Below are 115,343 nucleotides of genomic sequence, written 5' to 3' on the forward strand. Positions count from 1 at the left end.
GTGCGGGCGTGATGCCAATTCGCGGTCATAGCAATGTGCAAGGTATGGGGTCCGTCGGCGTGACTCCCACCCTGAAAAAAGCCATGCTGGAACGATTCGAAGATCGACTCGGCATCACGCCGCCCTCATCACCCGGCTACGATACAATGGCCTGTATGGAGGCCGCCGGTCGTGGGGAAATCGATGCGGCATTTTGTCTGGGGGGCAATCTCTTCGGAAGCAATCCCGACTCGCAGTTCGCCGCCAATGCCATGGAGAAAATCGACCAGGTTGTCTATCTCTCGACAACCTTGAACACTGGGCATGCTTGGGGGACCGGTCGCGAAACGATTGTTCTGCCCGTCCTCCCGCGTGACGAAGAACCCCAGCCGACAACGCAGGAATCGATGTTTAGTTTCGTGCGGTATAGTGAGGGCGGACCAAGTCGATATGACGGTCCACGCAGCGAAGTTTCGATTCTTTGCGAGATTGGCCAGCGATTGTTTGGAACCGACGGTAGTCCGGTCGCCTGGTCGGATATGGAAAGCCATGCCGCCGTGCGGAAATTGATGGGGGAACTCATTCCCGAATACGACGCAGTCGGCAACATCGACGAGACCAAATCCGAGTTCCACGTTCCCGGACGAGCCGTGGACGAGTACAAATTCCCAACCGAAAGTGGCAAGGCCAAGTTTCACGCCGTACCACTTCCGCAAACCGCATTTGGCGATGGACAACTTCGGTTGATGTCGATCCGTTCGGAAGGCCAGTTCAATACCGTCGTTTACGACGAAGAGGACCTGTACCGCGGACAGGAACGTCGTGATGTCATCTTGCTCAATCCGAAAGACATCGAACAACTCGGTCTGAAACCCGATCAACGTGTCTGCGTGAAAAGCGATACCGGCGAAATGCGGAACATTCTGGCAAGAGCGTTCGACGTTCGCAGTGGCACGGCGGTGATGTATTATCCCGAATCGAACGTGCTCATTTCACGAGCGGTTGATCCGCTCTCGAAAACTCCGGCTTTCAAAAGCGTGAACGTGACGATCACTGCCGAGGATGGATAATCACTCGTTTCCCGGACGGAGATGCTGGTCGAGGAAACGCACCAGAACTTCCCGACTCGCTCCACTATAAAATGCCTGACCCCCGTGCCCGGCATTTTCGAGAACGTGCAACGTGACCGGACGTTTCACCTTTTGATATTCCTCGACAATCCGTTCGGATTGGCCAATGTAGACGGTCTTGTCTTTCTTGCCATGAAAGATGAGCAGCGGTGGATCATCTGCAGTCACATGAGATACCGGTGACGCCAAGCGTGCCACCTCGACTTTTTCGTCCGCTGGTCCACCGAGCAATAACGAAACAGGGGCGTTCTTGGGTACGGTCTTTTGCGGTTGTGTCTTCGTGCGTAGGACGAAATCGGTCGGCCCGAAGTAATCGACGATGGCATTAACATTCGAAGGCTGTTCGAGATTCCCACCGACGTTGCCTTCAAGTTCTTTGACGTTGGACGTTGTTCCGAGTAACGCCGCGAGATGTCCACCGGCACTCGAACCAGCCACGGCAATTCGTTCGGTGTTATAGCCGTACTTGTCGGCATTCGCTCGCAACCATCGCACGGCCGCTTTGCAGTCGTGAATTTGAGCGGGGAAACTGGCTTTGTCTGTGAGTCGATAAGAGATGCTCGCAACGGCATAGTCGTGTTCTGGGAGCCAACCGACGTGACACCGCTCTTTGCTGCCATTTCGCCAACCGCCCCCGTGAATCCACACGACGAGCGGTGCGTCGTCTGCATCCGGCAGATGCAAGTCGAGTTTCAAGCTGTGTCCATCGAGGACAGCAAACTCAAGATTCCGGACCGTTCGAGACTTCTCTTCCGCCAGTGTCAGACGCGGCATCACCGCGACCGAAAAGAAACACCACAGGACTGCCAAGCACGATCGGGAAGTGAGTCGCTGCATGAGTTTCTCTCTGAGAACGGTTTAGAGGTGTTCGAGAAGGTCGTTTGTGATCTCGTCGAGCGTTCGCAGTTCACCTGCTTGAACGCATTCGACGGTCCTCCACGTGTTGCTATGGCTTGCGAGTTCTTGGTAGACCTCTTGGACTTTACCAAGGTAAATCCCGTCAGCCTCTTGCAAGTCGGCCGCCTTTTCGGTGTAGCTTCGCTTGGCTTTCTTCGCGATCAATTGTTGGGCGACATTGACCGGCAAGTTCAGCAATATCGTGCGATCAGCATGCGGTAGGCCATAGATTTCGTGCTCGAGGTGTTGGATGGCTTTGATGAGTTGCTGACGCTCGTCACCGGTTACTTTCGCTCCTTGATGGGCAATGTTCGAAGCGACGTATCGATCCAACACGACCACGTCGTTGGCATCGAGCGCGGCTTGCAATACGTCTCGGGATTCGAAACGGTCGCCTGCGTATAACAGCGACGCCAGGAACGGGTGAACCTCGTCCAAATTGCCGAATTTCCCGTTCAGAAAATCTCCCACCGCCCCGCCGAAGAAAGTGGCTTCGTACCGCGGGAAGCTGAGGAGTTCGACGGACCGACCTTGCTCGCGAAGACGCTGTGTCACCCGTGCGGCTTGGGTCCCTTTGCCGGACCCGTCGATACCTTCGATCGCAATCAGCACGTTGGCTCGTCCTTATTCGTTGGCTGCAGCGTCGTCGGATTCGGTGTCCGTTTCATCGAAATACTTCAAAGCCGCTTCGTCATTCTCCGCGACGTTGAAGTAGTCGATCAATCGACTGGTGTCGAGGGTTTCCAGAACAGTGGGCGTCAGCCTCACCAGCACCATAACCCCATCGACACGATGCATCTGCCGATGCGCACGAATCAGTTTTCCCAGCATCGAGCTGGTCACGTAGAGGACTTCACCCAAGTCGACGATAAGCTGACGACAGCCGTATTTTTCAATCAACGTCATCAATTCGTGCCCGACCGACTCGATGTTCTCTTCCTCGGACAATTTGGACTGCGTACACACCGCCACGACCACGTCACCATCACGATGAAAGCGGAAGCGAAAGTAGTGAGAAACAAAACTGCCGAAGTCGTCCACGGTTTGTCCTGTTAGCTTACGACAATTCCAAGTTCGAAGTTGGCGATGTCAATCGATCTGCTATCAAAGAATCTTGACATGTTTCTTCGCCGACTGCCATCACAAAGTTGCCGATATCGCTCTCGTTGCCAGGTAACTCGACGGGGGCGTATGTTCGATCCGTTCCCCGAACCCAACCCGGTCGGTCTGCAACAGGGCGTTCGACCAATACTTGTAGTGGCTGCCCGATCAGAGATGTATAATACCTCATTGCGAGATTTCGTTCGAGCGCGGATAGTCGTTGCATTCGGTCTTTTCGAACTTCCGGCGAGACCTGATCGGTATAATCTGCCGCCTTGGTTCCTTTACGGGCACTGAACGGGAAGAGGTGCATCTTCATAAACTTGGCCCGTTCACAGGCTTGCATTGTTTCCTGGAATTCCTCTTCGGTTTCGCCCGGGAAACCGACGATGACGTCCGTCGTAAATGCCACGTTCCCAAGCACTTCCCGCATTCTCTCAAGTTTTTCGAGAAACCGCTCGACGGAGTAACGTCGCCGCATCCGCCGGAGAACAGTGTCCGACCCACTTTGCAATGCGGGATGAAACTGCGGGCAGAGATGTTCGCAATCGGCGGCGGCATGGATGAAGTCGTCGTTGACTTCTGCCGTCTCGACACTGGAAAGTCGCATTCGCCAGTCGCCGGGGATCCGGTCAAGCTTGCGGAACAGATGCCAAAGTCGAAACGGGGGCAACCCGGATTTCCCTCGCGTTGTATCCACGCCGTAATGACCGACGTGAATCCCGCTGATCACGATTTCCTTGTACCCATTGTCCACCAGTCGGCGGACTTCCGCTTCGATGTCCTCTGGCGATCGGCTTTGTAAACCCGGGCGAACACTGGGGATAATGCAATACGTGCACTTCAGGATGCAGCCGTCTTGCACTTTGACATACGCGCGTTTTCGACCGTCGAAATGACTGATTCCAGCGGGCATATCGACAATGCCCATGCGATCGAGCACATCCGGTAGCTCTCGCTTGTTAGTTACGACTTCGAAGACGTTTGGCAGATCGGAGACGGTTTTCGGGTCGCGTGTCGCGTAGCAACCCATCACAAGAGTGCGTGTGCCAGGGTTCTGCCGGGCGAGTTGCCGAATCACCTGGCGGCTTTTCGAATCGCCGGTATTCGTTACGGTGCATGTATTGACCACGCACAGGTCGGCGGGTTCGTCGTCGCTCGCTTCGCGGTAACCGTTCTGAATGAGAGCCTCTTTGACGAGTTGCGTCTCATACTGATTCACCTTACAGCCCAACGTGACCATTCGGCATGTGGGTTGATCAGTCCCGGTTTGTGCGATTGTTTCCGTGGTTTCCGTCAGCATTCTCGATTCACCCGTACTTTGCATCATGACGCAGTCCGAACCGGTTTTCCCCAGGAGACAGTATGCGGAGGATTCGGTTCACGTCTTTGGTAGAGTATAATGAGCGAATGACCGTGCGGACAGGTTTGTCCTCGGGAAAGATGTGTTCGAGAAAGGATCCAAGTTTGAATCCAACCATGCAACGGAGCAATTGGATGCGTCCAAATGTTTGCAAAAGCCGCCTGATCGCGGTCATCGTCGTTAGCTTATTGCTTGTCCCGAGCGTTCAGGGGGCCGAAACTGAACCGGTCTATCAGAACGGCGTTGTGGCGGCTGATCATCCGTTGGCGAGTGCCGCCGGAGTGGAAATGCTCAAGCAAGGCGGAAACGTGATCGATGCGGCCGTGGCCACATCATTTGCGTTATCTGTTGTCAGACCTTCAAGTTGCGGCATCGGTGGCGGCGGGTTTCTGGTGTTTTACGATGCCAAACAACAGAAAAGTTTCGCCTACGATTATCGCGAAATGGCTCCATCGAAGAGTCATCCCGATATGTTCGTCGACGCCTTGGCAAACGACAATACCGTCCCCTTCCCCAGTCAAAACGGCGGGCTTGCCGTTGGTGTGCCGGGAACTGTGGCGGGATTGCTGACCGTGCACGAACTCTATGGCAAACTTGACCGAAAAACCGTGCTCGCCCCGGCGATTCGTTATGCCCGCGATGGCGTCGAAGTCGATGAGCACATGCGGTCGATCCAGAAAACGATGTTGGGGCGATTCGAAGAGAACCCAACATGGAAAATTCGATTCCGCTCTTTGTACGACCTTTATCTCAACAAGGGAAAACTCTGGGGCAATGATTCGCGGTTCTATTCGCCACAACTGACGATCCTACAACGCATTGCGGATGATGGTCTGGAAGGGTTTTACAGTGGCGAAAGTGCGGATCAACTTGCACAGACCGTTCAACTCGCTGGCGGGATCGTCACGGCTGACGACCTCGGAAAGTACACACCAAAATTGCGTGAGCCGGTACGAGGAGAGTTCGGCGAGTCCCAAATTCATACCATGCCACCTCCGTCGAGCGGGGGGATCGCTTTGCTCGAGACATTGAACATTCTGACCGCCGCTGCGAAGCTGACCGACACCGAATTGGGCAGCGTCGAACATAACAGCCCTGAGTATTTGCAGTTGTTGACGGAGTCGATGAAGCACGCCTACGCCGATCGCGCTGCTTACCTCGGCGATCCGGATTTCACCCATGTTCCCACCGCAACGCTGACAAGTTCGGCCTATGCCGCGGAATTGGCCCGACGAATTTCACCGAAACAAACATACCCGCCATCGCATTATGGGCGATTTTGGCTCCGCGACGATGCAGGGACGAGTCACTTTTCGGTGATGGATGCCGAGGGCAACGCAGTGGCCTGTACGGAAACGGTCAACACCTACTTTGGTAGTATGGTGGTTGACCCGGCACTCGGGGTAGTTTTCAACAATGAGATGGACGACTTCACCGCGATTCCCGGAAAGCCGAACGCATTTGGTTTGATTCAATCGGAATTCAACTCTCCCGAACCGGGCAAACGTCCGCTGTCGAGCATGTCACCGACGATCCTCGTTCGAGATGGCAAAGCCACATTGGCTTTAGGTGCGTCTGGTGGTCCGCGGATTATCAGCACGACCCTGCAGGTCATGTTGAATGTGGAGAACTTTGGTCTCGCCCCGATGGCGGCAGTTCGTCAACCACGCATTCACCACCAATGGCTCCCAGACGTGTTATACGCCGAAGGCCCGTTGATGGAGAAGATTCAGGTGTCAATGAAAGAGCGGGGGCACGTCGTTGAGCGTCGAAGTGCGTTAGCCATTTGCCAAGTCGCCCAACGAACGAAAGATGGGCTGCGTGCGGCGAGCGATCCACGCAAACACGGCCAAGCCGCTGGGTATTAGAATGGATTGTCAGGGGCGAGAGTGTGATTCGGGAAACCGATCAAAAACCATGACTTTCAGAGCCATGTCGCCCCACATTTTCAATCCTAGCCCCACTGCCATGCGTTGCGGATTTGTTGTCGCACGGGTGGCGGAATGGCGTGTGAAAAGCGGAGTTTGATATCGCGATTCGCCCCGTGAATATCGCCACGAATCGTTGCTGAGGAAACACCCGCTCGTTGCAAGATATTTTCGACTTCGCTGACGAAACTCGAAGCAACCTTGCCGCGGGTGACACGGGCCGTACCCTCACGGAACCGTATCACAAAGAGGGACCGCGGACTAAGTAGCAGCCAAACAGCGATAACAAGCACAGCGAGGACCGCCATCCCGCCGACGGAACTGAGTTGGCTGTTTATCGATGCCAGCATGTGTTCAACATCAGATTGTTGGCGTACTGGTCAAGCGTTTTGCGGGAACTTCGTCGTTCTCCTTGTAATCGGCGATGGCCACATATTGTCCGGCTTTGGCATCGTAAGCGAAGACCTCGCCGGTCTCGAATTTGTAAACCCAACCGTGGAGATGCAAGTCGCCTTTCACCAATCGTGAGGCAACTGCGGGAAGAGTTCGCAGGTTCTCTAGCTGCACCAAGACATTCTCTTGAACCGTGGTCGCAATCAGTTCGTAGCCGGACAGATCGGAATAGTTATCTTGCATGATGCGAGCGGTGGTCTCGGCATGTCCTAACCACGCTTTCACTGTCGGCATAGACGCCAAACTATCCGGGTTCAACAGACCGGTCATCGCTCCACAGTGAGAGTGACCACAAATGATGATGTCTTTCACACCTAGAGCGGCGACTGCGTATTCGATGGTCGCAGCCTCCCCGCCGTTCCCGGCACCGTGTGGCGGCACGATGTTGCCCGCATTACGCAGAATGAACAGCTCACCAGGCTGAGTTTGCGTGAGCAGATTCGGGTTAATTCGAGAGTCCGAACACGTGATGAACAGCGTTTCGGGGTTTTGTCCGTGCGCCAACTCCTCAAAGACATCCTGCATTTGGACGAACGTGTCTTCGCGGAAGTTGTGAATCCCTTGTTTCAATTTCTGCATGATTCGTTCTCTTCAGAGGAGTATTCCGTGGTTGTTCTGAGGAATAACAGCAACTTACCATCACTCCGGGCTGAATTGTTCCTCAACGACTGGACCCCGTCAAGCACGGAGTCGTGCAGCAACACGGTCGGTCGCAGTGGAACTCATAACATTATACAGCGAAACGGTTCGGCTTCACCATGAGAGTTACCATCCTGTCTAAAGCACGTAACATTCTGCTGAAAATTGCTCGATTGTGCGTTGCGGAAACTGTCGCGTGGCCTCGACAATTCAGGAAACCGCCCGGACGGTTGACCAGTTGGTTTGCTATGGTACGATACGCGTGCGTTTCTGCCTGCGCAGTGACGGAGAAAGCGGGCCTTCCCTTCCGATTGATGTATCTCGGCCGAATTCATTGGATTTCCTGGTGAATTCTCCAATTCAGATCAGAGGGACGTTCTGTCTTTCCTGTCACCGTTTGGGCGTCAACAACAAAATGACAGGAATCCTCAAAGTCGTCACGACCAAGAGGGCACTGATGCGGGGACGGTGGGTTTGCATACCGAGACGGAAACGTCTTGGGTTCAAAACGCTCGGCCTTGTGTCGCACGAGTCGAGATATGTTCGGTTCCGTTGAACAACCAAGACGGTTAACGGATAAAGCGCAAGGGGACGCGACTGAAATCGCAACGCCTCTCGCTGGCGGGAAGTTCCGCGCTCCGGGGCGTGTGATCTACACGACTTCGGCATGCGTGTTGATTGGAATGGCTTGGGCAATTGCTCGTAACGGTTGGTTCGGTCAACCACGCGTGCAGTCCCCAGCGGCAGTCATGGAAGATGGGCAAAAGCTTCTTTTGTCAAGCAATTGCAACCGGGCTCGCGTTGCGTATTCCGTCCCAGTGACGACCACGCATTTCGAACCGGCGAATGAAACAAACTTCCGCCAATTGGTTTGGGCCGATTCGGCTCAAACAACGTTAACTCGGCCTGCGATCTGCACCTGGTTTCGGAGTAGATTGCCGATCTCCCCGTCTGCCCGACGTGGATCTTGCAGCGTCACGGAAATGCTTTCAATTCTCGAAAACCGCTCGCGAATGCGGTTTCCTCTCGTTCGACGCAGCGCCGGTCGCGTTTTACAGCTGCCTCCCATCCAATCTGCCTGATGCGTCTTCACCGTTGATGCGACTTTCATTCCCGTTGAGGGGAGCGAAGAATTCCGCTCGCATGGCGATAAGCTTGCGAACGACATTCGAGTTCTCAACGATGCCGAATGGTCGAACACGAGCAACAAGCACCTACGATTTTGACGAGTTCGTCGAACCCATTGGCTGAGGATTCGTGAATAACGCCAAAGGAATACTGGGATGGAAATTGCCATCGGAATTGTCATCGGTTTGGTCTTGGGAGGAGCTGCTGGCTACTTCTTTGACCGAGCCCGTCGCGGCGAGGCCTACCGCAGCCGCGAACAAATCATCAAAGATGCCGAGACAGAGGCCGCTAACACACGAACCAGCAAAGAGTTGGCCTTCGAGAAAGAACTGCTTGAACGACGGAAGGAAGTCGAGAAGGAGTTCAACCAAACACGCGACGAACTTCGCAAATTAGAAGGGCGGCTTGAGAAGCGTGAGTCCACACTCGACGAGCAAGCCCAAGACTATCTCAAACGCGAGCGAATGTTGGAAACCCGACAATCGCGACTCGACGAGAAGACAAAGGTTGTCGAAAACCGCGAGCGTGATCTCGAAGCGTTGGTGAAGGAACAGCAAGAACAACTCTATAAAATCACCGGGCTCAGTCAGGAAGCCGCCACTTCGTTGCTGTTAGAGCAACTCGGCCGGGAACTTGCCAATGAAACCGGTGCGTTGATTTTAGAGCACCAAGCCAAACTCAAAGAAACCTGCGATCGGCAAGCCCGCGAAGCCGTGGTGATGTCTGTCCAACGCTACGCAGCTGCTCATACGTCGGAAACGACGGTCTCCAGCGTGGACATTCCCAATGACGAAATGAAAGGCCGGATCATCGGTCGCGAAGGTCGCAACATCCGTGCGTTCGAGAAGGCGACAGGTGTTGATGTAATCGTCGACGATACGCCGGGCGTCGTCATTGTCTCCGCTTTTGATACGGTGCGTCGTGAGATCGGGAAACTCTCGCTGCAAACGTTGATTCAGGACGGGCGAATTCACCCGAGTCGGATCGACGAAGTCGTGGCGGAAACTCAGAAGGAGATGGACGAGCACATCCGGCAACTCGGTCTGGAAGCTGCTCAGGAAGCCAATGTTCCCGGTCTCCACGAGAAGATTATCGACTTGATGGGGCGTCTGAATTTCCGGGTGAGTTACTCGCAAAACGTCCGGCGACACTCGATCGAAGTCGCTCATCTCACCGGCATGTTGGCACAGCAATTGGGACTCGACGAAGTTCTTGCCCGGCGATGTGGTTTTCTCCACGATATTGGGAAAGCCGCCGACCATGAGATGGAAGGTGGTCACCCTGCAGTCGGGGCGGAGTTGCTCAAGCGATATGGCGAAGGACCGGAAGTCGTGCATGCGGCTTTGGGGCATCATGACGACATTCGTGTCGAGCACATCTATACGGTGCTTGTCGCGGCTGCCGATGCCATTTCCGCTGCCCGTCCCGGTGCTCGCCGGGAAACGCTGGAAAAATACATTCGTCGCTTGGAAGAACTCGAAGCGCTCGCGAATGGTTTTCCGGGCGTTAGTCAATCGTACGCCGTTCAAGCCGGACGCGAGATTCGCGTGGTTGTCGATGCCCGCCAAGTCAACGACCGTGAAGCAGCGAAAATGGCACGAGACATCGCCAAAGCGGTTGAGCAAACGCTGACATACCCCGGCGAAATCAAAGTCAGTGTGTTGCGTGAAACCCGCAATGTGGCTGTCGCCAGATAGAAACGAGTCAGAACCGTTGGTCAGGCTAGGGTGACCAACGATTTCGCGGTGAGTGTGAATTCGTGGTGTGTGTGAGGATGCGAAACACACGATATGCATTCCACGTCGATTATGTGGTGCGTTTCAGTTTGATGAACGCACCCTTCTCTTTGTCATTAGGATTTGTGGGGAATGGCGACCGACGCTGAACCTGTTGACGGTGAACGAGTTTCAAAAACCGGTCCGATCGTTTCGGCACTTGCGCTGGTCGTGCTGGGAATTTGCTTCGCAGCCGGTTGGGAAATCGGTTTTCTGGTTGCCAGTGTTGTTGTCATCTCGATTGTCATTTGGCAGGCCTGCGATCCGTTTGCCGATGCTGCACAGTGGATCGGTCAGCGGTTTGATCTTCCCGGTTCGGTCCGGGGTGCCACATTGGACGCCGTCGCCAGTTCCATGCCGGAACTGTTCAGCGGGCTGTTCTTCGTGATCGTCGCATTGACCAGTGCGGACCCCGGTGATCCGAAAGCTATGGAAGCCGCCGGTGCGGAGGGGTATAGCTCGACGATCGCCACCTGTGCCGGGAGTGCCGTCTATAACATGATTCTCATTCCCGCCTTTTGCGCACTTGTGATCTCGTTCTATCGCCAGAACCGTCCGACAATTGATATCGACGACGAAGTCATCACGCGTGACGGAGTTTGGTTCGTCGGCTGTAACTTGTTGCTCGTCGTGTTCCTGTTTCAGGATGAGATGAGTTGGTGGATGGGCGTCGCCCTACTAGTTCTTTACGCGGTCTATGTGTATCACTTGTTTCGCGACGCTCAGGCATACCGTGTTAAAGTCCGTGCCATTCAAGCTCACCTAGACGATCGCAGCGTGGAATCGACCGAAGTCACCGTGATCGAAGCCGTCGAGGCCGAAGGCTACCGCATTTCTCGCACCATGGCGACACGATCGATCGATGCCCATGCAGCCGGTGAGTTGAAAATCGAGGAAGAAGAAGACGCCCGTTACGCCGGAGTGTTCTTCGGGTATTTCCAAGTCCCTCTGCACGCGAGAACGGCCTGGGCAATTATCGTTTGCTCGACGCTTGTATCCGCGTTGGCCTGTTACTTTCTGGTGGAAGCCACCTATCAAGCCGCTGACGTGCTTGCGGTACCGGCGTTCTTCGTGGCGGTGATTATCGCCGCAGCTGCCTCTTCTGTGCCCGATACTTTATTGGCGATCGGAGCCGCCATGCGTGGGGACGATTCCGGCGCTGTTTCCAACGCGTTCGGTTCTAACATTTTCGATATCTGCGTGTGTTTGTCGATTCCCCTGCTCGTCAACTCGTATTTGCTCGGTTGGCAGCCCGTCAGCTTACTTCATGACGGACATCCCGCGAGTGGATTGGTTGGTCTGCGAGTGTTGCTCGTGGTGTTGACGATTTCCACGCTTGGAATCATGTGGCATAAACGCCAACTCACTCGCACGAAAGCCCTCGTCCTGTGCGGCTCCTACTTGCTGTTCATCGGGTATGCCGTCTTGGGCTCGCTCGGAATTCTGTTCGAGTAAGCTTCAAGTCAGTGGTGTCATCGAGGAGTGACTCCATCGACGATCATTGGACCGGCGACAACAGTCGAGCGACCCGCACGAAAAAGCGAAAGGGCAAGCCGCTTTCAGTGTAGTCACTCGCAGGGAACGGTCGGCAGTGTTCCAGATCCGTTGTGAGCATCGACTCGACCTTCTGAGCGAAGTCGACATCATAGAGGAGTATCGTCACTTCAAAGTTGAGCCTCATCGATCGATTGTCGAAGTTCGCAGTTCCAATCGTCGAAGTGGCATTGTCAATGAGCATCACTTTCTGATGCATAAACCCGGGTTGGTAACGAAATAGTTTGACACCGACCTTCTCCAGTTCCACGAGATAGGAATACGAGGTGAGGTCGACTAGCGAATCGTCGTTGTTCTCGGGAATGATGACACAAACATCGACCCCACGTAACGCCGCCAATTGCAATGCGGAGATAAATTGTTCGTCCGGCACAAAATACGGGCTAGCTATCCAAATTCGTTCTCGGGCGGCGTTGATGAGACTTAGCAGCATTAGCGTGCCAGTTTCGAATCCATCTGCCGGTCCCGTCGGTAAACATAGGCCAAATATGTCGCCCTCTGGCGCTGCCTCCGGCGTCCAATTCAATTCCGGGACTCGGCCGCTGGCCCATCGCCAATCCTCGAGAAATGAAACTTGGCACTCCAATACGACCGGTCCACGCAATCCCACGTGCGTGTCCCGCCAAGGAGTGAGTGTTGGATGCTTGCCGACATACTCGTCTCCGACATTGTGTCCTCCGACAAATGCTTCTTTGCCGTCCACAACCACGATTTTCCGATGGTTGCGGAAGTTGACACGAAAGCGATTCCCCGAGCCCGCCGTCAAAAACGCCGCCGTCTCGACTCCCGCCTCTCGTAACTGATTTAGATAAGCATCCGAGAGTTTGCGACTTCCCAATCCATCGGTGAGAAAATAGACCCGGACTCCCTCGCGAGCTTTTTCGATCAGTGCATCCTTCAACCGATTGCCTAGCTCATCATCTCGCATGATGTAAAACTGCACGAGGATGTACTCTTCGGCTTTGGCAATGGATTGAAAGATCGCCTCGAACGTTTGCTTTCCGTCGATGAGTAGGTCAGCGTCGTTGGCTCGTGTGATCGGCATTTGCGCCAGGTTCTCAAGTAGAATCTGATGACTCCGCAGTTCAGGCGATTCAATTTCCAACAACAGCCCCTTCTCTCGGAGTGATTGCACCACTTCATTGTCGGTCTGGTCTTCGCTCAGCATTTGCTGATGTCGAAGTAATTCATAACCATCAAACTTCGATTGACCGAATACAAGGTAAGCCGGGACTGCCAAGTACGGGAATGTGTTCAAGGAAACACCCCAAGCGATCGCCCCTTGAGGTGTTCGAGTCGACATTACAGCATTGACGGAACACAGTGCCCCTAGCACATGCATAACGAACATCAAGCCAACGACGAAACGCTTCTTCCTCATTGCAATCCACTTGCGGACGGCAGCAAACCGAGGGAAACGGTTTGAAAGCTTATCCAGAACTCTCTGAATCATCGTGTTGTCCTCTAGCAGTCACGATCTTCTAGTCCCGCCCTCGTTTTGATCAAGCGGTTGGTGCTGCGTGATACCGGTGCCTAAACGCGACATATCGTCTGAATGCATCTAGTCTCTACGAAACCCGGACTAAAAGCGACCGCCGTCGATATTCAATTTGCGTTAGTTGAATTCGGTCATCAGAAAATCGCGGCTTTGAACGGTAAAGGAAATCATCAAAACAAATTCTTCATCGATTCTTGACCTTCGCAAACTGCGTTGCCAAAACGCCTCGTTGAGTGATTGGGGAAACGTTGGTGTAACCTATTTGCTGACAATGGTTTATGTGCATTTGTGGGGCGGGCTGTTTCCTTTGAACCACAGGCCCGTTTATTGCTCTTCATGAAGTGTTAAGTGTAAGTGCTTGTCGAAACAGGAGTTAACAAAACATTTCTCATTTGGAAATTCCTGGCACGTCGCTTGCGAAAGTGGAGTGTTGAAAGGCTTCCACTCGAGAAGTCAAAAAAATCCACCACGATATGCATTGAGGTTCATGATGGCGGCAGAACAAGAAGGCGCAAAGAAGTTCAAAATCGAACGACTTGAAGAACGCATTACACCGAGTGCATTCGGCTGGTGCGACTGTGACGACGATGACCATGGCGGCGCATCGTCTGGCAAAGGTTCCTCGGGCAAAGGCTCTAGCAACAAATCGAGTAAGAAGTCGAGCAAGAAATCCAGCAAAAAGTCCAGCAAGAAATCGAGTAAGAAGTCGAGCAAAAAGTCCAGCAAGAAGTCGAGTAAGAAATCAAGCAAGAAGTCGAGCAAAAAGTCGAGCAAAAAGTCGAGCAAGAAATCCAGCAAAAAGTCGAGTAAGAAATCCAGCAAGAAGCGTAGCTCAGTTTGCTACTAGACAATGGTTGCTGGCGATAGCTAGTTGATGCTGTGTAGTTAGGCTTTAGGGGGCGAGTGAAGTTTTCGACAAAGTGATTTTGTTTTGAACCTCACCCCCCTCTTTTGCTCTCAAAACCGATGCTTCCAAGTTCAAACCATGAGGCCATGATGGGTAGTTCTAAAAGTCAGAAGAAGCGAACTGACCGAGACAAATCCTGTCGGCATTGTCGATCCGGAGCAGAAACCTTTCGTTTTAAGCATTTGGGTCAGCGGTTCCGCTTCGATGTGAGCCTGGCTCGGAATATGGTGCTCGATAATCGCACGCCGGTTGAAGTCGATGAGGAAAGCATTCGGTTAGAACTCGAAGATACAAGAATTCACAAAGAACATCTTCTCCACGTCGACACGAAATACCCAGGTATTATTAGCCATGTTTGGTTTCCCGTGAACTCTCATGAAGAAGTTCATGGACACTTGCTGATCGATGGCAATCACCGTGCGGCCCGTTGTCTACAACTCGGCATTCCGTACTTTGCATATGTTCTGACTGAAGAAGAGAGCCGCGAAATTCTGCTGGAAGGCCCGACACTTCCTAAGTGGAAGTCACCTGAAGAGAACAAATCCGTCGAACTGGTCTCTCACGATCTAGTGAACTGCTAATTTCTATGTCGACTAAGACTCGAAGGCTGCCACAGGTTCGGTCCGACCTAGTCATTCGTAGGACTGGTGATAACGAGTATGTCGTCAAGTGCCCGTCCGAGGGCACTTTCTTCCGCTTCGGAGCCGAGGAACATTTTCTTCTCACAAGTCTAGACGGGCATCGCAACGCCGCCGAGATCTGTGATGCCTACCAAGAACAGTTCAATGACAGTCTCTCGGAAGAGGACTTACGCGACTTTGTCAAAGTCGTTCGCTCGCAGCGGTTAGTGCAGCGGAAAGTAAAGGATTCGCAAGAGACCTCAGCGACGAATATCCCTTCCGATTCGAAGGATCAGTCATTGAAAGGATGGACACTTCCGGGCAAAGGCAGTTTGCTGTTCTACCGGCTTCCGCTTTGTCGGCCCGATCGATTCTTTAGCTGGCTTGAACCGCGGATTCGATGGGTTTGGTCCGCGGGGTTTCTCATTACCACATCGCTGCTAATCATTGCAGCCGTTGTCGTGCTGATTGATCAGCGTCAAATGATGGTCTCATCTGTACCATCAACCGTGGGCTGGGACACTTTGTTTGTGGTTTGGGGCACAATTTGCTTAGCCACTTGTATTCATGAATGTGGGCACGGGCTAACTTGCAAACATTTCGGCGGCGAAGTTCCAGATGCGGGCTTGTTGTTGATGTTCTTCATGCCTTGCTTCTATTGCAATGTTTCCGATGCTTGGCTGATCCGCGAAAAGTCGCGACGGCTTTGGATTACATTAGCCGGGGCGTATGCCGATCTCTGTGTCTGGGCGTGTGCCGTCTTCATATGGCGAGTGACAGTCCCGGAAAGTCTGATTCATCATGTTGCTTTCGTATTGTTTTCCGTCTGCGGTACACGATCGCTACTCAACTTGAATCCGTTCTTAAAACTCGATGGCTACTACCTGCTGAGTGATTTCTTAGAGATTCCCAATCTTCGAGCGTCTGCTAATACCTATTGGATGGCTCATGTTCGATGGCTTCTTTGGGGAGCCGAAAGGCCCCAACCCGAGCCTCGCGGTCGCATTCTGATTATCTATGGAATCTTTGTCTGGGTGACAGCCATTGTTTTCCTAGACTTTCTGTTATTTGGAATGCTAGATCTATTCGACGGTAAGTCGCTGTGGCTAGGCTGGCTGATGGTGTTTTTGCTGATGTCTTATGGTACGAAACGAGTCTTCAAAGGCTTCTTTGCAAGTGAGTTCGCTATGATGATCCGTTCCCGTTTCCGACGCACGCTCATCTGGTGCGGATTGATTTTGACAATCCCGGCTATGCTCGTGTTTGTCCCTTGGAACCGCACGGCGAAAGGGCAATTTGTTGTGCGGCCAGCCACGCGAGTGGAAATTCACTCGGAAGTGGAAGGCTTTCTTCACAAGATTCATGTCGAAGAAGGCGATGTGATTGCATCCGGAGATGTGCTCGTCGAACTCAAGTCACCGGCACTCGAAAGTCAGATTGTTCGTAAAGAAGCCGAGATACAAGAAGTGACGGCTACTCTCGCAAGATTGCGGGTCGGGCCTCGTCCTCAGCTTGTTGCTGAACAGCGTGAGAAAGTGGGTCGAGCTGAAGTTTGGTTGCAACATGCAGAAGACGAACTAGCACGGGCGAAGATCACATTAGAACAAGAACTATTACGTTTGAACTTAGAGATTGAACAACAGAGTGCAGAGAAGTCCTTTATTCAAGCCTCGCTAACACGGTCTCAAAAACTCTATGAGCAAGGAGCGATGGCTGGTGAACAGTATCGTGCCGAGCGGATGAAGGCGATGGTGGTCGATGCCAAATTGCAACAAGCTCAGTCGCGATATGATTCTCGAAAAATGCAAGGTGTTCGCGCAGCAGAGGCGGAGTTGACACGTCGTCAGCATGAACTTGCAGCCGCAAAAGCCGAGCAACTTCTTTTAGAGGCAGGCAGTCGCACTGAAGATATTCAAGCTGAACAAGCCAAGTTGACACGACTGCAGGCAGAGCTTGATTTCCTCCAAGCCGAGCAAACCAAGCTTGTGATTGTATCGCCCGTGAGTGGCGTAATCGCGACTCCTCATATGCAGGAAAAGTATGGTCAGCTTGTGTTGAAAGGCGGCTTGGTTTGCATTGTCGAGAACATCGAGAATGCCCGCATTGAAATCACTGTGCCAGAGGAAGATGTCGCGGGCCTGGAAGTCGGACAACAGGTGCAGATGAAGGCTCGCTCGTTGCCGTTTGATCTCGTCGAGGCTCGCGTGGAGAAAATTGCGCCGACGATGGCTGCCCCCGATATGATCGGTCAGCAACCCGCCCCAAAAACGAACACTTTTACGGTCTACTGTGGGGTCGACAATCCCGACGGTGAACTCAAAACCGGGATGACGGGTTTCGCTCGGATCTCAAGAGATGAAACCGCATTAGGCAGTTTACTAGCTAACAAAGTTCTGAAGTATGTCAGAACCGAGTTCTGGTGGTAGTCTCGCATCGGACGATCACACCGACTGCAACTCTAATAGCGGTACGAGTCTGACCAGCCTTGTGTGAGCTGTGAACTAGCAGGAGGTAGAGTGTTCATGTGCGGTTCGGGACTACGAGTGATCATTTGTGTCTGATGCTGTCCGTCAAGGCTTGGCTGATGCAGCCATTCATGCAAATAAGACTGGGTTTCGACCACCGGATCTTGATCGAGTTGAACTAGTCGACGGTCTAAGAGTGTTCCTTGGGCTTCATGCAGTCGAGCTAGCAAGGCATTGTAGCGAGCGAGTAGTCGAGCCGAATTTGTTAATGCTTCGATATTGCTTCGAAGAGCGAGTTGGTAGTCGTTCAATGCCACAATCAGCCATCCACCCTGATCTCCCGCAGGTGGAGGTGAATTGAACCGCAACCGCGCGGTTTGGACCCAGTCTTCACCCTCGCTCACTTGCTTGATCGATTGCTCGTACTCCGCCCAGGTGGCCGCCATATCATTCAGAATGTTTGCCAGCTCCGTGGATACGTTCTGAACTTGTTGCTGTAGTAAAGCACGTTCTTTAGCTAACTGCTGCTCAGCAGCGAGGTGCCTCGCAGTGGCGGCTCGGTTCCCCAATGGAACGGAGAACAAGAATCCGGCAGACCAACTTGCATATTGAGCCTGACCAATTTGGTCAAACGCATCTTGATACTCATCGCTGATACCACTGAGCCGATACAACGCTGTCAAATCAAACTGGGGTCGCTGTTGATTTCGGGCCAGATCATTCTCGATTTCACGGACTCGAACTTGAAGCCGCTGTTGCAGAACATCCGGACGATTCGAAAGTGCCAAAGATAGGCACTCGTCGAACGTCGGCGGATGAAACTGTTCTTCAGGCCGATCGACCGGAATTAATTGTTGTCCATCTTCGAGCGGCAGGCCAACGAGTGTCCGAAGTAGGTTCTCGCTCTCGCGGATGTTTGCACCAGCTCGAATGCGTTGTTGCAAGAACTCGCGTCGCTGCAATTGGACACGAGCGACTTCTGCCGTCGTCACTCGTTCCGCTTGTAACAAAAGTTTTTCGATTCTGACGGCCTCGTCGAGCAGTGGAAGCATCCGGTCGAGCGCGTCGGCTGAAACCCGAGCTGCCTGCAGTCGCCAATAAGTTTCCTCGATACTTCGTAGCTCGGCTAAGAGGTCGCCTTTGACTTCCCACGCCGATTGATCCGCGCGAAGTTGAGCAATCTGAATTGGAGCGGTATTCACCTCCGTTCCTGCGTTTCGCAACAACGGTTGTCGAGCTTCCGCGACGACGGCAGCACCGATTCTCGGGTTAAAACTATTGACTGATGGATCACGTCGGTAGAGATATCCCAAAGGCGGTTCGTAAGACAAACTCGTGACGGTACCAGGTGTCCACCGCTTTTCGAGTTTGGCGACGAAATCACTTTCGTCTCGAACGAGTCCACGCGACTGACGCAGAGGATCAGCGGTATCGGTTGGCTCATCGTAACGCCGGCCCGACGCATTGACTTCAATCGTCGGATCGAACTCCGCCTCCTCAACGGTAACAAGCTGACGAGCGATTCCAGGGGCATAAGCCGTCGTGGGCGTCGAAACCACGGTGTCGCCTGCGAGCGTTCGAATGACGTTCGAGTTCTGCAGGGCGATTTGGATTGCTTCTCGCAATCCCAGAGGGCGTCGCTCGGTAGAAGCATCAACACCCGGGTTTTCGCGTGCCGGTTCTGCGGACGAAGATTCTAAGGAAACGTTTGCAGGGGTGACAATCGAATGACCGGCGTATGTCACCCGATACGTTTGATAGGGGTCATTCGACGAGTGTGACGGGTTGCCGATCGACGATGGAACTTCATGAGCCTTCTGAGATAACGTTGACGAGGGGCTTTGACACCCCCAGGCGGCCCAAATTGCACAGATGACTAATGTGAAACGCATAGGGGGCCGTGAACATCGTTATCCGGTGACGAAGTTACGCTTTGGTGTTCTTGTGTTAACTGTCAGGGGGTGATGTCTCAAAGATTATACGATCTCTCAAAACGACTCAATGCCGAAAATAGCCGATGCAGAGAATTCGAAATTCAGCAAGCGTCCAAAGAAAAACCCCGCAAGTCTCAAGCGAACGAGACAAGCGAGGTGAATTCAATAATGGAGACGCCGCCCGGATTTGAACCGGGGATGGCGGATTTGCAATGGGCTTGAACGTGCCGATCACGGTTCGGTTGATGTGCGAATCGCGTTTTCTCCGGGGATGGACGACTTTCCAGCGACTGTTGCTCCATTCTGTTGAACGACTTGAGCCGACCCAACAGACGTCATTCAGTCGATTGTGGAGGCAGCCCACGAACTCTTTCCCGCGTCTGATCTTCGCCAAACGCTTAGATGAGAAAGGCGACTTCCGCGGTGATTTGATAGGCGATCTTGGGTTGGAAGTTGACTTCCCGATCAGCGTACGAGTCGGCTGACTATACTGTCATCAAAACTGACGGCAAATTCGAGATCCGTGACTATCCAGACCTGATGCTTGCCTCAACAACGCAATTTGAGTCGCAGGGGAATGATGGGCTTAATCGGTCGCAGATATCAAGGCTTCGATTGAATTCGGTGTCGGCTGACAATAGTGCATGTAAGAGCGTTTGTCGTCCCCGCCCGATCCGCTACCGTCGCCGGTTCAATTTATACCAAGTTGGTGCCCAAGTCGGCGATCAATGGTAAATGTTACCCGACAGTGCTTGTCAGCGAGTTTGATGCTGAAAAGAGTCAATTCCCGGAGTCGATATTCAACGCGCGAGGGTGTCGGTTCCCGAATGGTACGAAGTTCTTTAATTGGGCTGAAAGAAGAAACATTTTCTTGCTATCAGGAAAATGGTCCGCCTTCCGCTTAGCCAGATCGAGGAGTCCCCATTTGAGTTTTCTTGAGCAGGTCGAGTAACATGGATCACCAGCGATCCTTTCGGGACTTCCGACAGTCGAGGGATCGACTCGATGGTGAAATCCCCCCAAACACCATGCAGTTGCAAGCGTTGCTCGACCAGAGTTTTAAGCAAGCGTATGGGGAGTGCGTGTTTCTTTCGTCGTGGGATTAGACACATGGCATCCGCAGCCTCTGACCGCAATTTGCTTATCGGCATCTTGGCTTTACAGATGGACTTTGTCGACCGTGGTCAACTCATTGCGGCGATGAATAGTTGGGTGCTGGAGAAGCAGACACCACTGATAGAGATTCTCAAACGAGACGCAACGTTAACAGACAGTGATATGGAATTGCTTGAGGCTGTGGTCTCCCGGCATGTTGCCAGGCATGACAACGATGTGACGCAAAGCCTGGCATCGCTCCAAGCGACGGCAACGATATCCGCTGACTTGGCCGAATTGGCGGATGCGGACATCTCTGGTAGTCTCGCGGCAGCGGGCTGCAATGAGACTATTACACTCAGCATGGGAATGCCTACTTCAACTGGTCAACGCTTTGATGTCCTTCGGCCGCATGCGCGCGGCGGGTTGGGAGAAGTATATGTCGCACGCGACAACGAACTGAACCGCGAAGTGGCACTCAAAAAGATTCAACCGCAGTTCACCGAAGACCAAGGCTGTCGAACTCGTTTCCTACAAGAGGCCGAGATCACTGGTGCACTAGAGCATCCCGGAATCGTGCCGGTCTATGGACTCGGCATCAATCCCGGTGACCAACCCTACTATGCCATGCGCTTCATCCGCGGCGAAACTTTGGGAGAACTGATCGATCGTTACTATAGCGAACTTGCCAAAACTCCCTCGGCGGGAATCGAGTTTCGAAAATTGCTGCAGAGATTTCTCAATGTCTGCAATACCATAGACTATGCTCACAGTCGCGGCGTTGTTCATCGGGATCTCAAGCCGAACAATATCATGATCGGCCGATTCGGCGAAACTTTTGTCGTTGATTGGGGACTAGCAAAACCGATAGGTCAAGGTGGCGAAAACCTGCACGAGGGCGATCAGCACGTTGAACCCCCAATCAGTTCATCCACGACTAAGACTCAGATGGGCGTTGCCGTCGGAACGCCCCAGTACATGAGCCCCGAACAGGCAACTGGCAGGCTAGACCGGGTTGGCGTTCGCTCAGACGTGTATAGCTTAGGTGCCACCTTCTACTATCTGCTCACTAAGCAGCCTCCGATTGACAACGATTCCGTGCCTAACATTCTGAGTAAAGTCGAGAAGGGTGAAATCGTTGCACCAAGAGTTGTTGCGCCGAATTGTCATCCGGCTTTGTCTGCCATATGCATGCGTGCAATGTCAAGAAGCCCCAAAGATCGCTATCCGAGTTGCCAAGAATTCGCAGCCGACATAGAACGCTGGTTGGCCGACGAACCGGTGTCTGTTTTTCGCGAATCAATTACAGTCCGCTGTGGACGCTGGCTGAGACGACACAAGACATTTGTCACAAGCACCCTAGTTGCTAGTTTCGTATTAATTGCAATGCTTTTGGTTGGGATGGTCGTCCTGGCGGCTGCGAGAGATCGAGAAACAGCGGCACGCAATGTTGCTGAAGCCAATTTCCAAATGGCTCGCGACGCAGTCGACAATTATTTCATTCGCGTCAGTGAGGAAGTCCTACTCGATCAGCCGGGCATGCAGCCGGTTCGGAATGAATTGTTGCGAGAGGCATTGGCTTATTATGAGCGGTTCCTTGCCGACCATGGAGATGTTCCGCAACTGCGTCGGGTTTTGGCGGAGACGTTGTACAATCAAGGGAAAATTCTCGGAGAAATTGAATCTTCCGAGGCTGCCTTGAAGGTTCTCCGTCGCGCACGAGCCGTTCAATCCGAGCTTGTTTTGAAACAACCTCGCGATCTTACTCTGAAGTATCGCTTGGGTAATACCCATAATTTGATCGGCTCGATGCACATGCACCGACGGCACTGGCAACATGCGGCCGACGCCTTTGGTCAAGCTGAAGCAATTCGCACGGAACTTGTGACAAAGTTTCCTGATAATCTCGAATACCAGCGAAAGTTAGCCAATACGAAGATGAATCTTGGACTCTTGGAAATGCAAAACGAGTCCTTCGAAGCAGCCAGGCAAAAGTTAGAGCAAGCCCAGCAAATCCGGCTCAGAATTCTTGAGGTCGATTCTCAGCATAGGGACGTACGACGGGATTTTGCTCGTGGCGAATTTAACCTGGCTACAATGGCGTTGAAGCGAAACGATCTTTCGATAGCTCATACACATTTCGAGAAGGCCTCTCAAGCGTTTGTGCAGGTTCTGGAGACGAACCCAAGAGACTCCCGAATTCAACTCCAACTCGCACAAACAAAGTCTTGGCTTTCCGAATTACTCTTGGCGGAGGGTCAGACAGAACAGGCGAATGTGTTAGTGGCGGAAGGCCGCGTGCTTCTTGAAGGGCTCGTCTTGGCTAATCCAGATGTCAACGATTTTCGCTTGGCATACGCGGGACTGTTAATGAACACTGCCGCCCGACATCAGCAAGACAACCGTTTGTCCGATGCCGAAACGCTATACCTGGAAGCAATCGAACACTTACGGGTGGTCAGGGGAGAAACAAACCATCAGGAAACGCCAGCCGCTCAGCGTGATTTGGCGGTCGCTCTAGTCTCGCTCGGTGGCCTCCTGCAACAAGACCGTCTAGAAGAAGCAATTCCGTTGGTCGAGGAAAGTTTGACAATACTTGCCGATTTGCGAAACAAGTTTCCTGAGAGTATCGAGTATCGGGACGTTGAGAAATTCGCAAGTGACCTGTTAAACGAGCTAAACCAGAGGAAATAATCCGGTTGAACCAATTGTCATTGTTAAGGGAGTGGTAACGACCGATACGAGACGTACGGAACAAATTTCTTTTATCGTGAGCGCGCGCTTTGCTAGGCGGAATTCGATGATGCAACACGTGAGCTGGAGTATCATCATTCTTTTCGTTGGACTTCTCAGCGGGCCGGCATTTGCTCAGCAACAGCAGGCGATACCGCAGCAACCGCCGCCGCAGCAGGTTGATCCACAGCCTTCGCAAAATTTACAAATTGCCCGCCCCAGGCCTGCACCGTTTGCGTCGTCAGCGTCGAATTCTCCTCGCCTCGCTCCGCCGCGTTTGAATCGGCTCAGCAGTATCCCGTTTATGCTGGGGGATCTCTTAAGAGCCAGCCGGAACTTGTCCTTTGCCTATAACTTGGCGGGAGACGTAGCCGGTACGCCTGCCAATGGGACGATTCTGTTTCGAAATGCCAAGGTTGCCGAGAATAACACAGCTTTACCGCGTGACCGCGTCAGCGTTCGTTACCACTGGTTTCACAACGGAGCGAGCGTGACGGGTTTGGAGTTAGCGGATTTCGGTCGAGGAGCCGTCATCTCCGCGTTGGACGTCGGCCTTCAAGGGCTCCCTCCCGGTGTGACGTTGCCCTCTGCTGCACAATTACTACCGCCCGATCCAAACTTAGGTCAATTCGTGTTTGCCCTACCGAATGATCAGTTGGGCCAACTGGCAACAGCGTTTCCTCCCGACGGTAATGGGGTCATCTTTGACCCAGGTTCTCAAACGCAGGGGACTCGGGTGCGACCGAGCCGGAACGCCGCCTTGACAGGCGATCCAAACGTGAGTTTTTTCAATCTCGAACGATTTCTCAGAAACCGAAACGTACGTTCGGCGACTCGCGATTACGATGTGCAGTTAGTCAATTTCGGTTTCGAGCAAACATTCCTTGATGGAGACATGTCGCTTGAAGTGCGGATGCCTTTCGTACGATCTGTCAATTCCGATCTCGACCTCGTTTCCTCGCTGGAAGTCAACGACCCGTTCACGCGATCGTTCCTGGTGTCGCCATTCGATGGAACGCTTGGTTCGGCAGACACCGAATTGAAAGACATTCAGCTGATTCTCAAAGGCTTAATCCATTCGACAAATGAGTTCGCCTTCACCACCGGACTTTCCACAACGATTCCAACTGCAGAAGATGTCAACGTCCGGATCGTCGATGGATTCCCTGATCCAACATTTCGTGTCTCACCGATCGGCGTGATTCCATTGGCTGACGTGTTGCGTCAAAGGGATGTCACCGTCGAAAACCAAACGGTTGCGCTATCGCCATTCCTGGCGTTGGCGGCAACGCCCAATGACCGAATGTTCATAAATGCGTTCCTCCAGTGGGATTTCCCGATTGGACGGGACTCGGTCACAGTCCTGCAAACCAATCGGGCTCGCTTCGTTAACATTAATAATACCGCTCGCGAGGCTTTTGTTTCGACGTCGGAACTCAAGGGCGATGTGAGCGATCAAATTCTGATGCATTTGGATGTTGGCGGTGGCTATTGGCTAACACGCAATCCACGCTCTCGATTCTTGAAAGGGTGGGCGGCATTTGTCGAACTCCATTGGACATCAACGCTACAAGATGCTGACATCTTTGAAGCTCCGTCGACATTTCTCGGGACTCCGGTTCTCCTACCGAAACGAATTCTGGCTGCTGTACCCGAACCGGTCGTCTCCGAACCAGCCTTGAAGGTTGGCAACACCAGCAACCGGATGGACATTGTCAATGCAACCGTCGGTAACATGCTAGTCATCGGAGAGCGTACCACCTTGGCGCTCGGTGCTGGTCTACCACTCCGCAGTGGCACTGACAAAACATTTGATTTCGAAGTGCAAGCCCAACTCAACTATTATTTTGGCGCCCAGTCTCCATACGCGACTCCGCAATAGGACCTTGTTGAATCGGCGATCGGCGTGACATTGTATTTATGACTTGGCGACTGATACCAAGGCACGCATGCAACTTCCGGAGATCGACAAGCGATTTCACTAGCACGGAGTCCGAGACATTCACCAGAGCAGTTCACATTGAAATGGAATGGATCGAACGGTCTAAGCGTGATGATCTCGTGCAGAGTAAGCGAGATGGAGTTTTCGACCAGGAGATTATTCGAATTCTACGTGAGTTGACTGATGCAAGTGTTCGTGATTGGTGTTGTGGACTCGTTGGCGAATCTGCTGATCGTGTTGCCCTTCTAGAGAAAGCTAGCTCCTGGTGAGCACAGGAGGCGGTTCAACACCGACCCGCCAACCAATCCGACGCGGACGTTACCTCGTTTCCGCAGATAGCAGGCACAGCAACGGTTAAGGAGACCGTTGGCGACTGGGTGACCACCAGTGAGATCAAAACGCTCGAATTGCAACGTGTGGTTGATGCGTGGCTGAATCTTCCCGACGAGACCAGAGCGGCGATTCTTGCGATTGTGGATTCCGCCGACTGTCGACGATTGCATCCCATCGTGATCAGCGTTGGTGCCGGGACCCGGCACGAGTCGAACGCATTCACGAACTCGCGTTGAACCCCGAACCCGCCACGGTAGGAAAACGGTTCTTGACGTCAGCATGTATCGAATGCTCTGACAAATGACTCTAAAACGATTCCGATTCTTCGTAGAGTTGGCCCCAAGTTTCTTCGGCTGCGGTGAGTTCGGCGGTTATGCTTTCGAGTTCGGTGTGGAGTCTCAACGCTTCGTCGGCATCGGTCGTTTCGAGCAACTTCGCGTTGACCTGTTTCTTCGAATCGTCCAAGCGGGCGATCGTTTTTTCGATCTTCTGCATTTCCTTGCGAACTTCTTTTTCGGTGCGTGTGCGTTTCCGCTGAACCGGTCGATGACTCGCCTTGGCAACACTCGCCCGCCGGGCCGCTTCGGCTCGTTCGCCCTCTTCGATTTCTCGATTGACCGCATACAGATACGCATCGTAGTCGCCGCGGTAGTCCGTTACCCGGCCGTCGCGAACTTCGATCACACATGTCGCCACACGTTTCATGAAGTGACGATCGTGACTCGTGAAAATGACAGTGCCTTCGTAAGCAGTCAAAGCGTCTGCGAGAGCTTCGACGGTGTCGACGTCCAAGTGGTTACCAGGTTCGTCGAGAACGAGGATGTTGTAGTTGCCTAGTAGGAGACCGGTCATGCACAACCGAGCGCGTTCGCCCCCGGAGAGCACGGAAATACGTTTGTTGACCGCCGGGCCACGAAACAACATCGCTCCCGCCATGTCCAAGATCTGTTGCGAGGTCGTGCTGGGCGACGAAACGTAGTTGAGATAGTCCAATACCGTTTTGTCTTGGGGCAGTGCCGTATAGACGTGTTGGGCATAGACACCGATCTCACATCCATAGCCCCAACGAACTTCACCGGCTTGGGGTTTGAGGGAATCGACGACGGTTCTGAGGAACGTGGTTTTTCCTTGGCCGTTGTCACCGACGATTGCCGCCCGCCAACCGTGATCGATTTCGAGATCGATCCCCGTTGCGACGATGTGATCGGGATAGCCGATCGACACGTCGACACATCGCACCGCCGGTCCTTGGCGGGGTTCGATCTGCGGAGCGCGAATGTTCGGAGCCGATTCGTCGCCGAAGACCTCCACCGTTTCCAACCGTTCGAGTTGTTTCGTCTTGGAGCGGGCCTGCGTTGCGGTACTGGCGCGGGCTTTGTTCTTGGCGATGAAGGTTTCGAGTTTCTTGCGTTTGCTGAGCACCGCCGCGTTGGTGCGTTCGTCCTGTTCACGGCGTTCCTGTTTGTACTCCAGGTAACGATCGATGCGGTCGGGGTACATCGTCAGTTTGCCGCGGGAGAGTTCCAGGGTATGCGAACAGGTCGCGCCCAGGAACGAGCGATCGTGCGAAACGATGAGACAGGCTTCCTTGAAATTCTTGAGGAAGTGTTCGAGCAGAATCTGCGTGCGGAGGTCGAGGAAGTTCGTGGGTTCGTCAAGCAGCAAGAGGTTCGGTTCATGGAGCAACAACGCCGCGAGTTTGAGTCGCGTTTGCCACCCACCGGAGAGTGCCGACACCGGGCCGTCCAGGTACGCCCCCTTCAACTCGAATTGACCGGCGACCTCGCCGCATTTCCAGTCGGGTTGGCCGCTGTCCCGCATCAGGAAGTCCAAGCCGGTTTCGCCGGGTTCGAACGGATCGTGCTGCCGGAGATAGCCCAATCGCAGCTTCGGATGGCGGATAATTTCGCCGCTGTCAAGTTCCTCATCCCCCAACAACGCCCGCAGCAACGTGGATTTGCCCGCCCCGTTCCGGCCCACGAACCCCACCTTCACGCCTTCGGTGAGGGTGGCTTCGGCATCGTCCAACAGGGTTTGATCGCCGTAACTTTTCTCGGCATGCTGAATTTGCAGCAAAACGGCCATGGTTTTTCGCTCGGTTCCAGGGATTTCTCGGCGCAGAATAGTAACGAGCGATCGCCGAAACGTAAAGATGGGCGTTCTTGGAGACAACGGCAGGTCGCCAATGCGGGTTTCGGGACCTGCTCGATGACGCACGAATTCACGCCGATGAAACGGGCGCACGGTATGGGCTGCCAGTCACTTCAGTCTGCGAATGTCAAGGACAGGCTTTCGATGATCGGCTTCGACTTGTTCTCTGTGGAATCCGTCAGACGAAGCTGAACGCTGAATCCATAGCCAGCCGGCAGTTTCGAGAGATCCAGTTCGGCTGGCGTTCTCGCGATCTGTTTCGAGAACCCCTTGATGTAGTCGTAGCTTTCTTTAACTTCCGTCCAGTCGGTCCACTCGTTGATCTGGCCGTCGTTGCTGGTATCAACTCCGACGCGTGCCTCGACGGTCTCTACCCACGGGCCAGGGCTGACGTAGTCGGTCTTCATCTGGGTTGCCAGGTAGAACTTTCCTTCGGCAAAACAAATGTCGGGATCAGGGTGGCCGTTGCCGATGTGATCGCAGAACGTGAACGGTTGGTTGACGCTCGATGACGTGAACCAGCACGCGCTCATGTGGCCATCCACCGGATCGTAATCACCAAACAGGTAATATTGACTGCCGATCGCAATCGCCGCCCAGTCGCCGTAGGCGTTTTGTTCGGGCTCGTGAATCTCGTACTCGGCAATGTTCGTTTTGAACCGTTTCGGGTCTTCCTTCACCCAGTGCGGATGTTTATACGTGCCGATCTTGCCGGTCGGGTTCGTGCGATAGTCGACGGCCGGATCGAGAATCTTGAAGTCCTGAATTCCATTGGGACTGACGGCGTGTGTGGCAAGCGGCGAATCCCACGAGTGACTTTGAGCGTGAATGGGGTCCCAATTCTCGACGATCAGATGAAACTTTCCATCGAGGTCGCGGATGATGCCGCTGTCGGAACCGTGCGATGGATCATTGAAGGCCATTCCTTTGTTGACTCCCGGCTTGCCATCCGTGAGATCCTCGTCAATATAAACATGCGGATCCTGGTCATTGGGAAAGTCGTAATAGATGTAGACCTTTCCGTCGGCAAACTCGGCCGAGGTGACCCACGCGGAAAACCGCTCGGTGACCGGACCGTGATGAACCCAGTTGACCATGTCGCGACTTTGCCAGGCATGATAGCCGCCGAGCCGCGGCTGAAGCCCGCCTGGGGCGTCGTATTGATTGGGGAAGGGAGTCGTCGTTAGTGGAATGTCGAATCCGTCGAGCTTGGCAGGTTCCGGAGTGAACTTCGGCAACGGTGCGGGCTTCTGTCCTTTCTTTGGACGAGGACGTCCGCTGCCATAACGGCCGAACATCCAATAGTTGTCCGGCCCGACGGTAAGTAGAACCGGCGCGTCGGAAAGGTTGACGGGACCGAGGTTTTCAATCGGGCTCCAGTTTTGCCAAATCGCCGACTGAGTCACGACGAGCGACCGTGCGGACCGCTTCACGTCCGATGCGCGAACTTTGGTGGTGATCGTCGCCGTTTTTGCATTTGGCGATACCGAGCCATCCGCGACAGTGGCTCCCTCAGCGGATTTGATGTTCTTCGTCCAGTCGTCCGCGCTGTCGATCGTCCATTCGGCGGCGTGAAGTCGGGCACCGACGAGCAACGTGGCAATCAATATGAGTGACAATAGCTTCATGAATATACTTCCCTTGAGTCGTGATTCTAATTCTGCAAATGTTCGACAGAGAACTCCTCGGTCCGCTCGATGATCGCTTCCCGCGACGGAGCACTGTCCGCGTCGACTCTGCGCCAGTTATGTCCTGAGTTTTTGATGATCATGATCTCCACCGGTGCATTAGCTTCGTCCGCTTTTTCTTTCATGTCGTAAGCGTGCTTGACCGGAATGGTCGTGTCCTGGTCACCCTGTATCATCAGCAGTGGCGGGCTGTCTTTGCTCAGGAAATTGACTGGGCTGAATTCCCGGTACCGAGTCAACTTGTCGTTCGCACCGGAATCAGAGCCCATGATTTGAGTTTCGAACCGATCTTGAAAGTCGGCTCGGTCGTCGTCGTTGAACAGGTCTATCTTTTCGAAGTCACATTGGCCATACCACGAAACGCCGCCTACCATTCGGTATGACGCTTTGGAAAGAGCCGTATCGCCGGGAAGTTGATCCGGTAGTGCCAGAACGGCAGTCAGAAAGAGGCTGGCTGTTATGTGATTGCCGTGCGATTTCATTGCCGTGTGCCCATTGTTGAGAAGCCTGTGCCCGGATACAGCCGTTTGGGGACCTATCGAGTAATACGCGGCTCACTCAGCCATTTTTGAAGTTGAGTCGCTAGCGAAGCGACCAGATCAGGATGGTCGGCCATGACGTTTCGCTTCTCATTCGGGTCGGCCTCGATGTCGAACAATTCGACGGGTATTCCTCCGAGAGCGAGCAGCTTCCATTTACCTCGCATCGCGATTTCGGTCGCGTAGGGCTTGGGTTTCGGGTAGTGGCGTTGGATGTTCCTGTAGAGATTGAGCTGCCAGAACACAGTCCCCCTGGCTTCGACGCTGGGTGGCTCTTCACCCTTCCAGTGAGGCAACAGACTCAGGCCATCGAGCGGCAGCTCACGCGGAAGTTCAACTTTGGCGGCTTCGCAGAATGTGGGTAGCAAGTCGTTTGTGTGGCCAAATGCATCGGATGTCTGGCCGGCCGGAATCGCTGCTGGCCACCGCACGACCATCGGAACGCGAATCCCACCGTCATGCAGGTCTGTCTTGCCGCCCTTCAGATCGTGAATGAAGCCTTCGTAGGCCGCCCCATTGTCGCTGGTAAAAAGTACGAGAGTGTTGTCTGCGATCTTCAGGTCATCGAGCTTCTTGAGGATTTGCCCGACCTTGGCGTCCATGTGCTGCACCATCGAGCGAAAGCGATGCTGGTCGTCGCTGATGTTGTCTGCCGCGGTATTTGACCAGTGCGGCTCTGGTGCAGGCTCATAAGGTTTGTGAGGAACGAGCCACCACAGATTGATGAAGAACGGCTTCTCTTCTGCCGCGAACTCCTCAATCAGTTCGACGGCATAGTCACCGTTGGCGTCGGTGAAGTGCTTCGGATGATAGGGATCGTCCTTGCCAATTCGCTGGTCATTGCGAAGCAGAACAGTTCCTCCCTGCCGAAACAGAGTTTTCTCTCGCCCCATGCGACCACGCAGAGGCTGCTGCTCAATCTGCGTTTGATAGAAGTCGAAACCGTGCTGACGCGGGCCGGGCTGGTTGTTCAGCCGTTTGCCATCTTCATCAACATGCAGGCCACCGAGATGCCATTTCCCAATGTGAGCGGTGTTGTAACCAGCGTCCTTCAAGAGTTCGGCAACGGTCGTCGCCGACTCGGGCAGCCATGCATTCCGATCGTTGAAATGCTGCGTAATGTTGAATCGCAACGGATACCGACCGGTCAACACAGAAGCTCGCGTCGGCGAGCAGACGGCCGAGCCAGCGTAGAAACGCGTGCACTTCATCCCCTCGGTCGCAAGACGATCAAGGTTCGGTGTCTTGACTGCGGGACTCCCAAAGCAGGAGAGGTCGCCGTAGCCAAGATCGTCAGCCAGCAGCAAAACAATGTTGGGACGATCGTCGGCAACGGCTGCACTTGGTCGGCACTGCAGGTTGAGCGCAACGAGGACTGTCGAGAGAAAGACAATTGCGTGTTTCATAGGGCGTGTGGTGTCGGTGGTTAATGGTTTCATGAGCGTGACGTGGTATAGAGGTTCGTGATTTCCTGCTCGTCCAGTGTGGTATTCCAGATCGTCAGCTCATCAATGCGGCCAACGAAGTTGCGGATCGCGTGACGTTTTGGTCGATGGGGAACTCCCCAGTTTTCGATCTCAGCGATACCGATACGAATGGGTTGATCGACCGTGAGTGATTTCGTGAACACGAGTCTGTCATTGAACCAGTGAGTCACCATCCCCGACGAGCGGTCATATGTCGAACAGACATGGTTCCAGACACCCACCTGTCGCGAAGTAAAGACCGGGGAAGACGCATAGCCTGTGCCAGGTCTCATAACTGGTACGCGGCTACCGATCCGCAACTCATCGGCCGCGTCCGGCATGAGGATGCAGGCGTACCGCCGAACTTCCGGCTGATACCGAGTCCACAGGCTCACAAATTCCGGGGTTAGATCGTTCACGTCGTCTCCGAAAACGGTGCGTTACCAGGACTCATCGTAACAGCACCAAATTCAGAAAGGATTCTCGGAAGTTGATACGAGTATTCCAGATTACCTCCAACGTTGGTGGATTCTACGAAGCCGGTCGCTGAACCCGGCTGCTGGAGCCCACCACAGTCCTTCCAACCCAATGTGATTGAAGGGAGGGGGAAACACAATGAAGAAAGCTTCACCGAGATTGTTCCTAATGAAGCTTCTTCGTGTTCGCACAGCCGTCCGAAAGCTCCCCAAGGCGGTCTCAATCCGAACCGCGTGGTCGTCGAGCTAGACACCGTTCGTACCAAAAGTTTGCGGCGACTGCCGCATATCGAAATGTTCAAGTGGAACTCGATTTTGGACCAGGTTGGGGCGGAATCGGAGGCAACAGCCCCCAAGCGAGATAGGATGCGTTTGGCTCGATATTACCAGTCGCTGCTTGACTCCGGCAAAGCCAGAACGCGCCCAGAACTTGCTCGGCGGTTGAGGATTTAGCGACATCCACGCTCGGACTTGCCCCCGCCGAAGGGAGCGGTGGTGCTGTTCGAAGGATCGAATTTCGATGCTTGGAAGCCGTTTTCGTAGCAGTGGATCAATCCGAACGTTGACCCGAAGGAAATTTCGTGGAAACTGGTTGTTGTCGAGGCGATGGAAATCGCTTTTGAGTTCGAGGGAAGACGCCGCAAGCAGTCTCTTTGCACGAAGCCGACGTTCGGCAGTTATCGACTGCACCTGGAGTTTCAGTGTCCAAGGGGAGACAGCGGCAACAGTGGCGTTTTCTTCGGCCCGCTTTGCGAGTTGCAGATTCTCAACAGCGAAGGCAAAGTAAGTCCCGACCTGGGCGATTGCGCCGCCATCAATCAACTCCACGTTCCTGATGGGAATGCCGCCTTGGTCCGGAAGTATGACAAACGGTCGACCTCGACGATCAAGCCTGGAAGATCGGCGCGAACGGATTCATGACTGAAAAAGGAGCCGCCCGTGTTACAGTCCGATTGAACGGTAAGCTGATTCACGATCACCTCAGACTGTCGCTGCGTCGGAACAAAAATGCAGCGTTCCCTGAAGAACCGATCTCTCCCTTCGTCCTGCAAGAACACGGTTTCAAAGTGCAGTGCCGAAATATCTGGGTGCTTGAAAAGCCGCCGGAAGACAAACAGAAGAAGTAGACGTCGTCGACACTCAAAATCAAATTCGAAGTAAAATCATGAGACTCAATTTACTCATTGCGCTGCTGAGCTCCGTCCTGCTGACGGGATCTTTAACGTTCGCCGAGCATCAGCCGCCCAACGTGGTACTGATCTTTGCCGATGATCTCGGCTACGGCGACCTCGGTTGCTACGGAGCAACCAAAGTGCAGACGCCGAACATCGACCGCCTGGCTGCTGAAGGACGCCGGTTTACGGATGCTCATTCGGCGTCGGCTGTCTGCACGCCATCGCGTTATGCGTTGCTAACCGGACAGTATCCTGTGCGAGCCAACGATGGTCGTGGCGTCTGGGGGCCGGCGCCGATTACATCATCGCTCATTGTTGATACCGCAAAGACGACTATCGCCGATGTCTTCAAAAACGCGGGCTATGACACCGGCGTCATCGGGAAATGGCATCTGGGGTTCGGCAAAGACAAGAACGACTGGAAAGAACCGCTGCGTCCCGGCCCGCAGGATCTTGGGTTCGACTACTACTTCGGCATGCCGGTCGTGAACAGTGCTCCTCCGTATGTTTACGTCGAGAACGACCGTGTGGTCGGTAGCGATCCCAATGACCCGTTGATCTATGTCGGTCGCGGAGTCAAAGGAACCTCGCCGTTGACACCTATTCCACCGGAAGCCGCAAATCGAAGTCCCAACGCTTTCAAAGGAGCGGCAAAGGCGCACGAACTCTTCAACGATTACCAGGTCGGAACAACGTTCGCGAAAAAGTCCGTCGAATGGATCAACGCACGCAAAGGCAAACCGTTCTTTCTGTATCTGGCGACGACAAACATTCACCACCCCTTCACTCCAGCGAAGCGATTCCAGGGCACGAGCCAGTGCGGTCTCTACGGCGACTTCATCCACGAACTCGACTGGATCGTCGGCGAAGTCATGACGTGCCTGGAAGACAATGGCGTTGCAGACAACACACTCGTCATCTTCACCAGTGACAACGGAGGTATGTTCAACTTCGGCGGACAGGCGGCGTTCAAAGCCGGGCATCGACAGAACGGCGACCTGCTGGGCTTCAAGTTCGGTGTCTGGGAAGGTGGTCATCGCGTGCCGATGATCGTCCGCTGGCCCGGAAAGGTGAAACCGGGGACGGTGTCGAAACAGGTGCTCGGCAATGTCGACATGCTGGCAACGTTCTCGGCGTTGACCGGACAGAACCTCGACAAGGCCGAGCAAGCCGACAGCGTCAACATGCTGCCCGCGTTCGTCGACGACCCCAAAGAGCAAATCCGCGACCACATCGTGCTCGCCCCGCATAAGGGAACACACCTCTCGATTCGCAAAGGCAAGTGGATGTATATCCCGAACCGGGGGAGCGGCGGTTTCGGCGGGAAGACGCCCAGCAGCCATACGTTTGCAGGTCCGGCAGCAGCCAGTTTTGTGGGGTCGATCAACAGCGACATTGTGGACGGAAAGATCAGGAAGGACGCACCGCCCGCTCAGCTTTACGATCTGGAATCCGACGTCAATCAGACAAAAAACGTCATCAACGATCACCCGGACATTGTCAAAGAACTGGCTGCATTGCTGGCGGGATACAAGCCGAAGCCAGGCCCAAAGAAGGCCCTCGCGAGCAAGAAGGGGAACCCGGCCCAGAAAACTCCGGCGACACCCAGCAACCGCAGCGCGTCGTTTGATTTTGAATCCGGAAAGCTGGCTCCGTGGAAAATCGTCGAAGGCGAGTTCGGTCACATCATCGGCAACCGCGCTCGTTTCTTCCGCGACCTGGGTGAATACAACAAGCAGGGCGAGCACTACCTCACCACTCTTGAATCATCGCCTGATGCAGAACGAGGCAAGGATCCTCAAACCGGCGTCATCGTCTCGCCCATGTTTATCCCCAAAGCCGGCAAGATGACCTTTCGAGTCGGTGGAGGCAGCGGGCCCAAAGTCTACGTCGTGCTGTGCACGGAAGACGACGACGAGGTTCTGTTTGCTCGAGGGATCGACAACCAAGTGATGCAGAAAGCAGAGTGGGATCTGTCGTCTTATGTCGGCAAAAAGATGTTCATCAAAGTCGTCGACCAATCCACGAGCGGCTGGGGGCACATCACGGCCGACAACTTCCAGTTCGATGGCGAAGTGCTCGACGAGTATCCCGTCCTGACGAGCCGTCGTGCCGCGACGAAGCCGCAACCGGGCCAAGCGTCACGCCGACCTAACTTTGTCGTCATCTTCACAGACGACCAAGGCTACGGAGACCTCAGTTGCTACGGGGCCGATCACGTCAGCACACTGCGCATCGATCAGATGGCGAAAGAAGGTGCGCGGCTGACGAGTTTCTATGTGGCGGCTCCGGTTTGCACGCCGTCTCGCGCTGCGCTCATGACGGGTTGTTATCCGAAGCGTATCAACATGGCGACAGGCTCGAATTTTGGGGTGCTGCTTGCCGGCGATCCGAAGGGGCTGAATCCAAAAGAGATCACGATTGCCGAAGTGCTCAAGTCGGCTGGATACAAGACGGGGATGTTTGGCAAATGGCACCTCGGCGACCAGCCCGAGTTTCTTCCGACGCGGCAGGGCTTCGACGAATTCTTCGGCCTACCATTCAGCCACGACATTCATCCGTTTCATCACAAGCAGAGCAAATTCAACTTCCCTCCGTTGCCTCTGCTGGACGGTGAGGAAGTTGTTGAGATGGACCCCGACGCCGACTATCTCACCAAACGATTTACCGAAAGAGCTGTCCAGTTTATTGAGCGAAACAAGGACAACCCGTTCTTCCTGTATGTACCGCATCCCATTCCGCATGTCCCGCTGCACGTTTCACCGCCGTTTATGAAAGACGTTGCCGCAGAAGTGAAAACGGAACTCGCCAAAGAAGACGGCAACATCGACTACCCGACTCGCGACAAACTGTTCCGCCAGGCGATTGCAGAAATCGACTGGTCGGTCGGACAGATTCTAGACGCGTTAGAATCCAATGGCATTGACGAGAACACGCTCGTCATCTTCACGTCGGACAATGGTCCGGGACGCTGGAAGACGGAGAATCCGCCGAACCACGCGGGGCCTTTGCGAGGCAGGAAAGGAACGACGTTTGAAGGCGGAATGCGAGAGCCCACCGTCATTCGCTGGCCCGGAAAAATCCCCGCAGGCAAAGACAACAACGAAATGATGACGGCGATGGACCTGTTGCCAACGTTCGCCAAACTGGCCGGTGCCGAGCTGCCTGCGGATCGTACCATCGACGGCAAAGACATCTGGCCAACACTAACGGGCGCGGCAAAGACACCGCATGAAACCTTCTTCTATCACCGCGGCAGAACACTCCAGGCCGTTCGGTCCGGCAATTGGAAACTGCACCTTAACAAGGGAAATCCCACTCAACTGTACGACCTCGAAAGTGATATCGGTGAATCGGAGAACGTCATCGATTCACACCCCGAAGTTGTCAAAAAGCTTCACGAATACGTTAAGCACTTCGAGAAAGACATTGCCAACAACCATCGACCGGCCGCGTTTGTTGAGAATCCAAAGCCGTTGTCCAGGTAGATCGTGCGTTCTTGACTGGACGCCTCGTTAAACGAATCGAGAGATACTGCATGATAAAATATCTGCTGCGAATCTTCTGTGCCCTCCTCGGCACCTTCGTGTCAACGGGCGCCGATGCTGCTGAGAAACCGAACAGCATCTATTTGATGGTGGATGAGTGGGGTGACTTTGAATCCGGACACATCGGGCAGCCTAACGACAAGCCGTACGAACGGAAGAACTTCTTAAAGCAAATTCGTGCTCGGCAGAAAGGCGATGCGGCTTGGGTGAGCTATTGGAACAGAGCTAAAATCCGTCGTGGGCCGAACTGAGGACTTTCGTTTGGCTCGAAAGTGCGGTGATGGTTAGAGAAGTCGATCGCTGGAAGGTGCAACTCATCCATTCGACTCGTTTGGCGCCGGACAAACATCCTGCCAACGTAGAATGGATTCCGCATGAGCCGAAATCTTCTCCATGAGATGGCACTTCAGCCGCAGCATTGACGGTATCAGCTCTGGCAGCTCGCTTCGAGAGGACAAGCGTCGGGCGGACTTCAAAGATTCTTAAACAAGGTGAGAACTCGATAATGGGTGAATCTTTCAGGCCGTGGCAGATGGCCATGGTGATTACGTCAACGATCTGCGCATGTTCCTCTTGTCGGCCGGGCTTAGCCGACGATCACGCCAGGACTTCCGTCGAATCGGATGTCAGTCGTCCCAACGTCATTCTCATCATGACCGACGATCATGGTTAACAGACTCCCATCGACCACTCATTATTTCGCCGAAAACCACTGAATATACTGGTTTTTCCACATTTCCTCGGTAGTTCAAATTCCGGTTGATTGAGTGAAATTACGGGCCTTATTCAGCAATTAACTACAGTTTGCTACACCAATTCCTGTCGGCAATGTCCACGTCACCTGATTCTTCGCTGGATGTGAACAACGTTCCGATAGTAGATCTTTGACAGACATTGGTGAAGCGGGTCGTAATCAGGCGGCACGGATCATGCGGGCTCTCAGCAACGTCAAGCCCGCTCGGCCGCACATTTGACGTTTGATGGTCTTCAAGCGGTTGATATGTCCTTCGACCGGACCATTGCTCCTGGATTCGTCGAACGCTGACTGAACCGCTGTTCGGTCGCGTTCGAATCCCTCGGCGAATCTCCTCAACTCAGGACACTGGCTGTCCTATGCTTTCAATTGCCGTTCCCACCGAGTCATGTGACTCGATTTGCGGATCAGGCCCGCGAATGTTTCAACAAGTTCGATCGCCTCAACGACTTCCGTGTTAAGTTGTCCGCAGACAACCCACCTGGATTTGCCGAGTTAGTGTGCGCAGAGCGGGATCAGTCATGACGGCAAACGAGAGCTTGACGTTAGACGGCACTCGTGGCCGAGGAGGGTTCGCGGCGTTGATTCGCTGAGCCATAACCAACGACACATCACCGTGGTTGGGCTTCAGGATTTCAATGACTCAGCCAATTGGTTGCTTGGTTTGACAACGACAAATAGACACTTGCTCGAAATGGGCCGTGAAGGCCCACCCAATTCATGATTTTTTCGAGTGAGCACATAATGGAAATCTCAATTCCAAAACCGTGGGAATACCACCCGATGCTGGTTCACTTCCCGATTGCCTTTCTCTTGAGCGGTATCGCGATCTCGCTGTGCGGGCGGTGGCGACTGACCGAGATGCGGCATCGAATCGCCTCTGGGATGTTACTGGGGGAATGGTCCTCGGCTGGCTGGCCGCGGACGCCGGCGGGTTGGCCTACTTCACCGTACCGACTCATACCGAGGAAGGCCATATCCTGATTCACTGGCACCTTGGTTTTGGTTTGGCGATGCTCGCGTTCTTCACTTGGCTATCGATTGTCCGCTGGCGAGACCGAACAACAGCCTTAACCTGGACTCAATTAATCAATACGCTGAATGGATTCGTGCTATTGCTCCTTACCGCTATCTCGGCGGATCAATCGTCTATCAGCGTGGGGCAGGCGTTGATCCTAAATTCCTCGCCGTTAAAATCCCTGAGGGCCACCCGCACCAAGACCAGTCGGAGCATGATGATTCAGCCCAAGAGCACGTCGAGCATTGACGCCCTCCAACGGGTTCGGTTTGACGTGTTCTTTCCGAAGGCAATTGCCGGCGGTTGGCGAAACGCGACAATATCGGTGGACTGGAAAATGGAGAATCCGGCATGGATTTTCAGGTTGGCATGGATGAATTCGGGACCGCCACACAAGAGTCAGAGGGCTGGACGGTCGTTTGTCTCGCGGAACCGCAGGCAACGGCCTTTACACTGGAAGCCCCTGCGCTTCTCAGCGGTGGCCTGAAGAGCTTTCACGGGAAAGACTTCACAAGAAGGTCAGAAGGCCCATTCCGAGACTTCCTGACGCTGCTCAAGGTCAAGTGCGGAGAGTCGACTGGGAATTTCATCACCTGCACTCTCAACGGCAAGAGTTGGCACAAGGAGTTTATCGGGTTTGCGGAGCGAGTGTTGGAGCAATCCTACCTCAAGGCGGGCGTCACAATCCCGGACCCGGAACTCGCCATGTTGCGCCAGATCGTCTCGCCGCTGTTTACCTATCTGCGGGTCGCCGCCCATGTGGGCGGCGAGCACACAGTGGCTTTCTCCCTGGACGATAGCAAACTCATGAAGCTATTCAACGCGGCCACGGTTTCCGTCAAAGAAAAAGATCTCGGCCTTCCACACTTGGCCGGCATGCTATTCCGTGCCTATCGAAAGCAACAATTTCCGTCCTCCCCGAACGTCATCAAGGACGCAATCCAGACTGTCCCGGACGAAAACTCGCCGCTCATCCAGGCTGCCGATGTCGTTGGAAATTTCTCGACGGCTTATGTCTTCAGCCGCCTGGGCAAGCATTCCAAGGCCAATGACCTGAAGGCCGAGATATTCCACTCGGTTTTTGGGGAGTTCGGAATCGACGGGATCGACCACTCCGCCCACGTGGAACTCGTCGGAGACGATCTCCGGTTGAAGCACAACGGAGCCTACACGTTCGCCGTGGCCTAACGGCGCCACGAGTGGATTCGGACGCAAAATCAATCGGGGAAATGCTTGCCGTCGTTCACCTGCCGCCGCAACTCGGCTCCCCACCACCGGATGCCAGTCAGGAAAACTCAATAGCCGTCTTGTCGCCCGGCTCATTGGGAGTCGACGTGTATAAAGAGGCCAGCTACTTTTTCGAGGAACGTTCCCAACACGTGATTGCCGACGATATGCTGGCCCGGCTGCTGACATTTCCCAGTGTCTTGGTCACGGGGCATCAGGCGTTCTTCACCCAAGAAGCGTTGCAAGCCATTGCCGACACCTCATTGTCGAATCTCCGGAAATCGAGCGGACCGAACGGTCGGAAAATGAGGTTACGAACCAACCCGCCGAAGAAAAACCGTAGCGACGCCGCTGGATTCCGGTCCACGACCACGGCGATGACTTGAACGAGTTTGGACGAACTACGCGCCGAAGGCTTCTTCCGCGGTGACGATGGCCTGGGCGATCTCGATCATTTTCGTATTCTTCTCGCTGGCGAGTTGTTGCAAGCGGCGGAATGCACTCGGTTCGTCGAGGCCAGACCGCTTCATCAGAATCCCCTTGGCCCGCTCGACGAACTTGCGGTCCTCCAGCGCCTGACGCAAATCGTCCGCCTGCTGCTGGAGAGCACGGAATTCCTTGAACCGCCGCATCGCCAACGCGATGGCCGTTTCCAAATCGGCCTGTTTGATCGGTTTGATCAAATAGGCCAGCACATGGTCCTTCAGAGCCCGATCAATTAGTTCCGGATCGTGATAGGCGGAGACTAGAATCACCGGGACCGGTTGAAGGGCTCGGATCTCGGTCGCGGCCTCCAAGCCGTCCATGTCGGGCATTTTGATGTCGGTGATGACCAGGTCGGGAAGCGACTGGCGGCAATGCTCGAGCAATTCGCGGCCCGTCGCCGCCGCACAGGTCACCTCATGGCCGAGCACGCTCAGCGTTTCTTGCAAGTATTCCTGCATTTCCGGTTCGTCGTCCGCCACAGCAATTCGTAATGCCTTGGTCATTCGTGTTTCTCTCCCAACGCTGGGGCCTCGCGTGGCAATGTGATGCAAATCACCGCTCCTGGATCGGTGCCGACCTCGATCCGTCCGCCGTGGGTGTCCACGATCCGGCGGCAGATGGCCATCCCCAGACCCGTGCCATGCGTTTTGGTTGTAAAGAATTCCTCGAAGATTCGCTCTCGCACGGCGGGCGACAAGCCGGGTCCGTTGTCGCGCAGCGTGATTCGCAGCGCAGGCCGGCCCTCCCACTGGCATGGTACAAAATCCGCGTCGATTTCGACGGGGTCGGCACAGGCCGCCAGCGAGTTTTCGAGGATGTTGCGAAAGACTTGACGCATGCCGAAGCGATCGACGGAGGCAGTCAAGTCGCCGGTCCGATTGTTTTGATGCAGTCGAGCCTGACGGCCTTGCGTCTTGGCCGCCAGATCGTCCCACACCTCTTGTAAAAGGTTCGCCAGATGGACCGGCTGTCGCTGGAGCCGAATGGGAGCGGCGTATTCGCGGACCTCCTCATAAAGTTGATGCAGATCGTCCTGCGCCTTCTGAATGCGGCCGGTCAATTCCAATAAATCTGCCCGATCGGCCAGGCGTCGGGTGAGCATCTCCAGCCCCGCCTGGCTGCGTTGGAGGGCATTGCGGCTTTCGTGTGCCAGTCCGGTCATCGCTTTGCCGATCGCGGCCAACCGCTCGGCTTGCAAGACCCGCTGTTGGGCCTCCTGGAGATCGGTGACATCATGTCCGATCGCCAAAACGCCCATCGTTTCCCTTCGGGAATTCTTCAGGGTCGTGGCCCACCAAGCGATCGGCCGTTCTCGCCCCGCGCGTGTCCGAATCGGGTTGACGGTTCCTCGAACCGGCCGACCCTCGAGCACCTCCATGAATAACTGACGAATCCAGACCCGATCCCGCTCGGGCAGAAACGTTTCGAACCAATCCTCACCAGTTACTTCCACCAAAGGATAACCGGAAAGCTTTTCCAAAAAGGGATTGAACTGTACGATCCGTCCCCGGGTATCGAGGACCAACACGACGGACTGAGCGGTTTCGATGACTGTCTGGGCGAACTCGCGTTCTTGCCGCAACAGGGCCTCGGCGTGTCGATGTCGAGCGATCCGCCGCAGGCTGGCCCGCAGGGCATCTGGGTTGATCGGCTTGAGCAGATAATCGGCGGCCCCCAGCCGCAAGGCCGCCACCGCGCTGTCCAAATCCGCATGGCCGGTGACGACGAGAATTTCCGCCGCGGGAGCCATCTGCTGGAGTTGCGGCAGCAGATCCTTGGCGGTCGCATCCGGCAGTTTCCAGTCCAGTAGAACGACCGATGTCTGGGGCAACTCGGGATGGCTCAGAGCGGTCCCTGCCGTGTGGGCGGCGGCGACGTGGTGGGCATCCAGTTCCAGAATATCACGCAGATTGTCACAAGCATCGGGATCGTCCTCAATCACAAACACACGCAACGGTTCGATGACTCCCTCCATCAGCCATTCTCCTGAGGGTGGGATAAGCGATCGATCGTTTCCAGCAGATTCGGCACGTCGAACGGTTTGTAGCAAATGGCGTCGGCTCCCTCCGTGACGGCTTGGCGAACTTGTTGTTCCAGTTCGGAGCGGTGGCCGGTGATCAACACGGTGCGGGCCTGAGGATTCGATTGCCGCACGCGGTCGAGCACTTGTCGGCCATCGCCGCCGGGTAATTTGAGATCGACGAGCACGACTTGAAAATCCTGCTCGTCGAGCCGCTCGCTGGCCTTCGGCTCATCGTGGGCCAACGTCACGCGGTAGCCGCGCTCGCGGAGCAATTCCCACAGATTCGCGCACAATTCCCGGTCATCATCGACGACCATCACCAGCGGCAATCGAGCGGCTTCCTCGACAAGTTCCAATAAGCCGGACAAATCGACCGGCTTCGAGAGCACCTGCCAGGTGCCGGCTTCCAAGGCTTCTTGCCGCGTCTCGGGGGTGGCGTAGGCGGTGACGATCATCGCAACTGTATCGGCACGCAACGTGCGAATCTTGCGGTACAACGTCAAGCCATCCATGCCGGGCATTTTGAAGTCCAACAGAGCGAGATCGTAGGGTTGGACGCGGACCATCGCCAAGGCCGTGATCCCATCATGGGCGACATCGACCTGGTGGCCGAAGTCGGTGAGAATATCGGAGAGGTTCTGGCAGGTATCCACATCGTCGTCGACGACCAAGATCCGGAGTGGCGATGCCGACATGTTGATTTCCCTCACTCGTGCTTTGGCTCATGCGTATTCGGGCGGTATCGGTCTGTTAGCTACCAATGGATTCGCTCGTCCGAGGTGCGGCTGACAAGTGGATGGTGAAGGTCGTTCCCCGCTCCAGTTCGCTGGCGACGCTCAGACGGCCGTTGTTCTTCTCCACGATCGCTTTGGCCATGGCCAATCCCAACCCGATACCGCGGGCCTTGGTGGTAAACAACGGTTCCATGATGCGGCCGAGGTCTTGCGGAGTGATTCCTTGGCCGGTGTCGACCACAGCGATGGCCACCTGGCTCTCCTCCGCGAAGGTCCGAACAGTAATCTCTCCACCTTGGGGCATGGCATCATGGGCATTTCGCAGGAGGTTCCTGAGGACGATGGGCATCTGCTCGGGATCGAACCACGCGGGAGGGAGATTTGCTGGGAAGTCGCAATTCACCTCGATAGACTTCGGCAGGTCCAGGGTTTCCAGCACATCACGAATCCAGGGCTCGACGAAAACGGCTTGCAAATTCGGCACGGGCAATTTCGCGAAGTTGGAAAGAGCCGTGATCACCCCGTCCGCCAGGCCCACCTGCTTTTCGATCCGTCCCAGATGCTCACTCCGCTTCTCCGAGGACGGGTTCCGGGCATGCAGCAGGTAATACACCGAGGTTTTGATGACGTTCAGCGGGTTGCGCAGTTCATGAGCCACACCGCCGGCCACTTGTCCGATGGTGGCCAACTTCTCGGCTTGCTGCCGGCGACGGTGGTATTCCGCCTGATAGGCGTCTTCGATGATCGCCAGATCCAAGTCGAGCAACTTGTCCAACGAACGGCTAATGGCTGCGGCCTGCTCTTGGCTCACCTGGTCCTCACAGGCGAGTTCCTGTAGACCGGTCTGCAGTCCCGTTCGAAGTCGAGAGAGAGCCACATTGGTATAAACCTGATCCAAGCCAATTTCCACATGCCGATCACCCACCCGCCAACGGCGGGCCACATATTCCGCATCATAACGCCCCGAAAGCAACTCTTGCAGCCACCGCAGAAGAGTGTGCTTCAACCGCGCGATTTGCTCAGCGCCACCGGTAATCACTTTTTGAGCTTCGGGATGTCTTTCGATCTCGGCATAAAAATCCTCGACCAATCTCGGCAACAGCGGAGTCAACAAATCAGCGACCGCAGAAACCCGCACCGCATCGTCGTTGGTCCAGCCGACGTACCTCTGTAAATCCTGATATCGCTGAAAGAGTTGAGGCGTATCCATCGACGCGGTTCCTGGGGTCATGGTAATCCGAAAACGAAAAAAGCCCGGAGCCGCAGACAATTTGCGGGCCGGGCGTTCATAGCCGGAAGATGAGCCACCGTTCATCGGCGACGCAGGCGATTATAGCCATGTCGCCGAGAGGAGAAAAGGCTGGAGTCGTGGCGTGACCGGTGATCGAGTCATCGAGGGTCCGCTAACAATTGTTTTGACAGTGTGGCTCGTGATTGATAACATTCCTTCGTACCGCTCACGAAGGGCGGCTCGACAAAACGGCTATGATTGCCCCTTTCGCATCTTTGTGCGGAAGGGGCTTTTTCGTGGACTGATCGGCACTGGCGGAAGTCGGCGCTGACAGGCCGCGGGATCGGGGAGAAGTGAACATGACAGGCGGGAAATGGATGTCGTTGCGGATCCTGATTGTGGAAGATGATCGGGATGCTCAAGCCAACTTGAGGGACATTCTGGAATTGGAGGGGCACAAGACGGTCTCGGCTTTCTGGGCTCGGGATGTCCGTAATCAGGAACGCTTGGATCAATTCGACGTCATCCTGCTCGACCGGAACTTGCCGGACGGAAATGGAGACGACCTGCTGCCCGAACTCCGTCGAGCGGCTCCGCTGACCGCCGTGATTCTGATTACCGGTCATGCGGACTTGGACGCCGCCGTCACGGCGCTGCGGCATGGAGCCGCCGATTTTCTGCCCAAACCGATCGAGCCGGACGTCTTGTTGTTTCGCCTGAGCCAACTTCAGGAACGCCACCGCACGCGGGCGGAATTGGCGGAGGCCCGGCGTCATCTGATCCAGGCGGAACGGCTGGCCGCCATCGGCCAAACCGTCGCCGCCATTTCCCACGAAGCCCGCAATGAACTCAACGGCCTGGGCATCGGTTTGGAGTTGCTGTCGCGACTGCTGAACGAACACGACACCGCTCAAGCGGCAATCGTTTCCCTCCAGCAGAACAAGAATCGCTTGCAGCGTTTGTTCGAGGAAGTGCGAAACTTCGCTGCGCCGATTCAACTGGAATTGGCCGAATGCAACATCCGTGATATCTGGCGGAAGGCGTGGTCGAGCCTGGAACCGCACTGGAAGGACCGAGACATTTCCTTCGAGGAGACGATCCTAGATGATCCCTTGCACCTTGTCGCCGACGCTTTTCGATTGGAGCAAGTCTTTCGCAACATCTTCGAAAATTCACTAGCGGCTTGTGCCGATCCCGTGACGATTAAGATCGACTGTGCTTGGGCACTCCACCGAAACCAATCAATCGAGATAACCGTATGGGACGATGGGCCGGGACTGACAAGAGAACAGCAGCAGAACGTCTTTGAGGCGTTCTTCACAACCAAGTCCAGCGGCACCGGTTTGGGGATGTCGATCGTCAAGCGGATCGTGGAAGCCCACGGCGGTACCATCGTGGCCGGCCAACCCGCAGAAGGCGCGGAGTTCGTCATGTCCCTCCCCCTCGCCGAGGGGCCGCCAACGGAGAAGCAGTCATTATGTTCTGAAGTCCACCACCATTTGTGTTCCGAGTCTGAGACCGATAGGGGAGAGGTGGCTCTCATCGCCTCCTCCCGTGCCGGAAAGGAGAGTCCATGCTTTCAATGTTGAGTCACCTCGATACCACGAAACGTCATCGGCGAACGACGGAGTCGCATAACCGCCGCGACGCGAAAGCTGCCGCCAAACTGGCGGCGAGTGGTTATCCTCCCCTGCGAACGATTTGCTGTGAACTGAGAGAGGGGGTCATGATCCTCTCGGGAACCGTGCCCTCGTATCACCTGAAACAGTTGGCCCAGACCGTCGTCGCAAAGACAGACGGCGTGATGCGAGTCGAAAACCGCCTGGAAGTCCGATCAAAAAAGGAAGCGAGATGAAAATGTCTCCTCTCACCCAAAACGAGCCCCCGCCCCTCCCTTCGGTCCAGCAGCCACCGCGTTCAGTGGAGTGCGAATTGACTGACCGAATTCGGCGATTCCTGCATATGCGAGTCCCTCATAATAACGATCTCGATCTCGTCATCGAAACCCGAGCTGGCACCGTGATTTTGGGAGGCCGTGTCGAGACGCTCGATACCAAGCGGCGGTGTGTGGAATGCTGCCGGCATGTCGCCGGTGTGGTCGATGTGATTGATGAGATTGACGTGAAGGCCAGGCAACGAAAACCGCGTCCCAAGTAGTCTCTGAGGTCTCTGAGATCGCAGGCGAAAATGAATTGACGCCGCCGGGAGCCCCGCTTATGATTCGCCTGGTGCCGCTGATGAGTGGTGGCCCAGGCAAGTTCCCTCGGAATGGGAACACGTTTTTCCGGCTCTGATCGCCCCAACCGCGCCCCTGCGCGGTTGGGGCTTTTTTTATGGATTGGGCGAACGGTCGATGTGCCGTCCGCAGCCCTCCATTTTCTATCCTAAAAGAGAACCGATCGATGAAACATATCGATGAATCCCGTCTGGAATCGGACTTGCAATATCGCTTTGGCTACAACGGTGACCATAGCGGCCAACCGGCGGCTTGTGACTGATGTTCTGTTTTCTGTTGGATTTGGTTTCTTTCGCGATTGGCAACGGCAATGGCTCAGGATCAACCCTCGGCACCAAACTCACGCAACTGGCGGCGGAAGCGATTTTTCGGCATCGTGATTCCGGTGGGAGTCTTTTCGATTGTGATGGCCGTTCTGCTGGGCACGCTCGGTGGCGTGGGCACGTTCACCTTTGGCTACGGCCAGGGCGCCAGCTACCTCAGCAACGATCCGCAGTCCTGCATCAATTGCCACGTGATGCAGGACCACTTCGATTCCTGGCAAAATTCCAGCCATCAACATGTCGCCGTTTGCAACGACTGCCATCTGCCGCACGATTTCCTCGGCAAATGGGTCACCAAGGCCGACAACGGCTTCTTTCACTCGCTGGCTTTCACGCTGGAGAACTTCCGCGAACCGATTCGGATCAAACCGAGGAATCGGCGGGTGACTCAAAGCACGTGTCTGCACTGCCATGAAGACCTGGTGCATCAGATGCTCCCACCCGAGCCGGAGGGAGAGATGCTCTCGTGCATCCACTGTCACACGGATGTAGGGCATGCGCTCCGGTAAGCCGGGCTGGAATCGCCACACCAATCCTATTATTTCCCGACGATGAAACTTCAGGACGACAATCATGAGCGGCACCAATCCCGACCCGAATCGACAACCCCTCACCGAGCCGGGACGCCCCCGCCGCCGCTGGTTGTTCCTGTCTGTGCTAGTGTTGCTCGTAGCGGTGGTGACATTCGGCGTGACGGCGCTATTGGTGACGATCTTCGAGCATCGCCAGGAAGCGCGGACGCCGTTCGTCCGGCTGGTCGATGTGAACGAAGTCAGCACGGATCCCGTCCCCTGGGGCACCAATTGGCCGGATCAATTCGATGCCTACCGCCGAACCGTGGATGTCACCGAGACGCAGTACGGCGGATCGAGTGCCATGCCGGCCAGCAAGTTGGGGGAACATCCCTGGTTGCGTCGGCTTTACGCTGGCTATGCCTTCAGTCTCGACTACCGCGAAGCCCGCGGCCATGCGTATATGCTCTTCGATCAGGAAGTCACCGAGCGTGTGACGAAGCGAACGCAAAGTGGGGCCTGTCTGCACTGCCATGCCTCGATCCTCCCCACTTACCGCCGGTTGGGCTTGGAAGCGATGGGACAGCCCGCCGACCGAGATGTCTTGGCCGCCGACTTCAATTGGCCCGCCGTGATGGAGGGTTTTCGCATCGCCAGCACGATGGATTACGCTGCTGCCCATGCCGAAGTGTTGAAGACGCCTGATGGCACACCTGATGAGAATCAGCCGCTCTTTCCGGGTGGTTCATCGACGAACACGGCCACCCCGACCAACCAGCCGAAAGAACCCCCAGTGTCGGTCGAGGGAGACGCCGACCTGCATCAAGTTGGCGAGGCCCATCCGGTCAGTTGCATCGACTGTCACGATCCGAAGAGCATGCGAATTCGCGTCACCCGCCCTGGCTTCGTGAACGGCATCGCGGCTTTGGCGGCCAGCGAAGAGCCTGTGCCGCATCTGCCCAGCATCGAACGCTGGCGCGAAGGCAACCGCGCGAAACCTTATGATCCCAACGCGGATTCCACCCGCCAGGAGATGCGCAGTTTCGTCTGCGGCCAGTGTCATGTCGAGTATTACTGCGCTTCCAAAGAAACGCTATTCTTTCCTTGGGATAAGGGTTTGAAAGTCGAGCAAATCGAGCAGACCTACGACGAACACCAGTTCCCCGACGGCACGGCATTCTATGACTTCAAGCACGGCGAGACAGGCGCGTCAGTCTATAAAGCTCAACACCCGGAATTCGAATTGTGGAGCCAAGGCGTGCATGCCCGTAGCGGTGTGAGTTGTGCCGATTGCCATATGCCCTATGAACGACGCGGCGCGATGAAAGTCAGTAGTCACTGGGTTCGTAGTCCGTTGCTGAGCCTCAACAAGTCTTGCCAGACCTGCCACAACGTGCCCGAAGACGAACTCCGCGACAAGGTCCACACGATCCAAGCCCGCACCGAATCGCAACTCGAACGAGCCGCCGCGGCGATGACCGACATGCTCGACGCCATCCGTGAAGCTCAAGCCGCCGGAGCGACCGCCGAACAATTGGCACCGATCTACGAATTGCAGAAGAAAGGCATGTGGCGGCTCGACTTCATCAGCAGCGAGAATTCGAGCGGCTTTCATGCCGATCAAGAGGCCGTGCGGATTCTCGGCGAATCGATCGACTATAGCCGGCAAGCCCAAGCGATGGCGGTGCGTCTGCGGGCACCCGAATCGCCTTCCATCAAGGGCCAGTCCGTCGAGCCGGTTCAGGGAGTGACGCCGACCGAGAAGGCTCCCCCCGGTCCTTACAAGTCAAAAACCCATGGCCGCAAGACAAACTCCGAATGAGAACCGCACTCCATCGCTATCACTTGGAGGAAGCTGACGGTCTCCCCTCGATCGCTCCAGTCAAGGATAACAAAGATGTCACATCGCATGCATTCATCGAATCGGATTGTGATTGTCGGCGGCGGCATTTCCGGGCTGTCGATTGCCGTTCGGTTGGCGCAAGCCGGCTTGCCGGTCACCGTTCTCGAAGCCTCTCGGTTGGGCATGGGAGCCTCGACCCGTAATCAAGGATGGCTCTATAGCGGAGCCTGGTTTGCCCCCGAACAGCCCGAGTTGGCACGGATGTGCTATGAATCGCATCAACAGACACTCGGATTCTGTCCCGAATGCCTCGAGCCAAACAGCGGGCGGATGGTCTACCTGATCACGGACGCCCAGACGGATGGCAATCGTTGGACATCGGCCTGGGAAGCCACTGAGATCCCCTACGACGATCTGACGCCCGCGGAACTGTTTGAACGCTTTCCCGAATTGGCGATTTCGCAGGCACGGCAGGCGTTCGAGTTACCCGATCGGGCGATGCGCGTGGACGTTCTGTTGCGGCGTTTGGCCGAAGCTGCCGAGAAAGCCGGCGCGGAGATACGGAGCGAAACCTTCGTCGAGGAACTGATTCACCAAGAGGGCAGCGTCCAAGGCGTGCGGACCGGCCGTCGGGAAACCCTCTTCGCCCGACTTGTGATTCTCGCGGGGAACGCCAAAGGCGGAGCATTGTTTCCCGGCTTTGGCGTGGAAACCGTTGGAGAACAATCGGACGTGGCGTTGGTGGTTCTGAAAACGCACCTCGTGGCCGTGCGGCCGGAAATTAGCCGCTGGCCGTTGTGCGTGGTCGATGCCGACGGCTTCAACCATGTTCCGCATTCGCCGAACTCGGTTTTTGGAAGCAATCGCTGGCTTCCCGTCCGTCATGGCGAAGATGAACAGCAGATGCCGTCGGAACTAGTCCACCTGTGGGAGAAGATTAACCGGTTCTTCCCTGATGTTCATCGTGAGGATCATTCGGTGATCGAATGGGCGGGCAACACGGTTCAGGCCATGCACGTCGATCAAATCGAGCCAGGACGAGCCCCGCTGCCCACTGTCGTCGATCACGAATGCGAGAATCCAGGCGTGAAAAACCTGCTGAGCGTGTTCCCCGGCCGGGCCAGCTTATGGCCGCATCTGGCGGAACAAACGCAACAACTCGTTCTGCAGAAGCTGGAAGCAACCCAGCCCGTCATCGCCAAGCCACCGTGGGGTTCTTTGGCTGTTCCGCCCTCTGGTCGTGGCGTGGTGTGACCTATAACTCGAATAATTTCTCGTCTCCTTCGGCAAAGGTATAGATCTGATCGCGGAAGCCAATTTGGGCCGGGCCGGACCAGCCGTGCTCGAACGAAACTGTGAATTGATCCTGCGTGACGTGCAGTTGCAGCCAGTGGCCGCGGTAGCGCAGGCGGAGCCGAATGTCTTCGAGTTCTTGCGGTAGCGCCGGGTTGAGCCAGAGCACTTCGTCACGCATCTCGATGCCGGTGTGGCAGCGCTGAATCAGATCGACTGTGCCCGCCATCGCGCCCAGGTGGATGCCTTCGGGCGTCGTGCCGCCTTGAATGTCGGTGACGTCGCTTTGGAGCGCGTCTTGAAGCAAGCGCCACGCCCGCTCGCGGTCCGAACGGGCCAGCACCCAGGAATGGACGACCCGACTGAGCGTCGAGCCGTGCGATGTGCGTTGCATGTAATAGTCGATATTTTCGGGAATCATCCGCGGATCGAACGGGTAGTCCATGCCGTGAAAGATCTCGCAGAGTTCTTCACAAGAAAACAAGTAGAACAACATCAGCACATCGGCCTGCTTGCTGGCTTTGTAGCGGTCTGGGGAATCGCTTTCGGCTTCGAGAATACGATCCAGCCGCTGGATGTCGCCATACTTCTCGCGATAGGCGTCCCAATCAAACTCTTCCAACTTTTCATAGCCTTCGAATTGGCTGATGATCCGCTCGTCGTGGAAGGGGACGAACATCCTGTGCGCCACGTCGTCCCACCGTTGCAACTCTTCGTCACTGAGTTGCAAATCTTCGATGAGTTCCTGCGTGCGGTCCTCCGCCAGCTGATCCAAAGCGCGTCGTGCTGTCCGTAGTACCCACACGGCCAACACGTTGGTGTAGGCGTTATTGTTCAGTCCGAGACTGTCATTATCGCTATTGGGATAATGCGTATGGAATTCGTCGGGACCGACGACGTGGTGAATCTCGAAACGATCCCGCTCGGCGTTGTACTGAGCGATGCTGGCCCAAAAACGGGCGATCTCCAGCAGCATTTCCGCGCCATAGAACGACAAGAACTCCATGTCGTCGGTAGCTTGGAAATATTGCCACACATTGTAGGCAATCGCGGAGTTGATATGCCGCTGCCGGTGTGTGCTGTCGGGAATCCAGCGGCCGGATTCCGGGTTCAAGTGCAGTTCTTGGCTTTCCTCACGCCCGCTGCTGCCGCTCTGCCAAGGATACATCGCGCCGCGAAACCCGTTTTTTTCGGCCAGTCGACGCGCAGCGGGCAACCGGCGATGGCGGTACATCAACAGCGACCGAGTCAGTTCCGGAATCCGCAGGTTGAGAAACGGAAAGATAGAGATTTCGTCCCAGAAGATATGCCCGCGATAGGCTTCGCCGTGCAGACCGCGGGCGGGCACACCGACGTCCAAATCGATCGAATGGAACGAGGTCGTTTGCAGGAGATGAAAGATGTGCAGCCGCAAAACGAGCTGCGACCAATCATCACCGTCGTGGATTTCGATATCCGCACGGCTCCACAAATGCGACCAGGCCCGCGTGTGCGAGACCCACAGTTGCTGAAAATTGCCGGCGTGCTGTAGCGTCTGTCGAGCGGCGAGCAGCGGCGTGCTGATCGCGAAATCCCGCGAGGTGTGGACGACGACAAGCTTCTCCACCCGGAGCGGTTTCTCTTGATCACAATGAATGTGCAAATGCTGTGCGGCAACGCCGTCACCCAACGCGGTCCGCCGCTCCAACTCGACCGGTTCGTCGTCGTGAAAAACCCGGGTGCGGGCGGTTTGTGCCATCCGAATGCGAGACTGGACTGTCTGCACTTCCAGGAAGATGCTGTCCTCGCCGATGCGGCCCGTATCGATTACTTCCAGATGCTGGCTGTTGAGATCTCGGTAGCGCTTGACGCCTTGATTTGACACCCCGCCATCGAGTGCCGAGCGGATTTCGATTGGGCCAGACCAGTTCTCCGGCGTGAGGCTCCACTCGATGGCTGCCAGGTGTGGGTTGGCCATGTGCACCAGTCGCCGACTGACGAGTGTGGTTACGCGGTCGTCCGCGTACCGGAATCGCACACGGCGGGTGAGTACGCCCCGCCGCAAATCCAGCGACTGCTGGAATTCGAGTACATCAGCCGAACCGATGTCGAACCACTCCTCACCGGGAGTGCGGAAGCTAAGGCAGAGCCAATTCGGCCAGTTCACCAGATCTTCGTTTTCGATAATGCGACCGGAGACTTCGCTTTCCAAGCGGTTGTAACCGCCGGCCAAATAGGTTCCCGGATAATGCGGACCGCCAGCCGGCAACTCTTCCGCGGCGCCGCGGGTGGCAAAATAGCCGTTGCCCAACGTGCAGAGCGCTTCACGTAGCGGCTGTTGATCCGGGTTCCAGTCGTCGTATGTCAGTGTCCAGGAATTCAACGGAGTTTCGCTCATGGTGACCTCATCCTGTCGGCTCAAAGTTTGTGTTCGTCACGCGATCGCCGCACGCAACGTTTCCAAAAAATGCTGCACTTCCCGGCAGTCGCGGAGAACGTAAATCGCAGCGGTATCGGACGTCGGCTGGTCGACTCGCATGCCGATCCCGATTCCCCGCGACCGCACCGCCTCGAATGCGTCTTCGTCGGTCACGTCGTCGCCGATGTAGATATGGACCACGCCGGCAGGATTGAGGCCGAGCGCTTCGCTGAGCCAGATCACGGCGCGGCCTTTGTCCCACTCGACGTCGGGTTGCACTTCGAAAATCCGTTTGCCGCCTTTTTTACGCAAGTTCGGGTTCCGGTCGCACACCTCGTCGACGGTTTGTTCGATACGCCGCACATCGGTTTCGCTTTCGACTTCGCGGTAATGGATGGCGATGGCAAACAGTTTGCGTTCGACGTGCGCCCCGTCGATCGGCTCGATCCGGTTTCGCAAGGTCTCCTCGGCCGCATCCAATTCGGGTATTGCCTGCTTAGCCGCTTCGTGCTGCATTTGAATGTCCGGTCCGCGAATGTCGTAGCCGTGGCTGCCGGCGTAGATCAAGTTTTCGACTTGCACCGTGTCGGCCACATTTTGCCGGTCGCGGCCGCTGACGATGGCCACCGTGCAATGCTCGGCGATTTCTCGCAGCAGCGAACGCATCTCCGCAGAAAGCGTCGCGTCCTCGGGACGGCGGACGATGGGCGTCAGCGTGCCGTCGTAATCCAGGAACAGCGCCAGTTCGCGCTGCCGGATCTGCCGGACGATCCAATCGACGTGCTGCAGTGCGGACAATGGGAATTGCAGACAGTCTTCGCCCGGCGGACAATAGCGAGCCGTCTCCAGTTCGCGGACATCATGCACGACATAGTCGGCGCCGGCGTTACGCAAATCGGTCGGGTTCCGGTCGCGTGCCACGCCCACCACCCAACCGAAGCGGCCCGCGCGAGCGGCTTGCACACCTGCAATGGCGTCTTCCAGCACGATCACTTGCGAGGGTTCGATGTCCAACAATTCAGATGCATGCTGCAGCATATCGGGCGCCGGTTTGCCGGCCATTTTCAGCCGCTCCAGATCGTTCCCGTCGACTTTGGCATCGAACAAGTCGAAGACATCCGCCGCCCGCAACACCGCTTCGCAATTGCGGCTCGAAGAGAACACCGCCACCTTCCAACCCGCGCGCTTCCAGCGGCCGATTTGCTCGATCGTATCGTCCCAAACCGCCACCCCGTCGGTTTGCAGGGTTTCGTGAAACAATTGGTTCTTACGGTTGCCCAGGCCGCACACGGTTTCGTGTTCCGACGAATCCTCAAAATCCCCGTCGGGAATTTCGATGCCGCGCGCATCGAGAAAGCTGCGGACGCCATCATACCGCGGCTTGCCATCAACGTACCGCCGGTAGTCCGGATTGATGTCAAACGGCTCTTGGGATTCGCCCGTCTGCTCTTGGCGTCGCAGCAGATAGTCGTCGAACATTTGCTTCCACACGCGGGCATGGACTATGGCCGTCTGCGTAATTACGCCATCCATATCCAAAATAGCCGCCTGTAACTCACTGTAATTCATGGTTTAACCACTCCTTCCCATCACGGCGAGGGTCGATTGAGCAAAGTTCCGATGGCGTGACCTGGCAACGGCATCACCCATCCAATTCGACTTGCCGCCCGGACCTACGAGCTTGGTAGACCGCAAGGATTAACGCCGCCACTAGATCACCACATTTCTCGATGAAACTCTGTGAAGCTCACACATAGGGACAATAAATACCCATCTCGTTCATCAGCGAATGAGGCACCGGGGTGAGAATCAGTAGGAGGATCGCGAGGGCGAAATAGCCGAGTAGGCGGCGACCGAAGCTGATCGGCGTGATGTCGTTCAGCGGCGGCACGCCTCGTCCGGCGATGAAGAACACGATGATCGCCCACATCATCAAGGCCGGCCAAACGAACAACGCCAGCAGGAACAACGTCCACATCGCGATGGTTCCGATCGTGCCGCCGACGCGCGAACCGAACATCGCCCGGGCGATGTGGCCGCCGTCCAATTGCCCGATGGGAAGCAGATTCAGCGCCGTCACGATCAAACCCAGCCAGCCGGCGAAGGCCAACGGGCTGAGCCTGACGGTGCAGCCGGTATCGAGCGCTTCAGGAAGGGCCACCTTCGCAATCAGAGCCAACAGCACCGAACTGCCCATCGACGTGCCTTGATGGCTGATTAACATCTGATGTTCGAATTCCATGCCCCCGGTCACGACCGCCGAATTCTGCAAGCCGATCAGCAAGGCCGGAATGGCAATCACCAGCCCGGCGAGCGGCCCCGCCACGGCCACGTCGAACAACGCCGTGCGGGTTTGCGTGGGCGATTTCATCTGGATGAACGCGCCGAAGGTGCCCAGGGCGAACGGTACCGGGATGAAAAACGGCGGCGTGACATGGATGCCGTGATAGCGGGCGGTAAAAAAATGCCCCAATTCATGCACGCCCAAGATCGCCATTAGGCCGATGGCATACGGCAGGCCGACAGCAAATCGGTCGGGTTCTTCGAGCAAGTTCACGCCCTGAGGAGCAGCCCCAGCCCAAGTCGTCGTGAGCATGGTCAGCACGAACAGCAGCCAATTGACGGCCGGGCTGCTTGTTCGCTCCATCTCGGCCCGCTCGACATGCTGGGGCAACATCACGATGGCCGAACCAAATTCCGGATCGTCCCGCAACAGCGGCACAGCGCCGTCGCCCAGCGATTGCTGGATCTTTTCGTAGGCGGTTTCCGGCGATTCCAACAGCGGGCCGCGAATGATCGTCACACCGTCCTGCTCGGTGGCCACGTGAACTTGCATGACCTCGGAGATCACCGGCGGCAGTTCATCGCCGGTCAAGGGTTGCCGCTCGCGCGGACGAGCCATCGAATCCGCGGGAACGCCCAGCAACATCCAGACGACCATCAGCGTCAACAACATCAGCATCCAGAATCCCAGCATGCCGCCCATCATGTGCCCACCGGGCAACAGAAACAGAATGACCAGCGGCAGCAAGCACAGCAAAATGAGCAATAAGCGACTCCAGGCAGCAGCACGCATTGGATTGTCTCCTTTGGGATTCATCAACAGCTTCTTTCCGTCTGGTCAGTTCACGTCAATGGGAAAACTCGATCAACGGCTTGATGATGCCGTCTTGCTTGGTGTCCATCATGTGGAAGGCTTGCTCCACGTCCTCAAACGCAAACGTGTGCGTCGTCATCGGTGTGGGGTCGACGCGGCCGGTTTCCAGCAATCGCAACAGACGCCGCATGCGGACTTTGCCGCCGGGGCAAAGTGCGGTGCGGATTGTCATGTCGCTCATGCCCACGCCCCACGCCTGCCGCGGGATCTTCACGTATTCGCCGTCACCGTGATAGCCGACGTTGGAGATCGTACCGCCCGGGCGAGTGGCTTTGATGCACATCTCGAACGTGGCTTGCCCACCGAGCGCTTCGATGCTGGAATCGACGCCTTGGCCGTCGGTCAATTCCAGAATGGCCTCCACGGCATCCCGCTCTTGAAAGTCGACAACTTCGTCGGCTCCGAACTGTTTGGCGAGTTCCTGCCGCTGGGGCACGGTTTCGACGGCGATGACCAGTCCCGCACCTTGTAGTCGTGCGCCGACGGTCGCCATCAAGCCGACCGGACCTTGCGCGAAGACGGCCACGGTGCCGCCCATCGGGATAGCAGCGTTTTCCGCCCCGGCGAAACCCGTGGACATCATGTCGCAGGTATAGACGGCTTGTTCGTCTGTTAACGAGTCGGGAATGCGGACCAGATTCGCTTCGGCGCTGTTCACGTGGAAATACTCGGCAAACACGCCGTCTTTGAGATTGGCGAACTTCCAACCGCCGAGCATCTCCCTGCACTGCGACGTATAGCCGCGAATGCAGTTGTCACATTGGAAACAGGGTGTAATGGCATTCACTGCCACGCGGTCTCCTTCCTGGACGCTCTGCACCTCGCTGCCGAGCCGATCGACGATCCCGACCGCCTCGTGGCCGAGCGTGAGATTCTTTCGCTCGCCGATGGCGCCTTTGACCGTATGCGTGTCCGAGGTGCAAACCAGACCGCGGGTTGTCTTGATAATCGCCCCGTTCGGACCAGGGTCGGTCGGTCGTGGCTTGTCCATGAAAGCCACTTCACCGATGCCCGTCATCACGAATGCTCGCATCATGTCAGCCATTGTCCTGCTCCTGAGTTTTCCTGGGTTTCGGTTATTCCAGTTGGACGGTCTCGAGTATAAGTGCCACCGACCCGGACGTCATCGGCGTTCTTGTGGCCGCGTTTTTCGCCGTTGCTGGGACAGGGCTTCGAAGCCGGTGATGACGTCGAGTCGTTCTTCCGTGTGCGCCGCTGCGCACCGTCGTCGATCACGCACGCGAAAGCTCGAACGTAACAACTTGGTCAGCATCCTCCCCGGCCGGGCCGTGGACTTAATCAGTCGGTTCGCGGTCCGTCATCATCGATTGGAGGCGGGACAGATACTTTGCGTAGTCGGCTGATTCCATCGCGGAATAGTTGAGGTTGCGAAAGGCACTGGTTAAGCGCACGAAAAAATCACGGGCCTCCTCTTTGGTCTCGAAGAGAAACTCGCGCTCGGCCGCATCTCTCACCAAGAGGAGCATGGTTTGCTGCCGCTCCAGCGGTGTCGCGGCATCGACGGGATCGAAGGCGTCTTGCTGCAGGTAAACCGTGTCCAGAAACTGCGATTTTTGATAGATCACGAAATCGTCCAGCGAAATGCCTTCCTCGCCGGTCACCTGCATCATTTGGTAGATCGCATCCGCTTGTCGCAGAAGAGAGAGCAAAGACTCCACGCAGTCCGTCCAACCCGGCCGAAGTGCGCGATCGAGGTACGGCCGCAATTGCTCGCGGTAGCGAGACCAGGACAGCAGCGGGTCAATGGCGGGATAAAACCGCTTGTAGGCCCGGTCGTAGGATAGACCTAGAAAAGTCTTGACCGTGCCGAGTGTCGACTGCGTGACCGGTTCTTCAAAGTTACCGCCAGCGGGCGAGACCGTGCCGATCATCGTCAGACTGCCCACCGAACCATCCCGCGTCGTCAACACGCCGGCCCGTTCGTAGACGCTCTTGATCGCCGAATCGAGGTAGGCGGGAAACGCCTCCTCGCCGGGTATTTCTTCCAGACGGCCCGAAGTTTCCCGCATCGCTTGCGCCCAACGCGACGTCGAATCGGCCAGGAGCAGAACATTGAGACCCATCTGGCGATAGTATTCGCCGATGGTAATGCCCGTATAAATTGATGCCTCGCGGGCCGCCACCGGCATCGATGACGTATTGCAGATGATCACGGTGCGATCCATCAGCGAACCGCCCCCGCGCGGGTCTTGCGCTTGCGAGAACTCGTGGATGGTATCGACGACCTCGCCGGCTCGCTCGCCACAAGCCACGACAATCACCACATCGACCGCTCCATAGCGGGCAATCAATGTTTGCAACACCGTTTTTCCCGCCCCGAAGGGACCGGGAATACAAGCCGTTCCTCCGCGGGCAATCGGGAAGAACGTGTCGATGGTGCGAATCGTCGTGACCAGCAAATCGGCGGGATATTGCCTCTGGACGGATTGGCGTCGCAGCATGTCCGCCGGCAGGGGCACGCGCACCGGCCACTCCTGCCTCATCGTCAGCGGACGTTCACCGTGCGCATCCCGGATGCGGGCCACCGGTTCGTTGATCGTCAAGCTGCCGCCCTGAATCCAGGTCAGTTCGACCGGCCCGTCGAGATCGAATGGCACCATGATTTTGTGCTCAATCCCGCGTTCCTGGACCGTGCCCAGCACGTCGCCCGCCCGCAAACGATCTCCCGTGCGGCGAAGCGGGATAAAGGACCATTTGCGGTCGCCATCGAGTGCATCGGCGTAATGTCCGCGACGGAGAAAGAAACCGTCGCGTTGGGCCAGCGTTTCCAAGGGGTTCTGCAAGCCATCATATACCGTTCCCAGCAAGCCCGGCCCGAGGGCGGCCGACAACAGACGATGGGTGAGTTCCACGCGGTCTCCGACACGCACACCCTGCGTGTCCTCGAACACCTGCAAATCAGCTTCGCGACCATCAATCCGCAGCACTTCCGACTTCAATCGCTCCTCGCCGACACAAACATACGCGACTTCGTTTTTCATGATGTTTCCATCGGGCACTTCAATCGCCACAATGTTGCCATTGACGGCCGTCACTTCCGCTTCAGTTGTCGATCCGTGCATGTTCGCTCAGTGTCTCCTGCAAAAGTGTGTCAAACCGCCGCCGCCCGGCTATTGGATCCAGCCGCGTCCACCGATCGACGATTTCCCAGCGGGCGAGGTACAGCAAAATGGTCTCGAACGAGAAATAATACTGATCGGCCAGCTGGGTCCAACGATTCCAAGTCGCCCGCAGAAGTTCCCGCTCCACTTGAAGCGGTTCGTGTTTTTCCAAAGATTCCCGAACGGAGGGAATCCAAGGCTGCTTACGTGCCAACTGAAAGTCGGGATGTTGCCAATGTTTGCGAATGTGTGCCACGTATTGCCCGACGGCTGCGGGCGGATCGAGTCCCCAGCGCCTTCGCCGCAAGCCGCTCATGATGGTCCGCACATCCATGCGATGGATGATGATGTCGCGAACCAAGCTGTTCTGAATGGTGTCCATCAACCGCTCATATTCGCGTTGCACGTCCGCGTCCGTCCGTTCGGAATCTTGCCGGTCCCAGTGCAGAAACTGTTGCACTTGTTCGACCACCTGCTGGTCGTCTTCGTCTAGCAGGGTGAGTCGCTCGGCGAGCCGCAGCCGCGAGATCGGCACCTGGTCGACTTCAAACGTCCGCGGGATGAAAGGCAGGCTGGCAATCAGCATGTAGTAGTCGGTCGATGACGACGACATCATTGAATGATCCCCTCCATGATCGCGCGAAACCTCGGTGCCAAATGACGGAGCAGCAAGTTCGCAATTGCTTGGTCGGTCAGGTCGATCTCCAAGTCTTCCTCGACCAACTGAATGCGGATTCCCGCCGAAGTGTCGTCTCGCGTGCCAATTTCCACTCCGTCGCGGAGCATGTCTTTGGTCACCAGGGCCACGAAATGGCTGAGGGTGCCCTCCTTGACTTCCTCGGGGGCTTGACGCAACTGTTCCAGGCCGACGACATCCCGAGGAAGCAGTACGCCGGCTCGCTGCTCGGCGGTCGGTGCCGCTCGGCCGCCGACTTCCAGGATCAATTGCTTCAGAACTTCGCCATCTTCCAATTCCCGCGAGACTAGACGGCGAACACGATTGGCGAACTGTTCCACCAACTCGGACTTCAGCCGCAACTGCGCGTCTCGCACGGCCAACCGCACCGTCTCCTGGCCCGCTTGCCTGGTCTGGGCGGCTTCTTGCCGCGCCGTGCGCACGATCTCATCGGCCTCACGTCGGGCCTCGTCCAGGCGTTGTTCGGCGCGACGACGGGTATGCTCCAGAAGCTCATTGGCCTGGGCCTGGCCTTCTTCGACACCCTGCTCGCGCAGGCGTTGAATCAGTTCTTCAACCCCGGATGACTCTTGGGTCTCTTTGGGAACGCTCATCGATGGGTGTTTCCTTAGCTTGCCGGGCCGCCGGGAATTCCCCCGCCGACGATCATTGCGAAAATGAAAGCGAAAACGGCGAAACCTTCGACAATGGCGGCGGGCGCGACAGACAGACCGAAGACCTCGGGCTTCGTCTTCGTGGTGTTGATCGCCGCCGCGGCGCATGTGCCTTGCAGCATCGCGCTGGACAACAAAGCTAGACCGACCAACAGCCCCAACGAAAACAGTCCCGGTGCCGACTCGACCGCCACCGTTCGATTGAACTGCATCGTGACCACGATTCCATAAATCGTTTGCGAGGACGGCAAGGCCGAAACCCCCACCAAGCGTCCATAGCCGGTTTCAACGTCCAGTAAAGCGCCCACGGCGGCCTGGCCGGCACGGGCGCAACCCACGATGCTCCCGATCGCTCCCAACGCCGTGGGGAGATACACACCGGCCCACCCCAACAAGAGGAGAAAACTTTCCGTATTCATGTGGCCTTCTTTGAAAAAGGGTGAAATGGATAGCCCTCATCCGAGAGCCCCCATCCAAAAAACTCGATGCAATTCAGTCGCAGACCATGCACCACGCCACTCATGATGGCCAAGACAAAGTTCAGTCCATGTCCGCAGGCGACCGCGATCACCGCCAACAGGCTGCCGACCGTGGTACTGCCGCTGGCGGCAAAAGTCAGATCGTTGAACGTGGTCGCCAATTGCGTACTGGCCAACCCGAGAGCAAACAGACGCAAGTAGCTCAGCACATCGCCGAATGCTCGGGAAATACCCGTCAAAGAGAGTACGCCGTCCACGAGGCGTTGGCGTTGGTCTTTGAGATTGCGGGTGAACAGCGGCCGGTCGCTACTGAAGAAGAGGACGCCCAACAAGCCGGCTCCAATGACCCAGCTTCCATATTCCATTAAGGACATCGTGGGTTGGAGGCCACTTTTCGCCAACCCCATCGCCAAGCCGCCAACCAGGGCCGCGACCCACCCGACCGATGAGAGCATGATAGGCGACCAGCGTCGGCTCCAAGCCAAGGCGAGGTTCGCCAAGGTCAGATGCGCCACGCCAACCACGATCGAAATCTGCATCATCAAGGTGCGATTCGTTGCATCAATGACATGCAGCGCGTCGAGGACGGAGCTTGGCGGCGGTGCGAAGCCGAAATAGCTCCCCACGGCAATGCCGTATGCGATGGAGGCAATGGCAATGGCCACGAACAGCTTTCGCAGACGCACCCCGCTGGGCGATTGTCCCAACCGTCGCCAGAACAGCCGCAGCAGAATCGCAAGGAGCACCGCGTATCCCGCGTCCGACATAATCATCGCGAAGAAGACGCTGAAGGACAGAAACACCACGCCTGAAGGATCCCATGTCCCGTAAGCCGGCGTGGTGTAGAAGGTGACGGCGTCTTCACCGCCGGCGAGAATTCCCCAATTCGTCAGCAGGGTTGGCGGTGAATCCTCCGCCGACGGGAGCTCGATCGTCATCCCCAAGACCTGCTGCCGGGCAAAGGCACGGACTTGATCCGCCTGCGATTGAGGCACCCAACCTTGGATGGCAAACAAGGCCGGATCTTGCCATGCCTGCTCGACGGCCCGTTGGCGAGCGCGGCGGTCCTCGACGAAGCCAATCGTGCGGTTTAACTGAGGAATCCAACGGGTCAGACGGACACGTTGCCAGTGCAACTCCTCCAGTTCGCCTTCCACATCCTCCAATCGACGCCGCAACACCGACAAGGGTCGTTCATCCAAACGGGTGGGCGGCACCGGCATTCCGATTGGCTCGGCGGAGCTGAGCACCACGACATAGGCGAAGCGGGGATCCTGGTTGACGATCTGGTAAGGCGAGGCAAGCTGGTCCAACGCAGCCAAGCGATCGCGGGGAATGATGTAAAACCAGAGATGCAGACCAGCGAATTCATCTTCTGCCGGAAGCTGGAAGTCGCCCCAGGGTGTCGTTTGCGCAATGGCCAGTTTCAACTCATCCGCCTCCGCGTGCAACTGCTGTTGCTGCCGTTCGATCCGCAAGGCGCTGGCGACGACTTCGTCCAACAGAAAGCCGTGGTCGGTTGCGGCACCTCGGCGCGGCGTCGGCGAGGCACGCAGAAACTTCAGCGCCTGAACGGCTTCGGGTGCGTGGTCCGCTGACGAGGTTTGATCGGCCGGTTGATTTCTCAAGTTCACCAAATGCATGCAGCCGAGGTTTTGCAGACCTTCGAGGACGAGATCCCGCTGATCAGCCGGGCCGTACAGAGTCACTTTGGCAAGAGGAACAATGGCCATGAGTTAGGCTCCCTTCGGCGTTTCGCCACGGCTACGTTTGGCTTTGGCAATCTTGGAACGCACGACGGCGGCCCGCTCCGTGTCGGCCAGATAAATTTTGATGCGTTGGATGTCTTCCTCGGCCTGCGGTATCAGCACCTTCTCGAACAGATTGACGCGTTGCGTGATCCGACGCACCGCGTCCTGGAGCCGATTCAGGCGGACGGTCTCGACTTCGCGACGTCGATGCAAAGTGGCCATCGCTTGCAATAATTCGACCAAAAAATCCACCCAAAATGGCTTGGCCAACATGGAGTATTCCGTGATATGAAACTCCATCGGGCCGAGCACCGGCAGCCGCACGCCGAGCCGATTTTCCTCGGTGATTGCCACGGACTCGATGCGAACCAATCCCGTCAAGTTCTGTTCACTGGCACCGAGCAGCGAGAACAGTCCGTCCTGCGACGCCAGCAATTCATCGATTTCTCGTTCCGTCGCAGCAAGCGCCAACTTGGCCCGCTGAGAGTCAGCGATCAATTGCTGGCGTTTCAGGTCGAGCGACGGCAGAAACCGCCGGTACATCGCGAGTTGATCGCGTTGTTGCTTGAGGGTCGATTTATTGAGCGCCAAAGCCATGGGAATCGGGAATTTCGGATGGAAGAAGTCGTGAGAGGAGAATTAATTCTCGGAATTCGTCGCCTGGGTTCCTCGGGGATGAAAATACTTGTCGACTAATGCTTGTTTCATCAGCAACTCCTCGGCCTGGAAACACTCGCGCAGAGTTTGCCAACTCAGATCAAGGGCGTCGTTCAAGGACAGGGAAATCTCGATGTCCATAAATCGCTCGCCGAACAAGCGGCCGAATCGCAGCAACTTTTCATCGAATGGCGAAAGGTCAAACGCCATGGCCTGTTTCTTCTCCGCTTCCTTGGCACCAGCATAGAAGCGGATCATGGTGTTCATGATTTGCGAATGGTCCTCTCGTGTCACCTTGCCGATCACTTGCTGCTTGAGCCGCGAGAGCGAACCAAACGGATCGATGACGCCATCGTGCAAGTAGAGTTGCCCCTCGGTGATATAGCCGGTGTTGTCCGGGACAGGGTGTGTAACATCGTTGCCGGGCATGGTGGTCACGGTCAAAATCGTGACCGAGCCGGCCCCTTTGTAGTCGCAAGCGCGCTCGTACCGCTGCGCGAGCTGAGTATACAAGTCGCCCATGTAACCGCGATTCGACGGCACACGTTCCATCGCGATGCCGATTTCCTTCAGGGCGTCGGCGTAGGCGGTCATGTCGGTCATCAAGACGAGGACTCGTTTGTCTTCCTCGACAGCGAATCGTTCGGCGACCTTGAGCACCATATCGGGAACGAGCAGGCGTTCGACAATTGGATCAGAGGCTTGGTTGATGAACATGACGGTTCGGCTCAGGATGCCTTCGTTCTCAAAAGTCGAACGAAAGAAATGATAGTCGTCGAAGATCAGCCCCAGTCCGCCGAAAACAACGATGTCGGCGTCCGCCTGAATGCCGATGCGGGCCAGCAATTGGTTGTACGGCTCGCCGGCGACCGAGAAAATGGGGATTTTTTGGCTCTCGACGAGGCAGTTGAACAGATCAATCATTGGGACGCGGGTGTGAATCATCGTCTGCGGAACGGTTCGCATGGTCGGATTGACTGATGGCCCCCCGATTGGGACGCTCGGTTCATTCGACAAGTCCGGTCCGCCATCCAGCGGTTCCCCGTTGCCGCAAAACACACGTCCCAGAATGCTGGGTGTATAAGTGACTTGCATCGGATGTCCGAGAAACTGGACCTTGGCCCGTGTCGACAAGCCCTTGCCGCCCGTGAACACCTGCAGTGAAACCACGTCATGGTTCAATTCGATGACTTGTCCTAGGGAACGGCGACCATCCCAGTTCTCGACGACGGCCAAGTCTCCCAAGCCCACATCGGAGGCGCGGACTTTGAGAATGTCTCCCATGATCGCCAGGATGTGCGTGTGTCTCAACAGTTCTGAAAGCATGGTTGTCCCGAGATCAAGCACTGGTCTGCAAACATGTGTGTCACGATATCGTCTCTGACTCTCCACCGGTCGTTTCGGCGTCCATGGCCTGCTCAACCGCTTGCAGGAGATGTTGGAACGGGCAAGGCTTGACCAGCAGACGCTCTTCCGGGATGCCCAACTTCCGCAGTCGGCTTCGCACAGGCTCCGGCAGATGGGCACTGCACACGACAACCGGCAACTCCTGAAAGTCCTGTCGCATTCGCGTATAGGTTTCGATGCCGTCCATGCCGGGAAGCTGCAAGTCCAGCAACAATGCCGCCGGTACGAATCCGTCCTCTAGGAACTTCAACGCCTCTTCGCCAGATTCCACGGCGTGCACGCTCAGACCGCGACGGGTCAGGCGAGCACTCACGCTCTGCCGCGTCAGGATGTCGTCCTCGACATAGAGCAACACCGGAGAGTCTCCGACAGGTTGTGTGTGAGTCATGGGGTGGTTCCTTGGAAGCACGGGCAACCCGTGGAGCCAGGCCGTTCCAATCGCACGACGCAACAATGATGCCAGAGTTTGCGGTTTTGGTCCCAGCCAACGGAACTACCGGTTTCGTCAGGCTACGTCTAAAGAAACGACCAAGCAGCAATGCTCCGCTACCATAAAATCGAGAACTGTGGCCTCGGATGGGTGGGCGATTTCGCTCACCCGCGGGCTTGATCGCCCGCCAGATCGCTCGGGTCACTCGGTGGAATCGATGGCCATGCTTCGCTAGCACGGGCATTGCCCGCCCTATTGCAGAAGAAAGCGGCGATCAAAGGGTTGGCACACCGATTGCAATAGATACGATTCCGAATAGGAGCCACCGAGCAACGTTGCCAATTCGATCGAGCCGGATACTGGTCTGACTGGCGACACAGATTCACCGCCCGTCGAAGAAAACGGGGCCAATCGGTGAAGAATTCATCGGCGGTGTGCATCCAAATTCAGAGAATCGGGTCGACTGGCTATTGCCGGTCACCGCGTCATCAATCAGGACGGACATCCCATGCAAAACCCCTTCACCGCTGAGCGGTTTCGAGATTTCACACATCGGCATCGAGCGGCCGTCTTGGTGGGCCAAGCGGTGCTGTTCGTGGTTGTCGGCTATGTCATCGCTCGGAGTTTTGGAGGATCCTCCGAGCCGGTGCCGACCAGTGCCGTTTCGGACGAGCCCGTCGCTAAAACCCCGGCCGGACCGAGCCTGTGGACGTGCTCGATGCATCCCCAAATTCGCCAGCCCAATCCGGGGGACTGTCCAATTTGTGGGATGGATTTGATTCCGGTCGCCACGTCGACCGGGGGCCTGCGGACGTTGACGATCAGCCCGGAAACGCGGGGGCTCATGAATATCGCTTCCACGCCGGTCCAGCGTCGTTACGTGTCGCATCAAATCCGCATGGTCGGCAAAGTGGATTATGACGAGACGAAGTTCGGCTATATCACCGCCTGGGTGCCCGGCCGATTGGATCGGCTGTTTGTCGATTACACCGGGGTGCAAGTCGATCGAGGCGATCACATGGTCTCCATCTATAGCCCCGAACTCTATGCCGCCCAGGAAGAACTGATTCAAGCGCTCAAGTCGCGGGCCGAGCGATCCGGCAACTCGCGGTTCGCGTCGTCGGTGGACTTGGTCGAGTCGGCCCGCGAGAAACTGCGACTACTGGGATTGACCGAAAAGCAAGTCCAGGAAATCGAACAACAAAGCAAAGCTTCCGATCATCTCACGATCTATGCTCCTGTCGGCGGGATTGTGGTCGAGAAGCTGAAACAGGTGGGTGACTACGTCAAGACGGGCGAGCGAATTTATACCGTCGCCGACTTGAATCAAGTTTGGGTGCATCTCGACGCCTATGAAACAGACCTGCCCTGGATCCGCTTCGGACAGGACGTGACGATCACGGCCGAGGCTTATCCGGGAGAGGAGTTCCATGGGCGGATTGCGTTCATTCAGCCGGTGCTCAACGACAGAACGCGGACCGTGAAGGTGCGGGTCAACGTTCCGAATGCGGATGGCAAACTAAAACCGGACATGTTCGTGCACGCCGTGGTCCAGCCAGAAGTCGCGGCCGCGGGACGGGTGATTGACCCCAACTTGGCGGGCAAGTGGATCAGCCCGATGCATCCGGAGATTATCAAGGACGAGCCGGGGAAATGCGATATTTGCGGCATGCCGCTGGTTCGAGCCGAGACCCTGGGCTATATCGCTCCTGACACCGACGACCAGCAGCCGCCTTTGGTGATTCCCTATTCCGCGGCTCTCGTTACGGGTCGGCGGGCGATTGTCTACGTGGAACTGCCGGTCATGCCCGACGGAATCGATATTGCCTGGCAGGGCATTCAGGCGGCCTTGGATGGTGGCAGTCTCGACCAAATTCGTCAGGCATTTTCCGCATTCAGCGACGTGCTGGACCGCCCCTACGGCCAGCCGGGAACTGATTACGCCGCCCAGTTGTGGAACCGTTTTGCCGACCGCCTGGCCAAGCATACGCTCGTCGGGGGGCGGGTGACGTCGCCAGCGGAAGCGGCGGACGTGTTCGCTCGTCTCGAACCGATTATGACGACACTGCATGAGGAATTCGGCCCCATCGGGCAGCCGACGTTCGAGGGCCGTGAAATTGTGCTCGGCCCGCGTGCCGGTCAGCATTATCTCGTGCGACACGGCCTGCAAGAGGGTGAATTCGTCGTGACCCAGGGCAATTTCAAGATCGATGCCGAGATCCAAATCCAAGCCAAACCCAGCATGATGACCCCCGAAGGCGGCGGAGGCGGCGGACACGACCATGGCGGTGGGAGTGGGCCGAAAAAGTCCACTGAGGATCCGCACGCCGGACACCAGTTGGCTTTGCCAACGGAATTTGTCAATCAGCTTCGCGATCTTGAAGCGGCCTATGAAAAGGTGGCCCAGGCCGTTCAAGAAAGTCACGTCGGCAAGGTTGCCACAGCCTTCTCTCAATTTGAGGAAGCCCTGCAATCCGTAGATGGCACATTATTGAGCGGACATCCGCGGATGCAGTGGAAGGAATTCGCAATGCTGCTCGGCAACGACGCCGTCGAAGGCCGTGATGTGGAGCAAATGACGGAGGCGGACCGTGTGTTTCTCTTGCTCAAAGGCCATATGCGACGCCTTCGCGATCAGCTCGGCATTTCGTCGGATCAACAGCGGCGGATCGAACGGATCGAAGTTTCGCCGGAATTTCAGCAAGAACTTGCCGCCCTATGGGAACGCTATCTGGCGATTCAAAAAGAACTCGCGGCCGACGAATTTTCCAATGCTCGGGAAGCCCTCATGAACTTGGAATCCTCGCTGGCGACGGTGGATGAATCCCAGTTGGACGGCCGCGCCCAAACAGTCTGGCAACGGGAGAAAAAGAACCTTGCCAAACTCATCGACAGCCTCGCTCAAGCCAAGGATATCAAAACGCTGCGGGCCGAGTTCAAACCGTTCTCCGAGGAAATCGGCGTCTTGGCCAAAGCCTTTGGTTTCGGCGAGGCCGGTCCGATCTACGAACTTCACTGTCCGATGGCGTTCCAAGGCCAAGGGGCCATTTGGTATCAGGACAACGACCAAGTGCGCAACCCCTACTACGGAGCCTCCATGCTGAAGTGTGCTGATCGTGTGAAGCGAGTGATCGACAACGAGCCAACGGTTCCAGCCAAGCATCCGTCACACGAGAATCATGCACAGCATTGATTGGTAAATTCAGAACGGCTTGGCCGGCATCTCGGAAGCTCAAGAACTGTCTCTTCAGTTTTCAATAATCACAGTGCGAAGATCAGCGGCTCTGAGGCTGCAAGCGGGAATTATCCATGATCAACAAAGTGATCCGTTTCTGTCTGGAAAACAAGCTGGTTGTGCTGCTGTTGGTCCTTGCCGTGATGGTCTGGGGCGCGATGGTTGCACCGTTTGATTGGGACATTGGCCTGCTGCCACGCAATCCGGTGCCGACCGATGCCATTCCTGACATTGGCGAGAATCAGCAGATTATCTTTAGCGAGTGGATGGGTCGCTCGCCGCAAGATGTGGAAGATCAGATCAGCTACCCCCTAACCGTCGCATTGCTTGGTGTGCCCGGTGTGAAGACGATTCGCAGTTACTCGTTTTTCGGGTTTTCCAGCATCTATGTCATTTTCGATGAAGACGTGGAGTTCTACTGGTCGCGGACCCGCGTGCTCGAAAAACTCAATAGTCTCCCATCCGGGACATTACCCGAAGGCGTGCAACCGGCGCTGGGGCCGGATGCCACCCCGCTGGGGCAGATTTATTGGTATTCCCTGGAAGGCCGCGATCCCGACGGTAACCCGATCGGCGGTTGGGATCTCAATGAATTGCGGACGATTCAGGATTGGTACGTCCGCTACTACTTGTTGTCCGCCGAGGGCATCAGCGAAGTGGCTTCGGTGGGCGGCTTTCAACAAGAGTATCAGATCGATGTCGATCCCGACGCCATGCGTGCCGCGCGGGTCAGCATCGACGATATCTTCATGGCGGTCAAGAAGTCGAATATCGACGTGGGTGCCCGCACGATCGAGATCAACAAGGCCGAGTATTTTATCCGGGGTTTGGGCTTTGTCGAAGACGTCGAGGATTTGGAACTGGCCGTGGTGGCGATGAACGACAATGTGCCCATCTATGTCAAGGATGTGGCCCATGTCTCCTTGGGGCCGGCTCTGCGTCGCGGGGCCTTGGACAAGGGCGGAGCGGAAGCCGTCGGCGGCGTCGCCGTAGTGCGTTACGGGTTCAACCCGCTCGAAGCCATCAAAAACGTCAAGCAAGCGATCGACGAATTCGACGACGGTTTGCCGACGAAGGCGATCGTCGACTATCGGCAAATCACCAGGGACGGCGTTGCGGATTATGCAAACGAACACGACCTCGAAGGGTTTGCCGAAGACGGTCTGCTCAACCACGAAGCCTGGGTGACGCACTTGCGTTCGCAGCCGCGGGAGCAGTGGCCAGAATGGATCACGACGAGCCAAGTAACCGTCGTACCGTTCTACGATCGGACCGGCCTGATTTATGAAACCTTGGGCACATTGAACAAGGCGCTCATCGAAGAAATCCTCGTGACCGTCATCGTGATTCTCGTGATGGTGATGCACCTCCGCAGTTCGATTGTGATTAGCGCGTTATTGCCGCTGGCCGTGCTGATGTGTTTCATTGCGATGAAGACCTTCGGCGTGGACGCGAACATCGTGGCGTTGTCGGGGATTGCGATCGCCATTGGCACGATGGTCGATATGGGCGTCATCCTGTGTGAAAACATCTTGAACCATTTAGACGAAGCCGATCCAGAAGAAAGCCGCTTGGAAGTCGTGTACCGCGCTTCCAGTGAAGTCGGCGGTGCCGTGGTGACGGCGGTCGCGACCACTATCGTGAGTTTTCTGCCCGTGTTCACGATGATCGGCGCCGAAGGCAAACTGTTCAAACCGCTGGCGTTCACCAAAACCTTTGCGCTCGCCGCCTCGGTGATCGTGGCCCTGACGATCATTCCGCCGGTGGCTCATCTGCTCTTTCCGGCGCGGGTCAAAAGCCGGGGTCTCAAGCAATTTCTCTATGCCGGATTAGTTGCCGCTGGCCTGGCGATCAGCTTCTGGCTGACTTGGTGGGCGGGGGCCATCCTCGCCGCTTTGGGTGTGTTCAAGCTAATTGAAGAGTCGTTGCCGCAACGGATGGCAGGCTGGCGCTCAGGCATGCATTGGGCAGGATTGTTGCTCGCGAATGGTGCGGCGGTCCTGTTGGTCGGTATCCTGCTGACAGACGGCTGGTTGCCGCTCGGGCCGGAGAAAGGTTTCCTACGGAATTTTCTATTCGTAGCCGTTTTGATCGGTGGGCTGCTGACGTTCTTTCAAGTCTTCCAAAAATTCCTCTACAAGCCGCTGCTGCGGTGGTGCCTCGATCACAAATTATTGTTTCTAAGTGTGCCGACGTTGATTTTGATTTTAGGGTTTGGAGCTTGGCTGGGGCCGGCCACGGTCTTCGGTCCCATTTCGCCGGACTATGAAACACAGACGCTCCCCGATGCCGAATACCGCCAACTCTCCGCAATCGAAACGTTCAAATACGAACTAGCCGGCGTGCGCTCCAGGACCTGGGACGGCGATATCGCCGACCGCCCTTTGTGGACGAGAGTCCAATGGATGCTGGCCAACAGTTGGGAAGGCTTTGGCAAAGAGTTCATGCCGCCCTTGGATGAAGGCTCTTTCCTCTATATGCCGACGACGATGCCGCATGCATCGATCGGCGAGGCCATGGATGTACTGCGTCTGCAAGACCGGCGGATCAACGCGATTCCCGAAGTCGAGCTGGCGGTGGGTAAGCTCGGCCGCGTCAAAAGCCCGCTTGACCCGGCTCCGATTTCCATGATCGAGACGGTGATCAATTACAAATCCGAGTACGTCGTCGATCAGGACGGCCATCGCTTGAAGTTCAAATTTGATCCGAGTGAAACCGACTTCTTTCGCGATGTCGCCGGACAACCGCTGCCGGCGGATGACGGCAAACCCTACAAAGTGCAGGGCCAATTTGCACGCGATGAGGAGGGTCGCCTGATCAACGACTCCGACGGCGTGCCGTTTCGCCAATGGCGGGCACCGCTCGATCCCGCACTGAATCCAGGCCGAGAAGCCTGGGTGGGAATCGTGAACCCCGATGACATTTGGCATGAGATCGTCGAAGCCGCGCAGATTCCCGGCACGACGTCCGCGCCCAAGCTGCAACCGATCGCCGCTCGGATCGTGATGCTGCAAAGCGGCATGCGCGCACCGATGGGGGTCAAAGTCAAAGGCCCGGACTTGGACACCATCGAACGCGTCGCGTTGGACATCGAACGCTTCCTGAAGGAAATTCCTAGCGTGCAAGCCTCTGCGGTGATCGCCGACCGGATTGTCGGCAAACCGTACCTTGAGATCGACTTCAATCGCCGCAAGATCGCCCGCTATGGTCTGAACATTCAAGACGTGCAGAATGTCGTCGAAGTCGCCATCGGCGGCATGCCGATCACGACGACGGTCGAGGGTCGCGAGCGGTTCGCTGTCCGCGTACGCTACCTGCGCGAGTTGCGGAGCGAGATCGAGGATCTTGGCAAAATATTGATTCCGGCCAAAGATGGATCGCACATTCCGCTCGCGCAGGTTGCGACCATCAATTACGTCCGCGGACCCCAAGTCATCAAAAGCGAAGATACCTTTCTCGTCGGCTATGTCCTATTCGACATGCAGCCCGACGAAGCCGAAGTCAATGTGGTGGAGGATGCCCAAGCCTATTTGCAGGCAAAGATTGACAGCGGCGAATTCAATCTGCCGGATGGCGTGAGCTACACCTTCGCCGGCAACTACGAAAATCAAATCCGTTCGCAGAAAACCCTCATGGTGGTGCTGCCGCTGGCGTTGTTCGTAATTTTCATCATTCTGTATTTTCAGTTCCGCTCGGTAATGACGACGTCGCTGGTCTTCACCGGCATTGCCATTGCCTGGGCCGGTGGATTCATCATGCTTTGGCTCTATGCGCAGCCATGGTTCCTAGATTTCAATGTCTTTGGCACCAACATGCAGACGCTGTTTCAGATCCATCCGATCAACCTCAGTGTGGCCGTTTGGGTCGGCTTTCTGGCGTTGTTCGGAATCGCAACCGATGACGGCGTCGTGATAACGACGTATTTAGATCAGAGCTTCTTTCGACGCCGGATTACCACCAGTGCCGAGGCCCGCGCCGCCACGCTCGCGGCTGGAATACGTCGCGTGCGGCCCTGTTTAATGACGACCGGCACCACGATTCTGGCCTTACTTCCCATCCTCACATCGACTGGCCGCGGTTCGGACATCATGGTGCCAATGGCGATCCCCAGTTTCGGCGGGATGCTGATCGAGATCATGACGATGCTCGTGGTCCCGGTGCTGTATTGCTCCTTACAGGAATGGAAAATTCGGTTCGGTATTGAAGACCCACGGTTTGCGGCGCATGAGTCGCGACTGGCCGAGTCATGCTAAATTCTCGCACGCCAAACGCCTAGAAACTGTTTGTGAGTTTTTTTTGCAACAACACGGTTATTCTTTCGCGGTTCCTAGAGTGATCTTCGTTAGGACGACATCAATGGAATGCAGCCCACTGTCGAAGTTTGCGGGTGGCATTGAGCGGAATTTCTAACTGTTTGTGGTAACGGGAAGAACGCATCCATTGCTTTGTCTGATGCCAGCATCGTCTTAAGGAGCCTTGGACATGTCGAAGATCGACCGCTCCTTCGGCAATCTGAGTGTCTCCGGATTTCAGATTTTGTTTATAACGTTCAGGTCCCTTGCCGAATTCGATCCGCGCGATGCCTTGCTGCGCCGCGGATTTGGCGAGTTCTAGAATAAGAATCAACCCAGGAGAATACTTTTCGAATGCGACATCGTAAGCGGGGAACCACATATGCAGGTTCGTCGCCGTCCGGAGTCCCAGATGAACGGCGACGGGTTGTTTTCCCACCTCGAGAACCGAAAAGACTCCGGCAAAGCCGGGCGTCGGTTCGTGCAACAATGACCGCAGTAGGCTGACGACCCAATCCGTTTTCAAGACTTCGAGAACTCCTGTTCGTCGATGTTGTGCAGTCTTCCATTCCAGGAGTAATTGAAAGACCTCTTCTTTGGACGTGTGATAGGAAAATTCCAGCGATCCGATTTCGCGTTCAAGCTTTCGCTGTTTGCGCTCGATTTGACTCAGAGAAGAACCGGACTTCTTGATTTGCGATCGGTAGTTTTCGTATCCCTGAGAGAGATCGATGAAAGGCGAAGGGACATATCGCCATGCAAATTCTTCAAATTCGCGCTGTGTCGAAGGCAGATGGTCAAAGTACCAAGCACGCAATTTCGAACTTCGAATAAGTTCTCTCGGCGACCAAGAAGTATCAGGGCGACTGATGACCCCATGAAATTCGGACAGGCGACCCGGAATTGACTGGGCAATCCCCCCCGAACCTCGCCGGAAAGGAAAAAACCCCACAGGCTCGCCTGATTCGCTGAGAACAGTCACTTCAATATCATCTCGCACGGCTGCGGTGCGCCGAGTCAGTTCGGGGTGGAAAAACGGATGGTCTAAATCAGCACGTCCCTTGAGAATGTCACACCAGCAGTGGTATTGCTCTTCGGAAAGCTCGCTAGCGAGTTGGTGGTGATATTTCATGAGGAGTCGTTTTCCTTGAGAGGAGCTTCTTACATGGTTGACTGGCTACGACGACGTTGTATCCAACGTTTCAGTTCGTTGGCCGGCCCATACATTGGAGAGGATTTCACCCACTCCCAAGCTTGGTAAGCCGACCCTCGCAAAGCTCGACTGATGGGATTGAAGTCCACAGCGCCTTCGGCGAGTTGGACGGCGTCGGTCGCGAAACTTTGTTTATAGCCCTCTTCGCCCTTACCAAAATCGAATCGTTGAATTTTGCGTCGCGCGGCTTCTTCGATCATGTTCAGCAGCAGGATGAGTCCTGGCGAGTAACGCTGAAGATCCTGATTGTAGGAGGGAAACCAGTAGTGAAACGCCGTTGGAGTCGCCATACCCAGATGCACCGCCGCCAAAGTCTCGTTCACAGTCAAGATGGACAGAGTGCCCTGCAATTCGTCCTGCTGCGTGGTTTGAATTTCCCGCAGGAAAGAAACGACCCATTCCGATTGGAGAATATCGAATGTCTTTGTCAATTTTCGTTGAGCCGACTTCCATTTCAGCAGAGTCTCGAAAGACTCCGAGTCGCCGGTATGCCAGTGAAATTCCACGGGGCCGACTTCTCGTTCTAATTTGCGACATTTCCGAGCGGTTTGTGAGAATAGTCCCGTCGTGGGTTTCTGTCGTGCAACGTAGGCCTCATAACCGTTTGAGAGATCAATAAAAGGAGACTGGGTGACTCGAACAGACCATTTCTTCCATTGGGCGTCCTGAAGCGACTGGTGATCGAAACGCCAAGATTTCAATCGGCAAAGACGCAACAATTCCTCCAAGGGCAGCGAAAAGTTCTCTCGGAAAATCGGCCCTTGATAATCGCAGAGTTTGACGCCGGGCGGCGTCCCGTGATGAGTGGCGTCTCGTTCATACGCGAAGACCGCCACAAGCTGATTGTTCTCTTTCAACAACGCCACTTCCAATTGCGGACGGAAAAATCCCAGAAGGCGCAAATAGGCCGGGTCGTAGAAAGGGCTATCGAAACCGCCTTGCGAGCGCATCAGTTCTCGCCACTGCCGGAAATCCTCGGTGGAGAGCGTCTTGGGAGATGAGAGATGAACGTTCATGGCTCCCTCTCTGCTTGATTGACCGAAGTCGCAAGTGAATGTCTCATCGTATAATGATCATCTTTGAGTGGAGGGACCAACAGTTTCGGGCCGGACTGGCGTCCCGCCACCAGCAAGTAAGCGGTGGAGGAGGGGGAAGCGTCCCAACTCCGGGAACATGGATTCGACTTGCAATTGCCGACGGTTAATCAAGAAGACGTAAAGGCTCAATCCAATTGCCAACAATAGGGACGGCAGGGTGGGCAGTGCCAAACCAAATCGCAGACCGATTACTCCCAACACACAAAACAACGTGCCCAGATTGACGAAGTTCAGTCCTTGGGCCAATGACCCCATTGGGAAGACCCATTGGAGGGCAAATTCACGCAAGAGCGTATGGACGACCATTCCTAGCGAAACGCCCACGGCAGCCCCGATGGCTTGCCACTGGGGGATCAGCAGCAGGCACATTCCCAATGTCATCAAGGCTCCCAGAATGTCTATTGTCACCGCGAGTCGAATTCGACGGAGGATCTTGAGAAGTTGAATGTTGAATCCAAAGCCTGCCTCGACATAGAACCCAATCGCAAGAATTGCCATGACTCGACCGGATTCGAGATATTCAACACCAAAAAGCATTTGGATCACCGGTTCCGCCAACAGAACGCAAACGGCAAAAATCGGGAACGTCAACACGCGGACCCAAGTTCGGGTGCGAAGATAAATCTCGCGAAGTTCGCTGGGACGGTTCCGGATCATCAGCCGTGAGGCAAGTGGAGTGAACAAAATCCCGAAAGTGACCGGCGGAAGTTCACAAAGTCGAACCAGTGGTTGTACAACGCGAAACGCGGCGGCTTCGAGTGAACCGCCAAACATTCCCACCATGACAATAACAAGTGATCCGCAAATCATGGTCGAAGCGTCGGACGCCAGGACGGGTAGGCCAAATCCGAGAAATTCTCGAGCAGGAATCTCCGGACGTTCTCGGTGAAGGGAATCCAACAATTGATATTTGAGCGCGAATCGCCCCATCAGAAACAGATCCAAAACAAATTGGATCAGCCCGGCCAAGAGAAATGCCAGCGCCACGCCTTTCAAGCCGCCATCCAAAGTGATGCCCGTCACCATGGCGAGGCATTTCAAGACAGGACCAATAATCTGCCTTCGATAAAAAACTGTTCGCGTTTCCCCCATCACCGCAAAAAACGAACTGGCAAGACTCCCAAAGCCTCCAAAGGGAACGAGCAGAACAAGTAGCATCAAAACGAAAGCCTCCTCCTGATTTATCCCCAACCATGGGAAGAGGTGCCCACGACCCAGCCAGCAGCCTCCGATAAGTAAGCTGCCCAGCCCGAGGATGATGGCGGAAGAGAAGATCAGGGCGCCGTTCAATCGTCTCAGGTTCTTTTGTTCGTGATAAGCCGCAGCGAATTGTGAAAAGGTTTTGTCCATCCCGAAGGCCGATGCCAGAGCCATGAGTTCAACGAGGGAAATTGCATAGGCGAAAACCCCGTAATCTTGCCGGCTCAAATAGCGGACGGTCAGGACTTGCGTGAAAAAATTCAACAGCAACGAGCAGCCACGCCCCGTCAGAAGCAGCGTGGACCCCCGAATCTGCCTTGTGGACGAGTTTTCGCCCTGGCTATCCATTGTCTTGCTCATGATTGGTAAGAAGTGTACTCGGAGCCTTTAGGTAAATCAGCTCGGTTGTTATCGCTTGCGTTTCCCAGGGGTCAATTCAATTTCCGAGTCATGGAATCCGCGTTCTGTCATCGGAGAGCAGGCAATCCACGAGGTGACTTTCCATGAGACCCGTTCCGCCAGTCACTAGGATATGCATACTCGCCGTCTTGCTTGATCGAAAAGCATTGACGTTGAAAGCCGAATGTTTTCGGTCGGGAGTTCGATCAATGACGGCAGGAGACGCACTCCTCCGTCGAAACGGGCCGGAAGTACAAAACTTTTCCAAGTAATAAGGGATGAGGACCAATATCTTGGGTCGATCTCCGCGTTCGACCCTTCTGCTGAAATTCCTGCTGTTGGCCGTTATGAATATATGTTAATTGGAAGTCCGCATCTGTTTTGTTGACAATGCGGCGAAGCTCAAAATAGGTGATTAAATCCCGATGCTCTAAATAGTCTTTCAATTGCGGATGATTCGTCGCAACGATTTCCACGAGATCCTCCTGGTACGAAGCCAGTCGCAAAGCCGGCATAAACATGTGATTGTTCCACTGACCTTCGGTCCTGAGATTACTATACATGGTGAAGCACGTTTCGGTTTTGAATCCCAGGTATTGAGACAATCCGTTCAAAGCGACTAAACCAATCACCGCCCACGAGAAACCGGGGCGAACAGAATGAGCCGATAAACTCGTCGCGTGACTTTCCCGATGAAAGATCACCGCAATGCTATAGAACAAACCGATTCCCAGAGACCATCCGATCCAAATCAGCCAGGGTAGTTGATAGACCTTGATCACGAGAATTTTCTCGCGGAAATATCCATTGAGATCGGCGGCGATCAGTGAAAACACGACACACACGACTGAAGTCGCGAAGGCAGGGAAAAGAAACGCACGAATCTTTGGTGAAAAAAAGTTGCTGAGAGATCGACGATAGTGATCGACCATTGGAATTAGTTGATTCATCAGCGCCAAACTGTATAGGACATACGCTAATCCCGAAAACGTTCGATGGCCGACCAATCCCAGCACGAAATGAAACGACACACCAATGGCTACGCCCCAAACGCGAGTGCGGCGAAACGCTAGAAGCAAAGGAATCAAGGCCTCGACAAGAAGTGTGGAAGCAATGACTAGCCAATAAGCGGTGGGCGATGATGGCAGAAAAGGAAACCTTCGGAGTAGATCGCCGTACATTTTTACGACACAACTGACATCCGGGCTCACAAAATCCCAATTCAGTTTGGCAAGAAATGCAAAGCCATACACAATGACTAATGCCGTCCAAACTACGGGCGCGAACCGCGAATAAACATTCTCGCGGAACTCCCAATCTGTATGTATCTGCTTCCGTGTTACCAACCAGGATTGTAGGAGTGCAGAAAGGATTGTGAAATTAATCAATGTCTCAAGCAGGATATGATTAACAACGAATGGCCACTTCGCGATGTTGTAACAAATACTGCTCACGAGCAAAGAACCAAACAATACAAGCGAGGAAGGCCGGAGCAAAGTCGCCACGCCGAAAATCGTCACCAGCCATCCCAACGGATCGTGCTCGTGAAGCCAGCTCGAGTAAAATTCCTGATGCACAAGCGCCTGACAGGCCCAAAGAAACGCAAAGATCGTCAGACGACTTGTTCGGGCAACACCGGAGCGGTCGGAGTTTTGTTCGGCTTCTGATGAGGTGGAAGAAACCATCACGTGAGTTCCTAATTCTGATGGTGAGTGACCTGTGATGATTGGCGTTTGAGCGACCGTTGATCGGCTGTAAGTCTCACGAGACCGTATTACGGTCTTCGATGTCCGCGATGGACACGAAATTCCTTTGTTTTCCCGTCTCCGCGGGACGGAACCCGCAACAGCGAAAAGTAAACTGCTCTTGTGCCTTCTCCGGGTATTGATTGTAGACATGTGGTGACGTAACCACTCCGTGGTCGCTCCTGGCAACTTTATCAACCCGAAAACTATCAAGTGACGCTTCACTAGGATCTGAATCTACGGACCAGCCTTGCAATCGCCGGTTTTGGATCCGACCAAGCAAAGCTCGGAAACTGCTGTAATCGCATCACGCTACGAGCCCATTGGAAAAACGTGATTTCCCCACGCGTCCGGAGTTCTCCCAATGCCTTGAGGTCGCGGAGAGGATCCCAGAGCGTTAAACCCGCTTTGAAGTGATCCAATGGTGGGAGGGGCAGCCCGACAATTCGGTTGTATACGAGGCTCCCCAAGTCGATGCCGGCTCGAGTCACAAGACCGTTGGCCGCTGTGAATCGGGCATTACATTCGATCAGTTTGAGCTTTCCGTCGCGTCGATCGTACTTGAATTCCGCGTTGGCAAGCCCCCGCAATCCTGCATGCTGAAAGAGTCGCAAGGCCGGTTCTTTGACACCGTCCACATGATCGGTAACGTGATAGGTCGCAAGACCCATATTGACGGGGAAACGACGAATGATTCGCTTCGTGAAGTCAAACAACGGCGAACCTTGCTCGTCGAGATAGGTGTAGTAGCTGCACAGCGCGCTATCGGGCCCCGGAATTTTTTCCACTAGGAAAATTTCGATCTTCGCTGCTTCCACAATGCGAAACGCCTCGCATAACTCTTGGAAATTCTCCGCGATGAGAAACTTGGATCGGAATTTTTGTTGAAACAAATGCGAATGCACCGGCTTGATAATCACAGGGAAGACCAACTCGCTTTGCACTGAGAACAGATCGGCCTTGCTCTGAACTTCCCAAAACTTTGGGGTCGGGACGTCGGCTTGCTCGGCAATATGATATGTGGTTAGCTTATCGAGCATTCGGCGTTGGGCTTCTCGGTTTGAGAGGTCCAGACGAAAACGCTCGGCGAGTTGCTGGCGATTATCGGCGATCAAAGTCAACGCCTCATCCGAGGCGGCCAATAAAACGCTGCCGCGAAGAAATTCCGACGGCGAACCACGCAAAAACTGAATCGCGGCTTCTTCAAACGGTTGGTCGGACGCCAGTGTGATGGGCCGGGCGTAGTAGCTATGAGCAACGTCGGAGTCGGGTTTGTTCAAGACATGCACGGGAATGCCTCGTCGTCCCAAACTTCGCACGATTGACAGAGCGTTGTCGTTCCCTCCCAGAATAATCGCGGGGGGAAGTTTCTTATTCGGGTCGCGAATCTTGGCCCATTGAGGAGAGTCGGACGCTGGCGAAAGCAGTTGGATCGTCATGAGCCTACCATGCAGAAACGGATTGTGGAGCAGCGTCGACCGCAATTCCCGGGGCTTGTCGGGATGTTTCAGAACCCGTCCATTCCAAACAGGCGCGAAGCACCGGCACCGCCACCGGACAACGTCCATTGCGCTGGGCATAATGGATATGAAAACCGGGTGTGGAATTAACTTCCAAGATCACGCCTCCGACGTCAGATAACGGTTTTGTGTAATCCGGAGTGACAAAATCGACGCCGGCGAGTCGCAACCCGACGGCCCGTGCCGCTTGTCGGCCGGATTCAATCAACTCCGATGAAATCTGGTTGATTACCGAGACATTTTCATCGGCCATGTTGTCGTTGATCACGGTTTTCAATGTTACGACTCGTCCGTGATCGGGAATGGATCGCAATGACAACTTCTGTTGAGCCAAGGTTTGTTTCAAATCGAGATCGATCGGCAATGTCACTTGGGCGACTTCATGTCCCCGGTCGAGTCGCTGTTCGTTCAGGTTGTCGATGAGTTGCCGGATGGTGCGCTTTCCATCTCCCGTCACTTGTGGCGGTTGGCGTTCCACCGCGTCGAGAAGTTGCCCATCCAGATAAAGCAACCGCAAGTTCGCCCCACTCATTTGCTTTTCGATAATGAGGTCTGAAGCGTACCCTCCGGCCCGGAACGCGGCTTGACGAAGTTGTCGATCGTTGCAGATTCCGGTGGTGACTCCCTGCCCCGCTCCCGTCCCGGAAGCCGGTTTCACAACGCAGGGGGAATGGTGTTGCTTGAGAAACTCCCGCGCGATGTCGAACGAGTGCAACCCAAACACAGCATGGGCAGGTGTCTCTAGCCCTTGTTCTTGAAGTAGCCGGTGCACGAGCGGCTTATTGCCGGCCACTCGCAAAGCCACAGGGTCATCAAGACAGGTGTAATTCAACCACACGCGGGTTGCAGACTGTTCGTCCGCGATCCGAATAAAATTTGTATCGAGGATTTCCAATTGACAGTCGAGTTCCCTAGCCGCTTCACGCCAAATGGACTCATAAAATTTTGCGCGTTGTTGTTTCGCCGCCTTCGACTGCCGGCCTGTTTTTCCCATCAGAGCAATCGCTCGATAGGCATATGCGCGGAGTTTTCGGAGAGGCAACATGTCAATGACCTTGGAAAAGCAAGGTGGCAATTTCCCTGAAAGAGTTCCAAAGAACCTGCCGCTCGGGATCGTAAACGGAAATGCGAAACAGAGGGTCGTTTTTTGACCCGAAATCCGATCTTAGTGGGACACAGGAATCGCTTCTTCAAGAGTCTCGCCGTCCGTGACGTGAATCGCAGGAGTGTCGATGATAGGGCATTCGTGTTGTGCCAAAAGGGTGTCGACCCAGGCATTGTTAAACTCCCCCCGGCGAACTGCCGAGAGGTAGGTTCGATTGCTTTCTTTTTGGCTGCTCAATCGATCGACCACGTCGGCAACGATGCTTTGCGGAACGACCACCAGCCCGGCGGCATCGCCCACAATGACATCTCCGGGATTAATGACCGTGCCTCCGCAGGCGATGGGGAAATTGATCTCCCCCGGCCCGCGATGCAAGGGGCCGATCGGAGTAGTGCCTCGGGCAAAGACCGGGAAACCAAGTTCCTCAATACCTGGTAGATCGCGAATGAGTCCGTCAATCACGAAGCCTTGGATACCTCGATGCTTGGCTTTCGTACAAATAATGTCTCCGATCAAGGCGTTAGTTCGAGAACCGCTGCCATCGACCACAATCACATCGCCCCGCTGCGCAATGTCCAGCGCCTTATGCACCATTAAGTTGTCACCGGGAAAGACCTTCACCGTGCAGACTTGACCACACAGGCGATAGTTGCCGGATAGACATCGAATTTCCGGGTCGATCGCGTACAATCGATTGAGCAAGTCGGAGATGTCGGGGGTTTCAAACTGGATGAGTTCTTGGACCAATTGCACGTCCAGACGGGGAAATTCACGGCTGATTCGAAATCCGGGACCGGGATTGAGTTCGGCGGAACGTAACTTGGCTACCATCTGAGACCTCGCCTATTTCTATTACCGAAGAGAAAAAGATTCCACTGCCGACCGTTCAACTCGAAGCGGATTGTCTTGAGCAATCAAATCCAACAGTTGAGGCAACTCCTGTTTGCCCGCATGGCGCACGGAATCGGTCAGTCGCTCGCTTTGGCCCAGTTTGAGAAATAGCAACCGAAATTCACTTGCTAAATTGGACCGAAATTGCAATTCCGACAACGTGGATTCCCACTCGCCCATTTCTTGGCTGCGTCTTTGCGCGTGCTGCGGATAGGTGGGTAACGACCGCTCTACAAAAGCGAAGAGATCGGGATAATATCGATGAAGATCCTCAAGGAACTCTTCGCAGAGGCCGGCCTCTTGTGCGACAAGACCGGCTTGCAAAAACAAACCAATGATTCCTTTGGACATGCTTCCAAGCAGCATCTTTTGGAGAGAGGCCTTTCCGAGAACTTGCCCCAAAAGTTTCACCCGCACGAATCGGCCAAACAGCACGTCCACAATTTCGGCTTGTAAACCGCTTGCGAAAATCGTTCCCTGCTCTTTCAAACGAGAGGCTAATCCGTGGATTGCCACATCGAGGATTTCCACATTTGTCCCTGCAAACACTTGCTCGATTTGCCGCATGCTGGAGGGTGATATGGAATTCCCATCGATGTAAACCAGGGGACGGTCGGGTTCGAAGAGGTGCGATTTCCGAACGGATTCCGCCACCTCCAACGCCGATCCGGGGGTCACCAAACTCATAAGAATATCTGCTTCGGCAACAACATGGGCCAGCGAATCTCGCAATTCCAATTCGTTTTGGTAGCAAAGTTCCCGGGTTCGGGAACTCCGCCTTGCGACCGTGGTGAGGATCCGATAGTCCTGCGACCGCAAAACCGCGGCCAGGGCCGTTCCCATTTCACCAGGATAGAGTAGCCCAATTGTCGGCAATCTCTTTTGAAAGTTCGCAGAAAGCATATGGGACGGCTGCAATTTCGGTACGAGTTCACATGTTGGTCCACCTGCGAAAACATAGCACTCGGAATCTTGTACGGATGGGGAAATTTCCTCGATTCGCCTCTTGGCAACGGAAATGCCGATTGCAATGACAACAGTTGAGAGCGGTTCCTGATTCAGCGTCGCGGGTTCTGCCTCGCGGAAGTCAATCCAACAGAGGTTTTTCGCATCCACCCCGGACACGGAAGACCGTTCGACTAGTTCGTGATTGCGCGTCCTACAGCCACACCGAGAACATTATCGATAAAGCGATCGAAGGTTCGCCGCATCCACCACGCACAATCGGGATTTAGGTAAATGATGTCGCCGGGCTGCACGAGAACATTTTCCCGCGGATTCTGGCGGGCCTTGAGCAAATCGACGCGAATGAGCATTGGCGGTTGAACACCAACTCCCATACGGTGGACCGTGACTGTGGTCGGTGAGTCAATCGGATCAATATATCCAGCCATCGCCACGGCTGTGATCACATCAATTTCGCGGTCGGGCGGCAAAAGGAATCCATTCCCGATTTCACGTTCTCGATCTCCCAAGGTAAATCGCGCGCGTTGATTTTCACTGAGCTTCCCGACAACATAAAACACTTCATGCCGCCGGGGTCGGACGACGACTACATCCCCGGGATACAATCGCATGTCTTCGGTGGGAGCGAGCCCCGGTGTCATGCTGCGCAACGGAATTTTCACAATTCCACCCGCCGAGGAATTACCGACTGATAATGGCGGTTGCGGCTGTGATTGAACGTAGGACGCTGGTTGAATTCCCGGATCACCACGATAAGAATTATAAGGCGAGGGCGTAGAGTGGCCTACATGCGCGATCTGCTTTGGGAGCGGCGGAGCGTCGACCGCGAGAGGCGTTCCGAAACCCATCACCGAGTGCCGGTGGATCTCGACCAAATCTCCTGCTTCCTCGTTGAATCCACCCGCCGCAGCCAACGCATGAGCCACGTCATTTTCGAATTGGGGCAACTCAAACACGCCCGGATGATTCACCTCTCCCAATACCACCACTCGGACAGTAGCCTTTTCCACGAGGACAATGCTGCTGGTGGGATTGACCAGATGCCCCTTGCCGTGCAACATTTGATCGAGACGCGCCCGTGTTTGCCCCACCGTCAAGCCCTTCACAGGCACGGCCCCTAACCGCGGAACGTGAATTGCCCCATCGTCCAACACCTGCAGTCGAATGGGACGTTCTTGAGGGCTTTGGCGAAGATCCGGCGTCTGATAAAGATCCGGGATCGTCACATCCAAGATATCTCCCGGGCCAAGCACGTAGTGCGGCGGACTGGGAGCGGATAAAAGCCCCATGTTGATCGGCTCGGCCGCGGTACGTATTGGCGCGCGATAATAATCGGGCAGCGAAGTCGCCGGAATACCTGGAGACTTAAGCGGTGCATAGCAGCCGCTCAGAAGCGATCCGCAAAGGATTACGACAATGCCTGGTAATCCGGGAAGTCGGCTCGGAGATGGCATTCGAAGACTGCCCTAGCGATCTGAACGACAAACGAACGGAGACTTCACAGGATAAGCCCCATCATTTCGATGGTATCGACCGTTGCAATTCGGAAATTCAGAAAAACCCCGACCACTTGTGCAACCAACGGCTACTCTTAGAACTGCGTATTTGACCTATCTTGCCGAAAGCTACGAGATCCGCCGTGTCAGGTGTCTCATCTGAGGAAGCAATTGGGCTCGGAAAAGATCAAGCGCGGTGCTGCTGCCGACATTGATTCGCTTTAATTCCCAAGGATTGGCCTGAGAAATATCGTTTAACCCGCGTTGGGTGGTCATTGCCAATTGAAAACCCGCGGCTTTGAGGGTTTCGGCGGCTGCTTGATTGACCCCACCTGCGGGATACGCCAGCACCCGCGGTACATGGCAGATGCGTTGCCGCAGATCCCGATAAGAACCGACAGCCTCTCGATGAACCACTTGGGATGAGACGCGGTTCAGGAGGGGATGCGTTTGCGTATGCGGCGCAAGCGTGACCCCCTGGGAGGCCAATTCCACGAGTTCCGTCCAGCTCAGGACATCGTTCGTTTCCGGTGGTCTGTTGGCCGGCATGCCTTCCACCGGTAAGCATATCGCGTCAACCCACTTCATGGCTTCTTCGTGAGGAAGACTTTTGAGATGATTTCTCAACCGACGAAATAATCGTAGATTCCGGGTCGGATCGTTGTTCAAATCGACGGTTTTGTGCCAAGGGGTCGTCAAACGGACGGTCCCGACAGAACCGCAGAGTGTCTTGTATAGGCGATCCCACCAGAAGCGTCGGCCCGGATCGTCCGGGAAGGCCGTGGGGACGAACAACGTCACCGGGAGATCGAACTCGGAGAGGATCGGCCAAGCCTGCTCGGCAAAATCTCGGTAAGCATCGTCAAAAGTGATCAAGACGGATCGCGGAGGCAACGGGTTTCGATTTCGAATCGCCGCCAATACTTCCCAGACGGAAAGGACTCGGCAATGCCGTCGAAGATGTTCCATTTGCCGTCGAAAGTTCTCCGGGGTGGCACTAATCATGCCAGGATAGAGATGGGGGCGACGATCGAACTCGTCCACGCGATGATAGGTCACGATTCGCAGAAGATTGGTGCTGGTGTCATCCATCCGCTCCAGCAGATCGACAAACGCCGTGAACAATCGCGAACGCGTCATTCGCAAAATCGACTGCCGCATCAAAGCCATGGGAAAACGTCCCGTTCATGTTGAAAGGATGCCGCGACTTCGACAATGATTAAACCAGTTCGGCTTCGGGTTCTTCCACCGGTGTCTGCTTGCGGACTTGATAGTCGTCGCGGTCAGATTCCGGGGAAGCTCCTGCTGGAGTTTGGGCACGCTCCATCAAACCAAAGAGTGTGATTTCCTCGCTAGGAAAAGAAGCCATGCCCGTCGTTAACTCTGCGGAAAGCATTTCGCGAACACGTTGCGTCAAACGGTTCGAAAGTCGAATCGCTTCCTCTCGTTTCGTCTCAGGCAGCAATAGCACGAATCGCCCATCCGCGAAGCTCACAATGTCCGTCATCTTCGTTTCGTTGTGCAAAATTTCGGCTATTCGACCGAGAGCATATTGGCGAGTCAAATGCTCGCGAACCGATTCGACAATGATGGGACTGACTATCTGGTGAAACTCGGGCGGTTGAATCGTCACTAAACTGAGCGGACGCTCATATCGTCGTGCTCGGCGAAGCTCGCGTTCCATTTCCGATTCTGCGGTCTTCAAATCCGGGTAGCGATGAGGCAGGCTGAGACGAGTCAACTCGGCTGAAATGTTCTCCAAGTCTTGCGAACTCCTGGCGAATTCAAGTGACAGAATCGCGGTAAAAACCAAGATGCCCGCTTCCGTCAAAGTGGAGACCGGGTTTCCCTCTCCATTCCCAAAGACGTTTAGCATATTGATGGCGGTGAGCGCGGCAAATACCGAAGCGGCATACCACAAGTGAGTCGTTCGCCGGATGACCGAACAAAAAAGAGGAAGCATCACAACCAGAACCACCAGTCCGTAGATTGGTGCGGAAAGTGAATAGGCTTCGTGAATCGATCCGATGCAGGGCAAAAACAGAATCCATGCGATCAGGGCAAGAAGCCAACGATGTTGATTGGTCATAAGAGCGTCGGTTTCCTTTTGATCACTGTGAAATGCAACCAGAAGACTCGGTTGCCTTCAATCCATATCAATTCGGGACTGGGGTCGCTTATTGGAATGATAGGTCAAAAAATCGATCGCTGAGACTAAAGTTGTTAGTAGGCACCTTTGGGAAAGAGGACTGCTCCGACCGTTTGTATAATCAGTTTCGTGTCAAACCAGAGACTCCGTCGACGGATATATTCGATATCCAGGCGAAGCCGTTCATCAAATTCGAGGTCGCTTCGCCCGTTGACTTGCCAAAGCCCGGTAATGCCCGGAGGGACTTCCAAGCGTTCGGTATGCCAGAGTGTATAGGTACCTGCATCGAACGATGTGGGTCGCGGTCCGACCAAGCTCATGTCGCCTTTGATCACATTGAAGAGTTGCGGAAGTTCATCCAAACTGGTTTTTCGTAAGAATCGTCCCACGCGTGTCACACGCGGGTCATTGCTAATCTTGAAATCGGGCCAGGTCAATTCATTGAGATGTCGGTATTTCTCTTTGAGTTCCTCGGCGTTGCGATACATGCTGCGAAGTTTGTACATGCGAAAGCGTCGTCCGCCACGTCCGGTCCGCTGCTGGGCAAAAACGATGGGGCCGGGGTTTTCGATCCAGAGTGCGATCGCGCAGACCGCCATGACGGGCAAAACAAAAGGCAATGCCAAGAGACTAAGACTCAGATCCATCAGTCGTTTGTAGAACTCATAACGGCTTAATTGTGCTTTGCGATCAATGCGAGGTCTCGCAACGATGCCAGTGGAGAATGGTACTGTTGGGACGTTTGTCAGGCCCATGGGATTGGTTTCCTCAATGGGAAGGTTCCGGGATTCGATGGAAGAACGCGAGCTTGTCAAGAATCGTATGCTAGAGTTTGACAGCCGATACTCTCTTGGCAGCAACTCCAATGCCAGTCACGACAATAACTCAAATTGACGTAAATCATCGGTCGAATCGAACCCACCCTTTGTTTTCCGTTGCAGCAAGTGAACTTCAATGCAGCCGATACAACCCAACTCTTCGCATGCGACAGAATCCGCATTCTCCGAACAAGGCAAAGAACCCTCCTACCCAACCAAGCATGAAACGGCGGACGTTGCACCAAAGCTACCCGTCTCGTTCATTTCCCTACCGATGATGTGGAAATACCGCTTTGTGTTGCTGGCCTCGGTCGTGGCGACGTTGGGGTTGGCACTAGGGTATCTTCGCGTGGCAGAAAAAGTCTACGAGACGGAAATTCGCATCGCGTATGAAGAACGGGATCTGACCTCGAATTCCATGGAACGGACTGATCCTGGCAAGGAGTTTTTGGCTACGGAAGCCGAAGTGATTCACAGCCCATTCCTAATTCAGGAATCGTTGAAGCTCCATCCCTATGCCGATCCCGAAGTCGCCGATCCTGTGACCGTCATTATGGAGGGATTGCGGGTGAGTCCCGCGGCGACCGGCAATATTATTATCGTGGCCTATCAGAATTCCGACCCCGAGGAAACCGCGATTCGACTCCAGGCGATTTTCGACGCCTGCCAGACGAGGTTGCGTCAACGTGATCAAGAGGTCATGGAACGCACCGAACAAGTTCTTGCTCGCCAAGAGAAAACTTTGCGAGCCGACCTTGCCAAACTCAAAGCAGAGTACCGGCAAATTCGGGCGGACAGTCCTTGGTTGGGCGAAGTCCTGGATGATCGCAGAGAAGCGATTGTGTTGGATCAGCTGACGTCTCAACTCGCCGAAGTCCAATCCAAACGCTTACAGCTCGAACAATTGATGAAGTCCCTTCAGCCCGACCAAACCGATTTGTCGGAATCTCAGTCGTGGTCGGCTCGACTTGACGAGAATACGCAACGGACGTTGACCACGCTTTGGCAACGATGGCGAGAAGCCCAAGTGGAGTTCGCAAAATCTCGGCGAATTTTCGGGGAACGCCATTTCCAGCGCCAAGCAGCCGAGGAACGAGAACGTCTTGCCCGACAGGACTACGAACAAGAGATCGAACAGGTGGTGAATCGCATCCAACACGATTTGCGGTCGGCCCAAGTGGAAGAAAGCCAACTGAACGCAGCCTACGAGAAGGAGCGTTTACAGCAAAAAGAACGCGAACGAAGTTTGATTGCCGCTCAACAGTTGCTTTCCGAAATCGCCCAGGTCGAGACCGCCCATCAGGAAGTTTGGGCCAGTCTGAACGCCGCTCGGCGAACAACCCAAAAACTTTCTGATGGAGAAGCCCCGATTACCGCGAAGTTGTTAGGCAAGCCGATTCCTCCCCAGGAACCAATTTGGCCTCAGACCTTCCCGGTGCTGGCAGTCTCGGCTTTTTTTTCCTTGCTGCTGGGAACGGCTGGGATTGCATTGATCGACAAATGGTCTGAACTGCGTCAGCCCAAAGCGAAAGCATCTGTTGCGGCAGTCCCCCACTCCGCTGGAGATGACGTGGACGGCGAACATCTCGCCCGCTTGGAGGCAGAACTTCGACAACTGCAAGACATGATGGCAGCGTCTCAGGCCCCATCCACGCAGGCCGAGGAGCAGCCGAATTCATGAGCACCGCTGTCCCCTCCCTCCCAAACTCATCGGCTGCGAACGATGTGGCTCGCAAGCAAATCCGAGGATCGACCCTACTGTTGTTCGGTCGCGGTTGCTCCCTGCTCTTGAACTTAATCACACAAGTCGTGACGGTTCGTTACCTGTCTAAGCTCGATTACGGCCTCTTCGCGTGGGCATTCGCGATTGTCGATTCGGCTGCGATGGCATGCGTACTCGGTTTGGACAAAGCCGTGGCGCGGTTTGCCGCAATCTATCACGAACGTCGGGACGAACCTCGCCTCTGGGGGACAATGCTGCTTGCTTTTGGAGTGGCGATCAGTCTTGGCACGGTGTTTAGTTTGAGCCTGTTTTTGAGCCAAAGTTTCCTGGCGGAATCTTCGTCTCTCGACGACCAGGCCATGGACGTTCTACTGCTACTGATCTTTTTGGTTCCCTTGACGACATTTGGATCAGTCACGTTGTCGCTCCTCAATGTGGTTCGCGGCGCGAAGGCCATGCTGATTCGCAAGCATCTCGCCAGTCCGATCCTCAAACTCGCTGCAGTGGTGACAGTTGTGCTCCTGGGAGGGACATTACGCCAACTCGCATTCGCTTATCTGCTGGTGGGAGTTTGCGGATTGTTCTTGGATTTCTCGATTCTCGTCAAGGTGGCCAGAGAAGAGGGAGGCGGGCTGATCAGACGACGGACGGTCACCGTGCCTGCCAAAGAACTCTTAGGATATAGCGTACCGCTGCTCAGCTCGGACTTCATGTTTCTCGTGCGTGGCTCAGTCATTGTGATCTTGGCAGGCTGGTTGGCCGGGCCGTCCGCTGCGGCGGAATTGAGAACCATCGTGCCTCTCGTTCGCATGAACGAATTGGTGTTGATGAATTTTGCGTTGATCTTTATCCCGTTGGCCTCACGATTGTTGACATCCCACCGCATGGCGGAGTTAGAGCAAGTCGCCCAGAAATCCTCGGCTTGGGTAATGGTGATGTGCTTTCCCATCTTCGCCAGTTGTGTGTTGCTCTCACGCCCCTTGTTGGGGGTATTGTTCGGACCTCAATATCAACAGGCGGCCACCCCCTTAATTGTTTTGACAGGTGCTTATTTTCTCGACGCCGTTTTCGGATTGAGTTCCCGTATACTGAAAGTTTTAGGGCTGGTACGAATCGTCGTGATTCAAGATCTAATCTCCATAGTCGTCGCTTTGTCGGCAGGATGGATCTTGATCCCCGCATATGGAACGCTGGGGGCTGCGATTGCTGTCGCGGTCTCCATCCTACTGTTGGATGCTCTGCGGATGATGACGCTCTACCGTCGGACTGAAATTCGGCTGTTCCACGCGGAATTTCTCAAGCCATTGCTGACAACCCTCAGTTCCGCCGCTGCCTTGGTTGCGTTTCGAAGCGTCGGAGATCCCGGTTTCGTGTTGGGGTCACTGCTTGTGATTGCAGCTTCGGGGATTGTGGTGTTCGTCAACCGCGACACGTTACAGGTTGACGAAACCTTTCCCGAGTTACGACGTTTGGCTTTTTTGAAACGCTGGATCAGAAAGCAACCTTGCTCATGAGTGCTGTTATCGAACCACCTCGAATGCAAGATGCCGCGATGGGACAGCCCGACCACCGGGAGCCCGGTCTCAAGGTGGCTTATATGATGTCTCGTTTTCCCAAGTTGACGGAAACCTTTGTGCTACATGAGATGCGACAACTCCAACGACTAGGGCACAAAGTTCAAGTTTGGCCATTGCAACGGGAGCGAACGAAAGTCATGCATCCGGAAGCTAAGCCTTTCGTGGAACAAGCCAATTTCACTGGGTGGTTCTCGCTAATATATTGCTGGTCTCATTTGTTGTTCTTCTGCCGTAATCCGTGGATCTATGGCGGGATCATTCTAACTTTGCTTCGGGCCAATTGGGGCAGTCGCCGGTTCCTCGGCGGTGCCATCGCGTTCTTTCCGAAATCCGCCTACCTTGCCCGCCAGTTTCAACGCCAAGGTATCGACCACATCCATGCTCATTTTGCGAGCCACCCCGCGATGTTGGCTTGGGTCATTCATCGATTGACGGGAATTTCCTATAGTTTTACGGCTCACGGTTCGGACCTTCATCGCGACCAGCATATGCTTCAAGAAAAGGTCGAAGCCGCGGCAGCTGTGATCGCGATTTCCGAAGACAACCGCCGCATGATTTTGGATATTAGTGGTTCCAAGTATGCTCAGAAGGTGCGTGTCGTACATTGTGGAGTTGATGGTAAGAAGTTTACTCACCGATCAATCTCTGCCGAACCCACAGATCCGAGTGACTTGTTTTCGCTGATTTGTATCGGCACTTTACACGAAGTCAAGGGGCAACAGTATTTACTGGAGGCCTGTTTGAAACTAGTAGAAGCCGGTCATGATATCGTTTGTCATTTGGTCGGTGATGGAGAAGACCGTGCAAGCCTAGAAGAAATCGCTAGACCACTTGGTGATCGAGTGCAGTTTCATGGTCGAAAGACGGGAGCAGAAGTTGGCAAACTCTTGCACGAGGCAGACCTGTTGGTTGCTCCAAGCGTACCCACGGCAAACGGGCGCCGAGAAGGGATCCCCGTGGTCTTGATGGAAGCTCTCAGTTCCGGGATTCCCGTTGTTGCCAGCGATCTTTCGGGGATTCCTGAGCTTGTGCGTCATGAACAGACCGGTTTGCTCGCACCGCCTCGTGATGCCGTCGCGCTGGCCGATGCCATTGAGCGAATGATGAATGATCATCCTTTGCGTCTTCGACTGGCCGATGCGGGCTACCACTTCGTCCGACAGGAATTCGATCTCAAGATGAACACCACTCGATTGGCCGACATTTTTCAAGAGTGTGCGAGTGTCTCATGTTAGTTGCATTTTTTGTTTGCTTCGGACTTATTCTCTATGCCTATGCGGGCTTCCCGTTGCTGGTGGTTTGCTGGGCCTTGGTATGTCGCCGTGTCGTCAGGCAAGCGGACATCACACCGTCGGTGAGCATGATCATTGCCTGCTACAACGAAGAAGCGGGCATCGAGGGGAAATTACAAAACCTGTTGGAGTTGGATTACCCGCGGGAGCAGTTGGAGATTCTGATTGTATCCGATGGTTCCACCGATGCCACCGAAGCGATTGTTCGCGGATATGAAGATCGTGGTGTGAGGCTATTGTGTTTGCCACGCGGCGGAAAAGCCCAAGCTCTCAATGCAGCCATCGTGGAAGCCACCGGTGAGATGCTGGTGTTTTCCGATGCCAACAGTCTCTATGCAAGTGATGCCATTCAAAAACTTGTGCGAAACTTCGCGGATGAAGAAGTGGGCGGTGTAGCCGGGAATCAATGTTATCGCAAGTCCTATCAACCGGGCATGGCGGGCAGCGGCGAGCAGGGTTATTGGAATTTTGATCGCCAAGTGAAGCTCGCGGAAAGCCGCATCGGGAATACAATTTCGGCCACGGGTGCGATCTATGCAATCCGGCGGGTGTTGTTTCAGCCGGTTCCGGAAAACGTGACGGACGACTTTGTGACCTCGACCCGCGTGATCGCCCAAGGCTATCGACTCGTCTTCGAACCCGAAGCTGTTTGCTTTGAACCGCTCGCCGGTGCTGCTAAGTCAGAGTTTCGTCGCAAGACTCGCGTGATGACGCGTGGCTTGCGGGGTGTTTGGATCATGCGGGGACTGCTCAATCCGTTTCGGTATGGCTTTTATTCCCTGGAACTTTTTTCCCATAAGGTGCTGAGGCGATTGGTCGTTTTTCCACTGCTCGTGATCGCCGTCTTGATCCCGCTCTTGAGCAACACATACCCGGCCTTCAGGGTACTAACGGCGTGTGAAATTGTATTTTTCGGACTGGCTCTGCTTGGGGCGATTGTCGCCAACCGAAGACGTTCGTTGGGAAAGTTACTTTCCCTGCCCTTCTACTATTGCATGGTCAATGTGGCGGTGCTCGTTGCTGTGTGGAACTTGGTGACCGGACGCAAAATCAATCGCTGGGATCCTCAACGCGGCGAGTCTCCCAATTCGGATGAGACTCCAGGCCTTAAACCCATTGCCACTTCGTAATCTCGGTTGAAAAAGAGTTTCACCATGAATTCGCTCTCCTCCCCCACAGCCAAAGCGTCCACGCATCCCCTGAACTATTTAGTCATTTTGCCGGCAGCGGTGTTCGCTGTCCTGTTCGCTATTTGTTTCCAAGCTCAACCCGTTTTATGCGTAGTCAGCGGGTTGGCACTCGTCTTCACCATCGCGGTGCTTCGGAATTTTGATCTGATCACGCTGTTCGTGTTGTTTATGATCTATTCCAATGCGGCCGTTGTGGCCGTCAAGTTCCATAATGTTCCTGCAATTGCCGGGCAGGCCGTCATTTTACTGGCCGGTGTTCCCTTGGCGGGGCACCTGTTGCTGCGTGGAGAACGGATTGTATTGGGACCGGCCTTTCCGTGGGTGATGGGGTTCGGCCTGGTCCAATTTTGCGGGGCATTGGCCGCAAGACGACCGGAACTGGCCTGGGAAGGATTCTTTACCTTTCTCGCCGAAGGCATCCTCTTATATCTCTTATTTTCCAACCTCATCCGGACCCCGGGAATGCTCAAAGCCGGTATTTGGAGTTTGCTGGTTGCGGGATGCGTGATGGGCGGCGTCCCATTGTTTCAACAACTGACCGGAACCTTCGAAAATGAATATGGCGGTTTTGCACAAGCCGGCGAACCGGGTTTTGGAACCGGTGAAATGACCTTGGAAGGGCAAGTGACCCAAAAGCGGCTTTCCGGTCCCATCGGGGAAAAAAACCGCTATGCTCAAATCATGCTGATGTTGTTGCCCTTGGGCGTGTTGGCTGCGAGGCAAGCTGGTTCTCGCTGGGAAAAAATTCTGGCATTGATGGTGCTGGGGTTGGCTTGTGCCGGCGGGTTATTGGCCTTTTCACGGGGAGCCATCGTCGCGATTGCCATCACATTGGTCTGTGGAGTCCCCCTGCGTTTGGTGGATGGCCGCAAGGTCCTCGCCATCGGAACAGTCGGTATGATTCTGCTACTACTGACTCCTCAATATCAAGCCCGTTTGCTTTCCCTCGTCAAGATTGGCGAACTCTTTTCGGGAGGCAGACAATCTTCCGCAGATGGCGCCCTGAAAGGCCGAGCCACCGAAATGGGTGCTGCGGCTTTAGTGTATCTTGATCACCCTGTGATCGGTGTCGGGCCAAGTCAGTTTAAGTATTACTCCCAGGACTATGGCGAGCGCATCGGTTTGCGGTCGCTCACAGAGAACCGCCAAGCCCATTGCTTGCCCTTGGATGTTGCCGCGGACACTGGTTCCTTAGGGCTACTCTGTTTTATTGCAGCCGTCGTGACGACGCTCCGCTCCTTGCTAGCCGTCTATCGGCAACAAAGAAACACGCGGTTCATCAGGTGGTCAGCCTTAGCGTTTCTCACGGCACTCGGAATTTATCTGACCAATGGCTTGTTCTTGCATTTTGCATTTATTCGTTACTTTTGGTTGATGATGGCGCTTGCGGATGCAGTCTCCGCCATTGCCCAAAAAGAGTTGGATGCAATGCCACCTTCGATCACGCACTTGAAGCCCTGGAACTCCCAAGGCGGGATTTCCCTATCTTGAACACGTGATTTCCAACAGATGAATCAGCGGCATCCGATCGATTCATACTTAGAACGAAACAAAAAATACTCAAATAAGAATCGAGTCCCTAGGAATCTGATTTCGCAAAAAAGGCCGTTACCACCTTGGGTTTCCCCCTGATTCCTAATTCCTGCCTTATATTCTTTTGAACGGGTGTTCAATTTTTCGCGATTATTGTCATCAATTTATCGTCGAATGGATCTTGACCTCGTGCTTGTTCATCTCAAACTGCCGATCAGCGAGGCTTTCAGGGTGTCCTGCGACATGACTCTTTGGACCGAGATTCGCCGATTAGTGCTGACGAAGCAGAAAAGCAAGCGAGCGATCTGCCGAGAATACGAAATTCACTGGAAGACGCCCGAGAAAATTCTCACGCACACCGGACCGCCCGGCTATCGGCAGAAGAAACCGCGTACGAGGCCGGAGCCCGATCCGTTTCTGCCGATGATTCATGAGATGCTACTCTCGAATCGGACCGCTCCGGCCGAGCAACGGCACACCGCCAAACGCATGTTCGATCGGCTGCATGAGGAGCGCAGCTACACTGGCGGCTTGACGGTGGTGCAGGAGGAAGTGCGGCAATGGCGGGAGCAGAGTGCGGAAGTGTTTATGCCGCTCTCGTAGTGGCTGGGCACCACTCAAGCGGGCGTTGGTGAAGCCCAGGTCTTCCTGAATGGCGAACCAACGACGGTGGCCTACTTCGTGATCTGGTCGCGTGCGGCCTCGTTTAATGACGACCGGCACCACGATTCTCGCCTGACTTCCCATCCTGACATTGACCGAGGTTTGGACATCATGGTGCTAATGGCGATCCCCTGTTTCGGCAGGATGCTGATCGAAATTATGACGATGCTCGTGGTCCCGGTGCTATATTGCTCCTTACAAGATTGGAAAATTCGGTTCGGTATTGAAGACCCGCGGTTTGCGGCACATGAATCGAAAGTTGCGAGTTAATCCGAGGAGGGAAGGTTTGTGCGACGGTGTATTTTCAGTTTGCTGATCAATTTGTGGATGGTTCCGAATGTGTGGGCGCATGGCGTAACGCCCGAACAGCGAATTGACCGATTGCATGTGCGCATCATCCAGCTCAACGCCACCGTCGACATGCTGATCTGGCTCGCAGTAGCCGCCTACGTGACGACGGCTGTGGTCGCAGCCGCTGCCTGTGCGGTCTGGGCTCGACACAGTTGGCGTCATGCCTGGATGTGGTTCGTGTTCGGACTGCTGCTGCCGATCGTCGCGCCGATCTTTGTATTGGTTCGAACTATCCAGGATCGAAAACCCGTCGCCCAAAACCGCTGATATCGTGCCCGCACTGGCTCGTTGATTACGGCACAATTTCGGATCTGTCATATTTGCCTGCGCCGCCCGCGAGCGGAGTTTTGTCGCGCTGGCCGACGGGCACACCGCGATACCACGAGGCTCCCGCGTAGGGCGTGCCGGGAGTCAGGACACGAGGACGCAACGCCTCGTAATGCAGCGGGGCATAACGGCAGCCGCGGCAGTTCCAACTCCCTTGCCCTAAATGAAACAAATTGTGGGGGTCATGGTAAAGCTTTTCCATCGTATCATCGCCGTAAACGTCTTCTGTCATGTCCTCCCAAACGTCCTCCGGGCACGGATCGCAGGTGCCGTAATGATTTTTCGCATGCCAGCCGAGCCAATCGCCACCAAAGGCAGACGGTGCCCCTGCGAGTACCATTACAATCAGTCCACTAAGAATCCGCTCGAATTGCATTCCAGTCTCCAGCCAAGTTGAATTCGTGACTCCTGCGTTAGTAAGAACGTCGACCAATCGCTTACGGAAATCTCATTCCAGTGTTCGTCGGAGCGATCGCGCGGGGCGGGTGTGTTCCACCGATCGGAGCAGTTTTAAGGTGACTGCAGAACCCTTAAAACCGTTAAATCTTGCCTAGCTTGGCCAGGCCATGCGTGCTGAATAGCTCTTGCATGTGCGATCCTGTCAATCCTCGAATTCGCCTATGCTTGGCATAAACAGTCCCAGCAGTCATGACGATAAAAACGATGGCGACATTCACCAGAGTAGCACCGGTTGTGGCGATCATGTGGTGTGGCGAACGGAGCCCGGCTCGCAGATGAGACGAGCAATACCATGAGAAAATACGGATAGCGGGGGAACAGGAATGCCACGTTGGAAGATACGATTGGTTTCGGCGGGACTGCTCGCCGTGCTTGCGGGTGGCTGTGCCCTGCCTCCGGCAACACCACCCACTGCCAATTCCTCGGTGTCGCACGATGGGCGAAAGTCCTCTGGAACTGCGAAAGTGGCCTTGGCCTCTGCGGAAGTCGCGCAGAACACTCCGCTGCAACCGGGGCCGGGGAACAATCCTGTCATCGAACGCAAAGCCCCGGGAGTACCGATCCCGGCACCTGTGCCTTCCCCCGACCTTCAGCCGGAAGTCGGCGAGCGATTTATCGAACCGCCACCGATTCCGCCGACCCCAGACGCGGAATTGGCGATTGAAACCGGACAAACCGGTCCCACCAGTGGGTCTCTAACGTTGAAACACCTCGAAAGCTTGGCCTGTGCCAACAATCCGACTCTGATCCAAGCCAAGGCCCAAGTCGATGCGACCTTCGGCAAAGCGATCCAAGCCGGATTGTGGCCCAATCCACAAGTTTTTTATGTGGGCGAGCAAATTGGCATCGACACAATGACCGACACAGATTCGCCGGGCGAGTTTCAAGGGGCGGTCATTCAGCAGGAATTCGTGACGGCTGACAAGCTCGACCTCAGCCGCACGAAATACCTCGAACGAGTGCATGTCGCCGAATGGCTGGCAATGGCTCAGGAATATCGGGTCCTCAACGATGTGCGGTTGCACTTTTTCCGCACGCTGGGTCGGCAGGAAATTGTCAAAATTCAGCAGGAATTACTCAAGAATACCGAGGATCAACTCGTCACGGTGCGGGAAGGCTACAACCTTGGGTACCATCCCCGTTCCGAAGTGCATCGGGTGAACGCCCTGCTTCAAGAACAACGCCTGACGTTCTTGATGGCCGAGAATGACTATCGTGAAACCTTTGGCACGTTGACGGTGCTCACCGGAGTCGACCAACCGCCGACCCTCTTGACAGGAGATTTGGCTGGCCAACTGGAGCCGATCGAGTTCGACGCTGCTTTAGCTCGGCTGTTGACCGAAAGTCCTGAAATCAAAGCGGCTCAATCGAAGTTGCGAGCCGATCTCGTGACGCTCCGCCGGGAAGAAGTTCAACCGATTCCCAACATCGTGGCTTCCGCCGGGACCGGTTACAATTTCGAGGCCGTCGAAACAACCGCCACGGCTCAAATCCAGTTGGAAGTTCCTCTCTGGGATTGGAATCAAGGCACGGTCAAACAAGCCGAGGCCGATCTAGTGCGACAACGAGCCGAAGTCCAACGGACCGAACTGCGATTACGACAAGAACTGTACTCGGTCTACCGCAACTATCTGACCGCGTTGCAGCATGCCCGGAATTATCAAGACGTCGTGATTCCGGAAAACCGGAAGGCTTACGAAACGCTACTCGATATGTACGAAGCCGATCGAGTGCGGTGGTTGGATGTGCTAGCCGCCGAACGGACCTACTTTCAGTCGCGATTAGCTTACGTGCAGAATCTGATTGCTTGGCGGGAATCGGAAGTACTGATCTCCGGATACTTGTTGCACGGAGGGTTGTCCACACCGATGGAAGTGACACCGCCTGGGCACCTCGACGCTGTCGCTAAGCCGCGCTAGAATTCCACAGATTTGATCTGAAAGTCATGGAACCACCAGAGCATGTTCCGGTGGACTTCGGAAAGGAATAAGAATGACCGACTCTCAATCATCGTCGAATACTCGGCGTGAATTCATCAAGAGCGGGGCGGCGGCGACAGCAGGGCTGATTGCTGGTGCATCCGCTGGACAAGCTCAAGACGGACCGGCTTTGAGTGATTCCCCAGAGTCCACCTCGCCTGCCACCGCTACGAGAAGCGACACGGACGGCAAATTCATCTCGGAAACTCCAAAAGAGTTTCAAGAGTTCTCACGCTACAAGCCGAGCTACGGCGGCCCCCCCGGTAGCGACACGTATTTGGGGAAACTTGTCCCAGGGCTGCGAGAAAGTGGGCTTGATTCCGTGCCGGTAGAAGCACCGGATCTCCCCAAGCTGCCGTTTGAAATGGTGAACGGTTGGAAAGAGTTTCACCTCGTTGCCGAACCGGTTGTGCGAGAGTTCCTGCCGGGCAAATTCATGAACGTCTACGGTTACAATGGCAGTATGCCAGGACCGACGATCGAAGTCACTCAAGGTGACAAAGTTCGCGTGGTGGTTCACAATAACTTACCAGAGATGACTAGCGTGCACTGGCACGGTTTTGAATGTCCGGTTGCGATGGACGGTGTACCGGGACTGACTCAAGACCCGATCATGCCCGGTAAGAAATTCGTCTATGAATTCGATATGCATCAAGCCGGCACGTTCTTCTACCATTCGCATATGCCGATGCAAGAGGCGAATGGTATGGTTGGCTGGTTCATTATCCATCCGGCGAAAGCCTACGACCCGCCAGTGGACCGCGACTTCGCATTGATTTTTCAGAACTTTCGAATCGATGCTGCCAATACCATTGCTGACTCCTGGGGCATGGATTGGAATTGGCATACGATCAACGGGCGAAGCGGTCCCTACACGACGCCATTGGTTTGCAAACACGGCGAACGCGTGCGAATTCGGCTTCTGAATTTTGCGCCGGTCCAGCATCACCCCATTCACTTACACGGGCATACCTTCTGGATTACTGGTCATGAAGGCGCTCGCATTCCTCCGGAAGCTTGGATCCCTCGCAACAACGCTCTCGTCGGTGTTGCTCAAGCGAGCGATTTCGAGTTTGTTGCTTTCAATCCCGGTGATTGGATTTTTCACTGTCACATGGTGCATCACATGATGAACCACATGGTCCGGCACAGCGGTCCGCGAATCCGAGACGAAGTCGAAGTCTCCCGGTATAAGGAAAGTCTCACGAGTCGGCCGGACGTGCGGTATCCCAAGACGAACAAGTATGCCGAAGTCCCCGGTTGGCCACAGATGATGCAATCCAAAAGTTTTTCACCGGCGGAACTGCAGAAGATCTTCAACCGACGGGAAGTCAAAGGTATGCGAGAGAACTGGCACACCGGCGTCAAAGGGTTGATGACCGTCGTGCGGGTCCTTCCCGATGACCTCTACCACCGTGTGATGGAAACGAACGAGGATGTCCCGTGGGGGACCAGTGTGCCCGGCAATCCTCATATGTCGATGCCTGGAATGAAGAAGAAACCGTAACACGAATTCACTACGCTCACCGTCCGGACACCTCTTCGTCAAGTTTCTTTGGCGGAGAGGTGTTTTTTTAGGCACACAGCATGTGCCAAAACCGCACGCTTGCCAATCAAACAAACCTCAAACGTCACACTTTAAGTCAAGAACTGCTGTCAGTGATGGGCATCGGCAACAGAACATGTCATTCAGACCTTTCAAGAACGAAACAAGTCATTTCTAAACTCCTCCAGCCTTTACTCGTCGCAGTAGGAGATGAGAGTTGTAAGGTTCACTGAATCAGTATGGCTTGGTTATTGCGGAGCGAGTCGATTCAAACCTTCCGATAGGTTTGGAAACTATCAACTCCGTCTTGTCACGCTCTCAAGGTTCCCAGGTTGTACTGCCAGAAGCACCTTGAATCGAAATCGGTGCCTTCAGGTCAATCTCTGCCAGCCCATTATTGACACAGACAAATCACATGAGGGGTGTACTCGATGGACACATTGGTTATTCCAGCAACCGAGCTATCACCAGCGATGTGGGCCAGTTGGCATCAGCTCCAGCAGCAGAATTCGACACTCCGGAATCCCTTCTTTTGTCCTGAGTTCACGCAGGCGGCCGCACGAGTTCGAAGTGACATTCATGTGGGTATTCTCTTCGACGAGCACAAGTTGCCAATCGCATTTTTACCATTTAAGAAAACCGGGGCATCTCGGGCGACTGCGATTGACCTTTCGGACTACCACGGGCTCATCTCTGCGGTCGACCAGCAAGTCGATCTCCCAAAGCTCATCCGTGCTTGGGGGTTGAAGTCCTTTGACTTTCGATATGTACCCACAAACCAAGTCGCATTTCAGTCATCACTTGTTGAGCAGAGCGATTCACCGTCAATCGATCTAGCCTTCGCTGGTGCACTCAATAAAGAAGAGCGGAAGTTGCGGAAACTGTCGCGTGAAGTTGGTCCGGTACGATTTGAGCCGCATGTGGACGACCCCATCGCGCTCCAACAACTTATTGAGTGGAAGCGGTTTCATTGTCAACGAACAGGGTTCTTCGATCTTTTGAAAGATCCGTGGGCAAGAAAATTTCTCGCCGACTTGCAGCAGGTGGAGACATCGCATTTCGCTGGTCGACTTTCGGCCCTCTATGCCGGAGACCAGCTCGTGGCGGCACATATGGGACTACAATCTGCGACGGTGTGGCATTGGTGGTTTCCTTCTTACAATCCCGACCTCAGCAAGTACTCACCAGGCTTATTGATGCTGTTGCACCTCATTGGGCATGCTCGCGAAGAAGGTTTTGCGGAATTCGATTTTGGAGTCGGCGAGGAAGGATTCAAGCAACGTTTCGCGACGGGATGCATCCCTTGTGGTCGTGGACGCGTGACAGCCACAGCATGGCAGCATAAGGTTTACCAAGCCCAATGGCGAGCGAGCCGCCGTCTGCTTCAATCCCGATTTGGAAGCACGGTTCGGTCTCTGTCGAATTACATTCGCAACTGAAACTTCGAGTGATAAGGTTCCAGCCGTCGTTCTCCGGATTTGTCGAAGTTGTTGAGCCAGCAACGTTATTGGTCGGACTTTTTGCCGGCTGCATCCCTGCTTGGCAAGCCGCACGCACGCTCATCATCACCGCCCTGCGACAAGCCTAAAACCCGCCGGAGAACAATTTCCGGCGGGACATTGGTTGATCCGGGTAGCGGAACATTCTCCATCGTTACCGGTTAAGAAGAAACTTCTGGGGGTTCGCTTTCACCGCATTCACACAGCCTTCGCAGCAAACCCAAAGGCTGCCCCCGACAACCGAGACGCGAATCGGCTTGCCCATCGAACCGAGTTTCTGTTTGGTGACCGGGCAGGTTCCTTGAGCCAACGCCGCCGTTTGCTCGGCTGGCGAGAGCAACGCGATGCCTTCCATGTCTTCCGGAAGCCTTTGCATTGCGGGACGCGCGGGTTCGCTGCGTCGAGCCGGAGCCGAGAACTGCGAATCTTGCGGAGCCGTGTAGTGATTATAGTTCTCGTTATAAGGCTTGTGGTTCGGCGTCTGCGGCGGCAATGGATTGCGGACTGGTACTCGATTTCGCAAGCCCAGGTTGTTTTCCCACGCCACGAACAGTTTTGCGAAGTTGCGAAGCGTCCGCTCCGATTCCGGGAAACGCCCCTGCCGTTCCATATCCTCATCAAGTTGAATCAATGATTTCTTGACGCTGGCGGCATCGTCACGGAGATGGCCGGCGTCCGCACCATCCGTCACGGATTGGCCAAAATGCCGCGTCTCTCGCAGGAGAGCAGCATTGTCATCCAATAAGATGTTCTGTCCCCGTAGACCGCGGGTTTCGTAACGCAGATCGTCTTGCAACCGTGTGAGCAGGTTTTCGAGATCGGCGATGGCCGCCTCATTTCGATCGATTGAGGTTCCTGGCAGTAAAGGCCGGACTGCGGTGGGGGACGGAAAACTCTCGATTGTTCGGCCGCCACCGGATTCACAGCAACTTCCGCCTCGCGGGCACATCGCCGATGACGGGGCAAAACGCTCTTGGCTGAATCGATCGTTCGCGACAGCAAAGTAGTCGTCATCGTAGCGCGGCGCGGTCCGCGCGGCCGGCTCCTGCGACGAGTTGTGACTGTGGTCATCGTGAGCCAACGACAGCGATGTAAAACCGAATGTTGCAGCCGATGCGAGCGTAGCAAACTGTAAGAATTTCATGAGAAATCTTTCTTTTGACAATTCTCGATTGAGGGGAAGCCACGATTTTCCGACATCAGCCCCAGAGAGTTCGTGCGACAAATCATCGCAAACACGATGCCGAACCGATCGACTTCGCGAACTTGATCGCCGCACATTTAGGGAGCCGACACCACGACCATGAGCAAGGCAGAGTACTAGCCGACGCGATCGGCTGAATATGCTGAGAAAATACTTGGAAACGTGGTTTTTCGGGCGTTTTCGCCCAGGCATGAGCGTTCCAGCCCCTCCAAATCAACTTGCGGGGGGAAGACAGTCGAGGTGCGAACCGCTATTTGGCAGTCGCAAAGAGCGGTCTTCGGGCCGACTGACCGGGCATCTCCCGTAACGTGTCACTCGCTGAGAGGATGTTCTGCCGACACTCGATCAGCGGCATAGATTTCGACAGACCGGCCTTGCCATTCAGCTCTCTTTTCCCGATGCATGCCGTTCTTGAGAGCGACTCGTTGAGAGGCGATGTTATCGGCGGCGATGGCGGAAATAACACGGTGGACGCCTTGGCGAAACAGATAGTCCCGCACAGCACAGGCCGCTTCGGTGGCATATCCTTGACCTTGATACCGCTCTCCCACCCGATAGCCGATCTCCGGCTCGATTACGCCGTCAATTTGCATTTCTGTGACACCACAATGACCGAGGCACTCGCCGGTCGCCTTCAATTGGATGATCCAAGTATGATTCGCTGTCAATAGCTCCCGCAGAAGGATGTATTCGACGGTCCAATAGCGTGGGGCAGCTAGATCTTTGCCTGGTTCCGGTTCGAAAAGCTCGATCAGCCGGTCTAAGTCGGGCAAGTCTAATGCCCTCAGCCGCAGTCGTGATGTTTCTAGTTCGGGATGTGGATTGTTCAGAAACCCCAAATGCGGATCGTCGGCGAGTTGCGAAGCCGCCGGGTCGGGACGCCCGAACGGCGGACCAAGAAGCCCGGACCGCAATGCCAGCACACCGTCCTGACGAACCCGCCAGAGGGCGATCCGCAGCCGGTCGGCCATGCTGCGGCGTTTCCAGAACCAGCGTTGAATTTCTGTTTGCTGCTTGCTCGTAAGCATTTGGCTTGTTCTTGTCTTCTGAGGAAACAGCGGACTGTCGTTCATCCGCATGGGGTAACGTCGAGGCAAACTATCGCAGGGAATTTAAGCTTCTCGTCGCATGAAGAGATAAATTCGGTCGGGCGTATCCGTATCCTCGGCAGGCCGAGGAACGAAATTCACCTCGTCAGCCGACTCGACTCGTCTTAGCGGTTGTCGCTCGTATCCTCGGAATCCGAGGCGTTCGTAGAACTGTACTGCATGCGAGTTGTCTTCGAGCACGCGGAGATAAATTTCCTGCGGCTTAAAAGTTTCCTCCGCCCATTGGCACAACCGCACAACGGCAACGGACATCAAGCCGGGCTCAATACCGGCAGCCGCTCGGACGATATTGTCGACTTCCATACGGCCCTCGTCGTTGTCGCAGTGAGCGAACCCCGCATGGCCGACAGTGTGCCCGGCTCGATTGAGCACGAAGAATAAGATGCGGTCGGGCACATTGAGTAACAGCGTGCGTAACCACTTCCGAGTACGTTTGGGCGTCACTTCAAACTGGCTGGGAAAGGTCGTCACACTGGCTCGAATTGCGGTCAGCAGGTCGATTGTAAGTTGATCTTCCGCATGGAGTTCACAGACGGGAACCAGATAGCCGCGACCATTCGGCAGCCGCAAACTTTGAGCAATGACGTCCGCATAATTGTCCAGCGACTTCAACTCCGCGAATTGCTCGACAATCTCTTGTCGGTATAGTTGATGCCGATTGCCGGCCATGTTTGAACAGTCAGACATCATTGGCAAGTCGTTCCGTTGATCGACTTTCGTCGGCCACGCTGCGGTACGCGAATAACTGCATGTGCCGCCAACGGCAGCGGTCGAGCGGAACTTCCACATGCAGTTTCAACCAATCGCAGGCGGCGAAGGGGTCGGGGTGGTCGCTGGGGATTTTGTACAGAATCGTCAGCGGTCGGGGGTGGGTTTTCCACGAACGGTGGATCTGCTGGACGACGGCTTCGAGCACGCTGCCGCTGAACGGATTGAACAGATGGATCACGGTCACCTCCGCCGGCACGCTGTACGCGGTCGCGTCGGTCACTTCCACCGCCACCTCGCCACAGCGACGATGCTCAGCCGACCGTGCCAGATTTTCCCGTGCGGCCGCGGCTAGCTCATCCGCGAGTTCAACCCCGATGACCTTCTGAAAGGGATACGTCGCCGCCACGGTCATTGCGCGGCCCTTGCCGCAGCCGTAATCCAAAAACACATCCCGCTCGGGATCGATCTCGAGTTCATCCAATGCCTGTTCGATGCAGCGATAACATGTGGGTTCATACTGCTCACACTCTTTGTTTTGCCGGTCGGCTCCTGGTGCGAAAGCCGCCGTGTTCACACCCAGTTGCCGCTCGCGGCTGTGTTCACAGAGATGAAATCGAGCCCAGCGCATTGTCCCGATGGGGCCTTTCGAAAGCAATTTTCTGGCAATCCGAGAAATATCGCGGAACATGAACGTCTTTCTCTGGGCCAATCAGGGTGGGCTAGTTGGGAGATTCGATGCCTGGACACGCCGATTTCTTCGCCGGATTCCGCATTTTTTTTCAGAAGTCATCCAGGGAAGATGCGATCGGGAATCATCGATCCACTGCAGCGTGCGATTTCGACCGCAAACGGTCCGAAACCATACGGAGAACGGGCGAATTTGGCACACCTATATTGGTCCCACACGATGATACTTTCATCGAATGTCGATTCCGGCGTGGGTGCAAAGTCGTTCTATTAACGTTTGTGGTTAACAATTGTTGTATCCACCGGCTTCCCGGCTGGCCCATAGGAAAATCAGAAGCCCCTGTGCTGAGTAGGCAACACAGGGGCGAGTCGAGAACGTCAGCGAATTCACTGCGTGAGCAGATTGTCTCCGCGTTCCTGCGCCGTCATTCTCCGGCGAACCCGAGTTATCGACAACTCGGACAGTGACCGCCCCCGAAGCCGGCACTAGGCGGAGCAGAATAACTCGCGTGGTTAGAACGAGTGCTCTCGCAACCGGCGAAGACCACCAGCAGAAACACTCCACAGACGACCGTCAAACCCAATCGATACCACATTTCGACCTCCTTGTCCTGTTGTACTGCGAGGATAACATCGCGTTCCCCGGTGTCGTCCGGGGCGATATCAAGCTAATCGCACCGACAAGCACGAAAACTTGAACTTCAGGTCGTGGTTGGTCAAAAGAGGGTGACTGTAGTGGTTGTTCCCGAAATTCTTGCTGTCGCCGCAGGATCTGCCTGCCAACGGGCCGGAGTGCGTGTCCCAGAGCGACCGATACCCCAGGAGGAAACTTCCGTTTCCAGGGCTTGTACTGCTGGGGCAAAGCCGGGAATCCATTTGATGCGAGAATTGTGATGAAACTCAATCATTGGGGGATGCTTTTTATCCTCGGCATGGCCATAGTGTACGCCTATTGCGGCCCAACTTTCGCGGCTGATGAAGCCGGTGAGAGTGAGTCTGGCCAGCAGGTACCGCCACGGTCAATGTCCGTTCAGCAGCCGGTTCAACCTTGTTATGGGGCCGCGTATTTATCGTATTCCTATCCTGGATTCGACGTGTGTCCTTGCGGCAGCGACGGCTGCTTCCACCCAGCCCGTTATCACTGCGATTGCGGCACTTATCGGAAACACTGGTGGCGAACCTGGCTACGAGCGCACTTCAAAGGTGGCTCGATGTTGGAACTCGATTCTTGCCATTGCGTCCAACCACAATTTGGCCGGCCGTATTTGGCCAAATTTCCCGCGTCGACCGCAGAAACGAAGCCATCGGGCGAACAGCCTGAGGATCAAGTTGACAGAGCTGACTCCGTGGACACTCCCTAATTCGTAAGCACAAGAGACAGCCATGAAGGCCGAACGAACTTCCGTGTCAATATTCGCCACGGCTTCGGTCATATGTTCCACATCAATTCGAAGTTTCTTCTGCTGGGGGCAGTCGAAATTGACGGCAATGGCGGCGGCGTGGAGGTTTCACGTCGGAAATCACGTACGGTTTTCTCAGACTTAGGAGGCATCGTCCGGGTTTTTACCGTCATCCTGTTTCCAAGCGAGAAACCATTTCTCGCCCGCGAAGATCAGGATTAGGCCGACCAGAGCCACGCTGAGAATGAGGGGATCGGCTTGGCCCTTAACCACCAAGAACGCACCAAGGACGACCAAATCGAGGGCGATGGCCGTCAACAACACTGCCCCGCTCGCCCCAATTTCTTGGCGGAGCGTCCGATACACGCCCCAATGGATGGCGATGTCCATGATGATGTAGAAAATCGCTCCCAACGACGCAATTCGACTCAGATCGAACAGAGCTGCAAGCAGTATCGCGAGCACAATGGTGTAGACGAGCGTGTGTTTTTGGATGTCGCCGGGCATGCCGAAATGCCGATGCGGCACAAGACCCATATCGGTCAGCATGGCCAGCATTCGGGAGACGGCAAAGACGCTGGCAATCACCCCGGAAATGGTTGCAACAATCGCAAGGCCTACGGTAAACCAAACGGCGTAGGCTCCCAGCGCAGGGCGAGCCGCCTCGGCGAGCGTGTAGTCTTTGGCCTGAACGATCTCGTTCAAACTCAAGTTTCCCGCTACGGCCATGGCGACCAGAAAGTACGTCACGAGACAAATCGCCAGGCAGATCATGATCGCGCGGCTGACGTTCTTGTTTGGATTCTTTAACTCGTCGCCGCTGTTGGTAATCGTCGTGAACCCTTTGTAGGCCAAGATGCCCAGTGCGGTCGCGGCTAGAAATCCACCGCCGCTGGCCTGCTTCGCAGCTGGAATCGAGCCAAGTGAAAAGCCGGATAGCCATAACCCGACGCCTGCGAAAACCGCGATCCCGCCGATCTTGATCACGGCGGTCACCAGCGACATCTTGCCAATGAAGTCGTTGCCAAGCAAATTCACGATGAACGCGAAGACGAGCAGTAGCACACTCAACACCGGCACGAGCCACGCGGCAGGATCGCCAGGAAACAGTTGCAGCACATAATTGGCGAAGGTTCGGGCGACCAAGCTCTCGTTGATGACCATCGAGAAGTACATCAATAGCGAACACCCTGCGGTGATCGTGCCTTCGCCGTAAGCCATTTTGAGATACATTGCAATGCCCCCCGCGGATGGATGGGCGTTGGATAGTTTGATGTAGCTGTACGCACTGAAGGCCGTTACTAATGCGGCGGACAGAAACGCCAGTGGAAACAAGCTGCCAGCTTGTTGAGCCATTTGTCCGGTCAATGCGAAGATGCCGGCGCCGATCATCACGCCGGTCCCCATTGCAACTGCGCCGGTCAAAGATAGGCTGCCTGCTTGATACCGGGACTTGTCGTTCGCGTCGCTCACGGATTTCTCCTGCTGAAATACTTTGCTCTTGCTACACGACTGCTAGCGTAAGTGGACTGGGGCAATTGGCTCGCCCGCTGGCACTCGGCTTGAGTTTGGCGATTTCGGGCCAGCGATCAAGCAAGTCGTCACGCTTTTACTTGACTTGCTAGTCGAAATGCGGCCGGGACGACTTCCCCGCAACGAAAGTGTGTCAGATCCGCTCAGACACATGTCAATTAAGCCCAACAACGGCAAGCAGTAACGACTACGGGGCAGATCTTACGGGGAAGTTGATCGGGCGGCGGGGAACCTCTCAAGCCTTGCAACCGTTGCATCCGATGGGATTGTCACAGACCGTCCATCTTGTGCGGACGCTTTCAGAGAGTGGTATACGTCGGCGGGGAGTGGAACATGTGGCGTCGATGGATTCATTGGGGCAGACCGTTTGGGATCTTGCTGGTCGCAAGTGCCGGTTGTGTCTCGCAACCGGCGCAGCAGCCCGAGTACGCCCAAATCGCCTATGAAGCAGAATTGGCAGCTTGTTTTCCGCAGCCGGAAGGACCAGTCACGTTGCCGCTGGAGGAAGTGTTCGCTGGGGAGCATCCGGTCGATTTCTACGTCGTCTCGGCCCTGGAACGGAACCCCGATCTGTTAGCGGCCACGCATCGGGTTACTGCTCAGGCCGAACGGATTCCGCAAGTGACTGCACTGGACGACCCGATGGTCAGCGAGCAGTTTTATCCCTTTGAAGACAACTCGTTGCAAACCGCGGGGGGACGGCTGCCGAGTACCTTGACGCTCTCCCAGAAATTCCCTCGGCTGAGCAAACTACGAGTGCGTGGCGAGGTTGAAGAGCAAGAAACGAAGATCGCCCTGACACAAGTTGCCCAAACCCAACTTCGCGTCACCGAGCAAGTCAAACTGGCGTATTACGATTTGTATGCGAATCAACAGGCAATCGAAATCACCGAATCCAGCCGCGAACTCCTCGAAGATTTGCTGAAATTCGCCGAGGCCCGTTACCGCACCGGTGGGAGCCAACAAGATGTCCTTCGCGCACAGCTCGAGTTGGACCGCATCCAAGATCAATTGATTCAGTTGGAGCGGATGCTCCGCGTCTCGCAGGCCGACATGGCCGAACTGCTCCACACATCGCCGGAAACAGAACCCTTGGCGGATAAGAAAGTCGACTTGGAAGACGTTCCCGAAGCCATCGACCTTCTGTACGAAGCGGCAGTACGTTGTCGGCCGGAACTGCAAGAACGGTTGCATGCGATCGTCCGCGATCAACGTAAACGCGAGCTGGCTCGGCTGCAATACTATCCCGATTTCAATGTCGGTCTCGGCTGGCAGGCGGTCACGACCGACAACGCTTTGGCGCGCAACGCCAACGGGAACGACAATTTCTTGGTCACGGTCGGCTTCAACTTGCCGATCTGGCAGGATAAGCTCCGCGCCGGTGTGCGGGAGGCGGAATCACGGGTACTGGCCGATGCCCGCAGCTACGACGCCGAGCGGGACGACACCTTCCGGCAAATTCGCCGCCTGATCGCCCAAGCCGACGCCTTCGAGCAGCAAATCGAACTGTTCACCGAGAATATCATTCCGCGAGCCGAACAGACATTACAGGTGTCCGTCGCCGACTATCGTGTGGGCAAGGTCGACTTCTTGCAAATCATCGACAACTGGAACGAGTTATTGCGGTTCGAGATTCAACTGGCGCGACTGCGAGCCAACTTGGGGCAGACGCTGGCATCGCTGGAGCTAGTCGTCGGTTGTCAATTGGCGACCCTGCCGGAACTGGTCACACCAGAACCTGCGCCGGTGCCTAACGCTCCGCCGCCAGCCCTCGAAGACGGCGAGAAACCTGCACAACCGGATCCTGCTCAAGAAAAGTCCGAGAAGAAAAAACCAGACGATGAGAAACAGGAACTGATCCGCTTGTTTCCGACCGAGGCCGAGTTTTTCCCGGCTGACAAAAACCGTTACTAATGCTTAGGATTCATCCGCGTGATCCGTGGCGTTGAGTCCATACTTTTCAATGAGGCGGTACAAGCTGCGTCGGCTGATCCCTAGAGCCTTGGCCGTGCGAACCTTGCTGCCGCCTTCGCGGGCGAGCACTGCAGCGACATGCAGCCGCTCCCGCTCGGCGAGAGCGTCGGGTGAGGCATCGGTCGTTGCTCGTCCTAGCAACCGATGATGTCCGGGTTGTCCAATCAGCTCGGGAAGATCCTCTAAGCGAATCTCGGGGCCATCGGTCAGGATCGTCGCCCGTTCGATGACATTCGCCAGTTCCCGGATATTACCAGGCCAGTCATACTCACGAAGCGCGGTCTGGACCTCCGACGTCACTTGCCAGTCTTGCCGATGAAAACGCTGCAAGAAATAATCGGTCAACAGCGGAATATCTTCGCGGCGATCGCGTAACGGAGGAACTTCGATGCTCAGCACGTTGATGCGGTAGTACAAATCGTCGCGGAAGCGACCTGCCTGGACTTCCTCACGGAGATCCCTGTTCGTGGCCGCGATCACACGCACATTGACTTGGGTTTCGCGTGTCGAACCCACGCGTCGCAGACTGCCGTCCTCTAATACGCGGAGTAATTTCGCCTGCAAACCGCCGGCAAGTTCACCGAGTTCGTCGATGAACAACGTGCCTCCATCGGCCACCTCGAATAATCCCAACTTGGCGGCGGTCGCTCCGGTGAAGGCCCCTTTCTCGTGCCCGAACAGTTCACTTTCGAGAAGCGTTTCCTGCAAGGCAGCACAGTTGATCGTGACCATCGGTTTCTCGGCCCGCAGGCTGAGACGGTGCAGTGCTCGCGCGACCAATTCCTTTCCGGTCCCGCTTTCACCGAGAACCAAAACGGAACTTTCGGTGGGGCCGGCTTTCTCGATCAGATGCCGCACCCCCTGAATGGCTGGCGACTGTCCGATGATGTGGGCGGAGGCGGCGGAATTCCGCTCCAATGCCGCCCGCAATCGGGTGTTGTCGCGGTGCAGCCGTCCGTGTTCCGCAGCTTTCGCCAATGTGACTGTGAGGGCGTCGAACGAGCAGGGTTTCGTGAGATAATCGAACGCTCCGCGACGAATGGCGGTCACGGCGGTGTCGATGCTGCTTTCACCGGTTAATAGGATAACTTCGGTGTCGGGTGTGATCTCTTTTAACCGAGGAAGCAGTTCTACCCCGTTCATGCCCGGTAACACCAGATCGACGAGGGCCACCTCGAAGGACTGTTCTCGCGCCGCTTTCAAAGCAACTTGTGGTGCGGCGGCTTCATAGACTTCATGACCTTGCCGCGCCAAGCGGCGGGAGATCGTCTGGCGGAAATCATCATCGTCGTCGACAAATAACACGTGCATGGCAAAACAGACAACGACCGCGAGGTGCACTGTCTGAACAGCAGACAGGCACCTCGACGGCACTGGCGGAGGGAAGGAAAATGACTTGGATTCTCAAAATCTCTGCGTTGAAGTTCGGACGTGGAAAAGACTTACTTTTGGCCCTCCGGAATTGAGTCCGTGTGTTCGTGCGATGGGCTGTCTTTCAGGAACAGCCGTTCGGCCTTTTGTTGCTCGATCAGACACTGCTCGAGTTCTCCCAAGACATTTTCACAGCAAGCCATCACGGCGTTGCCGTGCGGATCTTTTTGGCAGCAGGTCTTGTGCATCGTCTGGTGATGCTCGGTGGCCTTCTTCAGATGACCTTCCGCGCGATCGAGTATTTTCAAGACTGGCTGATTGCCGTGGGCTTCTTCACGGGTCATCTGCAGATGACGATGCGCGGACTCCAGCGACCGGCCGACTTCCTCGGACTGCATCCGCAAATACTGCGGAGCCATCCGCGGAGCTTGCGCCGAGTACCGGTAGACATTGCCGGTCACACTCCGGGCGTGCCGCGTGGACTGCTGAGCGGCACGGTTGTTCCAGAAGCCGCTGCCGTAACCGCGTCCTCCCCGCGTCTTGGGACTGCCCTGAGCCCATAGCGGGCCGGTGCTCATGGCGGCAACGGCGAGAGCCGCCAGAAACAAGAACGTGCGGCGGTGCGTGTTCATCTTCAACTCCTGTCACAAAAAAAAGGGAAGTTTGTCAATCCGATCAATCTGCAAGGCAATAATCGTTCCCATTTCATCAGGGAATTTTCGTGAGCAATTTTCAGGGGTTTTGCTGGGATTCGCCTTTGACCGAGGGGCGATTCTGCCCCTCGGGGGGCGATTCTGGCACGGTGGGCCGAAGAGATTCTTTCGGCAGGCTAAAATAAAAGCGGCTGCCAGTACCGGGGACAGATTCCACCCAGACATGTCCGCCATGCTGCTCCACAATCCTCCGGACAAAGTACAATCCCAAGCCGCGACCAGCGGTATTTTCGGACGTCGGTCCACGGAAAAACGGGCGGAAGATTTCTGTTTGAAGGTGGAGAGGCACACCGGGGCCATTATCCGACACGCAGAAAATATGCTGACGCTCGGAAGGCAGATGCTCGATCATGACTCGGCCGTGATTGTGCTCCAGATGCCCGATGGCATTGGACACCAAATTCGCGAACACCTCTCGCAATCCCACGGGATCGGCCTGAACCTGGATCTGTTCCGAGATCGGAACCCATTCCACTTCTTTCCCGCTGCTGTAAGACGGAATACGATCGGCCACGTCTTGCAACAGTTCGCTCACATCGACATCGCGTGGTTTCCCCGCGTGTTCCGGGTCCGAGAGAATTCGCTCCACGACCCCAATAACCTGCCAACAACGACGACTGGCGGAGGAGATCGTCTCACAAGCCGCCTGTGGAATCTGATCGGCAAAATCCTCGGCCACCTCGTCGCAGGCGTTAGCGATGGCATTCAAGGAACCGCGAATTTCATGGCCGGCGAGCTTGGCATACTGTTGGGCTTTCAACTCGGTTTGATAGACCATTTGCAAGGCCCGTTCCAACTCCGAGTTCCGTCGCCGCAGATGATCCGTGGATTCGGCGAAATAGGTTTCCAATGCCAGGCCGACATCCAGCAGGATGACCTTCAGCAGCGACAGCAGTTCCGTCGGCATCTCGCCCCCCAGGCGGCGGGCGAACTCGGGAAAACACAATTGAATGTACAAGTTGTATGCTCCCAGATACCACTGAGGATCGAGTCCGATTCGCTGATGCTGTTCGCCCACCCGGAGCCGCTTCTCGAAGTAATCCTCCCCATATTCGCCGGAAACCAGCTCCAAGAAATACTGCATTTGCTCGCGTTTGAGACGTTCGAGTTGCTCGGCATCCTGCAGGAATTCGGCTGTCTGAGGATGAGCTTGCAAATGCCGATAAAATCCCGCCGCGAAATCCGCCGCCATTTCTTCGAACGATTCATGGAGCGTCGCGAGCGTCTCTTCGTCCAGGGACGTGACGCCGAGAAACTGCTTGCGTTCGTTACGTGATTCGGCGTTCAACCTATATTTCTGCACCAATCGCAGCACCGCACCGCCTCCTCAATTTCTAAAATGAACCGCCGGCACGACCACTAAGCCGTCCGGCGGCATTTGTCGACAAACGGTTACTTTTCGAGCTTGGCGAGGTACTTGTCGGGATTTTCTTTGACCTCTTCGACGCAGCCCTTGCAGCAGACCCACACAGTTTGATCTTTCACGTCGACCTTGATCGGTTTGCCCATCGAACCCAGCGGTTCTTCCGTTACCGGACAAATCTTCTGAGCCTTTGCGGACTTTTGCTCGTCCGGGGAGAGCTTGGCGAGATTAGCCTCGATCTTCTTGTGCTCATCGCCGTGGGTGGCATGGTCGTGATCCGACTTGGAATCGGCAGCTTTCTCGGCGGTAGCGGGTGGGGTATCAGGGTTATCGGGGGACGATCCACAACCCATGGCCATGAACAGTAAGGCCGACAGAACCACCGCAGACAACACAACAGACAGACGCAACATTCGAGTCATCCTTTGCAAAGAAATGCAGAAGTCTGCGCACACGCGTGCGCAGCAGAATCTCATTCAGGGGTTTGCCATCCGAGTCAATCCAGAGGATCGCCGTTGGACGGACAACATCAGAGAGAGGAGGGTCTACAGCAGAAATCGCTGTAACAGCACTTGGAGGGCTGGCCCAGCGTCGTCCATCCACTTCGCTCGACCACTAGGAGCTTCATCCTGGGAGGGAGCGAACCTGCTCGGCAGAGCGACACGCACCGCGGTTTGGAAGTCCAGCAAGGTCTCCCCGTCGCTCGCGTCGGACAGAAGAGCCGCAACATCTCCCAATTGGCAACGGCAAGGCGAAGGCATTTGAGAATCCTCATTGGATTCCTCTGAGCCGCCGCAGTAAGGACATGCCGACGCTTCCACGGAAATTGAAACGGCTGATGTTTCCCACATCGGTTGCGCACAACCACCGCAACACAGGCGTGGCGTGTTCACGACGAGCAGGATGATGGTCAGCGTCCAACGGAACATGATTCTCCTGTCCATTGGATGCCGACAGGGACGGAGTTCTTCGCGAATTTCTTGGAATTTTGCTAATCTTCCTCGGAGAGCCATGAAAGACATGAAGAAATCGCCGTCTCGCGGCATCAAATCTTGTGACGAAGATGAGCTAACCGGTCGAGCGGAGCCGGCGGCCACGCTGCTGAATGCCTGTCAAAACGGTGATCGAGAAGCGCAGCGGCAAATTTACGAACTCTATAAAAAGCCCATGTATCAATTGACCTTTCGGCTCGTCGGACCGCAAGAAGCCGCCGATCTGACTCAACAAATCTTCCTGCAACTCTTTCAGAAAATCGATCAATTTGCGGGCCGATCCCGGTTTCGTACTTGGCTGTATCGCCTCGCCGTCAATGAATGTCTCCAACATCTTCGCCGTCAAAAGCGGACGGTTCCGGGAAGGCTCGTCGCGGATCCGGTGGATTCATCGGTCAGCGAAATCGATCGGTTGGAGCAGCACGAATTGCTGGAGCATGTATTAAGTCGACTAGAGCCAGACCTTCGAACGATTTTTCTGCTCAAAGAGGTGGAGCATTTGAGCTATGCCGAACTGGTGGAGACCCTTGAGATTCCCGAAGGGACGGTCGCCTCGCGGCTCAACCGAGCACGGACGCAGTTAAAAGCCAGTCTCATTGAACTGGGATGGGAGCCTTGACATGAACTGCGAAACGGCTCGCGATCTGCTTTCCGCTTATCACGACAACGAACTTTCCCCCGAAACCGCCGAACGACTCAGTCAACATCTGGCCGATTGCCGCGTCTGCCGAGAAGAATTGACGGGTTTTCGATCGCTCTCTCGACTCACAGTATCGCTTCCCGAACCAAGTGCTCCGCCATCGTGGTCGGCCGTCGAAGAGCAATTGACCGGCCAGCCATCACAGCCATTGGCGGTCCAAGTAACTGGTCCCGAAAAGAGCTCTCGACAACGTCGTGGGATCGCCATCGCACTGAGCTTGGTCGCGATGTTGGCCGTCGGGCTCTTTTGGTTTTTGAATGGGGAAGAATCTGACGAGCCGGGAGAATCTCACGACCACGGCAAACACTTGGCCGTCAATTTCGATCGATATTTGACCCTATTTCCCGATCAACCGCAGAAGGCTCAGCAGGTG

General features: G+C 55.4%; 89 protein-coding genes and 1 pseudogene (2 of these 90 running past the window's edge). 36 read left to right on the plus strand and 54 right to left on the minus strand.

Annotated elements, in window-relative coordinates; all coding sequences use genetic code 11:
* Positions 1-1,049 carry the end of an FdhF/YdeP family oxidoreductase gene (locus AC5DDB_RS11430; protein ID WP_491739857.1) on the plus strand. It extends 1,135 nt beyond the left edge of the window, so the window shows 1,049 of its 2,184 coding nt (coding positions 1,136-2,184); the start codon falls outside the window, past its left edge; its stop codon occupies positions 1,047-1,049.
* On the opposite strand, the gene AC5DDB_RS11435 is transcribed toward AC5DDB_RS11430, so the two are convergent.
* From AC5DDB_RS11435 to mtaB, 4 genes are read right to left on the minus strand one after another with little or no spacing between them, the layout of a single operon-like run.
* Positions 1,050-1,946: an alpha/beta hydrolase fold domain-containing protein gene (locus AC5DDB_RS11435; RefSeq protein WP_491739858.1), complete on the minus strand. Its 897-nt coding sequence runs from the start codon at positions 1,944-1,946 to the stop codon at positions 1,050-1,052.
* A gap of 21 nt (positions 1,947-1,967) precedes the next feature.
* Complete coding sequence (locus tag AC5DDB_RS11440; protein WP_491739859.1) at positions 1,968-2,618, minus strand: nucleoside/nucleotide kinase family protein; 651 nt, start codon at positions 2,616-2,618, stop codon at positions 1,968-1,970.
* A 12-nt stretch (positions 2,619-2,630) separates the two neighbouring features.
* Positions 2,631-3,047 carry an STAS domain-containing protein gene (locus AC5DDB_RS11445; protein WP_491739860.1) on the minus strand — a complete coding sequence of 139 codons (417 nt, stop codon included), beginning with the start codon at positions 3,045-3,047 and terminating at the stop codon, positions 2,631-2,633.
* 16 nt (positions 3,048-3,063) lie between these two features.
* Entirely contained in the window at positions 3,064-4,437 is a 1,374-nt protein-coding gene (gene mtaB / locus AC5DDB_RS11450; RefSeq protein WP_491739861.1) for a tRNA (N(6)-L-threonylcarbamoyladenosine(37)-C(2))-methylthiotransferase MtaB, read from the minus strand.
* Positions 4,438-4,604: 167 nt separating this feature from the next.
* Here mtaB and ggt point away from each other — a divergent pair, with 167 nt between their 5' ends.
* Positions 4,605-6,338, plus strand: a complete 1,734-nt coding sequence (gene ggt / locus AC5DDB_RS11455) for a gamma-glutamyltransferase (RefSeq protein WP_491739862.1) — start codon at positions 4,605-4,607, stop codon at positions 6,336-6,338.
* Positions 6,339-6,424: 86 nt separating this feature from the next.
* Here the strand turns inward: ggt and AC5DDB_RS11460 are convergent, their stop codons facing one another.
* Together AC5DDB_RS11460 and AC5DDB_RS11465 are read right to left on the minus strand one after the other, a co-directional pair.
* Positions 6,425-6,748, minus strand: coding sequence for a DUF3634 family protein (locus tag AC5DDB_RS11460; RefSeq protein ID WP_491739863.1), 324 nt, complete (start codon positions 6,746-6,748; stop codon positions 6,425-6,427).
* A 10-nt stretch (positions 6,749-6,758) separates the two neighbouring features.
* Positions 6,759-7,430: a carbonic anhydrase gene (locus AC5DDB_RS11465; protein ID WP_491739864.1), complete on the minus strand. Its 672-nt coding sequence runs from the start codon at positions 7,428-7,430 to the stop codon at positions 6,759-6,761.
* Between the two features lie 1,343 nt (positions 7,431-8,773).
* On the opposite strand from AC5DDB_RS11465, the gene rny reads away from it, so the two are divergent.
* Complete coding sequence (gene rny / locus AC5DDB_RS11470) at positions 8,774-10,315, plus strand: ribonuclease Y (protein WP_491739865.1); 1,542 nt, start codon at positions 8,774-8,776, stop codon at positions 10,313-10,315.
* A 171-nt stretch (positions 10,316-10,486) separates the two neighbouring features.
* Positions 10,487-11,848, plus strand: coding sequence for a sodium:calcium antiporter (locus tag AC5DDB_RS11475; RefSeq protein ID WP_491739866.1), 1,362 nt, complete (start codon positions 10,487-10,489; stop codon positions 11,846-11,848).
* A 43-nt stretch (positions 11,849-11,891) separates the two neighbouring features.
* Here AC5DDB_RS11475 and cls read toward each other — a convergent pair whose 3' ends face one another.
* Positions 11,892-13,400: a cardiolipin synthase gene (cls, locus tag AC5DDB_RS11480; RefSeq protein WP_491739867.1), complete on the minus strand. Its 1,509-nt coding sequence runs from the start codon at positions 13,398-13,400 to the stop codon at positions 11,892-11,894.
* A 498-nt stretch (positions 13,401-13,898) separates the two neighbouring features.
* Positions 13,899-14,267 (minus strand): hypothetical protein, encoded by a 369-nt coding sequence (locus AC5DDB_RS11485; RefSeq protein WP_491739868.1) that lies wholly within the window; start codon positions 14,265-14,267, stop codon positions 13,899-13,901.
* Between the two features lie 174 nt (positions 14,268-14,441).
* Between AC5DDB_RS11485 and AC5DDB_RS11490 the strand changes: the two genes are divergently transcribed.
* Both AC5DDB_RS11490 and AC5DDB_RS11495 read left to right on the plus strand, forming a co-directional pair.
* Complete coding sequence (locus AC5DDB_RS11490) at positions 14,442-14,933, plus strand: hypothetical protein (RefSeq protein ID WP_491739869.1); 492 nt, start codon at positions 14,442-14,444, stop codon at positions 14,931-14,933.
* 5 nt (positions 14,934-14,938) lie between these two features.
* Complete coding sequence (locus AC5DDB_RS11495) at positions 14,939-17,398, plus strand: hypothetical protein (RefSeq protein ID WP_491739870.1); 2,460 nt, start codon at positions 14,939-14,941, stop codon at positions 17,396-17,398.
* Positions 17,399-17,430: 32 nt separating this feature from the next.
* On the opposite strand, the gene AC5DDB_RS11500 is transcribed toward AC5DDB_RS11495, so the two are convergent.
* Positions 17,431-19,329, minus strand: coding sequence for a TolC family protein (locus AC5DDB_RS11500; protein WP_491739871.1), 1,899 nt, complete (start codon positions 19,327-19,329; stop codon positions 17,431-17,433).
* Positions 19,330-20,481: 1,152 nt separating this feature from the next.
* Between AC5DDB_RS11500 and AC5DDB_RS11505 the strand changes: the two genes are divergently transcribed.
* From AC5DDB_RS11505 to AC5DDB_RS11515, 3 genes are all read left to right on the plus strand, one after another.
* A complete protein-coding gene (locus AC5DDB_RS11505; RefSeq protein ID WP_491739872.1) occupies positions 20,482-23,160 on the plus strand; it encodes a protein kinase domain-containing protein in 2,679 nt (892 codons plus the stop codon).
* A gap of 118 nt (positions 23,161-23,278) precedes the next feature.
* Positions 23,279-25,081: a hypothetical protein gene (locus AC5DDB_RS11510; protein WP_491739873.1), complete on the plus strand. Its 1,803-nt coding sequence runs from the start codon at positions 23,279-23,281 to the stop codon at positions 25,079-25,081.
* Positions 25,082-25,518: 437 nt separating this feature from the next.
* Positions 25,519-25,710, plus strand: a complete 192-nt coding sequence (locus tag AC5DDB_RS11515) for a hypothetical protein (RefSeq protein WP_491739874.1) — start codon at positions 25,519-25,521, stop codon at positions 25,708-25,710.
* A gap of 70 nt (positions 25,711-25,780) precedes the next feature.
* Here the strand turns inward: AC5DDB_RS11515 and AC5DDB_RS11520 are convergent, their stop codons facing one another.
* The 5 genes from AC5DDB_RS11520 to AC5DDB_RS11540 all read right to left on the minus strand — a co-directional run bounded on the left by AC5DDB_RS11520 (position 25,781) and on the right by AC5DDB_RS11540 (position 31,737).
* Positions 25,781-27,559, minus strand: a complete 1,779-nt coding sequence (locus AC5DDB_RS11520) for an ABC-F family ATP-binding cassette domain-containing protein (protein ID WP_491739875.1) — start codon at positions 27,557-27,559, stop codon at positions 25,781-25,783.
* A gap of 179 nt (positions 27,560-27,738) precedes the next feature.
* Positions 27,739-29,253 (minus strand): glycoside hydrolase family protein, encoded by a 1,515-nt coding sequence (locus tag AC5DDB_RS11525; protein ID WP_491739876.1) that lies wholly within the window; start codon positions 29,251-29,253, stop codon positions 27,739-27,741.
* Positions 29,254-29,279: 26 nt separating this feature from the next.
* Positions 29,280-29,795, minus strand: coding sequence for an alpha/beta hydrolase family protein (locus tag AC5DDB_RS11530; RefSeq protein WP_491739877.1), 516 nt, complete (start codon positions 29,793-29,795; stop codon positions 29,280-29,282).
* 53 nt (positions 29,796-29,848) lie between these two features.
* Entirely contained in the window at positions 29,849-31,258 is a 1,410-nt protein-coding gene (locus AC5DDB_RS11535; protein WP_491739982.1) for a sulfatase family protein, read from the minus strand.
* 29 nt (positions 31,259-31,287) lie between these two features.
* The gene (locus AC5DDB_RS11540; RefSeq protein ID WP_491739878.1) at positions 31,288-31,737 is read right to left on the minus strand and encodes a LamG-like jellyroll fold domain-containing protein; all 450 of its coding nucleotides are present in this window, start codon (positions 31,735-31,737) and stop codon (positions 31,288-31,290) included.
* A 663-nt stretch (positions 31,738-32,400) separates the two neighbouring features.
* Between AC5DDB_RS11540 and AC5DDB_RS11545 the strand changes: the two genes are divergently transcribed.
* From AC5DDB_RS11545 to AC5DDB_RS11560, 4 genes are read left to right on the plus strand one after another with little or no spacing between them, the layout of a single operon-like run.
* Positions 32,401-32,715 carry a 3-keto-alpha-glucoside-1,2-lyase-like domain-containing protein gene (locus tag AC5DDB_RS11545; RefSeq protein ID WP_491739879.1) on the plus strand — a complete coding sequence of 105 codons (315 nt, stop codon included), beginning with the start codon at positions 32,401-32,403 and terminating at the stop codon, positions 32,713-32,715.
* Positions 32,712-32,921, plus strand: coding sequence for a 3-keto-alpha-glucoside-1,2-lyase-like domain-containing protein (locus tag AC5DDB_RS11550; protein ID WP_491739880.1), 210 nt, complete (start codon positions 32,712-32,714; stop codon positions 32,919-32,921). Before AC5DDB_RS11545 ends, AC5DDB_RS11550 begins: the two co-directional genes overlap by 4 nt.
* A 38-nt stretch (positions 32,922-32,959) precedes the next feature.
* Complete coding sequence (locus AC5DDB_RS11555; protein WP_491739881.1) at positions 32,960-36,457, plus strand: sulfatase-like hydrolase/transferase; 3,498 nt, start codon at positions 32,960-32,962, stop codon at positions 36,455-36,457.
* A 50-nt stretch (positions 36,458-36,507) separates the two neighbouring features.
* Positions 36,508-36,768: a hypothetical protein gene (locus AC5DDB_RS11560; protein WP_491739882.1), complete on the plus strand. Its 261-nt coding sequence runs from the start codon at positions 36,508-36,510 to the stop codon at positions 36,766-36,768.
* A 662-nt stretch (positions 36,769-37,430) separates the two neighbouring features.
* Here AC5DDB_RS11560 and AC5DDB_RS11565 read toward each other — a convergent pair.
* Positions 37,431-37,613: pseudogene (locus tag AC5DDB_RS11565) on the minus strand (transposase); the annotation flags it as partial.
* Between the two features lie 1,045 nt (positions 37,614-38,658).
* On the opposite strand from AC5DDB_RS11565, the gene AC5DDB_RS11570 reads away from it, so the two are divergent.
* Positions 38,659-39,477, plus strand: a complete 819-nt coding sequence (locus tag AC5DDB_RS11570; RefSeq protein WP_491739883.1) for a hypothetical protein — start codon at positions 38,659-38,661, stop codon at positions 39,475-39,477.
* Positions 39,478-39,518: 41 nt separating this feature from the next.
* The gene (locus AC5DDB_RS11575; protein ID WP_491739884.1) at positions 39,519-39,902 is read left to right on the plus strand and encodes a hypothetical protein; all 384 of its coding nucleotides are present in this window, start codon (positions 39,519-39,521) and stop codon (positions 39,900-39,902) included.
* Positions 39,903-39,917: 15 nt separating this feature from the next.
* Here AC5DDB_RS11575 and AC5DDB_RS11580 read toward each other — a convergent pair whose 3' ends face one another.
* The 4 genes from AC5DDB_RS11580 to AC5DDB_RS11595 are packed head-to-tail and all read right to left on the minus strand — an operon-like array spanning position 39,918 to position 43,969.
* Complete coding sequence (locus tag AC5DDB_RS11580) at positions 39,918-40,481, minus strand: ANTAR domain-containing response regulator (protein ID WP_491739885.1); 564 nt, start codon at positions 40,479-40,481, stop codon at positions 39,918-39,920.
* A gap of 20 nt (positions 40,482-40,501) precedes the next feature.
* The gene (locus AC5DDB_RS11585; RefSeq protein WP_491739886.1) at positions 40,502-41,977 is read right to left on the minus strand and encodes an ATP-binding protein; all 1,476 of its coding nucleotides are present in this window, start codon (positions 41,975-41,977) and stop codon (positions 40,502-40,504) included.
* Positions 41,977-42,720: a response regulator gene (locus tag AC5DDB_RS11590; protein WP_491739887.1), complete on the minus strand. Its 744-nt coding sequence runs from the start codon at positions 42,718-42,720 to the stop codon at positions 41,977-41,979. Before AC5DDB_RS11590 ends, AC5DDB_RS11585 begins: the two co-directional genes overlap by 1 nt.
* A gap of 55 nt (positions 42,721-42,775) precedes the next feature.
* Positions 42,776-43,969 (minus strand): protoglobin domain-containing protein, encoded by a 1,194-nt coding sequence (locus tag AC5DDB_RS11595; protein ID WP_491739888.1) that lies wholly within the window; start codon positions 43,967-43,969, stop codon positions 42,776-42,778.
* 380 nt (positions 43,970-44,349) lie between these two features.
* Here AC5DDB_RS11595 and AC5DDB_RS11600 point away from each other — a divergent pair, with 380 nt between their 5' ends.
* The 6 genes from AC5DDB_RS11600 to AC5DDB_RS11625 all read left to right on the plus strand — a co-directional run bounded on the left by AC5DDB_RS11600 (position 44,350) and on the right by AC5DDB_RS11625 (position 50,158).
* Positions 44,350-45,579, plus strand: coding sequence for a sensor histidine kinase (locus AC5DDB_RS11600; protein ID WP_491739889.1), 1,230 nt, complete (start codon positions 44,350-44,352; stop codon positions 45,577-45,579).
* Positions 45,564-45,845: a BON domain-containing protein gene (locus AC5DDB_RS11605; protein ID WP_491739890.1), complete on the plus strand. Its 282-nt coding sequence runs from the start codon at positions 45,564-45,566 to the stop codon at positions 45,843-45,845. Before AC5DDB_RS11600 ends, AC5DDB_RS11605 begins: the two co-directional genes overlap by 16 nt.
* 77 nt (positions 45,846-45,922) lie before the next feature.
* Entirely contained in the window at positions 45,923-46,147 is a 225-nt protein-coding gene (locus AC5DDB_RS11610) for a BON domain-containing protein (protein ID WP_491739891.1), read from the plus strand.
* A gap of 389 nt (positions 46,148-46,536) precedes the next feature.
* Positions 46,537-47,058: a cytochrome c nitrite reductase small subunit gene (nrfH, locus tag AC5DDB_RS11615; protein WP_491739892.1), complete on the plus strand. Its 522-nt coding sequence runs from the start codon at positions 46,537-46,539 to the stop codon at positions 47,056-47,058.
* 64 nt (positions 47,059-47,122) lie between these two features.
* Positions 47,123-48,883: an ammonia-forming cytochrome c nitrite reductase subunit c552 gene (locus AC5DDB_RS11620; RefSeq protein ID WP_491739893.1), complete on the plus strand. Its 1,761-nt coding sequence runs from the start codon at positions 47,123-47,125 to the stop codon at positions 48,881-48,883.
* Positions 48,884-48,958: 75 nt separating this feature from the next.
* Complete coding sequence (locus tag AC5DDB_RS11625; protein ID WP_491739894.1) at positions 48,959-50,158, plus strand: NAD(P)/FAD-dependent oxidoreductase; 1,200 nt, start codon at positions 48,959-48,961, stop codon at positions 50,156-50,158.
* Position 50,159: 1 nt separating this feature from the next.
* Here the strand turns inward: AC5DDB_RS11625 and AC5DDB_RS11630 are convergent, their stop codons facing one another.
* The 12 genes from AC5DDB_RS11630 to AC5DDB_RS11685 all read right to left on the minus strand — a co-directional run bounded on the left by AC5DDB_RS11630 (position 50,160) and on the right by AC5DDB_RS11685 (position 64,906).
* Positions 50,160-52,574: a glycoside hydrolase family 65 protein gene (locus AC5DDB_RS11630; protein ID WP_491739895.1), complete on the minus strand. Its 2,415-nt coding sequence runs from the start codon at positions 52,572-52,574 to the stop codon at positions 50,160-50,162.
* A gap of 36 nt (positions 52,575-52,610) precedes the next feature.
* Entirely contained in the window at positions 52,611-54,164 is a 1,554-nt protein-coding gene (otsB, locus tag AC5DDB_RS11635) for a trehalose-phosphatase (RefSeq protein ID WP_491739896.1), read from the minus strand.
* A gap of 178 nt (positions 54,165-54,342) precedes the next feature.
* The gene (locus AC5DDB_RS11640; protein WP_491739897.1) at positions 54,343-55,671 is read right to left on the minus strand and encodes a site-2 protease family protein; all 1,329 of its coding nucleotides are present in this window, start codon (positions 55,669-55,671) and stop codon (positions 54,343-54,345) included.
* Positions 55,672-55,726: 55 nt separating this feature from the next.
* Entirely contained in the window at positions 55,727-56,785 is a 1,059-nt protein-coding gene (locus AC5DDB_RS11645) for an NAD(P)-dependent alcohol dehydrogenase (protein ID WP_491739983.1), read from the minus strand.
* A 262-nt stretch (positions 56,786-57,047) separates the two neighbouring features.
* Positions 57,048-58,835, minus strand: coding sequence for a V-type ATP synthase subunit A (locus AC5DDB_RS11650; RefSeq protein WP_491739898.1), 1,788 nt, complete (start codon positions 58,833-58,835; stop codon positions 57,048-57,050).
* Positions 58,816-59,490, minus strand: a complete 675-nt coding sequence (locus AC5DDB_RS11655; RefSeq protein WP_491739899.1) for a DUF2764 family protein — start codon at positions 59,488-59,490, stop codon at positions 58,816-58,818. Before AC5DDB_RS11655 ends, AC5DDB_RS11650 begins: the two co-directional genes overlap by 20 nt.
* Entirely contained in the window at positions 59,487-60,164 is a 678-nt protein-coding gene (locus tag AC5DDB_RS11660) for a hypothetical protein (protein WP_491739900.1), read from the minus strand. Before AC5DDB_RS11660 ends, AC5DDB_RS11655 begins: the two co-directional genes overlap by 4 nt.
* Before the next feature lie 14 nt (positions 60,165-60,178).
* Positions 60,179-60,643, minus strand: a complete 465-nt coding sequence (locus AC5DDB_RS11665; protein WP_491739901.1) for an ATP synthase subunit C — start codon at positions 60,641-60,643, stop codon at positions 60,179-60,181.
* On the minus strand, positions 60,640-62,436 hold the full coding sequence (locus tag AC5DDB_RS11670; protein ID WP_491739902.1) for a V-type ATP synthase subunit I: 1,797 nt from the start codon (positions 62,434-62,436) through the stop codon (positions 60,640-60,642). The genes AC5DDB_RS11665 and AC5DDB_RS11670 overlap by 4 nt, the downstream gene beginning before the upstream one ends.
* A 3-nt stretch (positions 62,437-62,439) precedes the next feature.
* Positions 62,440-63,051 (minus strand): V-type ATP synthase subunit D, encoded by a 612-nt coding sequence (locus tag AC5DDB_RS11675; RefSeq protein WP_491739903.1) that lies wholly within the window; start codon positions 63,049-63,051, stop codon positions 62,440-62,442.
* A gap of 42 nt (positions 63,052-63,093) precedes the next feature.
* The gene (locus AC5DDB_RS11680) at positions 63,094-64,437 is read right to left on the minus strand and encodes a V-type ATP synthase subunit B (RefSeq protein ID WP_491739904.1); all 1,344 of its coding nucleotides are present in this window, start codon (positions 64,435-64,437) and stop codon (positions 63,094-63,096) included.
* A gap of 40 nt (positions 64,438-64,477) precedes the next feature.
* Positions 64,478-64,906 carry a response regulator gene (locus AC5DDB_RS11685; RefSeq protein ID WP_491739905.1) on the minus strand — a complete coding sequence of 143 codons (429 nt, stop codon included), beginning with the start codon at positions 64,904-64,906 and terminating at the stop codon, positions 64,478-64,480.
* 550 nt (positions 64,907-65,456) lie between these two features.
* Between AC5DDB_RS11685 and AC5DDB_RS11690 the strand changes: the two genes are divergently transcribed.
* Both AC5DDB_RS11690 and AC5DDB_RS11695 read left to right on the plus strand, forming a co-directional pair.
* Positions 65,457-68,141, plus strand: a complete 2,685-nt coding sequence (locus AC5DDB_RS11690) for a heavy metal-binding domain-containing protein (protein WP_491739906.1) — start codon at positions 65,457-65,459, stop codon at positions 68,139-68,141.
* A 116-nt stretch (positions 68,142-68,257) separates the two neighbouring features.
* Complete coding sequence (locus AC5DDB_RS11695; protein ID WP_491739907.1) at positions 68,258-72,436, plus strand: efflux RND transporter permease subunit; 4,179 nt, start codon at positions 68,258-68,260, stop codon at positions 72,434-72,436.
* A 100-nt stretch (positions 72,437-72,536) separates the two neighbouring features.
* Here AC5DDB_RS11695 and AC5DDB_RS11700 read toward each other — a convergent pair whose 3' ends face one another.
* The 12 genes from AC5DDB_RS11700 to AC5DDB_RS11755 form a co-directional block, all read right to left on the minus strand.
* Complete coding sequence (locus AC5DDB_RS11700; RefSeq protein ID WP_491739908.1) at positions 72,537-73,607, minus strand: GNAT family N-acetyltransferase; 1,071 nt, start codon at positions 73,605-73,607, stop codon at positions 72,537-72,539.
* A 29-nt stretch (positions 73,608-73,636) separates the two neighbouring features.
* Positions 73,637-74,704, minus strand: coding sequence for a GNAT family N-acetyltransferase (locus tag AC5DDB_RS11705; protein WP_491739909.1), 1,068 nt, complete (start codon positions 74,702-74,704; stop codon positions 73,637-73,639).
* A gap of 57 nt (positions 74,705-74,761) precedes the next feature.
* Positions 74,762-76,333, minus strand: coding sequence for an oligosaccharide flippase family protein (locus tag AC5DDB_RS11710; RefSeq protein ID WP_491739910.1), 1,572 nt, complete (start codon positions 76,331-76,333; stop codon positions 74,762-74,764).
* 257 nt (positions 76,334-76,590) lie between these two features.
* Positions 76,591-78,069: a hypothetical protein gene (locus AC5DDB_RS11715; protein ID WP_491739911.1), complete on the minus strand. Its 1,479-nt coding sequence runs from the start codon at positions 78,067-78,069 to the stop codon at positions 76,591-76,593.
* Positions 78,070-78,353: 284 nt separating this feature from the next.
* Complete coding sequence (locus AC5DDB_RS11720; protein ID WP_491739912.1) at positions 78,354-79,568, minus strand: carboxylate--amine ligase; 1,215 nt, start codon at positions 79,566-79,568, stop codon at positions 78,354-78,356.
* Between the two features lie 4 nt (positions 79,569-79,572).
* The gene (locus AC5DDB_RS11725; protein ID WP_491739913.1) at positions 79,573-80,694 is read right to left on the minus strand and encodes a hypothetical protein; all 1,122 of its coding nucleotides are present in this window, start codon (positions 80,692-80,694) and stop codon (positions 79,573-79,575) included.
* Between the two features lie 120 nt (positions 80,695-80,814).
* Positions 80,815-81,585: an RraA family protein gene (locus tag AC5DDB_RS11730; RefSeq protein ID WP_491739914.1), complete on the minus strand. Its 771-nt coding sequence runs from the start codon at positions 81,583-81,585 to the stop codon at positions 80,815-80,817.
* A gap of 21 nt (positions 81,586-81,606) precedes the next feature.
* On the minus strand, positions 81,607-82,770 hold the full coding sequence (locus tag AC5DDB_RS11735) for a DUF1932 domain-containing protein (protein ID WP_491739915.1): 1,164 nt from the start codon (positions 82,768-82,770) through the stop codon (positions 81,607-81,609).
* 14 nt (positions 82,771-82,784) lie between these two features.
* Entirely contained in the window at positions 82,785-83,900 is a 1,116-nt protein-coding gene (locus AC5DDB_RS11740) for a polysaccharide biosynthesis/export family protein (protein WP_491739916.1), read from the minus strand.
* Positions 83,901-84,236: 336 nt separating this feature from the next.
* Positions 84,237-85,247, minus strand: a complete 1,011-nt coding sequence (locus AC5DDB_RS11745; protein WP_491739917.1) for a polysaccharide deacetylase family protein — start codon at positions 85,245-85,247, stop codon at positions 84,237-84,239.
* A gap of 79 nt (positions 85,248-85,326) precedes the next feature.
* Positions 85,327-86,196, minus strand: coding sequence for a GGDEF domain-containing protein (locus tag AC5DDB_RS11750; RefSeq protein ID WP_491739918.1), 870 nt, complete (start codon positions 86,194-86,196; stop codon positions 85,327-85,329).
* A gap of 134 nt (positions 86,197-86,330) precedes the next feature.
* Positions 86,331-87,011, minus strand: a complete 681-nt coding sequence (locus AC5DDB_RS11755) for a sugar transferase (RefSeq protein WP_491739919.1) — start codon at positions 87,009-87,011, stop codon at positions 86,331-86,333.
* 199 nt (positions 87,012-87,210) lie between these two features.
* Here AC5DDB_RS11755 and AC5DDB_RS11760 point away from each other — a divergent pair, with 199 nt between their 5' ends.
* From AC5DDB_RS11760 to AC5DDB_RS11790, 7 genes are all read left to right on the plus strand, one after another.
* Entirely contained in the window at positions 87,211-88,755 is a 1,545-nt protein-coding gene (locus AC5DDB_RS11760) for a GumC family protein (RefSeq protein ID WP_491739920.1), read from the plus strand.
* Positions 88,752-90,311, plus strand: a complete 1,560-nt coding sequence (locus AC5DDB_RS11765) for an oligosaccharide flippase family protein (RefSeq protein WP_491739921.1) — start codon at positions 88,752-88,754, stop codon at positions 90,309-90,311. The genes AC5DDB_RS11760 and AC5DDB_RS11765 overlap by 4 nt, the downstream gene beginning before the upstream one ends.
* Entirely contained in the window at positions 90,308-91,609 is a 1,302-nt protein-coding gene (locus AC5DDB_RS11770) for a glycosyltransferase family 4 protein (RefSeq protein ID WP_491739922.1), read from the plus strand. Before AC5DDB_RS11765 ends, AC5DDB_RS11770 begins: the two co-directional genes overlap by 4 nt.
* Positions 91,603-92,796 (plus strand): glycosyltransferase family 2 protein, encoded by a 1,194-nt coding sequence (locus AC5DDB_RS11775; protein ID WP_491739923.1) that lies wholly within the window; start codon positions 91,603-91,605, stop codon positions 92,794-92,796. The genes AC5DDB_RS11770 and AC5DDB_RS11775 overlap by 7 nt, the downstream gene beginning before the upstream one ends.
* A gap of 24 nt (positions 92,797-92,820) precedes the next feature.
* Positions 92,821-94,347, plus strand: coding sequence for an O-antigen ligase family protein (locus AC5DDB_RS11780; RefSeq protein WP_491739924.1), 1,527 nt, complete (start codon positions 92,821-92,823; stop codon positions 94,345-94,347).
* Positions 94,348-94,632: 285 nt separating this feature from the next.
* Entirely contained in the window at positions 94,633-94,992 is a 360-nt protein-coding gene (locus AC5DDB_RS11785; protein ID WP_491739925.1) for a hypothetical protein, read from the plus strand.
* A gap of 348 nt (positions 94,993-95,340) precedes the next feature.
* Positions 95,341-95,670 (plus strand): hypothetical protein, encoded by a 330-nt coding sequence (locus tag AC5DDB_RS11790; protein ID WP_491739926.1) that lies wholly within the window; start codon positions 95,341-95,343, stop codon positions 95,668-95,670.
* A 25-nt stretch (positions 95,671-95,695) separates the two neighbouring features.
* Here the strand turns inward: AC5DDB_RS11790 and AC5DDB_RS11795 are convergent, their stop codons facing one another.
* Positions 95,696-96,106 carry a hypothetical protein gene (locus tag AC5DDB_RS11795; protein ID WP_491739927.1) on the minus strand — a complete coding sequence of 137 codons (411 nt, stop codon included), beginning with the start codon at positions 96,104-96,106 and terminating at the stop codon, positions 95,696-95,698.
* A gap of 406 nt (positions 96,107-96,512) precedes the next feature.
* Here AC5DDB_RS11795 and AC5DDB_RS11800 point away from each other — a divergent pair, with 406 nt between their 5' ends.
* The 3 genes from AC5DDB_RS11800 (at position 96,513) to AC5DDB_RS11810 (ending at position 101,153) form a co-directional block, all read left to right on the plus strand.
* Positions 96,513-98,108, plus strand: a complete 1,596-nt coding sequence (locus tag AC5DDB_RS11800) for a TolC family protein (RefSeq protein WP_491739928.1) — start codon at positions 96,513-96,515, stop codon at positions 98,106-98,108.
* A 73-nt stretch (positions 98,109-98,181) separates the two neighbouring features.
* A complete protein-coding gene (locus tag AC5DDB_RS11805; RefSeq protein ID WP_491739929.1) occupies positions 98,182-99,675 on the plus strand; it encodes a copper oxidase in 1,494 nt (497 codons plus the stop codon).
* A 470-nt stretch (positions 99,676-100,145) separates the two neighbouring features.
* Positions 100,146-101,153 carry a GNAT family N-acetyltransferase gene (locus AC5DDB_RS11810; protein ID WP_491739930.1) on the plus strand — a complete coding sequence of 336 codons (1,008 nt, stop codon included), beginning with the start codon at positions 100,146-100,148 and terminating at the stop codon, positions 101,151-101,153.
* 214 nt (positions 101,154-101,367) lie between these two features.
* Here the strand turns inward: AC5DDB_RS11810 and AC5DDB_RS11815 are convergent, their stop codons facing one another.
* The 5 genes from AC5DDB_RS11815 to AC5DDB_RS11835 all read right to left on the minus strand — a co-directional run bounded on the left by AC5DDB_RS11815 (position 101,368) and on the right by AC5DDB_RS11835 (position 107,797).
* Positions 101,368-102,357 carry a hypothetical protein gene (locus tag AC5DDB_RS11815; RefSeq protein WP_491739931.1) on the minus strand — a complete coding sequence of 330 codons (990 nt, stop codon included), beginning with the start codon at positions 102,355-102,357 and terminating at the stop codon, positions 101,368-101,370.
* Between the two features lie 371 nt (positions 102,358-102,728).
* The gene (locus AC5DDB_RS11820) at positions 102,729-103,445 is read right to left on the minus strand and encodes a GNAT family N-acetyltransferase (protein WP_491739932.1); all 717 of its coding nucleotides are present in this window, start codon (positions 103,443-103,445) and stop codon (positions 102,729-102,731) included.
* 84 nt (positions 103,446-103,529) lie between these two features.
* Positions 103,530-104,216 carry a GNAT family N-acetyltransferase gene (locus tag AC5DDB_RS11825; RefSeq protein WP_491739933.1) on the minus strand — a complete coding sequence of 229 codons (687 nt, stop codon included), beginning with the start codon at positions 104,214-104,216 and terminating at the stop codon, positions 103,530-103,532.
* Positions 104,206-104,925, minus strand: a complete 720-nt coding sequence (locus AC5DDB_RS11830) for a methyltransferase domain-containing protein (RefSeq protein ID WP_491739934.1) — start codon at positions 104,923-104,925, stop codon at positions 104,206-104,208. Before AC5DDB_RS11830 ends, AC5DDB_RS11825 begins: the two co-directional genes overlap by 11 nt.
* Before the next feature lie 1,540 nt (positions 104,926-106,465).
* Entirely contained in the window at positions 106,466-107,797 is a 1,332-nt protein-coding gene (locus tag AC5DDB_RS11835) for an APC family permease (RefSeq protein ID WP_491739935.1), read from the minus strand.
* Between the two features lie 393 nt (positions 107,798-108,190).
* Between AC5DDB_RS11835 and AC5DDB_RS11840 the strand changes: the two genes are divergently transcribed.
* Entirely contained in the window at positions 108,191-109,771 is a 1,581-nt protein-coding gene (locus AC5DDB_RS11840) for a TolC family protein (protein WP_491739936.1), read from the plus strand.
* A 3-nt stretch (positions 109,772-109,774) separates the two neighbouring features.
* Here AC5DDB_RS11840 and AC5DDB_RS11845 read toward each other — a convergent pair whose 3' ends face one another.
* From AC5DDB_RS11845 to AC5DDB_RS11865, 5 genes are all read right to left on the minus strand, one after another.
* Positions 109,775-111,142, minus strand: a complete 1,368-nt coding sequence (locus AC5DDB_RS11845) for a sigma-54-dependent transcriptional regulator (protein ID WP_491739937.1) — start codon at positions 111,140-111,142, stop codon at positions 109,775-109,777.
* Positions 111,143-111,273: 131 nt separating this feature from the next.
* Complete coding sequence (locus tag AC5DDB_RS11850) at positions 111,274-111,834, minus strand: hypothetical protein (protein ID WP_491739938.1); 561 nt, start codon at positions 111,832-111,834, stop codon at positions 111,274-111,276.
* Positions 111,835-111,934: 100 nt separating this feature from the next.
* On the minus strand, positions 111,935-113,203 hold the full coding sequence (locus AC5DDB_RS11855; protein WP_491739939.1) for a sensor histidine kinase: 1,269 nt from the start codon (positions 113,201-113,203) through the stop codon (positions 111,935-111,937).
* Positions 113,204-113,307: 104 nt separating this feature from the next.
* A complete protein-coding gene (locus AC5DDB_RS11860; protein WP_491739940.1) occupies positions 113,308-113,691 on the minus strand; it encodes a hypothetical protein in 384 nt (127 codons plus the stop codon).
* 132 nt (positions 113,692-113,823) lie between these two features.
* Complete coding sequence (locus tag AC5DDB_RS11865) at positions 113,824-114,207, minus strand: hypothetical protein (protein ID WP_491739941.1); 384 nt, start codon at positions 114,205-114,207, stop codon at positions 113,824-113,826.
* An 82-nt stretch (positions 114,208-114,289) separates the two neighbouring features.
* Here AC5DDB_RS11865 and AC5DDB_RS11870 point away from each other — a divergent pair, with 82 nt between their 5' ends.
* A complete protein-coding gene (locus AC5DDB_RS11870; protein WP_491739942.1) occupies positions 114,290-114,889 on the plus strand; it encodes an RNA polymerase sigma factor in 600 nt (199 codons plus the stop codon).
* 1 nt (position 114,890) lies between these two features.
* On the plus strand, positions 114,891-115,343 hold the 5' portion of the coding sequence (locus tag AC5DDB_RS11875) for an anti-sigma factor family protein (protein ID WP_491739943.1). 432 nt of this gene lie beyond the right edge of the window; the window shows 453 of its 885 coding nt (coding positions 1-453); it begins with the start codon at positions 114,891-114,893; its stop codon lies off the right edge, out of view.

Source organism: Thalassoroseus sp. (genome assembly GCF_984380535.1).

Excerpts from the sequence above, each read along its gene's own strand:
- AC5DDB_RS11435 (WP_491739858.1), bottom strand. The coding sequence starts at position 1,946 with ATGCAGCGACTCACTTCCCGATCGTGCTTGGCAGTCCTGTGGTGTTTC.
- mtaB (WP_491739861.1), bottom strand. The coding sequence starts at position 4,437 with ATGATGCAAAGTACGGGTGAATCGAGAATGCTGACGGAAACCACGGAA.
- ggt (WP_491739862.1), top strand. The coding sequence starts at position 4,605 with ATGCGTCCAAATGTTTGCAAAAGCCGCCTGATCGCGGTCATCGTCGTT.
- AC5DDB_RS11460 (WP_491739863.1), bottom strand. The coding sequence starts at position 6,748 with ATGCTGGCATCGATAAACAGCCAACTCAGTTCCGTCGGCGGGATGGCG.
- AC5DDB_RS11465 (WP_491739864.1), bottom strand. The coding sequence starts at position 7,430 with ATGCAGAAATTGAAACAAGGGATTCACAACTTCCGCGAAGACACGTTC.
- rny (WP_491739865.1), top strand. The coding sequence starts at position 8,774 with ATGGAAATTGCCATCGGAATTGTCATCGGTTTGGTCTTGGGAGGAGCT.
- AC5DDB_RS11475 (WP_491739866.1), top strand. The coding sequence starts at position 10,487 with ATGGCGACCGACGCTGAACCTGTTGACGGTGAACGAGTTTCAAAAACC.
- cls (WP_491739867.1), bottom strand. The coding sequence starts at position 13,400 with ATGATTCAGAGAGTTCTGGATAAGCTTTCAAACCGTTTCCCTCGGTTT.
- AC5DDB_RS11490 (WP_491739869.1), top strand. The coding sequence starts at position 14,442 with ATGGGTAGTTCTAAAAGTCAGAAGAAGCGAACTGACCGAGACAAATCC.
- AC5DDB_RS11495 (WP_491739870.1), top strand. The coding sequence starts at position 14,939 with ATGTCGACTAAGACTCGAAGGCTGCCACAGGTTCGGTCCGACCTAGTC.
- AC5DDB_RS11500 (WP_491739871.1), bottom strand. The coding sequence starts at position 19,329 with ATGCGTTTCACATTAGTCATCTGTGCAATTTGGGCCGCCTGGGGGTGT.
- AC5DDB_RS11505 (WP_491739872.1), top strand. The coding sequence starts at position 20,482 with ATGGCATCCGCAGCCTCTGACCGCAATTTGCTTATCGGCATCTTGGCT.
- AC5DDB_RS11520 (WP_491739875.1), bottom strand. The coding sequence starts at position 27,559 with ATGGCCGTTTTGCTGCAAATTCAGCATGCCGAGAAAAGTTACGGCGAT.
- AC5DDB_RS11525 (WP_491739876.1), bottom strand. The coding sequence starts at position 29,253 with ATGAAGCTATTGTCACTCATATTGATTGCCACGTTGCTCGTCGGTGCC.
- AC5DDB_RS11530 (WP_491739877.1), bottom strand. The coding sequence starts at position 29,795 with ATGAAATCGCACGGCAATCACATAACAGCCAGCCTCTTTCTGACTGCC.
- AC5DDB_RS11535 (WP_491739982.1), bottom strand. The coding sequence starts at position 31,258 with ATGAAACACGCAATTGTCTTTCTCTCGACAGTCCTCGTTGCGCTCAAC.
- AC5DDB_RS11545 (WP_491739879.1), top strand. The coding sequence starts at position 32,401 with ATGGAAATCGCTTTTGAGTTCGAGGGAAGACGCCGCAAGCAGTCTCTT.
- AC5DDB_RS11550 (WP_491739880.1), top strand. The coding sequence starts at position 32,712 with ATGACTGAAAAAGGAGCCGCCCGTGTTACAGTCCGATTGAACGGTAAG.
- AC5DDB_RS11555 (WP_491739881.1), top strand. The coding sequence starts at position 32,960 with ATGAGACTCAATTTACTCATTGCGCTGCTGAGCTCCGTCCTGCTGACG.
- AC5DDB_RS11560 (WP_491739882.1), top strand. The coding sequence starts at position 36,508 with ATGATAAAATATCTGCTGCGAATCTTCTGTGCCCTCCTCGGCACCTTC.
- AC5DDB_RS11570 (WP_491739883.1), top strand. The coding sequence starts at position 38,659 with ATGGATGAATTCGGGACCGCCACACAAGAGTCAGAGGGCTGGACGGTC.
- AC5DDB_RS11575 (WP_491739884.1), top strand. The coding sequence starts at position 39,519 with ATGCTTGCCGTCGTTCACCTGCCGCCGCAACTCGGCTCCCCACCACCG.
- AC5DDB_RS11585 (WP_491739886.1), bottom strand. The coding sequence starts at position 41,977 with ATGGAGGGAGTCATCGAACCGTTGCGTGTGTTTGTGATTGAGGACGAT.
- AC5DDB_RS11590 (WP_491739887.1), bottom strand. The coding sequence starts at position 42,720 with ATGTCGGCATCGCCACTCCGGATCTTGGTCGTCGACGACGATGTGGAT.
- AC5DDB_RS11595 (WP_491739888.1), bottom strand. The coding sequence starts at position 43,969 with ATGGATACGCCTCAACTCTTTCAGCGATATCAGGATTTACAGAGGTAC.
- AC5DDB_RS11600 (WP_491739889.1), top strand. The coding sequence starts at position 44,350 with ATGACAGGCGGGAAATGGATGTCGTTGCGGATCCTGATTGTGGAAGAT.
- AC5DDB_RS11605 (WP_491739890.1), top strand. The coding sequence starts at position 45,564 with ATGCTTTCAATGTTGAGTCACCTCGATACCACGAAACGTCATCGGCGA.
- nrfH (WP_491739892.1), top strand. The coding sequence starts at position 46,537 with ATGGCTCAGGATCAACCCTCGGCACCAAACTCACGCAACTGGCGGCGG.
- AC5DDB_RS11620 (WP_491739893.1), top strand. The coding sequence starts at position 47,123 with ATGAGCGGCACCAATCCCGACCCGAATCGACAACCCCTCACCGAGCCG.
- AC5DDB_RS11625 (WP_491739894.1), top strand. The coding sequence starts at position 48,959 with ATGTCACATCGCATGCATTCATCGAATCGGATTGTGATTGTCGGCGGC.
- AC5DDB_RS11630 (WP_491739895.1), bottom strand. The coding sequence starts at position 52,574 with ATGAGCGAAACTCCGTTGAATTCCTGGACACTGACATACGACGACTGG.
- otsB (WP_491739896.1), bottom strand. The coding sequence starts at position 54,164 with ATGAATTACAGTGAGTTACAGGCGGCTATTTTGGATATGGATGGCGTA.
- AC5DDB_RS11640 (WP_491739897.1), bottom strand. The coding sequence starts at position 55,671 with ATGCGTGCTGCTGCCTGGAGTCGCTTATTGCTCATTTTGCTGTGCTTG.
- AC5DDB_RS11645 (WP_491739983.1), bottom strand. The coding sequence starts at position 56,785 with ATGCGAGCATTCGTGATGACGGGCATCGGTGAAGTGGCTTTCATGGAC.
- AC5DDB_RS11650 (WP_491739898.1), bottom strand. The coding sequence starts at position 58,835 with ATGCACGGATCGACAACTGAAGCGGAAGTGACGGCCGTCAATGGCAAC.
- AC5DDB_RS11655 (WP_491739899.1), bottom strand. The coding sequence starts at position 59,490 with ATGATGTCGTCGTCATCGACCGACTACTACATGCTGATTGCCAGCCTG.
- AC5DDB_RS11660 (WP_491739900.1), bottom strand. The coding sequence starts at position 60,164 with ATGAGCGTTCCCAAAGAGACCCAAGAGTCATCCGGGGTTGAAGAACTG.
- AC5DDB_RS11665 (WP_491739901.1), bottom strand. The coding sequence starts at position 60,643 with ATGAATACGGAAAGTTTTCTCCTCTTGTTGGGGTGGGCCGGTGTGTAT.
- AC5DDB_RS11670 (WP_491739902.1), bottom strand. The coding sequence starts at position 62,436 with ATGGCCATTGTTCCTCTTGCCAAAGTGACTCTGTACGGCCCGGCTGAT.
- AC5DDB_RS11675 (WP_491739903.1), bottom strand. The coding sequence starts at position 63,051 with ATGGCTTTGGCGCTCAATAAATCGACCCTCAAGCAACAACGCGATCAA.
- AC5DDB_RS11680 (WP_491739904.1), bottom strand. The coding sequence starts at position 64,437 with ATGCTTTCAGAACTGTTGAGACACACGCACATCCTGGCGATCATGGGA.
- AC5DDB_RS11685 (WP_491739905.1), bottom strand. The coding sequence starts at position 64,906 with ATGACTCACACACAACCTGTCGGAGACTCTCCGGTGTTGCTCTATGTC.
- AC5DDB_RS11690 (WP_491739906.1), top strand. The coding sequence starts at position 65,457 with ATGCAAAACCCCTTCACCGCTGAGCGGTTTCGAGATTTCACACATCGG.
- AC5DDB_RS11695 (WP_491739907.1), top strand. The coding sequence starts at position 68,258 with ATGATCAACAAAGTGATCCGTTTCTGTCTGGAAAACAAGCTGGTTGTG.
- AC5DDB_RS11700 (WP_491739908.1), bottom strand. The coding sequence starts at position 73,607 with ATGAAATATCACCACCAACTCGCTAGCGAGCTTTCCGAAGAGCAATAC.
- AC5DDB_RS11705 (WP_491739909.1), bottom strand. The coding sequence starts at position 74,704 with ATGAACGTTCATCTCTCATCTCCCAAGACGCTCTCCACCGAGGATTTC.
- AC5DDB_RS11710 (WP_491739910.1), bottom strand. The coding sequence starts at position 76,333 with ATGGATAGCCAGGGCGAAAACTCGTCCACAAGGCAGATTCGGGGGTCC.
- AC5DDB_RS11715 (WP_491739911.1), bottom strand. The coding sequence starts at position 78,069 with ATGGTTTCTTCCACCTCATCAGAAGCCGAACAAAACTCCGACCGCTCC.
- AC5DDB_RS11720 (WP_491739912.1), bottom strand. The coding sequence starts at position 79,568 with ATGACGATCCAACTGCTTTCGCCAGCGTCCGACTCTCCTCAATGGGCC.
- AC5DDB_RS11725 (WP_491739913.1), bottom strand. The coding sequence starts at position 80,694 with ATGTTGCCTCTCCGAAAACTCCGCGCATATGCCTATCGAGCGATTGCT.
- AC5DDB_RS11730 (WP_491739914.1), bottom strand. The coding sequence starts at position 81,585 with ATGGTAGCCAAGTTACGTTCCGCCGAACTCAATCCCGGTCCCGGATTT.
- AC5DDB_RS11740 (WP_491739916.1), bottom strand. The coding sequence starts at position 83,900 with ATGGGGCTTTTATCCGCTCCCAGTCCGCCGCACTACGTGCTTGGCCCG.
- AC5DDB_RS11745 (WP_491739917.1), bottom strand. The coding sequence starts at position 85,247 with ATGACGCGTTCGCGATTGTTCACGGCGTTTGTCGATCTGCTGGAGCGG.
- AC5DDB_RS11750 (WP_491739918.1), bottom strand. The coding sequence starts at position 86,196 with ATGACCAATCAACATCGTTGGCTTCTTGCCCTGATCGCATGGATTCTG.
- AC5DDB_RS11755 (WP_491739919.1), bottom strand. The coding sequence starts at position 87,011 with ATGGGCCTGACAAACGTCCCAACAGTACCATTCTCCACTGGCATCGTT.
- AC5DDB_RS11760 (WP_491739920.1), top strand. The coding sequence starts at position 87,211 with ATGCAGCCGATACAACCCAACTCTTCGCATGCGACAGAATCCGCATTC.
- AC5DDB_RS11765 (WP_491739921.1), top strand. The coding sequence starts at position 88,752 with ATGAGCACCGCTGTCCCCTCCCTCCCAAACTCATCGGCTGCGAACGAT.
- AC5DDB_RS11770 (WP_491739922.1), top strand. The coding sequence starts at position 90,308 with ATGAGTGCTGTTATCGAACCACCTCGAATGCAAGATGCCGCGATGGGA.
- AC5DDB_RS11775 (WP_491739923.1), top strand. The coding sequence starts at position 91,603 with ATGTTAGTTGCATTTTTTGTTTGCTTCGGACTTATTCTCTATGCCTAT.
- AC5DDB_RS11780 (WP_491739924.1), top strand. The coding sequence starts at position 92,821 with ATGAATTCGCTCTCCTCCCCCACAGCCAAAGCGTCCACGCATCCCCTG.
- AC5DDB_RS11785 (WP_491739925.1), top strand. The coding sequence starts at position 94,633 with ATGACTCTTTGGACCGAGATTCGCCGATTAGTGCTGACGAAGCAGAAA.
- AC5DDB_RS11795 (WP_491739927.1), bottom strand. The coding sequence starts at position 96,106 with ATGCAATTCGAGCGGATTCTTAGTGGACTGATTGTAATGGTACTCGCA.
- AC5DDB_RS11800 (WP_491739928.1), top strand. The coding sequence starts at position 96,513 with ATGCCACGTTGGAAGATACGATTGGTTTCGGCGGGACTGCTCGCCGTG.
- AC5DDB_RS11805 (WP_491739929.1), top strand. The coding sequence starts at position 98,182 with ATGACCGACTCTCAATCATCGTCGAATACTCGGCGTGAATTCATCAAG.
- AC5DDB_RS11810 (WP_491739930.1), top strand. The coding sequence starts at position 100,146 with ATGGACACATTGGTTATTCCAGCAACCGAGCTATCACCAGCGATGTGG.
- AC5DDB_RS11815 (WP_491739931.1), bottom strand. The coding sequence starts at position 102,357 with ATGAAATTCTTACAGTTTGCTACGCTCGCATCGGCTGCAACATTCGGT.
- AC5DDB_RS11820 (WP_491739932.1), bottom strand. The coding sequence starts at position 103,445 with ATGCTTACGAGCAAGCAGCAAACAGAAATTCAACGCTGGTTCTGGAAA.
- AC5DDB_RS11825 (WP_491739933.1), bottom strand. The coding sequence starts at position 104,216 with ATGATGTCTGACTGTTCAAACATGGCCGGCAATCGGCATCAACTATAC.
- AC5DDB_RS11830 (WP_491739934.1), bottom strand. The coding sequence starts at position 104,925 with ATGTTCCGCGATATTTCTCGGATTGCCAGAAAATTGCTTTCGAAAGGC.
- AC5DDB_RS11840 (WP_491739936.1), top strand. The coding sequence starts at position 108,191 with ATGTGGCGTCGATGGATTCATTGGGGCAGACCGTTTGGGATCTTGCTG.
- AC5DDB_RS11845 (WP_491739937.1), bottom strand. The coding sequence starts at position 111,142 with ATGCACGTGTTATTTGTCGACGACGATGATGATTTCCGCCAGACGATC.
- AC5DDB_RS11850 (WP_491739938.1), bottom strand. The coding sequence starts at position 111,834 with ATGAACACGCACCGCCGCACGTTCTTGTTTCTGGCGGCTCTCGCCGTT.
- AC5DDB_RS11860 (WP_491739940.1), bottom strand. The coding sequence starts at position 113,691 with ATGTTGCGTCTGTCTGTTGTGTTGTCTGCGGTGGTTCTGTCGGCCTTA.
- AC5DDB_RS11865 (WP_491739941.1), bottom strand. The coding sequence starts at position 114,207 with ATGTTCCGTTGGACGCTGACCATCATCCTGCTCGTCGTGAACACGCCA.
- AC5DDB_RS11870 (WP_491739942.1), top strand. The coding sequence starts at position 114,290 with ATGAAAGACATGAAGAAATCGCCGTCTCGCGGCATCAAATCTTGTGAC.